General features: G+C 53.9%; 76 protein-coding genes and 1 tRNA gene (2 of these 77 cut by a window edge). 44 read left to right on the top strand and 33 right to left on the bottom strand.

The window, feature by feature from the left end:
- The 3 genes from A6X21_RS21690 to A6X21_RS21680 form a co-directional block, all read left to right on the top strand.
- Positions 1-539, top strand: the 3' portion of a protein-coding gene (locus A6X21_RS21690; RefSeq protein ID WP_068852770.1) for a dihydrodipicolinate synthase family protein. It extends 376 nt beyond the left edge of the window; the window shows 539 of its 915 coding nt (coding positions 377-915); its start codon lies beyond the left edge, outside the window; it ends in the stop codon at positions 537-539.
- Between the two features lie 13 nt (positions 540-552).
- Positions 553-1,632 (top strand): proline racemase family protein, encoded by a 1,080-nt coding sequence (locus A6X21_RS21685; RefSeq protein WP_068852695.1) that lies wholly within the window; start codon positions 553-555, stop codon positions 1,630-1,632.
- A 270-nt stretch (positions 1,633-1,902) separates the two neighbouring features.
- Entirely contained in the window at positions 1,903-3,150 is a 1,248-nt protein-coding gene (locus A6X21_RS21680; protein ID WP_083233827.1) for an NAD(P)/FAD-dependent oxidoreductase, read from the top strand.
- Between the two features lie 199 nt (positions 3,151-3,349).
- On the opposite strand, the gene A6X21_RS21675 is transcribed toward A6X21_RS21680, so the two are convergent.
- The 9 genes from A6X21_RS21675 to A6X21_RS21635 form a co-directional block, all read right to left on the bottom strand.
- Positions 3,350-5,266: a flagellin gene (locus A6X21_RS21675; protein WP_068852692.1), complete on the bottom strand. Its 1,917-nt coding sequence runs from the start codon at positions 5,264-5,266 to the stop codon at positions 3,350-3,352.
- A gap of 491 nt (positions 5,267-5,757) precedes the next feature.
- Positions 5,758-7,458, bottom strand: coding sequence for a flagellar hook-associated protein FlgK (gene flgK, locus A6X21_RS21670; protein WP_068852689.1), 1,701 nt, complete (start codon positions 7,456-7,458; stop codon positions 5,758-5,760).
- A gap of 9 nt (positions 7,459-7,467) precedes the next feature.
- Complete coding sequence (locus tag A6X21_RS21665) at positions 7,468-7,959, bottom strand: hypothetical protein (RefSeq protein ID WP_068852686.1); 492 nt, start codon at positions 7,957-7,959, stop codon at positions 7,468-7,470.
- A 61-nt stretch (positions 7,960-8,020) separates the two neighbouring features.
- Positions 8,021-8,581, bottom strand: coding sequence for a rod-binding protein (locus A6X21_RS21660; RefSeq protein WP_068852683.1), 561 nt, complete (start codon positions 8,579-8,581; stop codon positions 8,021-8,023).
- 47 nt (positions 8,582-8,628) lie between these two features.
- Complete coding sequence (locus A6X21_RS21655; RefSeq protein ID WP_068852680.1) at positions 8,629-9,702, bottom strand: flagellar basal body P-ring protein FlgI; 1,074 nt, start codon at positions 9,700-9,702, stop codon at positions 8,629-8,631.
- A gap of 104 nt (positions 9,703-9,806) precedes the next feature.
- On the bottom strand, positions 9,807-10,505 hold the full coding sequence (locus tag A6X21_RS21650; RefSeq protein ID WP_068852677.1) for a flagellar basal body L-ring protein FlgH: 699 nt from the start codon (positions 10,503-10,505) through the stop codon (positions 9,807-9,809).
- Positions 10,502-11,773 carry a flagellar basal body P-ring formation chaperone FlgA gene (gene flgA, locus A6X21_RS21645; protein ID WP_068852674.1) on the bottom strand — a complete coding sequence of 424 codons (1,272 nt, stop codon included), beginning with the start codon at positions 11,771-11,773 and terminating at the stop codon, positions 10,502-10,504. Before flgA ends, A6X21_RS21650 begins: the two co-directional genes overlap by 4 nt.
- 108 nt (positions 11,774-11,881) lie before the next feature.
- Complete coding sequence (gene flgG, locus A6X21_RS21640; RefSeq protein WP_013110957.1) at positions 11,882-12,682, bottom strand: flagellar basal-body rod protein FlgG; 801 nt, start codon at positions 12,680-12,682, stop codon at positions 11,882-11,884.
- A gap of 82 nt (positions 12,683-12,764) precedes the next feature.
- A complete protein-coding gene (locus A6X21_RS21635) occupies positions 12,765-13,535 on the bottom strand; it encodes a flagellar hook-basal body protein (RefSeq protein WP_013110956.1) in 771 nt (256 codons plus the stop codon).
- A gap of 349 nt (positions 13,536-13,884) precedes the next feature.
- On the opposite strand from A6X21_RS21635, the gene A6X21_RS21630 reads away from it, so the two are divergent.
- Entirely contained in the window at positions 13,885-15,789 is a 1,905-nt protein-coding gene (locus tag A6X21_RS21630) for a hypothetical protein (RefSeq protein WP_131818488.1), read from the top strand.
- A 133-nt stretch (positions 15,790-15,922) separates the two neighbouring features.
- Here A6X21_RS21630 and glgX read toward each other — a convergent pair whose 3' ends face one another.
- The 5 genes from glgX to A6X21_RS25645 all read right to left on the bottom strand — a co-directional run bounded on the left by glgX (position 15,923) and on the right by A6X21_RS25645 (position 25,126).
- Positions 15,923-18,460 (bottom strand): glycogen debranching protein GlgX, encoded by a 2,538-nt coding sequence (gene glgX, locus A6X21_RS21625; protein ID WP_068852669.1) that lies wholly within the window; start codon positions 18,458-18,460, stop codon positions 15,923-15,925.
- Between the two features lie 443 nt (positions 18,461-18,903).
- A complete protein-coding gene (ppc, locus tag A6X21_RS21615; protein ID WP_068852765.1) occupies positions 18,904-21,651 on the bottom strand; it encodes a phosphoenolpyruvate carboxylase in 2,748 nt (915 codons plus the stop codon).
- Between the two features lie 438 nt (positions 21,652-22,089).
- Positions 22,090-24,504 carry a ferrous iron transport protein B gene (feoB, locus tag A6X21_RS21610; protein ID WP_068852664.1) on the bottom strand — a complete coding sequence of 805 codons (2,415 nt, stop codon included), beginning with the start codon at positions 24,502-24,504 and terminating at the stop codon, positions 22,090-22,092.
- Positions 24,505-24,588: 84 nt separating this feature from the next.
- Positions 24,589-24,819 carry a FeoA family protein gene (locus A6X21_RS21605; RefSeq protein WP_068852661.1) on the bottom strand — a complete coding sequence of 77 codons (231 nt, stop codon included), beginning with the start codon at positions 24,817-24,819 and terminating at the stop codon, positions 24,589-24,591.
- 70 nt (positions 24,820-24,889) lie between these two features.
- Positions 24,890-25,126, bottom strand: coding sequence for a FeoA family protein (locus A6X21_RS25645; RefSeq protein WP_165603901.1), 237 nt, complete (start codon positions 25,124-25,126; stop codon positions 24,890-24,892).
- A gap of 119 nt (positions 25,127-25,245) precedes the next feature.
- Between A6X21_RS25645 and A6X21_RS25930 the strand changes: the two genes are divergently transcribed.
- The 7 genes from A6X21_RS25930 (at position 25,246) to A6X21_RS21565 (ending at position 37,877) form a co-directional block, all read left to right on the top strand.
- On the top strand, positions 25,246-25,542 hold the full coding sequence (locus A6X21_RS25930; RefSeq protein ID WP_110766503.1) for a FeoB-associated Cys-rich membrane protein: 297 nt from the start codon (positions 25,246-25,248) through the stop codon (positions 25,540-25,542).
- 452 nt (positions 25,543-25,994) lie between these two features.
- Complete coding sequence (locus tag A6X21_RS21595) at positions 25,995-27,077, top strand: LysR family transcriptional regulator (protein WP_068852655.1); 1,083 nt, start codon at positions 25,995-25,997, stop codon at positions 27,075-27,077.
- Between the two features lie 180 nt (positions 27,078-27,257).
- A complete protein-coding gene (gltB, locus tag A6X21_RS21590) occupies positions 27,258-31,967 on the top strand; it encodes a glutamate synthase large subunit (RefSeq protein ID WP_205847507.1) in 4,710 nt (1,569 codons plus the stop codon).
- A 204-nt stretch (positions 31,968-32,171) separates the two neighbouring features.
- Positions 32,172-33,641: a glutamate synthase subunit beta gene (locus A6X21_RS21585; protein ID WP_068852758.1), complete on the top strand. Its 1,470-nt coding sequence runs from the start codon at positions 32,172-32,174 to the stop codon at positions 33,639-33,641.
- A 228-nt stretch (positions 33,642-33,869) separates the two neighbouring features.
- On the top strand, positions 33,870-34,340 hold the full coding sequence (rpiB, locus tag A6X21_RS21580; RefSeq protein ID WP_068852652.1) for a ribose 5-phosphate isomerase B: 471 nt from the start codon (positions 33,870-33,872) through the stop codon (positions 34,338-34,340).
- Between the two features lie 222 nt (positions 34,341-34,562).
- Positions 34,563-34,907, top strand: coding sequence for a hypothetical protein (locus tag A6X21_RS24455; protein WP_131818487.1), 345 nt, complete (start codon positions 34,563-34,565; stop codon positions 34,905-34,907).
- A gap of 324 nt (positions 34,908-35,231) precedes the next feature.
- Positions 35,232-37,877 (top strand): Tim44 domain-containing protein, encoded by a 2,646-nt coding sequence (locus tag A6X21_RS21565; protein ID WP_068852643.1) that lies wholly within the window; start codon positions 35,232-35,234, stop codon positions 37,875-37,877.
- Positions 37,878-37,989: 112 nt separating this feature from the next.
- Here A6X21_RS21565 and A6X21_RS21560 read toward each other — a convergent pair whose 3' ends face one another.
- Positions 37,990-39,726, bottom strand: coding sequence for a hypothetical protein (locus tag A6X21_RS21560; RefSeq protein WP_131818486.1), 1,737 nt, complete (start codon positions 39,724-39,726; stop codon positions 37,990-37,992).
- A gap of 390 nt (positions 39,727-40,116) precedes the next feature.
- Between A6X21_RS21560 and A6X21_RS21555 the strand changes: the two genes are divergently transcribed.
- From A6X21_RS21555 to A6X21_RS21545, 3 genes are all read left to right on the top strand, one after another.
- On the top strand, positions 40,117-41,466 hold the full coding sequence (locus tag A6X21_RS21555) for a cytochrome ubiquinol oxidase subunit I (protein WP_068852637.1): 1,350 nt from the start codon (positions 40,117-40,119) through the stop codon (positions 41,464-41,466).
- On the top strand, positions 41,463-42,500 hold the full coding sequence (locus A6X21_RS21550; RefSeq protein ID WP_068852632.1) for a cytochrome d ubiquinol oxidase subunit II: 1,038 nt from the start codon (positions 41,463-41,465) through the stop codon (positions 42,498-42,500). Before A6X21_RS21555 ends, A6X21_RS21550 begins: the two co-directional genes overlap by 4 nt.
- Before the next feature lie 153 nt (positions 42,501-42,653).
- Positions 42,654-44,243, top strand: a complete 1,590-nt coding sequence (locus tag A6X21_RS21545) for a DUF1570 domain-containing protein (RefSeq protein ID WP_068852629.1) — start codon at positions 42,654-42,656, stop codon at positions 44,241-44,243.
- Positions 44,244-44,734: 491 nt separating this feature from the next.
- Here the strand turns inward: A6X21_RS21545 and A6X21_RS21540 are convergent, their stop codons facing one another.
- Positions 44,735-46,006, bottom strand: a complete 1,272-nt coding sequence (locus A6X21_RS21540) for an HlyD family secretion protein (RefSeq protein ID WP_068852626.1) — start codon at positions 46,004-46,006, stop codon at positions 44,735-44,737.
- 709 nt (positions 46,007-46,715) lie between these two features.
- Here A6X21_RS21540 and uvrA point away from each other — a divergent pair.
- Positions 46,716-54,038: an excinuclease ABC subunit UvrA gene (uvrA, locus tag A6X21_RS21525; protein ID WP_068852616.1), complete on the top strand. Its 7,323-nt coding sequence runs from the start codon at positions 46,716-46,718 to the stop codon at positions 54,036-54,038.
- Here uvrA and A6X21_RS25360 read toward each other — a convergent pair.
- Positions 54,035-54,166, bottom strand: coding sequence for a hypothetical protein (locus tag A6X21_RS25360; protein ID WP_261340653.1), 132 nt, complete (start codon positions 54,164-54,166; stop codon positions 54,035-54,037). The genes uvrA and A6X21_RS25360 overlap by 4 nt on opposite strands.
- Positions 54,167-54,442: 276 nt before the next feature.
- Positions 54,443-54,598, bottom strand: coding sequence for a hypothetical protein (locus tag A6X21_RS24890; protein ID WP_165603900.1), 156 nt, complete (start codon positions 54,596-54,598; stop codon positions 54,443-54,445).
- Positions 54,599-54,818: 220 nt separating this feature from the next.
- Here A6X21_RS24890 and A6X21_RS21515 point away from each other — a divergent pair, with 220 nt between their 5' ends.
- Positions 54,819-56,261 carry an FAD-binding oxidoreductase gene (locus tag A6X21_RS21515; protein WP_068852610.1) on the top strand — a complete coding sequence of 481 codons (1,443 nt, stop codon included), beginning with the start codon at positions 54,819-54,821 and terminating at the stop codon, positions 56,259-56,261.
- A 68-nt stretch (positions 56,262-56,329) separates the two neighbouring features.
- Here A6X21_RS21515 and A6X21_RS21510 read toward each other — a convergent pair whose 3' ends face one another.
- From A6X21_RS21510 to tatC, 4 genes are all read right to left on the bottom strand, one after another.
- Positions 56,330-57,415 carry a glycosyltransferase family 2 protein gene (locus A6X21_RS21510; RefSeq protein WP_165603899.1) on the bottom strand — a complete coding sequence of 362 codons (1,086 nt, stop codon included), beginning with the start codon at positions 57,413-57,415 and terminating at the stop codon, positions 56,330-56,332.
- A 54-nt stretch (positions 57,416-57,469) separates the two neighbouring features.
- Positions 57,470-58,546, bottom strand: coding sequence for a class I SAM-dependent methyltransferase (locus A6X21_RS21505; RefSeq protein WP_068852607.1), 1,077 nt, complete (start codon positions 58,544-58,546; stop codon positions 57,470-57,472).
- Positions 58,547-58,888: 342 nt separating this feature from the next.
- Complete coding sequence (locus A6X21_RS21500) at positions 58,889-60,262, bottom strand: 6-phosphofructokinase (protein WP_068852604.1); 1,374 nt, start codon at positions 60,260-60,262, stop codon at positions 58,889-58,891.
- A 521-nt stretch (positions 60,263-60,783) separates the two neighbouring features.
- Entirely contained in the window at positions 60,784-61,953 is a 1,170-nt protein-coding gene (gene tatC, locus A6X21_RS21490) for a twin-arginine translocase subunit TatC (RefSeq protein ID WP_068852598.1), read from the bottom strand.
- A 767-nt stretch (positions 61,954-62,720) separates the two neighbouring features.
- On the opposite strand from tatC, the gene A6X21_RS21485 reads away from it, so the two are divergent.
- Complete coding sequence (locus A6X21_RS21485; protein WP_068852596.1) at positions 62,721-63,800, top strand: DUF1559 domain-containing protein; 1,080 nt, start codon at positions 62,721-62,723, stop codon at positions 63,798-63,800.
- Between the two features lie 76 nt (positions 63,801-63,876).
- Positions 63,877-64,350: a transthyretin-like family protein gene (locus tag A6X21_RS21480; protein ID WP_131818485.1), complete on the top strand. Its 474-nt coding sequence runs from the start codon at positions 63,877-63,879 to the stop codon at positions 64,348-64,350.
- A gap of 188 nt (positions 64,351-64,538) precedes the next feature.
- Here A6X21_RS21480 and A6X21_RS21475 read toward each other — a convergent pair whose 3' ends face one another.
- Positions 64,539-64,748 carry a hypothetical protein gene (locus tag A6X21_RS21475; protein WP_068852590.1) on the bottom strand — a complete coding sequence of 70 codons (210 nt, stop codon included), beginning with the start codon at positions 64,746-64,748 and terminating at the stop codon, positions 64,539-64,541.
- Positions 64,749-65,411: 663 nt separating this feature from the next.
- On the opposite strand from A6X21_RS21475, the gene A6X21_RS21470 reads away from it, so the two are divergent.
- Complete coding sequence (locus A6X21_RS21470; RefSeq protein WP_068852587.1) at positions 65,412-67,349, top strand: vWA domain-containing protein; 1,938 nt, start codon at positions 65,412-65,414, stop codon at positions 67,347-67,349.
- Between the two features lie 44 nt (positions 67,350-67,393).
- Here A6X21_RS21470 and A6X21_RS21465 read toward each other — a convergent pair whose 3' ends face one another.
- Complete coding sequence (locus tag A6X21_RS21465; RefSeq protein WP_068852751.1) at positions 67,394-68,503, bottom strand: Nif3-like dinuclear metal center hexameric protein; 1,110 nt, start codon at positions 68,501-68,503, stop codon at positions 67,394-67,396.
- Between the two features lie 440 nt (positions 68,504-68,943).
- Here A6X21_RS21465 and cphA (A6X21_RS21460) point away from each other — a divergent pair, with 440 nt between their 5' ends.
- The 5 genes from cphA (A6X21_RS21460) to A6X21_RS21435 all read left to right on the top strand — a co-directional run bounded on the left by cphA (A6X21_RS21460) (position 68,944) and on the right by A6X21_RS21435 (position 79,118).
- On the top strand, positions 68,944-71,559 hold the full coding sequence (cphA, locus tag A6X21_RS21460) for a cyanophycin synthetase (RefSeq protein ID WP_068852584.1): 2,616 nt from the start codon (positions 68,944-68,946) through the stop codon (positions 71,557-71,559).
- 638 nt (positions 71,560-72,197) lie between these two features.
- Complete coding sequence (gene cphA, locus A6X21_RS21450; protein WP_068852578.1) at positions 72,198-74,888, top strand: cyanophycin synthetase; 2,691 nt, start codon at positions 72,198-72,200, stop codon at positions 74,886-74,888.
- Positions 74,889-75,154: 266 nt separating this feature from the next.
- Positions 75,155-75,592, top strand: coding sequence for a MarR family winged helix-turn-helix transcriptional regulator (locus A6X21_RS21445; RefSeq protein ID WP_068852575.1), 438 nt, complete (start codon positions 75,155-75,157; stop codon positions 75,590-75,592).
- A gap of 42 nt (positions 75,593-75,634) precedes the next feature.
- Positions 75,635-76,987 (top strand): 4Fe-4S binding protein, encoded by a 1,353-nt coding sequence (locus tag A6X21_RS21440; RefSeq protein WP_068852573.1) that lies wholly within the window; start codon positions 75,635-75,637, stop codon positions 76,985-76,987.
- 199 nt (positions 76,988-77,186) lie between these two features.
- Positions 77,187-79,118: a right-handed parallel beta-helix repeat-containing protein gene (locus tag A6X21_RS21435; RefSeq protein WP_165603898.1), complete on the top strand. Its 1,932-nt coding sequence runs from the start codon at positions 77,187-77,189 to the stop codon at positions 79,116-79,118.
- A 65-nt stretch (positions 79,119-79,183) separates the two neighbouring features.
- On the opposite strand, the gene A6X21_RS21430 is transcribed toward A6X21_RS21435, so the two are convergent.
- Positions 79,184-80,839, bottom strand: a complete 1,656-nt coding sequence (locus A6X21_RS21430) for a sigma-54-dependent Fis family transcriptional regulator (RefSeq protein WP_068852567.1) — start codon at positions 80,837-80,839, stop codon at positions 79,184-79,186.
- Positions 80,840-81,050: 211 nt separating this feature from the next.
- On the opposite strand from A6X21_RS21430, the gene A6X21_RS21425 reads away from it, so the two are divergent.
- From A6X21_RS21425 to A6X21_RS21375, 11 genes are all read left to right on the top strand, one after another.
- Positions 81,051-81,587: a carboxymuconolactone decarboxylase family protein gene (locus tag A6X21_RS21425; RefSeq protein WP_068852564.1), complete on the top strand. Its 537-nt coding sequence runs from the start codon at positions 81,051-81,053 to the stop codon at positions 81,585-81,587.
- 93 nt (positions 81,588-81,680) lie between these two features.
- Positions 81,681-82,169: a nuclear transport factor 2 family protein gene (locus A6X21_RS21420; RefSeq protein WP_068852562.1), complete on the top strand. Its 489-nt coding sequence runs from the start codon at positions 81,681-81,683 to the stop codon at positions 82,167-82,169.
- Between the two features lie 54 nt (positions 82,170-82,223).
- A complete protein-coding gene (locus A6X21_RS21415) occupies positions 82,224-83,189 on the top strand; it encodes an alpha/beta fold hydrolase (RefSeq protein WP_068852560.1) in 966 nt (321 codons plus the stop codon).
- A 283-nt stretch (positions 83,190-83,472) separates the two neighbouring features.
- Positions 83,473-85,512: an RHS repeat domain-containing protein gene (locus A6X21_RS21410; RefSeq protein WP_131818484.1), complete on the top strand. Its 2,040-nt coding sequence runs from the start codon at positions 83,473-83,475 to the stop codon at positions 85,510-85,512.
- Positions 85,513-85,636: 124 nt separating this feature from the next.
- Entirely contained in the window at positions 85,637-86,221 is a 585-nt protein-coding gene (locus A6X21_RS21405) for a hypothetical protein (RefSeq protein WP_131818483.1), read from the top strand.
- Between the two features lie 216 nt (positions 86,222-86,437).
- Complete coding sequence (locus tag A6X21_RS21400; RefSeq protein ID WP_131818482.1) at positions 86,438-86,944, top strand: hypothetical protein; 507 nt, start codon at positions 86,438-86,440, stop codon at positions 86,942-86,944.
- 60 nt (positions 86,945-87,004) lie between these two features.
- Entirely contained in the window at positions 87,005-88,030 is a 1,026-nt protein-coding gene (locus A6X21_RS21395; protein WP_068852548.1) for an RHS repeat domain-containing protein, read from the top strand.
- Positions 88,031-88,046: 16 nt separating this feature from the next.
- Positions 88,047-88,589 (top strand): hypothetical protein, encoded by a 543-nt coding sequence (locus tag A6X21_RS21390; protein ID WP_131818481.1) that lies wholly within the window; start codon positions 88,047-88,049, stop codon positions 88,587-88,589.
- 577 nt (positions 88,590-89,166) lie between these two features.
- Positions 89,167-90,720 (top strand): glutamate--tRNA ligase, encoded by a 1,554-nt coding sequence (gene gltX, locus A6X21_RS21385; protein WP_068852542.1) that lies wholly within the window; start codon positions 89,167-89,169, stop codon positions 90,718-90,720.
- A gap of 135 nt (positions 90,721-90,855) precedes the next feature.
- Positions 90,856-91,359 (top strand): DUF1854 domain-containing protein, encoded by a 504-nt coding sequence (locus A6X21_RS21380; RefSeq protein WP_068852748.1) that lies wholly within the window; start codon positions 90,856-90,858, stop codon positions 91,357-91,359.
- A gap of 40 nt (positions 91,360-91,399) precedes the next feature.
- Complete coding sequence (locus tag A6X21_RS21375; protein ID WP_068852539.1) at positions 91,400-92,959, top strand: arylsulfatase; 1,560 nt, start codon at positions 91,400-91,402, stop codon at positions 92,957-92,959.
- Between the two features lie 121 nt (positions 92,960-93,080).
- Here the strand turns inward: A6X21_RS21375 and A6X21_RS21370 are convergent.
- The 3 genes from A6X21_RS21370 to A6X21_RS21355 form a co-directional block, all read right to left on the bottom strand.
- Positions 93,081-93,167 (bottom strand) — tRNA-Ser (locus tag A6X21_RS21370).
- 654 nt (positions 93,168-93,821) lie between these two features.
- A complete protein-coding gene (locus tag A6X21_RS21360; RefSeq protein WP_068852745.1) occupies positions 93,822-94,142 on the bottom strand; it encodes a branched-chain amino acid aminotransferase in 321 nt (106 codons plus the stop codon).
- A 136-nt stretch (positions 94,143-94,278) separates the two neighbouring features.
- Positions 94,279-94,587, bottom strand: a complete 309-nt coding sequence (locus A6X21_RS21355; protein ID WP_013110900.1) for a hypothetical protein — start codon at positions 94,585-94,587, stop codon at positions 94,279-94,281.
- A 573-nt stretch (positions 94,588-95,160) separates the two neighbouring features.
- Here A6X21_RS21355 and A6X21_RS21350 point away from each other — a divergent pair.
- Together A6X21_RS21350 and A6X21_RS21345 are read left to right on the top strand one after the other, a co-directional pair.
- Positions 95,161-96,543: an alkaline phosphatase family protein gene (locus A6X21_RS21350; RefSeq protein WP_131818480.1), complete on the top strand. Its 1,383-nt coding sequence runs from the start codon at positions 95,161-95,163 to the stop codon at positions 96,541-96,543.
- Positions 96,544-96,825: 282 nt separating this feature from the next.
- Positions 96,826-97,767, top strand: coding sequence for a sugar phosphate isomerase/epimerase family protein (locus A6X21_RS21345; protein WP_083233819.1), 942 nt, complete (start codon positions 96,826-96,828; stop codon positions 97,765-97,767).
- Positions 97,768-97,885: 118 nt separating this feature from the next.
- On the opposite strand, the gene A6X21_RS21340 is transcribed toward A6X21_RS21345, so the two are convergent.
- Positions 97,886-98,296, bottom strand: coding sequence for a hypothetical protein (locus tag A6X21_RS21340; RefSeq protein ID WP_068852739.1), 411 nt, complete (start codon positions 98,294-98,296; stop codon positions 97,886-97,888).
- 259 nt (positions 98,297-98,555) lie between these two features.
- Between A6X21_RS21340 and A6X21_RS21335 the strand changes: the two genes are divergently transcribed.
- The 4 genes from A6X21_RS21335 to A6X21_RS21315 all read left to right on the top strand — a co-directional run bounded on the left by A6X21_RS21335 (position 98,556) and on the right by A6X21_RS21315 (position 103,366).
- On the top strand, positions 98,556-99,047 hold the full coding sequence (locus A6X21_RS21335) for an ecotin (RefSeq protein ID WP_068852529.1): 492 nt from the start codon (positions 98,556-98,558) through the stop codon (positions 99,045-99,047).
- A gap of 401 nt (positions 99,048-99,448) precedes the next feature.
- Positions 99,449-100,723, top strand: coding sequence for an efflux RND transporter periplasmic adaptor subunit (locus A6X21_RS21325; RefSeq protein WP_165603897.1), 1,275 nt, complete (start codon positions 99,449-99,451; stop codon positions 100,721-100,723).
- A 186-nt stretch (positions 100,724-100,909) separates the two neighbouring features.
- Positions 100,910-101,794 carry an alpha/beta fold hydrolase gene (locus tag A6X21_RS21320; protein WP_083233817.1) on the top strand — a complete coding sequence of 295 codons (885 nt, stop codon included), beginning with the start codon at positions 100,910-100,912 and terminating at the stop codon, positions 101,792-101,794.
- 72 nt (positions 101,795-101,866) lie between these two features.
- Positions 101,867-103,366 carry an aspartate aminotransferase family protein gene (locus A6X21_RS21315; protein WP_068852734.1) on the top strand — a complete coding sequence of 500 codons (1,500 nt, stop codon included), beginning with the start codon at positions 101,867-101,869 and terminating at the stop codon, positions 103,364-103,366.
- Positions 103,367-104,030: 664 nt separating this feature from the next.
- On the opposite strand, the gene A6X21_RS21305 is transcribed toward A6X21_RS21315, so the two are convergent.
- The gene (locus A6X21_RS21305) at positions 104,031-105,407 is read right to left on the bottom strand and encodes a sialate O-acetylesterase (protein WP_068852515.1); all 1,377 of its coding nucleotides are present in this window, start codon (positions 105,405-105,407) and stop codon (positions 104,031-104,033) included.
- 376 nt (positions 105,408-105,783) lie between these two features.
- Between A6X21_RS21305 and A6X21_RS21295 the strand changes: the two genes are divergently transcribed.
- Positions 105,784-107,628 (top strand): TrkH family potassium uptake protein, encoded by a 1,845-nt coding sequence (locus A6X21_RS21295; protein WP_165603896.1) that lies wholly within the window; start codon positions 105,784-105,786, stop codon positions 107,626-107,628.
- A 152-nt stretch (positions 107,629-107,780) separates the two neighbouring features.
- Here A6X21_RS21295 and A6X21_RS21290 read toward each other — a convergent pair whose 3' ends face one another.
- Entirely contained in the window at positions 107,781-109,508 is a 1,728-nt protein-coding gene (locus A6X21_RS21290) for a DUF1598 domain-containing protein (protein WP_068852509.1), read from the bottom strand.
- 516 nt (positions 109,509-110,024) lie between these two features.
- On the opposite strand from A6X21_RS21290, the gene A6X21_RS21285 reads away from it, so the two are divergent.
- Complete coding sequence (locus A6X21_RS21285) at positions 110,025-110,930, top strand: Fpg/Nei family DNA glycosylase (RefSeq protein WP_068852506.1); 906 nt, start codon at positions 110,025-110,027, stop codon at positions 110,928-110,930.
- A 376-nt stretch (positions 110,931-111,306) separates the two neighbouring features.
- Positions 111,307-111,633, top strand: a complete 327-nt coding sequence (locus tag A6X21_RS21275; RefSeq protein WP_068852500.1) for a hypothetical protein — start codon at positions 111,307-111,309, stop codon at positions 111,631-111,633.
- Between the two features lie 245 nt (positions 111,634-111,878).
- Here the strand turns inward: A6X21_RS21275 and A6X21_RS21270 are convergent, their stop codons facing one another.
- The gene (locus A6X21_RS21270; protein WP_083233814.1) at positions 111,879-112,841 is read right to left on the bottom strand and encodes a UbiA family prenyltransferase; all 963 of its coding nucleotides are present in this window, start codon (positions 112,839-112,841) and stop codon (positions 111,879-111,881) included.
- A 67-nt stretch (positions 112,842-112,908) separates the two neighbouring features.
- Positions 112,909-115,343, bottom strand: partial view of an outer membrane protein assembly factor BamB family protein gene (locus tag A6X21_RS21265; RefSeq protein WP_068852494.1) — the final stretch only. The gene runs 2,527 nt beyond the window's last position; 2,435 of the gene's 4,962 nt are visible here — the last part of the coding sequence; the start codon falls outside the window, past its right edge; the stop codon is at positions 112,909-112,911.

Below are 115,343 nucleotides of genomic sequence, written 5' to 3'. Positions count from 1 at the left end.
CGTCTCTTCCAATCATGATTTACAATAATCCAGTGGCCTACACGGTTGATGTCACCCCTGCCATGTTGCAGGAACTGGCTGATGAACCCAAATTTGTCGCCGTCAAGGAATCTTCAGATAACGTCCGCAGGATCACTGATATCCGCAATCTTCTGGGAAATCGCTATACGCTCCTCTCGGGTGTGGACGACCTGGCGCTCGAAAGTATTCTGCTGGGAGCCGAAGGCTGGGTTTCTGGCCTGGTCAACGCTTTCCCTGCTGAAAACCGTGCATTGTGGGAACTGGCGACGGCTGGTCGCTGGCAGGAAGCTCTCGATATCTACCGCTGGTACACGCCACTGCTGCACCTCGATACTCACACCAAGCTCGTGCAATACATCAAGCTCTGTATGGCTGAAGTGGGATATGGCAGCGAACTGACTCGCCCACCTCGCTTGCCACTGGTGGGAGAAGAACGCACACGGATCACGAAGTTGATACGCGATGCGATTGCCAACCGCCCTCAGTTGGACGCTCTCCTTTCTTCCACCGCGAATTGAGTGAACATCCAAAGTGACGTACATTTCCAGGCAGTGGATCCAGGTTGTCGATAGCCACACGGGTGGTGAACCTACACGGCTGATCTATGACGGTCAGCCGTGGCCCTTGGCAAGTCGCCACGAGGGGTCGTCAACTTCTCAAGAGTCGCCATCGCCATCGGTATTGAGCGGTTTGCGAAAGGCGATCGATGGTTCATCATTAGTTCTTCCGAAAACAATGTCCGAGAGACGGCATTTTCTGGAGACTGAGGCCGACTGGCTGAGAACTGCCAGCCTGCTCGAACCGCGCGGCTCCGATGTGCTCGTGGGTGCGATTTTGACACCACCAGAGCATGCCTCGTCACTGGCAGGGGTTGTCTTCTGCAACAACACAGGCTATCTCGGCATGTGTGGCCACGGGATGATTGGTGTCGTCGTCTCGCTGGGACAGATGGGGCTGATTGCTCCCGGCCCGGTGACCATCGATACGCCTGTCGGGCCGATTGCAGCGACATGGAGTGGCGGCGCCTCGGTCACTTTGACCAACGTCTGGAGTTATCGATATCGCCAAGCGGTCTCACTGGAAGTGCCTGGCCTCGGAGTGATCACGGGCGATGTTGCCTGGAGTGGCAACTGGTTCTTTCTGATCAGCGAAGAGGTTCATCAGAAGTCACTCGATCTGGGGAATGTGCCAGACTTGCTGGCCTACACATCACAGATTCGCAACTCACTGGGAGAGCAGGGGATTACTGGCGCTGATGGCGCGGAAATCGACCATGTTGAGTTATTTGCCGGATGTGACTCGAGTGTCGCCGACAGCCAGAATTTTGTGCTCTGCCCAGGGGGGGCCTACGATCGTTCCCCTTGCGGTACAGGAACCAGTGCCAAACTGGCTTGTCTTGTGGCAGATGGAAAAATCTCTGAAGGGGGCCTCTGGCGACAGAAGAGCATTGTGGGAAGCTGTTTTCAGGCCAAAGCTCTTGCGATTCGAGAAGGCGAGAGGGGCTTGGAAGTGCTGCCCCAGTTGACTGGCGAGGCTTATGTAACAGGAGTGTCCACACTCCAGATCGATGAGGCGGATCCATTCCGCTGGGGGATATTGCCGCCCCAATAACTGTCACAAATTTGGTTGGAGTGGTGCGTTTCAAGAATTGGTAACTGACGTACAGCAAGTCAGTTCGATTTTTTCATTCGAGTCTCGTGTCATGCTCCTGAGGTGGGCAGACTTGCTATCATCTTGCAGGATGTGTTTGTTCAACAGAAATCGCTACCGCCCTCACTCTGGCCTTGCGCCCCGGCCTTGATGGATCTGGCGATATGGGTGATTTCAAAAACACCAGAAATTCGTTAGCGCAAGAACAACTTCGAGATCAGGGGATACTTCGTGGCAGTTGATGTTGTGGTCGTTGGTGGTGGCGTTGTCGGGGCCATGTGCGCACGTTATCTCGCCAAAAAGAATCTTTCTGTAACAGTTGTCGAGCAAGGGACCATTGGGGGCTTCTGCTCCAAAGGGAACTGCGGGTATGTCAGTCCCAGCCATGTTCTTCCTTTGGCCGAGCCCGGTGTTCTGCTGAAGACACTTAAGTCAATGACCACTCCCGATTCGCCATTCCACATCCGTCCCAGGTTTGATCTGGCTCTGCTGGGCTGGCTGACGAACTTTGCGCGCCGCTGCAATGAGAAAGACATGATGGCCGCCGGTGTGGCACTTAACACCATCCTGCGATCCTCGTTCGACGAATACAAAACGGTCCTTGCCGAAGATGGCATCGAGTGCGAATGGCAGCACGACGGAATTCTCTTCGTCTATCGAAAAGCATCAGAGTTCGAGGCGTTCTGCAAGACGGATGATATGCTGGCCGAAAAATTCGATCGGCCCTCTCGTCGCATTATTGGCGATGACGCTTTGATGGAATTTGAACCCGCTCTCAAACCGGGGAACACCGGGGCCTTCCTCTATGAATGCGATGCTCATCTGCATCCAGAGCGGCTCATGAGCCAGATGCGCGCGAATCTGATGGCTCAGGGCGTTTCACTTCTTGAAGGGACGAAAGTCGAAGAGATTGTGACGGAAAGTGGGCAGGTTCGTTCGGTCAAAACCAGCCAGGGGGAAATCGAGGCAAAACATGTCGTCCTGGCCGCTGGTGCTCTCTCGCCCATGTTCCAGAAGGCGCTCAAATGCTCGATCCCCGTTCAGCCGGGGAAGGGCTTGTCGATCACCATGCAAAGGCCCGCCGTCTGCCCGCGCGTCCCGATGATTTTCCATGATCACCGTGTCGCGATCACACCATTTCAAACGGGATATCGGATCGGCTCGACCATGGAATTTGCCGGTTACGACACCACCATCAATCCCCGCCGTCTCAAACTCCTGACAGAGGGAGCCAAGCTGTATCTCAAAGATCCAGTCGGCCAGCAGGAAGAAGAGCCCTGGTGGGGCTGGCGACCTATGACTTACGACAGTGTGCCTATCATCGGGCCCACCCCCAAGGTCCGAGGTGGCTGGCTTGCGACTGGACACAGCATGCTCGGAATTTCCCTCGCTTCCAGCACAGGGAAGTTGATTGCCGAGATGATTACTGGTGAGAAGCCCCACATCGACCCTAAGCCCTACGCTGTCACACGTTTTTAACACCCGCTTCAATGACATGTGGGCTCAACGCAAGGGTGGCCCGGCCAGCTTGTGGCCGGGTCGTCAGTGCTTTGCACGACGACAAGAAGCTGCGCCATGCGGTTGCTTCTGTTGAATCTTCGCGCAAATCCTCTTGGGGAAGGGAACGGTGAGGCTCTTTTTGGGCGATATTCAGTAGCCACAAGAGCTCGAGCTATCCTTAAAGATAGTTGAGAATGCTTAACTGCAGGGTTTGAGCCGTGAGTTGCATGGAAGCTTCGTAGACTTGCCGGAGTTGCAGAAGTTGCGTCGCAGCTTCAGTCAGATCAGTGTCAAAGATGTTTGATAACGTCTCTTTGGTCAGCAGGTTCTGGTCATCGAGTCGATTACCCACTTCATCGATCAATTGCTGCCTCGTACCAATTTCTGTCCGAGCGATCGTGATCTGGCCCGAGGCTTTCTCAAGTAAAGGCGAGAGTCTGGCCAGTTCGACATTGTCATTTGAGCGGAGTGCCTTTTCGAGAGAGATCAGCAAATCGAACACACCACCTGTTCGCTGCGGATTCACGTCATCTCCAGCCAGCACACCTGTGGCTCCCGTGTTTTCGGTTCCATCAATCCCTAAAGCGATGGCACTCTCGGTGGCAGCAATGGTCAGTGGTCCGGCTCCCGAGGAATCCGTCAAAGAAATGCCATTACCAACTGCATTCAGGCTCGCAGTAAGTACACCCGGGTCAGCCGCATTGAAGAGATTGAGCACATCCTGAATGGTAGTGGCTGACGAGAGATCAATGTTCGTCGTGGTTCCATCCCGGCGGGTGATGCTGATTGGCGAGCCAGGTGTAAAGACGACTCCTTTTCCCAGATTGAGTTGCGAAAGCGATGTCTCGCCAGTGAATGTTCTCAGCCCCAGGCCTGTCGCATTCGTGCCGCCATTCTCTCCGATCGAGAAATTGGCACCACTCAGTCGAGTTCCGACAATCAGGCCGCGACCCGAAGGATCGATTTCTGCAGAAACATTCGGATCAGCCGCTCGAATTCGCTGCAAAACCTGCTGCACGGTCGTGGCACCATCGAGATCAACAATCGTTGTGGTCTCTCCATTCACAATCCTCAGGCCAGTTCCTGCGGTCGCACCAATCCCTGCGCCTCCATTGAGGGCCGCCACGCTGGTCGAGAGAGTGACTGCGGGTTCAAGACTTCCTCCTTGAGCCACAGCGACAGGGCCCGTCGCCAATCGTAATTGTGTGGCTGTCGTACCACTGCCGCTATTCGCGATGGCAACCGTGCCATTGGAAGGTGTAATTCGCAACCCGCCAGGACTGAGAGGATTGATATCGACCGTCACCGTCTCGGCTTCTCCCGCAAAGGCGGCTTCGATGCGGGTTTTGAGATCGCCAATGGTGACAGCGGTTCTTAAATCGATTGTCTTCTCAATGGGAGTTCCGTTGTCGACAGTCACTGTCAGCGAAGACAGATTCACGCCGGCCCCATTTTTCAGTGCCGAGAGCGGGGTCGTCAGTTCGAGGGCTGGTGAGAGTGAAGCGACATTCGGTTGGGAGATGCCACCAAAGGCATCAATTCCGGAAAGGGATGTCGAAACCAGTTGATTGACATCCACAAAGGCTTTGACTTCTCCCGAATTCCCGCGATAAATCACCGTGTCGCCAGCACGTTCAAAGGGAGAAGTTCCAGTGGCCGTACCGCTGAAAAGAAATCGATCCTGATACTGCGTATTGGCGGAGTTCAGAGCACTTTGAATCAACGTAGCGACTTCATTGGCCAGGCCGATTTTTTCTTCCGGCGTCGATGTCGAGCCAATCCCTGTCTGCAAAATGCCTTTCGCTCGCACGACGACATCATTCACAGCACCCAGGGCATTGTCGGCGGCACTCAGAAATCCCTGATTGTAAGTATGCTGACTGCGAACCCCTTGAACTCGCTCTAACAACGATTGCAGAGATGAAGTCTGGCGCGTGGCTGTCGGATTCTCCGAAAGGAGATTGTACTTCTGCTGAGTATTGATCTGCTGCTGCAAACGCGAGATCAAACTGGTGCCTGTTTGCAGATCGCGATTGGCATTGCTGTAGAGCAGGCTGTTCGGCATTCGACCGATACCGATGTTTCCTAGAGCCATGCCGTTCCTCCCGATCATTCTGCCAACTTGGTTTCAGATGCTGCTTAAAATACTCAGTGATGTCTTTGCGATCAGGTCATTGGTTGCCAGTGAATTGTAGATCCATCATTCGAGTCATCTCTGCGGTCCTATCTCCTGTGGATTTAGTGCCATGCCTCGCAGCTGGGGGCTGTCTATTACACACATCTTCGCTGGAGTACTCATGGGATGCGTGGCTGGGGTCAAACGTCCTCGTTTGCCCCCAGGTCATGGTGCGTTAAAGTTCATGGCAATAATGATGGGAAGGAACTTTACCCGTGCAATCGTGCTGGCGAATGTTGACGACCAGGGGGCGGATGAAGACATCCGACCCCTGCCACCCGGCCAAGAACCATCCATTTCCGCTGTGTTTTGTTTTTTGGTGCCTCCCTCGTCATGTCCCCCAAGGTTATGTGAAACGTTGTGTGTTAAAGGCAGAGGCTCTGAGCGAGCATGTCTTCTCCAGTGGCTCGTTAGATATTCAGCAATGTATTAAAGAGCTCATCCACGACTGAAATGATGCGTGCCGAAGCCTGATATGTTCGCTGCAGATTGAGAATGTTCAGTGTCTCTTCATCAAGGCTGACTCCCGAGACCTGTTCTCTCTGCGTCAACAGGGAATCTCGAAAGCCGGTAAACCCCTTTTCAACAGCCTGCTCAGCCGCTGAAGACTGGCCGACACCGGCAATGAGATTGTCCTGAAACTGTGAAATCGAAAGTCCGTTCAACTGACTCGATGCCACAGTCAGAACCTTGGCCAGTAGCGCCACATTGCTGGAATCACCTGCACCTCCGCCTCGTCCCGTGGCAAGGAGATTCTGGTTCTTCGCAATGACCTGATTGACCGCAATGTTCCCGGAATCGGTCCCCGTAAAGAGCGTGTTGATTCCGAGTGTGGCTAGAACCCCGCTGCTATCGGCTCCAAATCGCAACTCATAGCCTGCAGCCGCATTGATCTGCAACTGGCCGTCAGCCGTCACCTGGGCACTCACCTGACCGACGGCATTCAGGCTGGCCACCACATCATTGAGCGTGGTATCCGTGCCTAATCCATCGAGATCGATCGAAATCGTGCTTTCAGTCGTTTCGCCACTGGTGAGGTTGCGCACCTTGATCGTAAAGCTGCCATGCTGGACAGGGAAATTCAGTCCTGCTGCATTGGTGTTCAATGCCGCATTGGCATCGGCCACTTGATAAGTTCCGGTGACTGTCGAGTAACCCGTTAACCCTTCTCCCTGGCTGTGAATGCGATTTGCTTCATAGATCAGGCCACTGGCGAGTTGGTCGAGCTGTTTTGTGAAGCCTCCCAGAATACTGTCGCGAGATTCAATAGTTCCCTGAATTTCGCCGCCACCATTGGTCACTGAAGCTTTCGTGATTGTCGTCTGCACATTCAGCACACCAAAAGTGCCATCTGTCGCAGGAGTCACTTCCAGATTCTGCGTGTAACCGTCCAGAATGATGTACTCGCTCCCCGAGTAGAGATCGACTTGCCCCGAAGGCCTTTCGATCGCTTTCACAGGGATCAACTCTGAAAGCCGGTTGATGGCATTCAGCCGCTCCACACGCAAGGCCCCCGCGTCGCTCTGGTTAAGTCCGTTCGCTTCGAGAGCACTGATCTTGGGGTTCAGATTGACAATCTGATTTATCAATCGATTGGCTTCATCGACCTGAGATGTCAGTTGATCGTTCAGTGTGGTGCGCAGGTCATCCACTTTGCCGCGCAATGACGTGATGTGGTTAACCAGTGCCTCGGTTTCCTGCAGGGTGATCTGCCGTTGTCCCGCCGAATCGGGAGCACCGGTCAACGTCTGCAAAGAGGCTACAAAATCATTCAGAGCCGTCGAGAGATCTTCATCGCCCAGTTCCCCCAGAGTCGTTTCGAGTCTTTGCCATGTAGCACTTTTGATGGTCGATGCCGCTGCATCGCCATTCGCTGCATGAATACGACTTTCGAGATAGGTGTCGAGTTGCTGACGAACTCCGACCGCCAGCACACCGCTCCCCACCAGCAGTGAACCTGTCTGATAGCTCCCCGCGGGTGTAAGGGAAACAGCATCGCGAACAAAACCTTTGGTATTGGCGTTCGCAATATTGTTGCTGGCAACCTGTACGCTGGCCGAAAAGATTTCGAGCGAACGTGAAGCAACAGCCAAAGCACCATTCAGTGACATGCGACTCTCCTACAGGCTGACATCCAGGAGCGCACTTTGAGTCCGCATGACATTCCCGGTACCGGGTGGGCCATCATAAGTGGGAGCCAGAGCTCCACCGCGGGCTACGGCATCGACAATCAGATCCAGATGCCTGATCCCCCGTTGTGTGAGAATCCACATCGTCCACGAAAGTTTCTGGATCTCTCCCGCCTGTAGGCGAAGCTTCGCAGCGCGTTCCACGAGAGATTCTTGACCCCAGGCGCGGGCCACGTCGAGCAGCGACAGAGAATCGATTGATGGGTGCGGAATCGACCTGAGGAATTCTTCCCGCTCCAGCGTTTTCCGCTGAAGTTGCGTTAGCAACTCCTGCTCGCGGGGAACCAGCAGTGCAGCATCCCCCGGGCGAGAAAGCACCAGTGCGTTCCATCTCTGGCTCATCAGCTCATAGAGTTTGAGCTGCAGCGATTCAAACGCATCGATCAAGCGACAGAGCCGCTGAAGACCGTCCGTGGCCTGCATGGCAAATTCCCAATCCAAAGTCGATGGCTGCGCAGATCCAGCGGCGCAGAAGGTTCCATCGTTACTTTCGGATCATCGGGAAGAACTCTGTCGCTCCGGTGGCTCTTGATCGCGCTTCGCGAAGGGTTTGTGTCTGCCGTGACAGATCTGCCAGTTGTTCCGAGAGATTCTGTCGTTCAGATTCCGTAGACTTTGTGGCGTTGTTGAGAACCTCCACGCTCTCAGAACTGACCTCTTTGGAAAGCTTTCCGGCCTTTAACGGATCTAACGAAGGCGATCTGGCAATTCCACCTTGAACACCCGCTTCGAAGGCTGTCTGCATCGCATCGGCAAAGTGGTTGTCACCCCGTTTTGCCATAGCCTCCACGACGACCTGATCAAACTGCGACTGAAACATTTTTTCAGCCTGACCGCCGTTCAGGTATTTGGTTTCTCCCGCTGTCGAACGGAGGGCCTTCATCATTTGAGTGTAGAAAATCGTTCCAACTGTCTGCCCGAACTGTTCCTTGAGTTCAGCCGATGAAACGTCTTTCTTGCCACTCGCGCCATGCAAAGGCTTCATGTTCGCTGTTGGCGACAGTTCCAGAGGCTTCAATGCGGCATTGGATTCGATATTAACCATGATTACTCAAGCTTTATCAGCAGGGCCGAAGTGTCATCCCACGGCCACTATTTCTCGATCAGTTCTGCATGGAGTTTGCCTGTCGCGTGCAATTCACGAATGATGTCGATCACATCAGCCGTGGGGACTCTTAACTTGTTGAGAGCGTCGACCAGGTCTTTCAGTTGCTGGGGAGATTGCCGGCCGGAATTCTCAATCAGTCCAATAAAAGGCCCGGGCCCTGTGAGCAAAGGATCATCAGCCCCGATCTCGACCACAAAACTTTTATGCGAGATGATCACCGGGCTGATCTCGACTTCTCCGGTGACGACGACCGTGCCTGTCCGCGGATTAAGAATCACCCGCGCCTGAGTATTGGGTGTATCAATCCCTGACTCCAGTACCTGTGCAATGAATTCCACCGGGTTCTGTCGGTACTGCTGCGGAATCTGGATCTCGACCGACCCGGGACCAGTCGGCTTGGCAATCGTTTTCGCGGCGGATTCAAAGGTGAATTCACTGTTAATCACGCGGGCAACTTCGCTGGCTGTCCAGAAGCTGGCATGGGCCGGATCGATGAGTAACGTGACCAGATCCTGTTGTTTACTTAAAAACAGGGCTGTCACATCCTGCACCAGATCAACCCCTTGCGTGATACGGGCACTCGTTGGGCGTGCGGGGTCATCGACCACAATCGCTCCCCCAGCGACACCAATCACGAGTTGATTGCGGGCATCGGCTGTCGTCAAGGGTGTGCTGAGAAGCCTCCCTCCACGCAGGCTTTTGGCCCCCATCACCGCATTGACAAAGCAATCGATCTTTTGACCTCGCTTAAGACCGGTGCGAGGAATGGTGGCTTCGACCATGACAATCGCCACGTTATCGGCATTACGGATCTCCGTATCCAGCACGGGTTGGTTCAGCCTGGCCATGGCTGCCCGCAAAGCACGGACTGTGGGTGCATTCTTGGCACCATCACCAGTCCCGGGAAGTCCGACAATCATTCCCAGGCCTGTCAGACGAACTTCCTGCTGCCCCTGCACAGAGCAGATATACTCCAGCCGCACACGAGCTTCCGCCTGACTGGGCCAGATGGCACAGGTGAGGAGGAGTATTGCAATAGTAGTAGCGAGGCGTGACATGGGAGTGCCGGGAGTAGTAAGTTGTAGGTTGATGGTTGCGGGTTGGGAAGAAGCTGATGGCGGCTGTTACTAACGAACAACTCACGACCATCAACTTACCACCATCAAAATGGCGAAATGATATCCAGTATGTTTGTCCCCCAGTTGGTCTTGGTACTGTTGTAGACCTTACCCTTCTGAGTGCGTTCGATTTTCAGTTCGGCAATATCCTCAGATCGAGCGGTTCGATTGGGCAAAATCGCCAGTCGATCAATTCGCCCTGCCAGTCGATACTCGAAGAAATCCTGGTTCGTCCGGATGGATTTTCGGGCTTCCAGCACCACCGTTCCATTCGGCAGCACGTCTACCACTGTCGCCGCGATGTTATAGCTGATCCCTTCCTGATCCGTCAGTTGCCCAATCGTTTGCAATCGGTTGTTGAGGGTGCCTTCAATGGCCGGTGAGTTCTGCGCAGCAGGGAGCAGATTAAAGTTATCCCCAAACCTCACAAAGTCACTTAGCTCGGCTGCATAAGCTCCATTCCGCTGGCGATTGAATCGGCTGTTGACAATCACTTCCGCCTTCTCATCGACCTGGATAGTGATAATGTCATGCACCTTGATTTCCGGCGGTAATGGAGGTGGCTCCACATAAATGAGCGAGTAGTCTTCGATGCGGGTATCGGAAAGAGGTGTAATGATGGGTGGCCCCTGACATAAAGCCAGTTGCTGAAGTCCCGCCGTCAATCCTAATGTTGTAATGACCCGAACTGTGATCAGTCGGTACGCGAGAAAATGTTTCAGAGCCTGATGTGGCCAACTCATGGTCTTCCCCCTTGTCGGCTCGGCGTCGATCTCGCAGGTGGATCTTCCTGAGAAGATGACTTCAACAATTGAACACCCCGCATTTGCGAAGGATTTGCCCCTTCGCCACCTGTCGAAGTAATGGCTGCTTCGTGCCAGCCTGTCACCACAGCGGTCACGCGTTCACGCACATCATCGAGGGAAACGAGCGTTACTGTCTCTCCCCGTGCAGCCGTTGAAAGGCTTTTGTATTGCCCGCGAATCACGATCCCTTTGACTCGTAAAGAAGCTGTTACGATATCGCCATTTCGAATCAGTGGAGCCGAAGCCATGTCTTTCAGATTCACTAACTCACCGGCTTTGGTCGCTCGCCGGCACTCCATACCAATCACTTGCCCGGGTTCAGTGCAGCATTCGGCTTGTGCAGTGTCGAGCTTCCACATCAGATCACCTTGCTGCACAATTTCGCCCTTCTGCATAGCTCGTCGAAAAGCCACCATGCGAACTTGTGGTGTCAATTTCAGCTTCAAAGTGACGTTGTGTGGCTCTCCGCCTTGAGTCGGTATGATCTGGGCCTGAATGGCCTGTTCGGGGAGATTGTCAATTTTTTCTGCCAGATATCGAATGGCTGCACCATCTGTTACTGCCTGGAGTACAGCCGGAGGTGTGGCTTCATGGGGAGAAATTGTCACGATGGGCATGGCCGCTTCGTCACCCCAGCGAAACTGCTCGCGAAATGCCGTGACTAACAGGGCTTCCACCTTACCACGATCAACGCGAATCACTGGCTGCGGTTCAACATGCGATACCTGTTGAATCACTTGCGGAGCACGTTCTTCGCCGGCACTGCGAGAAACCACTGACCGTGCCGAGCCAGAAAACGCGATCCGCGACAGATTGATCCCCATGGCCAGGAGACGCTGATGAACCTGCAGATGGTCAAACATCACTGGTCGGCCCACTCCCGGCCCGGGACCTAAAGGGATGTTTCCCAAGGTCTCTCGAAATGCATTATCGCTCGAAAGGATCTCTGCCACTTCATTCAAGGTGACAAGTGTTTGTGTTGTTGAAACTCGCTCTTTCAAGCTGATGACTGCCGAAGCTTGCGCAGCGGTACTCTGTCCCAACGAGTTGAGAGTGGATGGTGTCTCAACCTTTGTGACAGGTGGTGCGGCAATGCACGAATTCTGCCAGCTTCCAGCGAGACATGCATACAACATCCCACAGGCGATGAATTTCGCCGGGAGTAGAAAGTGCAGCCGAATTTTCGCCGGAATGTCGAGAACCATCCATGGTCTCCGGTTTGATCATTAAAGTCAGGTGCATTCCATCAGAACTTCAGGCACCCTGCTGAATACAAGTAGGGCAGGCTCCTGCCTGCCAATTCACTTCATAAGTTAGTATCGTCTCAAGTTCGTAATGAGTTGCAGTAACTGATCCGAAGCCTGAATCACCTGGCTGTTTAATTCCACATTACGTTGGGTTTTAATCAGATCCACCAGTTCGTTGGCAGGTTCCACATTCGAGATTTCCAGAAATCCCTGTCGAATCAAACCCAGTCCCTGATCACCAGGGTTGCTGATCAAAGGTTGCCCGGAGGCATCAGTGACCGCATACAAACTCTCGCCTGCCTGATACAAACCTTCGGGATTGATAAATCTGGCGAGTTGAATTTGCCCAACTTGATTCTGAACTGTCGAACCAGCCTGAATGACTGAGACGATCCCTTCGGCCGAGATGCCAATATCAACCGTATCAGGCGGGATGTTAATGGGTGGGTCAATCAACCGCCCAATGTCGGCCGAGGCGAGGACAACATCACCGTTCGAGTTCACCGTGAATTCACCGCGCCTTGTATAAAAAAGCTGGTTGTTGCCGCGCACCATAAAGAAGCCATCACCCGTGATGGCCATATCCAGTTGTCGCCCCGTCTCCAGCAGTGCTCCCTGAGAGAAGTCGATCTGAGTCCCCGCCACACGCACGCCCAGGCCGGCGGCTGTACCAATGGGTGTATAATTGCCCAGAGTATCCTGTGTGCCAGGTAGCTTATAGTATTGGTAGTACAGATCTTCAAAATCGGTACGCGAGCGTTTGAAGCCGTTCGTCCCCGCGTTCGCCAGGTTATTGGCAATCGTATCGAGGTTGAACATGTAGGCCTGCATGCCCGAAGCCGCCGTATACATCGCGCGGTATAGCATGAGGAACCTCCTTCAGTAAAAATCACTCAGATGATCTGTCTACGGACAATTGTCGTTTGTGTTGGCGAGCGTTGTGATCGCACTATCTTCGGGGAATGGCTTGTAGTAACCGCCCCAGCATCTCATCCTGCATACGCATCATGTTCACGTTTGATTCAAACCCACGCGAGACCTCGATCAGCTCGAGTGTCCCCTGCATCGGATCGGCATTGGAGGCTTCGACGAATCCTTGCCGAACTCTGGTCTCCGGTGGTGCTTCGGCAACAGGAAGCTTTGTCGAGTACATCCCATCACCACGCTTCTGCAGTTCGGTTAATCGAGTCGGAACCACCACTGCCAACTGACTGATTGGCAAAACGATGCCGTTTGGCCCGACTCCCGAAATCTGACCATCATCGCCAATCTGCAGGTCAATCATTTCCGGTGGAATGACAATCTCACTGCCATCGGGATCAAGCACTGGAGCACCTGTTCCTGCATGGACCAGTTGTCCATCGGCATCGAGTTCAAACGAACCGTCTCGGGTTAAAAGTGTTTCGTTCCCCATTTTGAGCTGGTAAAAGCCGTCTCCCAGCAAGGCGGCATCTGTCGACTTTCCTGTCGGCTTGAGTGATCCTTGCGAAAAGTCGGTAATTGTTCCTTCCAGTGCGACGCCACCAGTTTCCAGATCAATCGTATCAGGGGCTCTTTGGGGTTCCTGATGTGCGACGTCGTAAGGAAAGTAAGAGCGAAATACGGCGATATCTGGCTTGAAGGCATTGGTGCCGACGTTGGCCAGATTGTTCGCCAGCACACCTTGCCGCATAGCCTGCGATTCTGCACCTTGAGCAGAGAGATAGAGGCCGTACAGCATGGTCTGACCTGCAGATTTCGCCGGAATTTGACCGCTCTCCAACCTTTGGAGAGGCACTTATCTGCAAACATCGACGGTTCCGAGGCGTTAACTTGAGTATAACCGCTACAGATTAACAGCCACTTTTCGCGAGCCTGCTGGATTTGAAAATGGCACTCAAACCACGAGTGGTCAAGAAAAGAGCCTTGACCACTTGAAAACAGAGCTCTTGCAAACTCAACTGGCGTAACTGGTGAGAATTTTCCGGTTGATTCCGCCGTTGCAGACGTCAAAAGTTTGCCAGCTTGCCAGTGTGCTTGCTGGACTTGCCTGGTTTTGTGTGTATCCACCTGTGGAATGTCAGAGTCTCATGAATCTACCTTCGCGACCCTCACGAGCGATTAAGGCGGCCCCCTCGGTGGCTCGCCAGAAACCACTGGTAACAGGTTCATTGCCGCATGCGACGGTTCTTGAAAATCTGGTGATGGCTCTTCCCTGGCAGGGCGCGTACGGGGCCGAAATCTCAGAGGCAGTTCGCTCGTCAGCTCTCCCAGCATGGTTCGAGAAACAGCGCCAGAAAGTGTCTGCTCGTCCTTCCGGCTCCGGTAAGCCGGTATGGAACGAGCCACTCACAGGTTGGACATGGGATACACTGGGAGGTTCCACTTCGCATGACGAACTGAGTCGCGTGGTGGTTGCTTCACCTAAAGCCAAATCTTCACCGCGATCCATCACTCGCATCGGGAAGGTCAATCAACCAGCCGCACTCCTTGCGAGCATTGCCGCGACTCGCGCCTTCACTCTTCCGGAATCGCTGGTCGCTCTGGAAACACTCTTTAAGTTCTCAAATGAAATTGCTCCTGAGGACTTTTCCATCCTCTTCGCGCGCAGTTTTGAATCTTCTGCTCCAATGATCGATCCACGGCCGGATGTCGTGGCAGCTCAGTTCGAAGCTCACCTCCTGCGCTGTCTGGTCTATGGCGAGACCATGGAAGAGACGGCTGACATGGAATCAGCCGCCAAGGATCTTGCCAGCGATCTCAAGAGTCATACCGACACGGATGGCACACCTCATGCCGAGTTGTTGCCAGTCCTTTCTTCGTGGTTGGCCGTGCATGTTCGGGCTGCTGCGTATGTCAACGCGAAAGCCAGTCGTCCTGGTAAATGGTCTGGTCGCGTCCGTAGTCTCACATCCAGTGCTCATCTCGAATTGCTGGCGGCGGTACTTGAAGAATCAGCCCGGTTGATCCGTCAAGATGGCCAGATGGCCCATTCGATCCACAAATTTTCTGCCATTCGACATGTTTATCAGGTCGCCAGCCAGTTTCTGGCGTTTCCACCCAGGAGTGCTGCACAGGGGCTGGCGAAACAGCATACGACAGCCAGCAAAGGGCGTTTAGCGGCTGAGACCCGCAGCTCCAGTAGTGAGTTCGCTTCCAGCCAGTCCGATTGGGCCCATACAGCGGTACTCAGGGCGGGCTGGGAAGCGACCCAGGCGGCCTGCACCATTGCCTATCATAAGCCGTGGCCCGAAGTGGATCTTTCAACGGGCACCACAACGCTGATTCGAGGTTCCTGCGGTATCGAAGCTTCGACACCGGCAGGCCAGCTTGAACTCGCCGATGGCTGGTCGTGTGTCTGCTGGAATGCCGACGAAGATGGCGATTATGCAGAACTCCAGATGATCGGCCCGGAGCGACTCTTTCTCGAACGGCAGAATTACCTGTCACGTTCACACGGTTTCGCCCTGTTCGGAGAGATTCTGCGTGGCAAATCGACGGGTGAGTATGAACTCAAGACATCACTTCCCATCAGCCCGGAGCTGACTGTTGAAAGTGATCGACTCACTCGCGAGTGGCAGCTCAAAAAGCAGGGCAAGCTGGTAGGAAGAGTTTTTCCACTGGCATTGCCACAGCAAAAAATCTATTCCACTCCGCATACCGTCGAGCCACATGACGGAAACCTCGTGTTCCAATACACGGCCCACGGCAAAGCTGTCTATGGAGTTTCAGTGGTTGTCTGGGATGCGAAACTTCTCAAGCGGCCAGCCATCTGGCGTAAGCTCACTGTTACGGAAGATTCGCGAATTGTCCGCGACGATGAAGGAGTCGGCTATCGACTGCAACTGGGGAATTTTCAACTGGTCATTTATCGCAGCTTGAAACCTACTGAGTATCCGCGTGCGGTTTTGGGGCATCATACGGGCAAAGAAACACTGATCGGCAGCCTCGATACCAAAACCGGCGATGTTACTCCACTCCTGCTAGTGGAATAAATGCCGCGGCATATCGTTTCGTTTGAATCTCATACCTATCCCAGAGATCATATACGCGTAGAGAGTCGATCAAGCTGTTCGCACCGAGTCGCAAGCATGGCACACTCGGCATAATGATATCCTGGAATCCGTATCAGATATCGGCCGCTGACTTCTCTGTTTCACCGGTAACGGGTGCCAACACGGGGAACAAGCGACTCACCAGGCCGGGCTTCACCACCTGTCTCTTGAACAACACCAGGCTGCGACCCTGCAAGGGATACGATTGCCCCGGCCACACCTTCTTGGGAAGGATCTGGTCGTCAAACGTCGTATCGACCAGAGGCTTCCAGAACATTCGTCGGGGAGGGGGCGTCACCGCCAATGCAGCAGATAAGCTCTCCTCTTTGGTAGCGGCTGGTGTCGCATGCTGTTTATTAGCGACCTCGATCTGGTTTTTAATGACTGGCATCGATGCTTCAGGAGCGGGAACCTTATTGACCATGGCGGGTGGTCTTGTGATCTGTTCGGCGGCGGTCGGCCGAGACTCGGTCTTGACGATCCCACTGCCGGCAGGTGTCGCATCTTCCGTCGCTGGATTTTCCTCATCAATCAGGATGGACGAATTCACTGCAGCCGGTTTCTTGTCTGGTGCTGATCTCCATTGCTCAGAGGAGATTTCATTCATGTCGCCAAATCCATATTCAGGTAACCGAAAGGAAATCTCTTCGTGGTGAGCATTGATGAGTAAGAACAGCGTATCACCTTCAATCCGCTCACCCCGTTCGTTCATTTCAGTAATCTGACTGCCATCAAGAATCACTCCGAGGCAGCGGGCGTGGCCGGCATTCCAGTCAGCATCGGTCATTTCCAGGCCATCAGGTGTCAGCCAGACAATATCCTGCACACCCTGGCCGCGCAGTTCCCGCCCCTGAAAAAAGTTTCTCCGCTGGAGAACAGGCTGGCTCTTCCAGAGCTTGATGCACTTTTTGGTAAAGTCCAGAAACCGCTGCTGCGTGGGATCAATCCGCCAGTTCAGCCAACTGGTAGCATTATCCTGGTTGTAGACATTGTTGTTTCCCCCTTGAGACTGGCTGAGTTCATCCCCCGAGCGAATCATGGCCACGCCTTGAGAGAAGAGCAGCGTCGCCATCAGATTACGCTTCTGCCGCTCTCGCAAAGCCAGGATCGCCGGATCGCTTGTGGGCCCTTCGGCTCCACAATTCCAGCTATTGTTATGACTGTCTCCGTCTTCGTTGTTCTGGCCATTGGCTTCGTTATGTTTGTGGTTGTACGAAACCAGATCCTGCAGAGTGAACCCGTCATGAGCTGTGACAAAGTTAATGCTCGCATAAGGTCGGCGGCCATTGTGTTCATACAGATCACTCGATCCACAGATTCTCGTAGCTAATTCTGAAACGGTGTGGCCATCACCTTTCCAGAAACGCCTGACGCAATCGCGATACTTCCCGTTCCATTCTGTCCACAGTACCGGGAAGTTGCCCACCTGATAACCACCTTCGCCCAGATCCCAGGGTTCAGCAATCAGCTTCACCTGCGAGAGGACAGGGTCCTGATGGATGATGTCAAAGAAGGCTCCCAGCTTATCGACCGCATGCAATTCTCTGGCCAGTGTGGCAGCCAGATCGAACCGGAAGCCGTCGACATGCATCTCCTGCACCCAGTAACGGAGGCTGTCCATAATCAATTGCAGCACGCGCGGACAGACCATGTTCAAGGTGTTACCGCAGCCGGTGTAATCGAGATAGTAGCGGCGGTTATCTGCCACCTGCCGATAGTAACTGCGGTTATCAATCCCGCGCAGCGACAGCATGGGCCCGAGATGATTTCCTTCCGCCGTATGGTTGTAAACGACATCGAGAATGACTTCGAGGCCATGCGCGTGCATGGTCTTGACCATCTTCTTGAACTCAAGAATAGCTCCCTGGGGCGTAGGGTCTGCCGCATACCGGATTGCCGGGGCAAAGAAGGCCAGAGTGTTGTAACCCCAGTAGTTTCGCTTTCCTTGAGTCACCAGAAAATGGTCATCAATAAAGTGATGCACTGGCATCAGTTCGACAGCAGTAACTCCCAGTTCCTTCAGATGCCGGATTGAACCTTCACTGGCCAGACCTGCATACGTGCCCCTTAACTCACGGGGAACCCACGGACTGAGTCTGGAGAATCCTTTGACGTGCAATTCGTAGATGAGTGTTTCATGCCACGGCGTTTTCGGATGTCGATCGCGACCCCAGCGAAACCTTCGATCGACCACCGCGGCTAATGGTGCAAATGCACTGTTGTCTCGTCGATCGATGAGCAGATCCTGCTGTTCCTGCCCGATGACATACGGGAACATTTCTTCCGACCATTGCACATCCCGGGCAATGGCCATGGCATAAGGGTCCAGCACAATCTTGTGAGGATTGAAGCGATGTCCGGCATGTGGTGCATAATCACCATGCACCCGGTAGCCATAGACCTGCCCGGGTTTCACATCCGGCAGATATCCGTGCCAGACAAAATCGGTTTGCTCCGGGAGTGTGATCCGGCATGCTTCCACCTGGGATTCGGCAGAATCAAACAGGCAAAGTTCCACTTTGCTGGCAGATTCCGAGAAGATCGCGAAGTTCACTCCGCGTCCGTCAAACGTCGCGCCCAGTGGTGCTGGCGATCCTGGCCAGATACGCATAGGGAGTTCCTTTCCCGGGATGTTCCGTTGTGGGTTGTGAGTCGTTGCTGGCGAATTGAATGCCAGACGATCATCAGTCATCTTCTGGCGTGCGGGGGATCTTGTCGGAGACAGGTGAGGAGTCGTGTAGACATAGGTATTGTTAAATCCCCAGCCCGGCCTGTCGCCGACTGTTTTCCGGCGTACCGGGCGAGGTCTTTTTACTCCTTCTCCTGTTCCGACGGGAGAAGGCCGGGATGAGGGCGAGTCCGAACTTATTGAGCGAGCGATTCACAACAGGCTCTACCGCTTGAAATTCAACATGGTCGCTCTCCCAGAGTACCTGGCGAGGGGCAGTGCTCAATTCGGGCTTCTCTCCCTTTTCCCTTCGATCCCTATTCCCTTTGAACCCTATTCCCTTTGAACCTTCCGACCTCTCTGGCATTTTCGCCCACTTACTCTCATCAACCCGTCGTTCTCAAACCGGCTGCCACTCCTTGAATTGTCAGTCTCACCGAGTGTTGCAACCTCGCCGCACGATCGGCTTCAATGCTCCCTTCACGGGCTCGCTTCAAAAGCTCGACCTGAATCAGATTCAACGGATCAACATATGGATTCCGCTCCTGAATCGATGTCTGCAGCCAGGGTGTATTCGAGAGCAGCGATGATTCACCGGTAATCATCAGGACCGATGCCCGGCTGCGGTCGTACTCTTCATGAATCATCGACCACAATCGCTTCGCGACTTCCCGGTCTTCGACAAGGTCGGCATAGCGATTGGCAATCTGTAAGTCGGCCTTCATGAGTGCCAGCGTCGCGTTATCGATGATCGCCTGAAAAATCGGCCATGTCCGATACATTTCCTGATAACGTGACCAGTCTTCATTGTTGCGAGCGACGGCGTCATGCAGTGCTTTCCCTAAACCGAACCAGGCGGGAATCATGTGCCGACTCTGCGTCCAGGCAAATGTCCAGGGAATGGCCCGGAGATCCGAGAGGCTCTTCCGTTCGCGTCGTCTTGCAGGTCGCGAACCAATGGGTAAGCGTTCGATCTCCGAGATGGGCGTGGCCCGATCGAAATACATCAAAAATCCAGGGTCGTCGACCAGCTTGCGATAATGCAGATACGATTGCTGAGCCAACTCGTCGAGATGAGTAAACCAGTCTTCCGGCCAATGCCCTTCTTGTGTGCTGCTCACCAGCAGCGTGGCCCATGTCACCTGTTCCAGGTGGCGGAATGCGATCTGTGGTTCGTCATATCGCTCAGCCAGGACTTCTCCCTGCTCGGTGACACGCAGACTGCCATCGACTGATTTTGGTGGCAGCGAAAGAATGGCCCTGGCTGCAGGCCCGCCCCCACGGCCCAAGGCACCGCCTCGACCATGGAAGACCCGCAGTCGCACACCCTGGCTGGCCAGTACATCCGAAAGCTGCTCCTGTGCACGATACAAGCCCCATGAAGCCGCCAGATATCCGCCATCTTTCGTGCTGTCGGAATAACCCACCATCACGTTCTGGAGTGGCTGTGCTCCCTGATCTTTCTTGAGATAGGCCAGGTAATCAGGAACTGAAAGCAGATCGGTGAGTATTGACGGCCCCTGGCGAAGATCGTCGATGGTTTCCAGCAGTGGCATCAATGGCAGATGCGGCAATTCAGCCCTGGATTCACCAGCGGTTACTTTCCAGGCCCACTTCCAGAACCACAGAATCACCAGGATATCGCTGGCATAGTGCGTCATGCTCACAATGTGACCACCGAAGCGCTCGATACCACCGGCACGCACTGTCTCAGCCATCAGTTTGTAGAGCGAGAATGTCTCTCGCGCCATATCAGAAAGCTCGCCTTCAAAAACATTCATTCCCAGATCGTGAGGCGTCGTCAGGATTTTCTGGCGGGTTTTTTCGTCGGCTTTGGCATACTCGGCGTAAATTCCGGTACGAGCAAAAACTTCCTGCAGCACATCGACATGCACCCGGGAATCCTGACGGACATCCAGAGCCGAAACTTGCAGTCCGAAGGTACGAATCTGATCGAGCCACGCCGCCAGGAATGATGCGTGAATTCGATCCCCTTTTCGTCGCAAAAGGCTCTCTTCGATCAACCGGGCATCGGCTTCCAGTTCGGCCGCTGTCTGATAGGCCTTCAAGGGCGAGGCCAGTGCAGGCTCAATGCGTTTGCGAAGCTTGAGTTCAATCACCTTGATCCAGCGCCGGTAAGGTTCAGCCTCAGGGGCATCTCCAACGAGTTGTTCCAGTTCGGGATGAGCCCCAAACGTCTTCTGCAAGACGGCATAGACAGGATCATCCGGCTGCATCCCGCGATCGGAAACAACCAGCAGATCCGCGAGTTCACGTGTGGTTTTCAGATGCCGCTCGATGGCAGTGGTTTCGAGCAGGCGCAGTGTATCGCTGGTGACCTGTGCTGTGACAAACGGATTACCGTCTCGATCGCCACCAATCCAGGAGCCAAACTTCAAAAATGGAGGCACATGAAACTTGAATCCCGGGTAATGTTCGGCCAGGGCACTTCGCAAGTCCTGGAAGATCAGCGGCACAATGTCCCACAAACCATCGAAGAAGAAGAGACCTCTCTCAACTTCCTGCATCACAGTCGGTGGCTGCGGACGCATGGGGTCGATCTGCCATAACAACGTGAGTGAACCGCGAATTCGTTCCTGAAGGACACCGCTTTCGCGAGGCAACAAATCTCCCTGATGGGCCGTTGTTAAGTCAGAACGCAACTGGCGGAGAATACGCCGGGTCGTTCGCCGCTTGGCTTCCGTCGGGTGAGCTGTGAAGACCAGGCCGATATGCAATTTATCAAGCAGATGCTGCACAGCTTCGGCCGTCGCTCCCTGCTTTTTGAGTTGAGCAATCGCATCGCCCAGCGATTCCTTCCGCACGGAACCTTCCGATTGCCGCTCCCGCTGACGAATCACGCGAATACGCTGCAGATCTTCCGCCACGTTGGCCAGATCAAAGTAAATGCTGAGTGATTTGGTGAGGAGGTCGAGCTGGTCTTCGTTCAAACCCGCCAGTAACTCGACCAGACGTTCGGCAGCGCCTGGTAAACCGACTCGTCTCTCCCGTGAGAGTTGCCGGATGCGCATGAGTAAGGCAGCCAGGTCACTCCCGGCCTGCTCGACAATCGCACCACCCAGAAGTGAAGTCAGCGTCTCGACATCACTTCTTAAAATCGGCTTTGCACTCATATCGTTGCCTGTCTCTGGATCGCTACGTGTGACCTGATTGCTGCCCATCAATAACGGATTATCGAGGAAACTTCACTCGATGCCATTCTGCCAGATTCTGGGGCTGTCGCTGCTGATTTCATAGGAGAATCCACTCGTTTGAAAGGATAAATTCTCGTGATCTCAAGCTTTTCTACATCCAGAAAGGCCATGCCTGGAATGTCTGTGATCATAAAATAAGCGATTTGCTCATAAGTTGCGCATATTCTGTTGCCAATCCACTCTCCATCAGTGGTTGACAGTAGCATACACTCTTCAACAGTGCTTAAGCACCCGGTGTGCCAATAGATTCTGGGGACCGGAAAAACCGGTCGAGAGCTCGCTCCGGAAGTCCTGCCAAGGGTCCCAGTGAATCGCGATGCCACTTCAATGGGAAAGTGACCTGCTTCGGCAGCCGTCTTACCACCAGAGTGAGGCCACCTGAAAGGTGATCAGTGCGCCGACATAAGCGAGGACGGTCATGTAGACGAACGTGAAGACGGCCCATTTCCAGCTTCCCGACTCCTGCGCCACAACCACCAACGTGGCCATGCACTGAGCGCAAAGCGCGAAAAAGACCATAATCGACAGGGCCACTGGAATCGTGAAGACCGGGCTGCCATCTGGATTTCTGGAGTTGACGAGTGCATCGCGCAATTGGGGCGATTCCGCTTCCATCCCTTCGCCGAGATTATAAATCACACCTAAGGTGGCGATGATCACTTCACGAGCCGGGAATGAGGCGAGCACTCCCACACCAATCCTCCAGTCCCATCCTAATGGACGCACGATCGGCTCGATCCAATGGCCCGCCATCCCGAGAAAGCTGTTCTCCTGCAGTTGCCCTTGTGTGGGAACTAATTCTCCCTCCAGTTGCTCCATTAAATTGGAGTATTCTTTGATCTGCTGATTTAATGCGATCAGATCTTTCTCGATTTTTTCAATCTCAGCTGGAGTCAACGGAGGAATTTCACCTGCTTCTTTGCGTTTCACAACTGGCTGGGAACGAATCCAGCGTGCGTAGAAAGAAGACGGCTGAACTTCGTTTGTTCCTTTCAACTTCTGCTGCAATTCATCTCGCCTCTCGATCAGCCCGTCAGAGACCCTGTTGGTTTCTTCCATCTCTGCCAGAATCGCATTTTCACGCGAATGGTCTCCGGGGAAGTAACCTAACCCCCAGATGACAATGGACGTCAGCAGGATCAATGTTCCCGCTCTTACCACGAAGGCCGCAGCGCGATCGTACACACGCTGGAAGACGGTCTTGATGGAGGGCCACTTATAGGGTGGGAGTTCCATGACAAATGGTGGCGTTTCCCCAGGGAAAATGGTCTTTTTCAAAATCCATGCCACGGGAATAGCGACAATCGCTCCCAAGGAGAGAAACGCCAACAGAACCAGCGATCGCAAATCGACCCAGCCCGAAAAGAAACTCACTCCCGGAATGAAGGCCCCAATCAGCAGGCTATAGACAGGCAATCGAGCCGAGCAACTCATGAGTGGTGCCACCAGAATGGTCACCATTCGATCTTTACGATTTTCGATCACACGCGTCGCCATGACTCCCGGAATGGCGCAGGCAAACGATGACATCAGCGGTACGAATGACTTTCCCGAAAGACCAACCTTGGTCATCAGCCGATCCATCAAAAAGGCGGCTCGCGCCATGTAGCCGCAATCTTCGAGAATGGCCAGAAACAGAAACAGCAGCACAATCTGAGGCAGAAATACGAGCACTCCACCCACACCGGCAATGACGCCTTGCGTCACGAGGCTGCGGAGTGGCCCACGGGGCATCATGGCACCTACCAGATCCTGCAGGCTGCCAAAAGCCGTCTCCATCAGTTCCATGACTGGTTCGGCGCCGCGGTACAACAATTGAAAGACCACAAACATCATAAAGATGAAAACCAGCAGTCCAAAGACACTGTGTGTCAGCCAGCCATCCAGTTTCTCACTGAACTGGCCCGCCTGCCGGACAGGCCTGATCTCCAACCCGGCGATGGCCTTACGAATCGAGGCGTACCGCACTCGCGGCTCGATCCCACTGATTCGATAGCCGGCTGCACTGACCTGTTCGCGAAGTCGCTGGAGATGTGGTGAGAGTTCTGGCCATCGTTGGACTTCGGTCTGCTCGATCTGTCCGTCAATGTCCATCAACAGACGACTCACCAGTGGCCTGGGCATTTTTCGGCCATGGGTCGAGAGTAATCCCTGCAACTCGTTGACTGCAGTTTCAAAAGGTGGGGGAAAATCGGAGTTTGACGCTTGCTGAGCAGCGAGATCCGTGCCCTGGGCTGCTGGTGGATTCTGCGCTATGAACTCGAAAATCGATTTCTGAACGAGAGCGACGCTCGATTGATCATGAGCATTGCAGAAGACGACCGGCACACCCAGCCTTTGCGAGAGTTCTGGCGCAGTGATCGAAATTCCCGCTTTTTCGGCCCGGTCAATCATATTGACAATCAGCAGGACGGGCAGGCCCAGATCGCGCACTTGAGAAAACAGATACAGATTTCGCTCGAGGTTCGTTCCGTCGACAATGCACAAAGCTCCAGCGAGTGATCCGATCTCTGGTCGTAATCCCAGCAGCACATCGACAGTGACTCGTTCATCGGCCGAACGTGCAGCCAGGCTATAAGTTCCCGGCAGGTCCACCAGCACGGCTTCCTGAGTGCTGGTTTTCAATCGTCCCAGCTTCATCTCGACAGTCACCCCGGGAAAGTTTCCCGTGCGGGTGAAAATGCCAGTTAATGCCGAAAACAACGTGCTTTTGCCCGTATTCGGATTTCCGACAACTGCCAGATGCGGCACTCGATCAACTGCCAACGACATGCAGGGGCCACTTTCCCGAAAGGGCAATGAGTTTCATTCTGAGAACGGCTACTTGCTTCGTTCTCACCGGTGAATACAACAGGTTCAAATCACTTCGATCACGACGCGGTGAGCTTCTGCTTTCCTTAACGAGAGGTGGTAACCCGCCACGCGAATCTCGAGCGGGTCGCCAAGAGGCGCTCTCCCGATGAATTCAATCTCAGCGCCGGGCAAAAGTCCCATCTCCATGATTCGCAAGGCGAGCGAGTCATCACCCTGGACATCCTGCACTCGGGCATGCTGTCCCGTCTGAAGCGATTCGAGCGTTGCGGTCATGTTTGAAGACTTTGAATCGTGGATGATCGTTATTGAGGCAATAACTCAGTGTTGGATGAAGGCAGGCAACTCATTGAGTGAGGGAGGGTTCAACAAACACTGTTGCGAGGTCATCTGTCCTTAAAGAGAACTGATTTCCCGCCAGAGAAATAATACAGGGCGACCCGGGCAGAACCATTCGTACCCGACTGCCCACATTCAATCCGATTTCCTGCAGTCTGGTAAGAAGTGTTGTATCTCCATCGATATCAACAACTTGTGCTGATTCTCCGGCTTTGAGGCAATCCAGAGGTATGGTGTAGCTCACAAGGATATCCCCCAGGCAGAGACTCCGCGAAAGAATTGTTGAGACTCAGTCTCAATCACTCTGTATGATAAACTGGTAATGTCTCTGTGGGTAGTCTTCTTGATCAGAAGTCATGGCAAATGTGGGAAACGTTCATCGTTGTTGCGATTGTCGTTGTTGCCGCCGGTCAACTTGCCTGGCTGGCTTATCGCTCTCTGGCCCCTCACCATGGGAGAAAAACTGGCGGTTGTGGTTCCTGCCGCGGTTGTTCGCATGGCAATCCGAGTTCCTCTGGCTTGAATTCTGCGGCTCAATTGCCTCTTCTCAGCAATTCCGGGTGCGGAAATTGTCACGCTCCCTCCCACACATTGCATCCGGCTGAAAACCCACCCGTCTTCGTCAAACTCTCGCCGGTTACGCCAGATCACCAGCATTGAAATTGACACCTAACCACCGGTGTGAGGTTTTTTCCTCACGAGTTATTGATGATATGCCCGAGCTCTTCAGAGCTCCGCTTCATCGGTAAGGCAGATGTTGATCCGGCCAGAAATATCATTGATCCCGATAATTGCCCGATCCCCGAATTGTGAAGCAGCAGGCCTATTGTGTGGAAAACGTCATTTGTTATGACTTTGGTGCACTCTCTTTACCCTGTGTCTTGCTGACCTGAAGTGGCTTCTACCTATTTCCCCTGATCGTCAGTCATTTCCAATGCCTGTCTCATTCACCATTCGAGATTCTGGCCTCTGATGCTGGTTATCAGGCTCGAATCAGGGAAAAATTCGAACAGAATCTTGACATTGAAGTCTCACCTTCTATTCTCTTGTAATCAAATAGGCCGATACCTGGGTCGATGAATTATTTGATTTTCCGATAGAGAGGGTTTTGGGTGCTGGAGCTTCGTGCTGTGGAGATCTTCGCCGAGGTGGCAACCTTGCGCAGCTTTTCGAAAGCCGCGCGGGAGCTGGGGATTTCACAGCCAGTTGTCAGTGAAACAGTTCGCGCCCTCGAAGCCACTCTCGGTGAGCAGTTGATCGATCGCACAAAGCGGCCTCTCGAACTCACCCCGGCGGGAAAGCTTGTTCTGGATGCCGGCCGTGATCTGCTGGATCGTGCACTTCGCCTCGAAGACAGTGTTCGCCACCTGAAAAACAAAGTCGTCGGGACTGTGCGAATTGCGGCGATCTATTCCGTAGGTTTGCTGCAGATGGGGGCTTATGTCCGGCAGTTCGAACGCCTTTATCCGGATGCTGCTCTCGAGCTTCGCTACCTGCATCCCGAGACGGTTGTAACCAGCATTACCGATGAAATTGCAGATCTCGGGATTGTCTCTTTTGCTTCAAGGCGGCCCGATATCACCTGTATTCCGTGGCAGGAGCAGGAGATTGCTCTGATTGTCTATTCAGGCCACAGGCTGGCCAATCGCACTAAGGTTCGCGCTCGCGAAATTGATGGCGAATCACTCGTTACGTACACACCACAGTTGCAGGTGCGGACCGAGCTCGACCGCTGGTTGAAGCAGGCCCGGGTGAACGTCGAAATCAGTCATGAGTTCGACAACATTGAGAATATCAAACGGGCTGTCGAAATTGGTTCAGGTATAGCGCTTCTGCCGCTTCCCACAGTTCGTCGTGAACTCGAAATTGGCTCGCTTAAAGCGATCACGTTAGAAGATGTGCGCTGGGTCAGGCCACTGGGGATCATTCATAAAAAGAATCGCCAGTTGACAACAGCCGTGCGAAAATTCCTCGATCTGCTGCATCAGAATCCCGACACATTTCTCTTCGGAAATTCTGTGCAGACAGGTCATTCCCTGCAGACGACATCTGGCATTGTTCCAGCTGTGGCTGTCTCCAATTCCTCAGGCAGGCCATTGGCTGGAAGCTCAGCAATCGCAGCCCAGCCTGAGGTCTTGCCGATGCCAGATCCACCCCAGGAGCGGATTGTCGTTCAATCCACCATTCCACCTTAATCCTTCAGTTCGCCCGAATCTTCAAAGGTTCTGGCGATCAGGCCGAACCAGCTTGCCCTCCAGGGTTGTCGATCACGGAAGGTCGGCGATTTAAGAATCCCGAGTCCTGTTTTCTGTTAATGATTGATTTCGAATTCGACTTGCCGAGCCAACTCATCCCTTGTCTGAGAGTTTTTTGAGATGACAGATTTTCACAGCACTGGCCTTTCGTCCTCGTCAGCTCAGTCATTGCACTCATCGGAAACCGCACGTTCACTCGCCAGGCAGGAGATCAATGCCCAGAATCTCGGCCCTGTAGCGGCTAGTTCCCTGTTTGCCTCGCCCTACAGCGAAGAGATTTTTGCTCCCGGGGGCACTCCCAAAGCACATGGTCTCTACGACCCTGCCAATGAGCATGACAGTTGCGGCGTGGGCTTTGTGGCCCACATCAAGGGACAGAAGTCGCATCAGATTGTCGTAGACGCTGACCGGATTCTGCGGCACATGTCCCATCGTGGAGCCTGCGGCTGCGAAGAAAATACTGGCGATGGGGCAGGGATGCTGACGGGGATCCCTTATCAGTTCCTCAAGCGGGTTGTCCGCAAAGATCTCTCTGCCGAACTTCCCCCTGAAGGACGATTCGGAATCGGTCTCACGTTTCTGCCGACAGATCCCGAACAGCGGAGGGTCTGCAAAGAGACGGTCGCTGAGATTATTCGCCAGCAGGGCCAGACACTGATTGGCTGGCGAAAAGTTCCCGTCGAGCCCGACAAAGCCGATATCGGCCCATCGGCCCGCGCTGTCATGCCGGTGTTTGAACATCTGATTGTGGGTGCTGCCGAAGGTCTTTCCGAGGAAGCTTTTGCACGCCAGCTTTTTGTGATTCGCAAGCGGGCCAGTCATGCCATTCGCGAAGGTTCACTCCCTCAGGCATTGATGTTCTACATCTGCTCGTTGTCGACCAAAGTGCTGATTTACAAAGGGATGCTCACACCCGATCAGGTCTGTAACTTCTTCGTCGATCTCCAGGAAGAAGACTACGTCTCTCACCTGGCGATGGTTCACTCCCGCTTTTCGACCAACACCTTCCCAAGTTGGGATCGTGCGCATCCGCAGCGATATGTCGCACACAACGGTGAAATCAACACTGTCCGTGGAAATGGCAACTGGATGTACGCCCGCCAGGGGATGATGAAGAGTGAACTCTTTGGTGATGATCTTCCCAAGCTCTTCCCGCTGGTTGAACCTTACTGCTCGGATTCGGGCAACTTCGATAACGCTCTCGAAATTCTCGTGCAGAGTGGTCGCAGTCTTCCTGAAGCCGTCATGATGATGATCCCGGAAGCATGGCAGAATCATGACACCATGCCCGAGGACAAGCGTGCGTTTTACGAGTATCACTCAGCTCTGCAAGAGCCGTGGGATGGCCCGGCATCGGTCAGCTTTACCGATGGTGATGTCATCGGTGCGACCCTCGATCGGAACGGCCTTCGTCCCAGCCGGTTTTATGTCACGCACGACGATCGCGTGGTAATGGCGAGCGAAGTGGGGGTGCTCGATATTGCTCCCGAAAACGTGAAGATGAAGGGCCGCCTGCAACCAGGAAAAATGTTCCTCGTCGATTTCCGACAAGGCCGCCTGATTCCCGACGAAGAACTCAAGCGGGATTTCGCCAACCGTCGCCCCTACAAGCAATGGCTCGAAGAACAGCGGATTCAGCTCAGCGAATTGCCACCATACCCCGCATTCGAGCGGATGTGTGGAGAAACATTGCTCTCACATATGCAGGCTTTCGGCTACACCACCGAAACTTTGCAGTTCATGCTCGTGCCGATGATCAAGACGAAGAAAGATCCGCTCGGTTCGATGGGCGACGATACAGCGCTCGCCTGCCTGAGCGATCAGCCGCGTCTGCTCTACGATTACTTCAAGCAGCTCTTTGCCCAGGTGACAAATCCTCCCATCGACTCCACTCGAGAAGAGGTCATCATGTCGCTGGAGTGTTACATCGGGCCGGAAGGCAATCTGCTGGAAACCACAGCCGGGCAGTGCCATCGACTCGCGGTACCACATCCAATTCTCACGAACGAAGAACTGGCTTCGCTGGCACACCTTGATTATCGCGGCTGGAAGTCCAAGATCATCGATATCACCTATCCTAAAAAGGAAGGTGTCAAGGGACTCAAGCCCGCGCTGGATCGTGTTCGCGCCGAAGTCAGCCAGGCCATTCAGGATGGTTTCGGGCTGGTGATCCTGTCTGACCGTGCGATGTCGAATGATCGGCTCCCCATCAGTGCTTTGCTCGCGACGGGGGCTGTCCATCATCACCTGATTCGCAGCGAAGAACGCACGAAAATCGGTCTGGTTGTCGAGACGGGTGAGGCTCGCGAAGTGCATCACTTCTGCCTGCTCGTCGGTTATGGTGCCGACGCCATCAATCCCTACATGGCGTTTGAAGCTCTCTGGCAATTGCAGGATGAAGGGGAACTGGAAGGGGATTGGACTCACGAGCAGATCACTGCCGCTTATCGCAAAGCGACCAAGCAGGGGATTCTCAAGGTGATGGCCAAGATGGGGATCTCCACTCTGGCCAGCTATAAGGGAGCCCAGATCTTTGAAGCCGTGGGACTTTCTGAAGAAGTCATCAAGGAATGCTTCCGGGGAACCGCCAGCCGGATCAAAGGTGTCGGCTTTGAAATCCTGGCAGAAGAAGCGATTCGTCGTCACGAACTGGGCTACCCCAGCCGTGGCAACGAGAAGCTCCCTGTGCTGCCGAACTTTGGTCTCATGCACTGGCGTGCGACAGGCGAAAAGCACGCCTGGAATCCGCAGAATATTGCTAATCTCCAGCGAGCTGCCCGTCAGGGAGACAAGTCGGCTTACAAAGAGTTCTCGAAGATGGTCAACGAGCAGACTGCTCGCGAATGCCATCTGCGTGGGCTCCTGAAGTTCAAGACTGGCACACCGGTACCACTTGAAGAAGTCGAATCTGCAGCAGCCATCGTCAAGCGATTCTGCACAGGTGCCATGAGTTTTGGTTCGATCTCGGCAGCCGCTCACGAATCGCTGGCGATTGCCATGAATCGCATTGGTGGCAAGAGCAACACAGGGGAGGGGGGCGAAGATTATTCGCGATTCCAGCCTTTGCCCAGTGGGGATTCCAAAAAGTCAGCAATCAAGCAGGTGGCTTCAGGCCGCTTTGGTGTCACCAGCTATTACCTGACCAATGCTGATGAAATCCAGATCAAGATTTCGCAGGGAGCTAAACCCGGTGAAGGGGGTGAGTTGCCTGGGCATAAGGTTGATCAGGTGATCGCTGCGACCCGGCACTCGACGCCAGGTGTGGGGCTCATCAGTCCTCCGCCGCATCACGACATTTACTCCATCGAAGATCTGGCGCAATTGATCTTCGACCTGAAGAACTCGAACCCATCGGCACGCATCAGTGTGAAGCTGGTGTCTGAGGTTGGTGTCGGTACGATTGCCGCCGGGGTGGCTAAAGGCCATGCCGATAACATCCTGATCTCGGGGGATAGTGGCGGGACTGGGGCTTCTCCGATCACCAGTATCAAGCATGCGGGTTTGCCCTGGGAGCTTGGCATTGCCGAAACTCATCAGACACTGGTGCTCAATAACCTGCGCAGCCGTGTTCGACTGCAGACGGACGGACAGCTCAAGACCGGCCGCGATGTGGTCATTGGCATGCTGTTGGGAGCTGAGGAAATCGGCTTCGCCACAGCACCTCTGATTGCTCTGGGCTGTATCATGATGCGTAAGTGTCATCTCAATACCTGCCCAGTGGGCATTGCCACACAGGATCCGGAATTGAAGGCCAAGTTCACAGGTCAGCCCGAGCATGTCATCAACTACCTCTTCATGGTGGCTGAAGAAGCACGTGAGATCATGGCGGAACTTGGCTTCCGCACTGTTAACGAAATGGTGGGCCGCAGTGATATGCTCGAATTCAATTCGGCCATCGATCACTGGAAAGCCAAACACCTCGATCTGTCGGCCATTCTCACACCGGCACGCAAGCCACATCCTGATGTGGAAACCTTCTGCACCACGACCCAGAAGCATGGGATGGAACTGCAGATCGATAATGAACTCATTCGTGAGTGCCAGCCCGCGATTGAAGATGGCAAACATGTGGAACTTGCCATTCCTGTGCAGAACATTAACCGCGCCTTGGGAACGATGCTCAGTCATGAGGTCTCCAAGAAGTGGGGTGCGAAAGGTCTTCCTGATGGCACGATCCACATTCGCTGTAAGGGGTCTGCTGGCCAAAGCGTTGGTGCCTGGCTTGCTCATGGTGTGACGATTGAAGTTGAAGGCGATGCCAACGACTTTGTTGGTAAGGGGCTTTCGGGCGGTCGAGTCATTATCTACCCACCGAAGAACTCCTCGTTTGTCGCCGAAGAAAACATCATCATTGGCAACGTCGCACTCTATGGAGCCATTCAAGGTGAGCTCTTTGTGCGTGGACGTGCTGCCGAGCGATTCTGCGTGCGAAACTCGGGTGCTGTTTGCGTGGTTGAAGGGGTCGGAGACCATGGCCTTGAATACATGACCGGTGGTCGTGCTGTCATCCTGGGGCCCACCGGAAGAAACTTTGCTGCCGGGATGTCGGGCGGGATTGGTTATGTTTACGACCCGAACGACAACCTCCTGGGGAACTGCAATCTGGAAATGGTTGAGCTCGAAAAGGTGGAAGCCGAGGAAGACAGGGCCGAACTGCTCGATCTTGTCCGCCGGCACATGGAGTACACCGGTTCGACGGTCGCTCGTGGTCTGATTGCCCGCTGGGAAACGGCTCTTTCTCAGTTCAAGAAGGTCATGCCAGTCGATTACAAGCGGGCTCTGGCCGAACAGAAGAAAGCAGCACAGCAGAAGGTGCTGGCTGCGAATTAAAGGCTTTGCCAGGGATCGATCTGCCCCGCTGCCTGGCGCTCGCTGGCGGCGGGGTGGTTTTCCCCTTCGCATCAATTTTTGACCACCTGGTTTGGAAAAAGCATCCAATATCTCCCAGACCAGCAGATTCCTCTCGATATCACTCGATTCACTTTGCATGGCCTGGCGATCACGTCTGGCCCTATTTCTCGGGAAAAGTGCATTATGGGAAAGCCCACAGGTTTCAAAGAGTTCACCCGCCAGGTTCCGGAAGATCGTTCACCCAAGCTGCGGATTCTTGACTGGAATGAATTCCACGATCACATGGCCGAGGACGATCTGCGCAAGCAGGGGGCTCGTTGCATGGATTGTGGCGTCCCGTTCTGTCATACGGGTCAGTTGATGGCTGGCATGGCGGCTGGTTGCCCGATCAACAATCTCATTCCTGAATGGAACGATCTGGTTTATCGTGGCCACTGGCACGAAGCCCTCGATCGCCTTCATAAGACCAATAACTTTCCTGAATTCACAGGTCGTGTGTGTCCCGCTCCTTGTGAAGGTTCCTGTGTGCTGGGGATCACCAATCCTCCGGTCACCATTAAGAACATTGAATGTTCGATTATCGACAAGGGCTTTGAAGAGGGTTGGGTTGTTCCCCGGAAACCGCTTTATCGAACTGGCAAGAAAGTCGCAGTGATTGGCTCAGGGCCTGCCGGTTTATCGGCAGCGGCTCAGTTAAACAGTGCGGGTCATCTTGTCACGGTCTTTGAGCGCGCCGACAGAATCGGCGGGCTGCTCATGTATGGCATCCCGAATATGAAGCTTGAAAAGCACGTCGTCGAGCGGCGCGTGAAGTTGCTCGAAGAAGAAGGCGTTGTTTTCAAGACGGGCGTCGAGGTCGGGCGCCAGCTCCCTGCGGATCAACTCAAAAAAGAGTTCGACGCCATTGTTCTCTGTATGGGTGCCACACGTCCGCGTGATCTTCCGATTGCCGGCCGGCAACTCAAAGGGATTCACTTCGCGATGGAGTTCCTCCACGCCAACACCAAGAGTCTGCTTGACTCTCAGCTTTCGAATGGACAGTACATCACTGCCAAAGATAAGCATGTGGTCGTCATAGGTGGTGGTGATACTGGTAATGATTGCCTGGGAACATCGGCCCGTCATGGCTGTAAGAGCCTGACAAATCTGGAAATCGTTCCCAAGTCGCCTGATGAGCGTGCGGCGAATAACCCCTGGCCGCAATGGCCCAAGACATACAAGGTCGATTATGGTCATGCGGAAGCTGCCGCTGTTTTTGGCCACGATCCTCGCCTGTACAGCACGACAGCCCTCGAATTTGTGGGTAATGACGCAGGCCATGTGAAAGCGATCCGCATTTCACAGGTTGAAGCGGCTCCTCCCTTTAAGCCCATTGCCGGGACAGAGCGAGAGATTCCCGCCGATCTTGTCCTGCTGGCCATGGGTTTTCTCGGGCCTGAATCACCGATCTCGGAGCAGTTGGGGGTCAGCCTGGACGAGCGTTCGAACTACAAGGCCGAGCACGGCAAGTTCGCAACGAATGTCCCGGGTGTGTTTGCCGCTGGTGACTGCCGACGTGGCCAGAGCCTGGTGGTCTGGGCGATCAACGAAGGCCGCGGCGTGGCCCGCGCTGTTGATCTGCATTTGATGGGGAAGACAGATCTGACCGTGTAATCGGTTCTGCCGATCGATGAATGATGAAATCTCGATGATTTTCGACGTGGCCCCATCTGCAACTTCAGAGTTGCGATGGGGCTTTCTTGCGAAAAAATCATCATGTTCAGATGATAAGTTTGCGCCTTTATCCTGCAGCAATTCGTGGTTAGCCTCGTTGCGGGCAAAAGGCAGTTTTCGTAGTTTGACGAAACCTCTAAACACCCCTGAATGTGTGCAAAGTTTCCTATGCGAATTGCCATTGGATGTGATCACGGCGGATTTCCACTGAAGGCGAAGGTTGCCGAAGTGGTGAAGTCGTACGGTCACGAAATTGTTGATCTGGGGACAGATTCAAGCTGTTCCGTCGACTATCCGGATTATGGGCTCGCAGGGGGGCTGGCCATTGCCCGCCGGGAGGCGGATCGCGCGATTCTGCTCTGCGGTTCAGGAATTGGTATCAGCGTCGCTGCCAATAAGGTACCTGGTGTGCGTGCGGGCGTCTGCCACGACACTTACTCGGCCCATCAAGGGGTTGAGCACGACGATATGAATGTCCTTTGTCTGGGTGCCCGGATCGTCGGCGAGGCACTGGCACTTGAAATCGTGCAGTCATTTCTGAATGCGAAATACACCCACGAAGAACGCCACGCCCGTCGTCTGGCGAAACTCCTCGAAATCGAACGCCGTGCCAATTCGGGCGAGTGGACGACTCTGTAAGGTCATCGCAACACCAGTCAAATTCTGGGTGGCATGCCTTGGAACCGCAAAGATCAAAACAGTGCGATAGGGCGTTGTTAGATCAGGGTGGCCCGGAAGAAGATTGAGCGGACACTAAAAATCAGCGGCCACTTCCCGAACAGATTTTTTCCAAGAGAAAAACATCAAACCCGGGTCCATCATGCGACGGTGGAGTCGCATACGAACGAGCGGGATCTGACCATGTCAAAACGACATGCGCCACTGGTGATCCAGGCTCTCGTGAACAGGGTTGGCACCTCCGGCGTGATTAAGACGCCGGGTTTGATGGCGAAGTTGTCTTCGACAATCCCGTTTCCCACAAGTCCAAACTCTCTCCCCTTTCCGGTCATTTCTGCCGCTGAACCAGTTTTCTTCGAACGTCGTGGGGTGGTCTCCATCGGCGAGCTTCCGGTGACAAGTCCCCATCGATTTTGCAGTTCAGCGGGAAGTGTTTTGGGCCAGACATGGTCATGGATGGCTTCAAAATCGGTGGTTTTCACCTGGCCATCGGCGAATTTCGCCACATGCACTGGAGAAGTGGCCTGAAATCGATGGTCCTTGCAGCTTCTGCCGATCTTTAGTCACTTCAACGAACGAATGCCCGTTGACCTGCTTCTGTCGATTGAGCGATACCGTTGCTCGGAAGTGTGGTCGCTGGTTCGATTCATCGGACCAACGATCAGTCGACAGTCCTCGCAATTGTCCTGCCCGCCTCTCCTTTCGCCTGCCTCGCTTCCATTTTTCCTGCCTCACCATTTGTTGTTGTCTCCTCGCCTGATCCCGCCACAGACGTTTTTTCCTGCCATCTCTTGAACTGGTCAATGAAGCTCATGCCACGAGGTTCATGCTGGTTGAACACAGGATGAAGACATGCCTCATCGCTCAAAGACATCTTCATTGCTCATTAATGATCTGCAACCAGCAGTTCTGCCAACGTCTGCAGCCATGCAGTCGCCGGTCTTCGATTCAAAGGGCAGTGTCGATCTGAAAAGCCATTCCCTACTTGCCAGCAGGCTTCTCCCCACCGGTGGAACTCCTTTCATTATGCACGACACCCACTCTGGCTCTGGTTCAAAAACTGGCAGTCTGGCAACTCGTTGTACCGGTGCCCTGGGGTTGGTTTTACTCGCAGCTTTCACAGCGTCGCTCTCTGCTGTGGGGTGTGCCAATATGGTGGAATCGCGAGCGATCGAAAAATTCGCCGCAAATCTTGATTCGGCCAACCTGTCGGCCCTCAAGCACACATCTTCTGATGCGTTCAGCCAGAAAGCTCTGCGCACTGCCGATGCGATGGATGATCTCAAAATCCTCAATCTGCCGACGGGCAAAACGTCGGTCATCAAGGTTGAAGAGGTTGATCCCAAACGCAAACGAGTCACTGTCGAAGTCGGTGAACAAAAGAAGGAAATCTTCTACGACCTGGTCTTCGACGATAAGTATCGCCAATGGGTCGTTGACGACGTCTTCATGAAGCAGCGTAAGCGCGGTGTGACTGCCTACAAATCTGTGACCGAACAAATGGATCTGCTGCTCAGTGTCCGCGAGGCGATTGAAGCGTGGCAGGAATCGGAAGTTCCCACCATCTGCGAACAGATGACACCCGAATTCGCCGCTGCCTTCCGCAATCTTCCCGATGATTACCGCACTAAGCTCACCAAGATTGTCTCTGGCGAGAAACGATCCTCGAAATCGACTCGTCCCGAGGCTTCTCTCGATGAAAAGACAGCCATTGTCCGGCTTCCCCGCGAGCGTGGAGAAACGGTCTGGACACTCGTGCTGCAGGAAGGGCATTGGCTGGTGGCGGATATTGCCATCGATTCCAAGGAAGAAGTCGAGCAGATTCCTTCGGTCTACAAACAATCGCTGGCTGTGCTGCGCTGTATGGAATTCCTCGATGCCTACGCCTCGCGTGATCGCGAAGTGATCAAGCCGTTCTGTGGGCAGGAGTTTTATGAAGGGGCCATTGCCCTGGGCGATCTTTCGCTCATCACGCTCCCCCGTCCGTCAGAAAATTCTCACACTGTCGAGGTTAAAATCCAGAAGGCCCGAGCAGACTTTACGCTCACAGGCAAGGAAAACGTCATTCATGTGGCCATGCATCGACAGGGTGGAGATATCGTCATTGGCGATCAACCCCCCGTTTATGAAGTGACCGAAGTTTCTGTCTACGATATTGCGACCAATCAGGAGCAGCATCTGACAGCGGTCTTCACCGCACAGGCCATGCTCGAATTGTTTGTCGAGGCGATCGCCCAGCGAGATATTACGACTCTGCGGCAACTCTCGACTTATGACTTTACAAAACGTGTCTGGAGTCAGGTCAACGATCAGAATCTGCCCGGCTTACCTCTCGAAGTCTTCGACGAACCTGAGATTCAGATTCTCGGACGCAAGTTCGAAGGTGCTCTGACTCGCTTCTATGTCATGCAGAATGGCCAGGAACTCACCTACTTCCTGAGAGAACAGCAGGGTCAATTCCGTATTGATGACATCGAATGGAAAATCTCGGGCCGTCCGGCCTCAGTCAAAATGACAACCGAACTGATGATCCCTCTTCAGAACTTTGCCTGTGCCATTTCGCTGGGGCGTGATCCGGCTTATCAGAACATTGCTCTGGAAAATCTGCAGAAGTGCTGTTCGGAAGAATTTAACCGCGTGGTCTGGCGGCAAACCCAGTTTGTACCCAACTCCGGTATGTCGGCGGATACATTCCTGGCGACTTCGCTCAAGGGTATTCAAATGGGTGAAGGCCTTGCTCTGGTCCGACTGGGGGAATCGCAATTTGGAGCTGAAGTGCGGCTTCGAAAAGAAGGCGAACGCTATGCCATCGACGAAATTTTACTCGTCGCTGGCGTGGAGGAAGCTCAGCGTCTCGATCTCCGTCGCACACTCAAAACTCAGCTTGCGGAAGGGACAGCCAAGCCTCCTGTGCCAACAGGCCGGGAAGAAGTGATTGGCCAGTGGTCGAAGGATCAGCAGGTCATGCGGGACAGTCAGGTTGTCCCGGCAGCGGCGAGTGTCGAATTCAGCGCACCCACTCCCAAAATGCCCGCCAGGAAAAGTGACAGCTCCATCGTCCCATCGCTTCCCTCAGGCGAAATGCCGGCTCGCCTGCCCGTGGAACCGATGATGAAACCTACCCAGAAGTCCAGCCTGCCCACGGCACAGCCTAAGGAAACGTCTCTTCACCATCCAGGTCAACCTGCTGTCCCTGAACAAGATGCTCAGTCTCACAGTCATCCCATGACACCCACTGTTGATGCATCGGAGATGCTGCCCACACGATATGAACGAACAGGCTCTGTGGGTTCTAAGGTGATGAGCAACTTGCCCGCTCAACCAAAGGTCGCTTCTCAGGGGATGGTTCCTGCGGCGAGCCACAATCAGCCAGCCGCCATTGAAACCCAGTCGACAGCGGACTGGGCCAACGCTCAATTCGATCAAGCCTTCGAGTCGACAGCCAGCAGCAAGAGTCCGCCTGGTCAACAATCTGAACCGATGCCACTGAAAAAGTAGCGTCGCGTATCGCATCGTTGATTATGTGTTTATGTAGGGTGCATGAAGTTCCTACGAAATGTACCAGCGTTCTCATGCTTTCAACTGTTTGATTCTTACTAACAGCCCATCGCTATTTGCTCGGAATACGGATCGTCGTGTAGTCCTCGGCGTCAATCTCGGGTTGAGAGGTGTGGAGCGTTTTTGTGATTTTTCCATTGCGGCCTTTAACCACCAGTTGATGCTTGCCTGGTGGTGCAGGGATTTCGAGCTGCCGCTGTCCTTCTTCCCATTCGAAACGCTGGCCATCCAGTTCCGCCCAGACCTTCAATCCCTTGCTTAAAGGGTTGTCGCTTCTCAGTACAATTTTCCCGGGCCGATCACTGGGGGGAGCTTGCGGGTCAACGAGCGAAAACTCAGTTCCCAGGAGCGAAGCCTCATTGGTGTAGGTGTCGATCTGGGCGTGAACCACGGTGGGCTCCTGGAATTCAAAATCCATCTCTAACTCATCACCCGCTTTCCATTGCGGGACAAAGAGCATGATGGGTGCTCGATACTGTTTGAGTTTATCGGACTTGGTGAACCCCATTTTCATCATCACCAGGGCATCGCTCAAATTCTTTTGGCTCACGTTCTTGAGCTTGAATTTTTTCGAATCGACTCGTCGGAACTGTACCAATGGTGAATTTGCAACGGGCCCGGCATGCTTGGCAGCATCGGCCACGAGAACTTTGCGAGCATCCATCACGAGATTCTGGAACATGTGATCTCGATTGTTGGAGGTACCATCTCCAAACAGAAGATCGCTGAAGTCATTACGATCCCGTTGGGCAATCACCCAGGCTTTCAGATCGTCGTCATTCGAATTGGCAAGATTTCTCAGTCGCGAGGCTTCAGAACGGGCTGAGCCGGATTCATCCCGTGTGCTGAAAACGGGAATCTGCTCACCGAGAGGGCCCGTCTCATACTGCCCTTCACGTTTCATGAATTCACCATTGTTGATTCTCCGTTCAAGATCGGCGGCATCTTCCAGCAGATTCCGCCGTATTGCCGCAAGGTCGATGTTGGCGTCGGCCTTGGCTCGCTCCAGCATTTTTGTCGAATACTTATGAAGTTCTGGAGCAGGGTATTTGGCAGCCGCTTCGGCGGCCTGGCGCCACTGAACTGCGTAAGGGCGATGTGTATCCCGTCCGGGCATGACGTACTTACCTGAAATCGCTGCCGCCAATTGTGCAAATTCCATCGATCGAGGCTTGTAGCCCGTCTCAGGGCCGGGAACCAGCGGCGATTTCTTGACCTGTTTTTCAGGTTCGGGCTGACCGGGGAATGGCTTCCATTGTGGAGGATTCTGCCTTTCTCGCTCCAGCTCTCGCTTGCGTTCAGCCAGCCCCGCTGCAAAACCCGAACCGGCTGGTTTGTTGTTGGGAAAAATCAGATTGAGCGTCAACTCTCCCTTACGAAGAAATTTTTCGCTATGAGGCGACTTCTCAATACGAAAGCTCCGTAAAGTGGAACCTGCTGGCAGATAATTCCCACTAACACCCGCAAGACCCGTGAACTCAATTGTCTGGTCGGCTTCTTCCACTATCAGCGTCAGTAGCAGCTTCACATGATCCGCCACTGCGGATTTCAGCTTGATGCGAGGTGTCAGTACGATCTTCCCAGTTCCGAGGTCGAGTGTATTTCCCTCGATATTTCTGGCGAGTTCGCTGGTCACATCGTTGACGGCACCCGGAATGGCAGCGGCACTCTTCCAATCAAACAAGCCGTTTTTTTCAGCGGCGGGAGCGATTGGCTGTGAAAGCAGGCCCCAGGACATTCCCACAAGCAACCAGCAGGCCCATGGCACGATGTTTTGTGTTCGAGACATCCGCTTCACCCAGAGAAGATTCCGAAAATCGCCAAAACTGCATGATCAGCAGCTTACACCGATTCATGCGTCAACGAAGTAGCTTGTTGGCCAGAAATTCTCTGAAAGTTTTTAATGAGGGGATAACTTCTTATTTGAACGGTGAGGTGGTTGAGCCGCCAATTGGGGGCGTTCCCAGAATCCTTAACTTCAAGAAACGATGGCTGGATAAAAGCTCATTTCGCTCTCATCGGCACCAACAATTGAGAATCGTGGCCGGGTACGGCTTTTGACATATCCATATTTTTGATGGCGGGCGATAATGGCAAAATGATGGGACGGCCAACCACGCCCGTAAGAGTATGGCGACTTGCTCAATTCCAACTTGCACCCGCATTCGAAAGTCATCCTGTGGATTCGTTGCTCATCGCTCGATGGCAGATGGCCTTCACGCTTGGCTCGCATATCATTCTGGCCTGCTTAGGCGTCGGTTTACCCGTTCTCATGCTCGCAGCCGAGTGGTTTTCGCTACGCACGAATGATCCTCTCTGGCGGGCACTGGCACACCGCTGGTCGAAAGCCTTTGCCGTTCTCTTTGCTGTCGGTGCGGTTTCCGGGACAGTTCTCTCTTTTGAACTGGGCATTCTCTGGCCTAAGTTTATGGGAACTTTTGGCAGCGTGATTGGGTTGCCGTTTACTCTCGAAGGATTTGCCTTCTTTCTGGAAGCGATCTTTGCCGGGATCTATCTTTATGGCTGGAATAAGCTTCCCCCTCGCCTCCACTGGTGGACTGGCGTGCCGATTGCCCTCTCGGGTGTGGCTTCGGCCTCCTTTGTCGTCACAGCCAATGCATGGATGAATGCGCCGCGTGGTTTCACCATGCGCGACGGTGTGGTTGTCGATGTCGATCCTATTGCTGCAATGACGGGGCCGACAGCGGCCGTCCAGATTGTCCACATGCTGCTGGCGGCTTACATGGTGACTGGTTTTCTGGTAGCAGCTTTCTATGCCTGCGTACTCTGGAATAAACCCACCTGTCTCTATTCCCGCAAGGCGATGCTGCTGGCGTTATGGATGGGAACACTGGCCAGTTTTCCGCAGGGCCTGGCGGGAGACTGGGCCGCAAAAACAGTGGCGCGTACTCAACCCATTAAGCTTGCAGCCATGGAAGGTCAGTTCAAAACCGAGACCGGGGCTCCTCTTCGAATTGGTGGCTGGCCAGACACCATCACTCGCGAAACCCATTATGACATTGAGATTCCCTATGCGCTGTCAATCCTCGCATATGGTGATCCTCATGCGACAGTCCAGGGCCTCGATGATTTCCCGCGGGAAAACCAGCCGCCAGTCGTCGTCGTGCATATCGCTTTTCAGATCATGGTGGGGCTGGGAACTTTACTGATGGCGTTAGGTGGCTGGACAATCCTCTCGTGGTGGATGAAATGGCACCCTGCAGATAACCGCTGGGTTTTATTGGCAATCATGGCCTCCGGCCCGGCGACAGTGCTCGCGATGGAAGCCGGCTGGGTCGTGACAGAAGTTGGCCGCCAGCCCTGGATTGCCCATAACGTGATGCGTACCAAAGATGCGGCCTCACACATCCCGGGGCTGGAATGGCTCTTTTTAGCGACGCTCGCCATCTATCTGGCCTTGTTCGCTGGTTTGACCATTGTCCTCCGATTGTTGGCTGCACAGCCGATCCCAACGTCTTCGAATTCGTTTTCCCTCCCGGCAGCGTCAGATCAAAGCTCTTTGTCATGAATCCCGAAGCTATCCTCCCTGCCTCCCTGCTTTACGGCATATTGCTGCTGGCACTCACGGCTTATGCCATTCTCGGCGGTGCCGATTTTGGCGCGGGAATCTGGGAGTTCAATACAAGTTTTCGCTCGCATCGTCGGGATCGCCAATTGCTGAGGGAAGTGATAGGCCCGGTCTGGGAAGCCAATCACGTCTGGCTGATTTTTGTGCTGGTGATTCTCTGGTCGGCCATGCCGCGGGTGTTTCAGCATCTGTGTGTGGTGATGTGGCTGCCACTGCTTCTGGGATTAGCAGGAATTGTCTGTCGTGGCGCGGCCTTTATCTTTCGCGCGTATTCGCCTGTCGAAAACTCGGTCACGCGTGCTTCGACTGTGCTCTTCGGTCTGGCTTCGACGGCGGCGCCATTTTTTCTGGGAACAGTCGTGGGAGGGATCCTGACCCGTGAGGCCACAAATCCCCGTTTATCGCAGACAGCGTGGCTCAACCCTCTGGCGATCTATAGTGGATTTTTTGCAGTGGCTGTCTGTCTCTACCTTTGCTCGGTCTTTCTCTTCCGCGAAGCTGGCCTGCGCCACGAGCGTTTTCTGATGGAGATCTGGCGGAGCAGGGCCATGCTCTCGGGGGTCTGGACAGGACTTCTGGCCATGGCAGGACTTGCGTTTATCAGCAGCGAACAACCGGAAATGGCGCGACGACTGATCTGGGGCGACTCTCCTCTGGTGCTGCTTTCCTGGGCTGGCGGGATGTTTTCAATGGTCGCGCTCTATTTTCGCTGGCCGCTGGCCGCCGTCCTGGCGAGTGTTCTGGCGGTGGCTGCAGTCTTGTGGGGGGCCGGCTTAGCCGTCTCGCCCGCAACGATGATCCCCGAGATTCCACTGGATCAACTGGTGGCTCCTCCGTCTGTCCTCTGGGCCATGCTGGTGGCGATCGCGGGTGGCATGCTCCTTTTATTACCTTCGCTGGCATGGCTGTTCTGGCTGTTCAAATCCTCTTCAGCACTTGACCATGAGCATCTTGCCCATTCCAGCCATCCCTGATGCTGATTTTTGGCTAAATTCACTTTGTTCTACTGGCCACGATTCCGCTCATTCGGATCTAGACCACTCTGCTTCAATCAATCATCATGAAGTGGCAGAATATTTCTCGGGCCTGTGAGTGATGTTCACTGGCGGCTTCAGGGGTCATGAGCAATGGTCATCAACATGGATGTGAGCGATACCTCTCCCACCAGGTCGAACTTCTGGTATCAGGTGCTCCTGATCCTCGCCTTGTTGTCGATCATCTTCGATCCCACCCGCGTTCTCGCACAGACGACGAATCGTGCGGCTGCTGCAGGAACGTTGAAAGTTCTCCAGAGTCAACAGGCCAAGCTGGAAGAAGAGTTTGCCGCCAAACTTGAGACTCTCGCCAAAGAGTGCGAAACCCGCGTGCTTCCCAATGCAGCTGTTACCGTTCGAGCGGCGATCACACCGGCAGATCGGGCAGCCTTTCTCGCCAGGCCTTTACCTCGCGAAACCCGCGCAGAAATTCCGCTTGCGCTCCCTGCAGATGATCGCTTCTGGCAAACTCAACTTCGCTTTGAACAGGAGAACCACGCCAAGAATTTATATCTCCATTCACGCAAGGCCTTACATGCGGGCTTTGGCAGTTATGCGCTGGATCTTGTACGAGAAGTGGCTCAGCACGATCCCGATAACAGGCCCGCTCGTAAATTGCTGGGTTATGTGCAGCAGGGCCAGGAATGGATGACGCCATTCGAAGCCGACATGACTCGCAAAATGTATGTGCGGCATCCGCAGTTTGGTTGGATTCTCAAGAAGCATGTGCCCCGTTACGAAAATGGGGAGCGGTTCGTGCAATCCCGCTGGGTTTCGGCAGAAAAGGAAGCCGAGATTCGCCGTGATTTCCGTCAGGCATGGGAAATTCGTACTGAGCACTTTCTGATCAAAACCAATCACAGTCTCGAAAAAGGAGTTGAACTTGGGGATGCTCTGGAAGCCTTTTACGACTTCTTCCACCTGCAGTTCGCTGGCTTTTTCAATACCCCCGAGCAGTTGGCTCAATTGTTTGATGGGAAGACTCAGGCACGAACGGTCTCAAAGCCCCATGTGGTGCATTACTACCGTACCAGGCTCGAATACAACGAACGCCTGAAGCAGTTTGTTCCACAGATTGATATTACGAATGGCCTGTATCGACCGACTGAACGAATCGCCCACTTTTTTCACGATCCTGAAGTGAGTGCCAAAACAACGCTCTTTCATGAAGCCACTCATCAGTTGCTCTACGAGATCGGCCGTGATCGCGAAATTGCCCGGTATGAAAACTTCTGGATTGTCGAAGGGATTGCCTGCTATTTCGAATCGTTCTCTGAGAAAGATCTGGGTGCCAGCCTGGGCGATCCTCGTTTTGATCGCTTTCTGGCAGCCCGCTATCGATTCCTGAATGATGGCTACTATCTGCCACTTCGTGAGATGGCACCGCTTGGGATGCAGGCATTTCAATCGAGCGAAAAACTGGCCTGGAACTATCAGCAGGCTGCGAATCTGACCAAGTTTCTTATGGAAGCGGAAGGTGGCCGCTATCGAGATGCGGTCATTGCCCATCTGTCCCAGATCTACTCGATGAGTGATCTGAAGCGTGACAGCGTCGATTCGATCGAAGAGCTCGTGGGCGTTCCATTCGAACAGCTCGATGCAGGGTACCGGGAGTTTGTGATTCAGCAGGAAGAACTGGCTCGCAGCCTGCCACCTGCCAATCCCGCAGTCATCACACCTTAATACGTCGGGTAGCCCGGCCAACTTGTGGCCGGGTGCCGAAGGCACAAGACGCTGCGCCATCCGCGTGATGGGCTTAGAAAACGGTTCATCGTCGAGCAGCCCACTCGCTGTGACCCTGAGACGAGACGTGGCTACGAGGTCTGGTTCATCACGTCTGTTCCAGTGTCACGCGCATGATGTGGCGTCTTGTCGCTGCGCAACCCAACCGCGAGGCGGTCGGGCCACTCGGTCACCTTCGGCCGGCTCATGTAACCTGTGGGTGGCCCGGCCAACTTATGGCCGGGTGCCGCAGGCACAAGACGCTGCGCCATCCGCGTGATGGGCTTAGAAAACGGTTCATCGTCGAGCAGCCCACTCGCTGTGACCCTGAGACGAGACGTGGCTACGAGGTCTGGTTCATCACGTCTGTTCCAGGGTTACGCGCAGGATGTGGTATCTTGTCGCTGCGCGACCCAACCACGAGTTGATCGGGCCACCCGGCATTTGGCCAATTATTCAGCACTCATCGTGGCAGGTTTGGTTTCTGCTTTCCCTGCATAGAACGTCACCTGGGCACTCATTTCGGGCTTCAGATACATCCCTTCTTCATCGGCTGGGACACTGATGGCCACTCGCACTGGGATGGCCCCTTTGGCTCTGTCCGCAATGGGCATAAGTCGTGAAACCACACCATCGTAAGCGCGATCTGGAAAGGCTTCCGAACGGACTTTGCATTTCTGGCCCGGGAAAACCTTTGAGATATCCCGCTCCTGAATGGTCAGATCGACTTCCAGTTTGGAAAGATCGGCCAGGTCACACAAACTGAAAGAACCATTAAATGCCACCGGGTTCACAATGTTCCCCTCTTCGGCATTTTTCTTGAGAATCGTTCCCGAGATAGGAGCCACGATCGTGCAGTTATCCAGGCGCCACTTGGCTCGTTCCAGTTCGGCCATCGCTTTATGCAGGTTCGCTTCACCCTCGAGCTTCCGCTCTTTGCGAAAACCATCTTCGGCCAGTTTGACCATCGCTTCCAGCTTGAGCACACGCTGAGCCTGGGCCATGAGCTGAGATTCCGAATCCTCAAACTCCTGTTTGTTGAGAATCTTCTGTCCGTAAAGCTCGGCATTACGTCGAAAGGTTTGTTCCAGTTGTTTCAGCGTCGCTTTGGCTTCCCCCAGTTCGGCCTGGGCTTGAGCGATTTCTTCGGGACGGTTTCCTTCCCGCAATTCCGCGAGCCTGGCTTCTGCAGCAGCCACGTTGGCTCTGGCTCCTTCATAATCAGCTCGGTACTCCGTGGGTTCCAGCTTCGCGAGGACGAATCCTTTCTCCACGCGAGTTCCTTCCTTGACGTTCAATTCAATAATCCGGCCACTCACCTGCGGGCTGACCAGAATCTGCTGCTCGGGGATGATATACCCCTGTGACAGGAGCACCATCGCTTCCGGATCAACCGTGGCAGAGTCGACGGGACGGGTATCATTTTTTGCAGGAGCTGTCGGATCTTTTTTGGATCCCGCAGTTGTCGTCTTCCCATCACCAGCGATGGTCGTCGAGGCAGGGGGATTGCCGCTGTTACCGCCTCGAGGGCCACCGACCTGATAGACAAAGGCGAACAGGAAGATAAACACGAAGCCCGAAATCGAAAGTGTGGCTATCAGCCAGGCAATCGAGGTGGAAGCGTTGATCCCCGCATTGGCAGGGGGTGGGGGTAGTCGCAATCCCTGCACGCGTTCAACCATCGCAGCGGATAACGCATCACGGGCAGTACCTGCAGAGTCCATACCAGCGATAACCTTCCAGGGTCACAAAATGTTGTCGCGACTTTGTTTCAATAGATCTTCAGAAACTTTCGGCGGGAACTCATGGCTTTCACAGTCCCCGAATTCGATAACAAAAAACTTTCAGCGATCTTCAGTTATAGACATCACTGCAGCCGTTGGGGAGTCCTCATTCCGTCAAATTTCAGTAATCGATTGTCGAATCATTCGTCATTTCCAAATTGGCGAAGAGGGTTTGGTGTCCTGAGAAAAATCCATCACCCCAAAGGAAGAAGCGTTTCCAAGCAGCGTTCGAGTCCAGTGCCGGGAGCTTACGACGGTTCGCAGTTACCGGAATCAAACACTGAACGTGTGCCATTGTCATTCCGGCAGGTTACACGAATTGTCAGTTTTCATCAGGATTTGATGTGATGAATAGCTGGCGATGCGACCCGTTGAGGCTCAAACGTGGCAGACGTTCGACTGCAGACGCTGATTCGCCAATCGCTTTTCGTACGGATGGGATGGGAGATGTGTGAAATCTTTGCCCCTTGGCGGCGAATTTTCTGGGCAGTCGCGCTAAACTTCACTTGTTCCGGGGATCAATCGGCCTCCGCATCTTGCACTCTTTTGGCCGATGGATTCTCGAGACCATTTCGATACTCGAAACACTGATCGTGGCCACGCCAGCCATGCCGTTTCAGTTAACGCCAGCTAACCCTCTGAGCTTTCCATGACCAGATCTGAAATCACGATTCGTGGTGCCCGAGAACATAATCTGCGTGACGTCAGCCTGGTCTTGCCCAAAAACAAACTGATTGTGATGACGGGCGTCAGTGGCTCCGGAAAAAGCTCACTGGCCTTCGATACGCTTTACGCCGAAGGACAAAGGCGTTACATCGAGTCGCTTTCCACATATGCCCGTCAGTTTCTGGGTTCCATGCCCAAGCCTGACGTCGATTCGATCACCGGGCTGGCTCCTTCGATCTCGATTCAACAGAAAACGGCTGGTCGAAATCCGCGCAGTACCGTAGGTACGATCACCGAGATTTACGACTACCTCCGAGTGCTGTTTGCCCGAGTTGGCCAAGCCGAATGCCACCAATGCCATCGCCCGATCACTTCGCAGGCTCCTGAGAACATCGTCGAGCAGATTCTCATTTTACCTGCCGGAACAAAGTTTCAGATCCTGGCACCACTCATTCAGCGACAGAAGGGAGAGTTTAAGGATCTCTTTGTCGATCTTCTCAAGCAGGGCTACCTTCGCGCCAGGGTTGATGGCAAATTCATTTCGCTGAGCGAAAGTCTGCAGCTTGATAAGCAGATGAAGCACACGATTGACGTGGTGATCGACCGCCTTGTGGCTGGAAAATCGACTCGCCAGCGTGTGGCCGAAGCTGTGGAAAATGCACTCAAGCTGGCGAATGGGCAACTCATTGTCTTGCAGGATTCTCCTGAAGAACTCCTCTCTGCCGCCATTCAGAGCGAAGACGATTCACCTTCTCCGGAGAACCCGAGCGAACAGTTTTTTGCCACAGCTTATGCCTGCACCCATTGCGGTATCAGTTACGATACTCCCTCGCCGCAACTTTTCAGCTTCAACAGCCCTCAAGGGATGTGTGCTGACTGCAACGGTCTTGGCATGCGGCACGATTTTTTGCTTGATCGGCTCATTCCCGATGCATCCCTTTCTATCCAGAAGGGAGCACTCGCACTTTCTGGCAAACTTTCCAAGCTGGGTCGCTGGCGGAGGCATCTCATTGATGGTGTGGCTGCGGCGATTGAAAAAACACTGAGCCTCAAGCCCGGTGAGTTCCTGAAAACCCCGTGGAATGAACTTCCCCAGGCAGCACGCGATCTCTTCCTGGATGGATTGGGCAATCAGCATGTGACCTACAGCTTCAAGCACTCGGGCGGAGTGTGGAAGCATGGGGGGAAGTACACAGGCTATGTCCGCGAATTACTCGAAGAGTACCGCAAAGCCAAAAACCCGATGCGCCGCAGGCAACTTGAAAAGTATATGGAAGTCGTGGGGTGCAGCACTTGCCACGGTTCGCGACTCAACGCCCAGGCCTGTAACTATTTTATCTCCAGTCAGGCTATGGAGATTTCTACGCCGGCGACAGTACGGAGCGGCTCCTCATCGGCGGCTTCCCAACCAAAAAAACAGCGTCTGTCACTCCCTGGGGTTTGCCATCTCAGTGTGGGGGAAGCGTTTGAGTTTTTTGAACAACTCGATCTGGATCCGACTTCGCAATACATCGCTGAAGAAGTTCTTAAAGAGATTCGTGGTCGTCTGGGTTTTCTTTTGCGATGCGGTCTCGATTACCTCGCGCTGGATCGTACGGCACCGACGCTCAGTGGTGGCGAAAGTCAGCGGATTCGTCTGGCTGGACAGATTGGCTGTGGCCTCGTGGGTGTGGTTTATATCCTCGATGAACCATCGATTGGCCTGCACCCTCGCGATAACGAAATGCTGCTGGGGAGCCTGCAGGATCTTCGCGATCAGGGTAATACCGTGATCGTGGTGGAACATGACGATGAAACGATGAAGGCCGCCGATCACATTATCGACTTTGGCCCCGGCCCCGGTGTTCGTGGTGGAAAAGTCGTGCATGAAGGGAGCCTTGAAGCACTTCTGGCAAATGAAGAGAGTGAAACGGGAGCTTATCTCTCAGGCCGAAAGCAGATCGAAATCCGCGAAACACGTCGCGCAGGAACAGGAAAATCGATCTCGATTAAAGGTTGCACGCATCACAACCTGCAAAATGTCGATGTCGAGTTTCCACTGGGGAAGTTCATCTGTGTGACCGGTGTTTCCGGTTCGGGCAAGAGTTCGCTGATTAACGATATTCTATGGCCTTTGCTCAATCGCGAAGTCAATCTGGGTGAAGGTGCGCCGGGTGCTCATCAAAGTTTTGACAATCTCGCGCTGGTCGATAAGGCCATCGATATTGATCAGTCACCGATTGGTCGTACACCTCGGTCGAACCCTGCCACCTATGTCAAACTCTTCGACCTGATTCGTGATCTTTACACACAACTTCCCGATTCTAAAACCCGCGGGTTCAAACCGGGACGTTTCAGCTTTAACGTGCCTGGTGGTCGTTGCGAAGCGTGCGAGGGGCATGGCTCCAATAAGCTTGAAATGGATTTTCTCGCTGATATCTGGGTCACCTGCCCTGTCTGCCAGGGCCGCCGATTTAACAAAGAAACTCTGGAAGTGCGTTTCAAAGGCAAGCACATTGCTGAAGTCCTCGATATGGATGTTCAAACGGCACTTGAACACTTCGAAAACCTCCCCAAGATCAAAAATCTCCTGCAGACTTTGCACGATGTCGGTCTCGACTACATCAAGCTGGGGCAGCCCTCTCCCACGCTCTCTGGAGGCGAAGCCCAGCGGATCAAGCTCGCGAAAGAACTCGGCAAACGCAGTACTGGCAAAACGGTCTATATTCTCGACGAGCCGACAACGGGTCTGCACTTTGTGGATATCGCCCACCTGCTGAGGGTGTTGCATGGCTTTGTGGATGCCGGAAACACCGTCATCGTTGTCGAGCATAATCTTGATGTGATCAAGACTGCCGACTGGGTGATTGACCTGGGGCCCGAAGGTGGCAAAGGTGGTGGCCGAATTATCGCACAGGGGACACCAGAAATGGTGGCCCAATGTGAGGCCTCGTACACAGGTCGGTTTCTGGCGAAAGTGCTTGAGACGAGCGGTCGATCCATTGCTCAGCCCACTTCACCGGAGTCGGCAGCTTCTTTGGGGCTCGCAGCCTCCTCCACTGGTAAAGGGCCGGGAACGAAGAAGAAACGCAAAGGCACCGCCGAGCAGAAGGTCGAGATGCCGCAGAAAAGTGTGGCTCGTACGCTTCCTCCGGAGACAAAAGTTGCTGCGCCTTCCCGCTGGCAAGCCGCTTTGCCACTCAAGCAGCAGGCCTCTGAAGCACAAACCAACATTGTCATTCGCGGGGCGGCCCAGCACAACCTGCAGAAAATCAGTCTCGATATCCCTCGCGATCAGATGAGTGTCTTCTGTGGCCCCAGTGGTTCCGGCAAAACCTCACTCGCCATGGATACGCTCTATGCCGAAGGCCAGCGGCGGTATGTCGAGTCGCTCTCGTCGTATGCGCGGCAGTTTCTTGGTCAGATGCCCAAGCCCAAAGTCGAGCATATTCACGGTCTTCAGCCCTCGATTGCGATTGAGCAGAAGACGGTCGGCCACACTCCTCGCTCGACGGTCGGCACCACGACGGAAATTTACGATTATCTCCGTGTCCTCTATGCCCGCCTGGGCACGCAGCATTGCCCTGATTGTCGCATCGCGGTTGAATCGCAAACCACCGACGACGTGATCGATCTCCTCATGGCCAAGCCGGAAGGGACTAAGCTGCTGGTTCTGGCACCGCAGGAAGTTCCCGTTGGCCAGCAGTATGCGAAAGTATGGGAGCGGCTGAAAGAGCAGGGCTTCAGCCGGGTGCGAGTGGACGGCACCACCTATCGACTGGAGGAAGTTCCCGAAATCGACCGCCGTCGGAAGCACGTGGTCGAAATTGTCATTGATCGCGTCACGATAGCCTCCGGAAGCCGCCGTCGTCTGGCCGATTCTGTCGAAGCAGCCTTCGATCAGGGCAAAGGCGTGATTCGTGTCGCCTTCGTCGATGACGACAAGCCGGAGAACTCGTGGAAAGTTCAGCCCTTCAGTCTGTTTCGTGCCTGCTCGCAATGCGGCAGAAGTTTTGAGACATTGGCACCACACAACTTCTCGTTCAACAGTCCCTTGGGATGGTGCGAAAGCTGTGAAGGTCTGGGCACTCAGCAGGGCACGAACCTTGCGGCTCTCATTGGTGATCCCACACGAACATTACGCGAAGGGGCCATTTCGGCCTGGCCGGATCCTCGGCAATCTCCCGCGATGTTCGAACTGTTAGACGCCTTGAGCCGGGGAGTCGGTCTTTCGCTCGATACGCCATTCAATCAGCTCGAACCGGCTGAGCAGCGACTGGTTCTCTTCGGGGCTGGCGAGCAGTGGTTTACGGTTTACCACGCCGATCAGCGCGCAGCGTCCCCAAAGCCGAGTACCAAAGCCGCAGCGAAATCCAGGAAGTCATCCACGATCGATCAGTCGGTCAAGTATCGCTTCCAGTTTAAAGGGCTCTACCCGGCTCTCGAAGAAGCATCACGCGTTTCGTACTCATTCCGCCAGTCTTTGTTTGATCTGATTGGTGAAGTTCCCTGCTCTTCATGCGGTGGGAGTCGCTTACGAGAAGATGCTTCTGCCGTGCGCCTGCAAGGAAAGACGTTACAGCAATTGTGCGAATTGCCGCTCAATAAAGCTCAAGAGTTTCTGCATGGTCTTACGCTCAACAAAACCCAACAGAAGATCGCGGGAGACCTGCTGGAAGAAGGGGCTGGGCGCCTCGATTTTCTGGTTGATGTCGGTCTGCATTACCTCACCTTGAGCCGTACACTTCCGACACTTTCTGGTGGAGAAAGCCAGAGGATTCGTCTGGCGGGTCAGTTGGGCCGGGCTTTGACGGGTGTGCTGTACGTTCTCGATGAACCGACGATCGGACTGCATCCCAGCGATAATGGGCGTCTGCTGCAGGCGCTCAAGAAGTTGCGCGATCTTGGCAATACTGTGGTGCTCGTTGAGCATGATCGCGAAGTTCTCGCTGCCGCCGATCGATTGTACGATTTCGGCCCCGGTTCTGGCCGGTTAGGTGGCCTTGTCACAGCGGAAGGAACACCACGCGAGATTGAAAACAGCGACGAATCGCTGACAGGCAAATTCCTCTCTCTCAAGGAAGATATTCTCGTTCCGACAGAACGCCGCGTCCCTGCAAGGTTTGGCAACAGCCAGGCACCGGTGGATCAGCCAAAGTCAGGCACTGCGACCAAGGGGAAGGCCAAAGCCAAGGTGGCAGCCACTTCCCAACCGACCGCAACGAAGCCTCTTTTCTGGCTGGAGTTGATCGGGGCGCGGCAGAACAATCTTCGCAATGTTGATTTGCGGATTCCTCTGGGGGCGTTGACAGCCATCACGGGTGTTTCCGGAAGTGGCAAAAGCTCATTGATCTCCGACACTCTTGGCAAAGCGATTGCCCGCAAATTGCATCGTTCGAGCGAACAGCCCGGGCCCTATGATGAACTTCTCGGGCTGGATTACCTCAGCAAGCTGATTGTTGTCGATCAGCAGCCACTCGGAAACACCCCCGCATCCAACCCCGCGACTTATACCGGAGTTTTTGAGCACATCCGCGAGTTGTTTGCTCATCTTCCCGAGTCGAAGGTGCGTGGATATCGACCCGCCCGCTTCAGCTTTAATCGGGCAGGCGGTCGTTGCGAGACTTGCGAAGGGAACGGCCAGAAACTGATCGAGATGCATTTCCTCCCCGATCTGTGGGTCGAGTGCGATACCTGCCACGGACGCCGCTATAATCCTGAAACTCTGGCGGTCAAGTTCCAGGGGAAGAATATTGCCGATGTGCTTGAGATGCCCATATCTGAAGCCGTCAAGCTGTTTGAGAGCTTCCCCAAGATTCGCGGGCCGCTGGCAGTTCTCGACGCGATTGGTCTGGGTTACCTCACATTGGGCCAGCCCGCACCGACGCTTTCCGGAGGGGAGGCTCAGCGCGTGAAGCTGGCGGCTGAACTTGCCCGTCCCAGCACTGGCAGCACCCTTTACCTGCTGGATGAACCGACAACCGGCCTCCATTTTGATGATATCCGCAAGCTGCTCAAGATCCTGCAAAGCCTCGTCGATGCGGGGAATACTGTCGTCGTCATTGAACATAACCTTGATGTGATCAAAACCTGTGACTGGATTGTCGATCTTGGCCCGGCAGCCGGTAGTGAAGGGGGGTACATCGTCGCCACCGGTACGCCTGAAGATCTCGTCCGCATCGCTCAAGGAGAAGTTCCTGAGGATGACGCAGCGACAAAAAATCCTCGGCAGCATGTCTCGTTGACCGCTCAATGCCTGGCCCCAGTGCTGGAAGCAAGCCGGAAGGGGGCCCGTGAAGTCTTTGATGCGAAGGCCGCCCTCGCGCGCCGCCGGGATGATCTTGATCTCAAGTCGCTGGGCAAAAGTGCCAAAATGCCCTGGGAGGTCGATGGCCGCAAGTGGCATCTGGTCGATCACCTGGCCAATTCGGGTCGTCCTGCGAAATGGCCAGTCTCGCTCCTGGAAACGATCTTTGAACCGTTAGAGGAGGATTCAGGCGTCACAGTGATCTGGAATGATCGCAGTGTGATTGAAGCCAAATCCAAAGGGAATCCGAGCTGGTTTATTCATGCACTGACCGGTGATGAGTGGTTGCTGCAGGCGAAGTTCCGCGTGGCGAAGGGAACCTTCGACCAGACGGAACTGGCCGAATCCCTCGATCTTCTCGATATTGATGATCTTGATGAACTACCGATTTACAACCGGGCGGAGCGTGTTCGCGTGAAGGCCATGGCGGGCGGCTTGCAGGAGGTGACGATCTCTCTGGCGAAGGCTGATGATGTCACCACTCCCGCCTTTCAGACCTTCTTCAAAGAGGCACTGGCCAGCTATCTTTCGCTGGGCGAAAAAGCTGAGGCGTCGAATCCTGAAGACCTGATGCCCTGGAAGAAACTGGGTCGCAAATGGCACCTCATGCGGAAAGGTTTTCTGAAGGGGAAAGTCCTCTGGGAACCGGCTGTCGCTGAGGCTCTCTTTGAACTCATGGAGACCACCTTCCCGGCGGCAGAAGTTGACTGGACGCAGAAGATGCTGGTGAAGTACCGCCTGGTTCCTGCCAGGGCAGAAGCCAAAGCCGGCGTGAAGCCCCGCGTCCTGGCCAACATCATCACCAAACGCACTGGCAGCCTCGATATCGAACTCTTCACTCCCGCAGGAACGGCCAGCAGTCAGCCCTTCACTCTGGGCGAAATCCGCGATATCGGCGAAGAGCCCGCCATTGAAACGAATTCCGAAGGCGAACAGGTCATCAAACTCAGCTTCGTATCAGCCGATCAGGTGAAGAAACCCACGCTGCTGAAGCTCCTGAAGAAGCTGGGTGGAATTTAATCGCTGGGTGGCCCGGCCAACTGGTGGCCGGGTGCCGCAGGCACAAGATGCTGCGCCATGCGTGTGAATTTCTCAGAAAACGGTTTATCGTCCAGCGGCGTGCTCGACGCGATGGTTGGGAGAGGCAAAGGCACGATTCCTCGTTGATCAACACTGTTTACCATGTCACGCACAAGATGTGGCATCTTGTCGCTGCGCGACCCAACCGCGAGGCGGTCGGGCCACCCGGTGAATCGGGTGTGCCGATATGAAAATTGGGTGGCCTGGCCAACTTGTGGCCGGGTGCCGCAGGCACAAGATGCTGCGCCATCCGTGTGAATTGCTTCAAACATGGTTCACTGTTGAGCACCCGCTCGCTGTGACCCTGGGACGAGACAAGGCCCCGAGGTCTGGTTCATCAACGTCTATTCCAGAGGCACACGCAGGATGTGGTGTCTTGTCGCTGCGTGACCCAACCGCGAGGCGGTCGGGCCACCCGGTGAATCGGGTGTGACGATATGAAGATTGGGTGGCCCGGCCAACTGGTGGCCGGGTGCCGCAGGCACAAGATGCTGCGCCATCCGTGTGGCATGCTTCAAACATGTTTCACTGTTGAGCAACCCGCTCGCTGTGACCCTGGGACGAGACAAGGCCCCGAGGTCTGGTTCATCAACGTCTATTCCAGTGGCATGCGCAGGATGTGGCGTCTTGTCGCTGCGCGACCCAACCGCGAGGCGGTCGGGCCACCCGGGTGGTATAGTCATATTGGACAATCGCTGATTCACACGGGGAACCATGCCCATGCCCATCACCACCGATTTTCTGATGACTATTGCCACGATCGTGGGCCGAAAGCATCTGCGGACGGTGGAGAGTGAGTTATTGGTGTATGAATGTGATGGCTACACCATCGAGAAGAATGTCCCCGAGGTGGTCGTCTTCCCGGCTTCTACCGACGAGCTTTCCCGCGTGATGAAGGCGTGTGCTCAGTCCCAGATTCCCGTCGTGCCGCGAGGGGCCGGGACGGGGTTGGCTGGTGGCTGTTTACCGATTGGTGGCGGTGCGATGATTGCCACCACACGCATGACGGCCATTGAAGAGATTCATCTGCGAGATCGCTATGCCGTTGTTCAAGCGGGCGTGGTGAATATCCATTTGAACCGGGAACTGGCGGGGTCGGGCTATCATTATGCTCCGGATCCTTCCTCGCAAAGTGCCTGCACAATTGGCGGCAACGTGGCGACCAACAGTGGTGGGCCGCATACCCTCAAATATGGTGTGACGGTGAATCATGTCCTGGGGGTCGAGATGGTCCTGCCGGATGGCTCCATCGAGGTTTTTGGCGGCCCACGGGGAACCAGCGATCCACTCGACCTGACAGGGCTGATGGTGGGGAGTGAAGGGACTTTAGGCATTTGTACGCGGGCCTGGGTACGGCTCACACGCGATCCCGCAGCGTGGCGAACATTGCTGGCCATCTTTCCCACAGTCGCTGATGCCACCAATGCCATCAGTTCGATCATTGGGGCGGGATTGATTCCGGCGGCACTGGAGTTGATGGATCAGGGGATCATTCATGCGGTCGAAGCGGCATTTCAATACGGGTTCCCGCTTGATGCAGGGGCGGTGCTGATTATTGAACTCGATGGGCTGGAGATTGCTGTCGAGGAAGAATCAGTCAAGATTGCCCAATTACTCGAACAGCACCATGTGCGGGAAACACGGGTGGCACAATCGGCAGCCGAGCGAGCCGCTTTGTGGAAGTGCCGCAAGCAATCGTTCGGGGCCATCGGCCGGCTCAGCCCGAGTTACTGCACACAGGATGGAGTCGTGCCGCGCACCCGGCTGCCAGAGATTCTTTCATTCATCCAGCGCACCAGTGAGAAATACGACATTCGCATTGTGAATGTCTGCCACGCGGGTGATGGCAACATCCATCCCGTCCTGCTGTTCGATGAACGCCACGAAGGGGAACTGAGTCGAGTACTGCAGGCGAGCGACGAAATCCTCAACGAATGTATTCGGCTGGGCGGGAGCATTACCGGCGAGCATGGCATCGGCGTCGAAAAGCGAGCGTTTCTGCCGAAGCTGTTTTCGCCGGTTGATGTCGAAGTGATGTCGCGTGTGAGAAGCACTTTCAACCCGGAAAACCTGTTGAGCCCTGGGAAGATGTTTCCCGCAGGTTCAGGTTGTGGCAGCGAACACATCGAACGCGTGCATCCCGGCAAACAGGCCAGTGCCTGAACTGCTTCTTGCCTGAAAAACTTCCACCAGAAGAGTTTCTGAGTGGGAGTGAGTTGTGCGATCACGAATCAGGCCGCTTTTGCGTTTTCGCCACCAGAGGGCTGATGAATGGGCGGACGCTCAAAGATTGCCACCTGGCGAATCCCATGAGCCAGCCAGTCGCGCCAGAGCATCTGGTAGGAAGTCCAGATCTCGGGAAGACGCTTGAACTTCAGTTTGATCGCCGCTTCGAACAGACGAATGGCTGGTTCAATGGTGAGCGTATGGAGCACAACGAGTCGTGCCTGTTGCCTGGGAAAATGCTTAGCGGCATATTGCAATCGAGCTCGCAGATTGTAGAAACCTGCTTTGCCGCGAATCTGTTTGGACGAGCCACCACCCAGATGCCTGGCGCGTGCTCCGGCGAAGTAGACCGTGCGATATCCAGCCTGCCTGGCGCGTTCGCAGAAGTCGACCTCTTCAAAGTAAACGAAGTATCGCTCATCCAGCCCGCCCAGTTGATGCCATACTTTGCGTCGGACGAGAAAGAAGGCCCCGATCACTTCCTCGACATCGCGCGTGGAAAGGTGATCCCATTCTTTCATGAACAGAGGCGGGAACCAGCGGGGAAAATAGCTATCCAGCCGCCACGATTTCGCGATCAAAGAGAGGGGCGTCGGTAACCTGGAGCAAGTTCGTGAAACGCGACCACGCTCGTCTTCGAGCTGGATGCCGCAGATGCCAATGTTTGCCTGTGCGGGCTCAGATAGAAACTCGATAACCTTCGAGATCGATTGTGGGTAGAGGATGGAATCCGGGTTGAGCAGCAGTACGAACTCGCCGGAACTGAGTTCTGCCCCCTGATTGCAGGCCATGGCAAAACCAAGATTTGTTTCATTCCGCAGGAGCTTGAAGGGATAGGGTAATGCGGGGATGTTCTTCCACGAATTGTCGCTGGAGGCGTTATCCACCACGATGACTTCAAGTGCTTCTCGGCCCTCGCAGTTTTCCAGCGAATGCAGACAGGCCTGCAGCATCTCGCCGCCGTTCCAGTTGACGATCACGACAGAGACGAGTGGCGGCTGTACCTTGTGGCCGGCAGAGAGCGTTGATCCGAAAGCAGGTGTTTCGATCAATGTCGATGGAGCTGGTGGGAGTGGCGACCAGGGGATCATCGTGTTCATTTCCAGGCATGGAGACAGTGATCGAAGACCTCGCAAATTGATCCGCTAGGCGTTTGACTTCACAGCAATCAGTCGCAAGGCGTCGCCTCGATTGTCGGCTTCGCTTTGAGCAGCCAGCTTCGTAAAGTGAGGTTTGCCCGCCTTCAGCCAGGCGTTGTATTTCTCGTGCCCCTTTTTGACAGCCATCTGGGCCGACTTACGAATCCACGATCGCATGCCGATCTGTTCAATCCCGACGGACGAGAAGCGACCCTCAGGAAGAATTGCGGCCAAGGACCGTGGGCTGAAGTGATTGAGATGCCTTGGGGCTTCGAGTGCGAACCAGTCTTCCCGGAACTCGGCAAAACTCCAGCTCTCGATGTTGGGGACTTCCAGAACAAGTTTTCCACCGGGGGCCAACAGATCAGCGGCTGCTGAAAGTGTGGCCCGAGGATCAGGAACATGCTCAAGCACATGCCATAATGAGACGACATCGTAGCTGGAAGGCTTGAGTTCAGGATGAGGAATCGTCCCGGCGAGAACGCGAATCCCTGTTCGCTCCTGGACTTTGCGGGCCACATCGCTGGCGTAGTCGATCCCTTCGACATTCCAGCCCAGGCGTTTCATGCGGGTGAGAAAACCTCCCGAACCGCAACCCACATCGAGCAACCGGCCCGAGCCAGTCCAGGGGATCCATTCATGCCGGGTGAACTTGGTACGAAATCGTGATGAAGCCAGTCGGGAGGCCATGCGAGTCAACAGGCCGACGGGTTGTGGCGGGTAGCCGAAATCTGTTCGCAAGGCTGCCTGTTCAATGAAGCGGTCAAACGCTTTGAGGCCATCGCCCGAGTTGTGATCGTAAGGCGAATACTCGGCGGGATAAAAGTACCCCAAAGAGGCCAGTGTGGGCCGGGGATTGGTAATGACCATTGAGCATGATTCGCACTCGACGATGGGAAACTTCCCGCCAATTCCCGTGAGTGGGTCGGTTGCTTCAATGATTGTGCGGAATTGATGAGATCCACAGCATGGGCAATCGATCGATTCGCGGAAGATTTCCGGCTGGAGTGTACCTGGGGCAATCGCCAGGGCCGGTGCCGTGGCCTGAGCACCCCACGCATCGAGGGAGAGAGCTGCCGACATGCGAATCCTTTCGCCGGACATCGGCCACCCGCGGGGAGCAACCGTATCGGATCATTCCAAGATCGTGAATTGCGACGATAACAAACGTGCTATTTAATCTAAATCGGGGCTCACAATTGCCGCAAGATCAACTTTGACAACCACTTTCGCTGGGAAACCTGTTGAAAAAGAAAATACCCTCTGATTCAAAACCAGAGGGCATTTCGCTTTAGGAGTTGTGACAGATTCATCGCTGGGGCAGTCAACGAAAGGGATGAACCCGGCTCAATTCGATGAATGATGAGATTCGATCACCGAATTGAGGACGAAACTTCGCGTCCATCCCACAAGGCCCCAATAGCATCAGGCATCCTTGATGGTTTCGATCCGCCGCTGGATGTCGATATTCACGCTCTGGTAGCGAGCCACCAGTTTGCCCGGGCTGAAGATCTCGCGTGAGAGCTGTTCGATATCGTCGGCACCGACGGCACTGGTGAGGATGGTCGAAAGATACTGCATCCCGAGTCGTGATGGCTGGAACTTGTCGGCATCGTAAAGTGAGGGGTGCACATGCCGGGCATGAATGCGGCCCCATTGATCGCGCAGGCGTTGGGCAGGGATCGAATCGAGGCGGAAGCCATCTTTGGCAGACCACTGGAGCGTGGCAATGACGTTGTTCTTACCCTGGTGCAGCAGATCGACAGTTTTGCCACCGAGTTGTGTCGCATAGAAGCGATCAAACAGAATCGGACGACCACCTCGCTGAGTATGACCCACCTTACGGGTGAAGATCGCCGAATCCCCCGATTCATGCTTGCGGCGGCTATCGAAGAATTCATCACCAAATCGCTTAACCAGCATGCGCTTCAATTCTTCAGCCGCACCGCTGAAGACCACATTGCCTGCGGGGTCGAAGCTCTTATGAGCCGCACCCAGTTGATGGCCTGTCGAATCGACAATCCCTTCGCCAATCGAGATGACCACGTGCTTCTGCAGATCGTAAAGCTCGGCAATACGTCGTTCGAGACGATCCATATCGAGCGGCACTTCAGGAATCAGGATGATATCGGGCTGGCCGTAAGCAGAGCCGAGCGGGATATAGCCGGAATCGCGTCCCATGACTTCAACAATTGCAATCCGGCGGTGGCTTTCTGCCGTCGTGCGGATGCGTTCCATCCCCTGGGCGACCACAAAGCAGGCTGTGGCATAACCGGGAGTGGCAAAGTTGATGATTTCATCGAGTTGAATGGCTTCCCGCTGAGGTTTGGTCAGCAGTTCTTTGCGGTCGCCCGCTTCGTTCCATTCGTGAACTTCATCGAGATAGTTGAGTCCCAGATCGTTATCGATGGTTTTTGGAGCCAGAACGCAGGGGAGCATCTCGGAAAGTGGCTGCATGCCGTTGATTGTGCCGTCACCGCCGACACAGATCAGACCTTCAATGCCCAGTTTTTTGAGCCTGCTGCCAATCTGGCCCAGGAGTTCACTTTCGGCGGGATCGACATAGGTGCGGGAAGCACCCAGTAGAGTGCCCCCTTTACAGGGATCGAGTTCGGGAATGGTGGTGAAAAGCGGGTTGAGCCGCACATGAGGTGTTCGCGGATCGACAAGGCCCGCATAGCCTCGAATGATGCCATAAACCTCGATCTTGAGGGCATTGGCTCGCTCGACAGCCCCGTAGATGGTGGCATTGAGTGCGGGAGTATCACCGCCGGCAGTCAGAATTGCGATCCGCTTCATTCTCAAACCTTTGTCACAAAACAGGAGGGATTCCTGCAGTTGTCTCAAACGTCAGTGCCACTCGGCTCGCTTGGGCAGTTCCTCAAGGCTCCTTGCTCACATCAATAATAAGAAACAATCCGTTTCTGAATTCATTGAATAGAAAAAGGAGATCAATAACTCTGAAGGAAACGCCTGCGATACGAAAGGACACTGCATTCACTGCGCCAATCAGTTCCAAATCACGACGAGCCCGAGGGCTCTGTGTGCCGCTGTCATTCGGAGTGCTGAAATTCAGGGCGCATTTCAATCGTTGAATGCGCGGAGGGCAACTCTCGCGGGCAAATCTCACACGATTGTTGGGAAAAAAGATCAATGCATAAAAACATGCAAGCGCAATTGCATGTTCTGTGGGCAAATCTGCTCGTTTAAGTGTCTATCGCTACGCGCAACAAGTTGCAGTGCTGAACTGCAAACATGACGAAAAACTGTCCTGCGCGAGTCGACGATTTACTGTTTGTGCCTGTCAAAGATCTCCAGCATCAGGCGGCCGCTGGAGAAGTCGCGTCTTCGGATGATTCGGGGACTTTGCAGAGGTAAATGCCCAGTTCATAGAGCACCAGCAAGGGGGCCATCATCAGAATCATACTGGCCGGATCACCAGAAGGGGTCAACAGCATCGAGGCAATCGCGATCACAAGAATCGCCATTCGCCGCTGCTCGCGGAACATTTTGGGAGTCACCACGTTGATCTTGGCGAGGAACATCATCACCAGTGGGAGTTGAAAGCTGATGCCGAACATCAGAGGAAAACTGACGGCGAACGAAATCCACTCTGAGATGCGAATCTGCGGGTTGATTCCCAGGCGGGCGTTGTAACCCAGCAGGAAGTCCAACATCAGGGGGAAGACAGCAAAGTAACAGAACGCCGCCCCAGCGAGAAACAAACCAATGCTGAAAGGGAGATAGATATACACATACCGCCGTTCGTGAGGATAAAGCCCGGCAGCCACGAAGAGCCACAACTGGTAAATCACCCACGGGCTCGCGAGGACCAGTCCCGAAACAAAACCCACCTTCAGGTAAGTCATAAAGGCTTCCTGAACATTCAGTGCAATCGGCCGCACGCTGTTTTCGGCCGCCTTGCGCAATGTTGAAAAGGTGTCGCTCATCACCTTGACGGTGATCGATTTCCCCTTGAGTTCTTCTTTCGGTGCCGGTAACGACTCCGGGGCGACCTGATGCAGTTGAGAGAGTAATTCATAGGCTGATAACTGCAGATCGATCGATTTGCTGGGGCTCGTTTTCTCCGTCTGGAGCTGTTCAAGTTCCTGCTTCAGTTCTTTCGTATCGGTGGATGCGGGAGTCTTGTTTTCGTAGCCCAATAAAGCCCAGAACGAATTCGAGAGATATGAGAAAAAATCACCCGATGACATCTGCGGCTCTGCCTGGACGAATTCCATCATGTTGTTTCGTACGAGGGCTGCATCAATCGGCTGGCGGATGAAAGCGACAATGTATTCGCCGGCATAGAGTGAAAAACAGACGGCAATCACCAGTCCAATCATCGCACGAAAGACGTGCACGCGGAGCACTTCGAGATGCTCGCCAAACGTCATTGTCGAGTCGTCGAAGAGATCCTTCGTCTTGATGCTGGGAGTGGACCTTGATTTGGAAACGGCTGGAGACGGTGTGATCTGCGGGCTGGCCATGAAATCCTCAAGGGGATGGCGGTATCCGAAATTCCGTTGTTGCCGCAGTTCCAGTGATTCGAGACATCATCTGATTTGTCACATCATCGGGATGAACTCGAAAGACCGCCTGGCAAATGTCGGTTTCTGGCACCGTGGAGAAGACAAAAAGGCAAACCCAGGGAGTCATCTAACCCTATGCTCAATCCCCAATGATTTCCGAGGATTGACAGACAAAGGCGATGGACCGAGGTCAGCCGACGGGCACCAACTGAGAAGCAGTCAATGCAAACGGCTGTCCCATCAAGAATACCAGAACCTTCGCCTCACGCCAATTGGGAAGATTTGACTGGGCGATTAGTGGCTATTTGTGCAAAAAGCCACACTGAAAATGGTACCGCAGCAACCGTGGTGTCGCGAAACGCCCGAGGCACCATCTTCGACTTGTCTGCCTGGGGAAGGCGTCAATCGCGACCTGTCAGGCGTCGATTGTGCAGACAGCGGAGCCTATTTTCGCAGGTGGTGTTCGTGAGGTCTGTTTGAGCAGTTGCACGCAAGATATGCATTGATGCGGCGTTTGCATGCATAATTATAGTGCTTTTGGGAACACTCATGAATGGATGTATGCGATTCTGGTGTAGTGTAAAAGGTCAATGCTATTGTCGTTGTGATGCTTTTCCGACTGTTTGATTACAAGATCGTCAGCTTCTTGGATTTCGGCATGAGGAATGCAAATAGTCGAGATGTCTATAGTTAGACATATTCAAATGTCTTAAGAGAGGGTGGTTATGCCGAGATCCCGTGGTTTTACGTTAATTGAGTTGCTGGTGGTGATTGCGATCATTGCGGTGCTCATTGCCTTGCTTCTTCCCGCCGTGCAGCAGGCGAGAGAGGCGGCTCGACGGACACAGTGCCGTAACAATCTCAAGCAACTTGGTCTGGCCATGCACAACTATCATGACCAGTCGAACATGTTTCCGATGTCAACCACACGAGTGACTGGCTCAGGTCAATCAACCACGACGGCTGCCAGTTGGATTGTGCGACTCTTCCCCATGATGGATCAGGCGACCGCCTACAACACGCTCGTCTTTACCGACAATGATTTCACCATGGAGCGTGGTAAGAATCGCGCCTGGCAGACGATGAATAGTTTGAGAGTGGCGGGTCTCAATTGCCCATCCAGTCCGTTGCCGACAACACGTACACAGAACACGAATACTGCTACCAGAAACCTGCCATCAACTGTGACAATTCCGACCTCCATCTCGATTCAGACCACGAATTACGTCGGGATTTCAGGTGCTTACGATGCTCCCGGCGGCGGTACGGCCAATGATACGATCTGGGAAGGGGCCCATGGTCGGCAGGTCTGGAATGGAATCATCAATCCTCCCATTAAGGGCTTTTCGACAGTGGGCTTGCAGAAGGTGACGGATGGTTCCACCAATACGGTGATGGTTGGTGAGCAGGGCGATTATCGAAATTCGTGTGATTCCAACAGTCCTCCGCAGCCTAAAGGGCCTCTGGTTGATATGCGTACCAGTAATTCCAGTGGTGGCCTGTGGGCAGGCGGGCCTGGCGGAGAAGATTCTGTGGACCAGTACTACGGTTTCTGGGGAAACGTGACCAGTTTTCGTCCCCCAGGTGGTATCAATTACAACGCCGATTGCCAGGGGCCATTTGGTTCCATGCCTTACTGGTATGGTGATCCTGGTTATCACTATGTCTTCAGTTCAACTCACACGGGTGGAGCTCACTTCCTCTTTGCAGATGGTTCGGTCAGGTTCCTTTCGCAGAACATGTCTCAGTCCATCCTTAGTGCTCTTTGCAATAAGAACGACAACACTCCTGTTGGTGAATTCTAAAAAGCTTCGCCTGGTCTGGTTATCAAGCGATCATGCATTGGTGTGGTGTTTTTGGAATTCTCAAAGGAGTTTTCAATTGAGGTTGTTGTCTTCGCTTTTTCATGATCATCAATATCGTCTCACGGTGATTCGATCTGGTCTGTACAGTGCCTGGTTTGGTGTCGCAATTACGATCTCAGGTTGTGGAACAAGTGATACTCCTGTTCTCGCACCAGTCAGTGGGAAGGTCACCCGTGAGGGTGAGCCAGTTTCTGACGCGATGGTGATTTTTACCCCGGCAAAGGGTTCGGCTTCTTCCGGCACTACAGATTCACAGGGCCGATTTGAGCTGCGCTACTTTGATGGTCAAGTTGGCGCTGCTGTGGGCTCGCATCGAGTGAAAGTCACAACAGGTAACCCCGGTAAGCCATTGCAGCCTGGAGATCCTCCCCGTCCGATGCTTGAGCCACCAGAAGATATTCTCATGCCCGAGGCGTTTGAGGTTCGTGTTGGAGAAAATTCCTTCCAACTGCCTCTTCCTCCCAAAAAGAAGGGGTCAGCCCGTACTTGAAACGTGCGTGTAAAGATCAATGAAAAACAGAGAGCGGATTGTCAGTTCGACAATCCGCTCTCTGTTTTTAGATCAGACTGAAGTTGATGTGCTGCGATTGGTCTCAATCAACCGTTTTGGGGCGACTTGCCGCACAAAACCTCTTGATGATCGATGAAACTCGGCGTGGTCAATTTGACCCGAGTCACTCACACCCGAGCTGTACGGCTTGTGTTGACACCGGCTTCAATCATGTTCTGAAGCTCGCGAATCTCGGCCAGTTCCTGCTTCCGCTCTTCATCGGTCAGATCCGATGAATCCCGGAACTCGAGCATGCGGCTGCTGCGGACAAATCGCAATCCCCGCTGGAGCAGTTCACACTGACGGCTGGTGAGTTGGATTTGGAGTGATTCGCTCATGAAGACCTCAATAATGGAGAAACTCCCGCATTTATGGCCGATGGGCCAATAACTCGCTGAAGTTTCCTACCCAAATTCTAACCTGATGGATTTTCGATCTCAAGTTCCTGTCAAGATCGATTTTTCTGCAGACAGATTCACCGGGCCCATGCCCTAGCTCAATCCGTCTTCGCAACTCCTTCCTGGAGAGACTTCATGCTGGCATCTGAACAGCAGTTCTAATGCCAAACATTGGGATTCTACAGCAAATGAGCTGCAAGGCTTCCAGAAACATGACGGTCGTGCCTCAGTCTCAAGGTCGATGACACTCGGACGGCGCACGCGCCTTTAAGATCGGCCTTCCGATCCGGCGAAATTTGCCGGAGGCCCGCGCAGCGACAACCTTCACCTAACCCTTCCAACTGGAAGTGGCATGGGTCAATGCAGAATCTGCAATACTCAGGCAGATCGAACAGCAAAGATTCTGGCTGGTGAAACAATCACTTTCTCATCTCTGGGGAACTGATCATTTCGTTAATGGCACAAAAAATGGCACTGAGTTTTTGGGAAAATTCGTAGTAATCCCAATTGTTTCATCCTGAGCAAATGTTCTAATGGTTTTGCGCCCAATGATCTCCGACAGTTGACCTTGCATGAGTTGTGATCCAGCAATTCAGGAGCATCATGGCCCGTTCTCACTCCCCACCTGGAAATGATCAGGCCCGGAATCCAGCTTCAGCCGGTACTGCTCTGGCTGTTCCTTCTCTGCTGGCAGGCCTGGAGCTTCCGCAGTCTGACTCCATGAGCCGACCTGCCGTGCCGAATCGCCGGAGTGCCTGGTTTGTCAGTCTGGTTCTGCACCTGGTGTTACTGCTGGTGTTGTCGCTGATTACGTTTTCGGAAGTGATTCAGCTCCCCTTCGTGATTGAATCCGGCCTCGCCACGACGCCCGAAGAACTGATGCCTGTGACGATGGATGCGGCTGCTGCGGTGATGGATCCCAAGGAATCCTCCAGCCAGGTCTCGGCAGAAGGAGCCATGGGGGCCGATTCATCAGGCGTTTCTGTTCAATCTTCGATGGTGTTGAAGGAGCAGATTGCGGGTGAGTTTTATGGGCCGGGCTCACAAACTCCGGGAGAAGTCATCAGTTTCGAGACCTCGCAACTCTCGCAACCTGTTCTACGGGCCGGGAAAATGACCCGAGCCGACGGTGTTTCCGGGGCTTTGGATATTCTGACAGAGGAAATCGCTCAGTCACTACAAGAAGGACCGACGCGAGTCGTCTGGATTCTGGATGTTTCCCCCTCGATGACGGAATACCGTCAGGTGATTGCGGATCGCCTGGAGAAAATCTATGCCCAGCTCAAGGCGATGAAGCTGCCTGTCGAGACTTCGCTGGAAACCGGTTTGATGGCTTTTGACGACAAGCCGCACGCACTTTCGACGAAAACGGTCAAAGACCCGATCAAAATCCGCGATTTGATCAACCGACTTCCTTCGACCGAGCGCGGGATTGAGAACACGTATCTGGCAGTCATGAATGCGAGAAATCGGTATGGGCCAGCGAAAGAGCGGGTTCCGTTTCGAGTCATGTTCATTGTGGTGACTGATGAAGAGGGTTCCGATGTTTCTCGAAATCTGGATCATTGCATTGAACTGATGCAGAAAGATCTCATCCGTTGTTTTGTGATTGGGAAATCGACTGTGCTTGGTCGGCCGGTTGTGGAAACTCATCGGTTTGATCCCTCAGGTCAGCAATACATCAGTGTCGTTGAGCCTGGTCTGGAAACGGCTTACCTGGAGTTCATGGATCCTGCCGCTCACTCGTTTTTTTCGTACAACCAGCCGACAGTTTTGACCGGTGAGGCGGCTTTTGGTCTCAAACGATTATGCCTGGAAACGGGTGGACTGTTTCTGATGTCCAGCACCGATATCGACCCGGCAATTGACCCTGAGATCAATGAGGAATTTCAACCTCGCTACGGAGATCGACATGCAGTTCAACGTTCGCTGCAGTTCGATCCCTTTCGGGCAGGATTGGTGGCTGTTTCTGAAGATTGCAAAACTCTGGCTCTGGGTGTTCCGGGAAGCCGGTTTCCGATACCGAATAATCTGCTTGTCAGCGGACTGACCTTAGCTGAATCGCGAGCCATGGTGGCGGCGTTTGATGCGGGGTTAGCCCGGAATCTGAAATCTCTGGAAGAGTTGGGCCCGTGGCGTACCCGAGTGCGCGACCGGAGATCGATTGCCAATTATGATCTGGCTGTTTCATTACTCATGGCCCAGCGTGCGTATTGTCAAAGCTATCTGGGGGTACTCGAAAAAATCACTTCGGGGAAAGCCAGGCCGAAGCAACCTGATCACAATATGTGGCAACTGATCGCTTCGAGTCCGATTGATGAGGGTGGGCCAGTGGCCGAAAAGCTGCGTGAAAAGGCTCATGAAATGCTTTCCACCGTCGCAGAAAGCTACCCCGGAACGCCGTGGGCCGTACGTGCCAGGCTCGAGTTAGAAGGTCTTTATAGTAAAGGTTGGGGAATCAGTTCTTATAAAATCCAGGTGACACCTGGAGTGATTCCTCCGCGAACACCTAGGCCCCCCCCGATTCGGCAAAATCTTTAAGCACAGAGAATCACAGTTTCGCTGCCGACTGGAGTGGAAGAGTTTCAGCAGAACCAGATCGGGTCTTGCTCCACTTGACTGGCGGAGACGTTCGCCTCAGGAAACTCCTGTTGCAGACGGTTTGCCAGGGCTTCCATGGCAAATCGCTCGGTGGCGAAATGACCAGCCAGTACCAGCCCTGTGTGATGTTCGCGAGCTTCTAAAGCGGTGTGGAAGCGTGTTTCTCCCGTGAGGAAGACATCGCAACCGGCCCGCCGGGCATCGCTCAGATACTCACCCGCTGCACCACAGGCAATAGCGACGGTGGTCACGAGACGTTCTCCATCGCCCACCACCATGACGTGCCCGGATTGCAACACGTCCCGGCAACGCTCGGCAAACGCCTTCAATGTTTCAGGCTGATGCAAAACTCCGCGACGGCCACTGCCCCAGGAACCGCTCGAAGGTTCTAATGGAATCACATCGATGGCAGGTTCTTCGTAAGGATGAGCGGCTCGAAGTGCCTTAAGTGCGGTTTCCAATCGATTCTTCGGGCAGAGAATTTCCAGGCGAAACTCCGGAGCTCTCTCGAAGACACCGGCTGTTCCCACCGTTGGATTTGTGGCGGCAGATCCTTGGAACGTCCCGGTCCCGGCATGGAAGAAACTGCACCGACTGTACTCTCCAATCGTGCCCGCACCGGCTTGCCAGATCGCTTCCGCCACGATTTCCAATGAGTTTTCGGGAACAAAAGTCACAATTTTCAGAGCAGCAGAGAGGGGTTTGACCCGTAATGGCTGAATGGCATGAAGTCCCAACCGTTCGGCCAATTGCTGATTGATACCAGTCGGTGCATCATCCCATGCAGTATGTGGTGAATAGACGGAAATTCCGGCCCGGGCCAGTTTCCAAAGGATCGCTCCTTCCACCGATTGCGTCGTGAGTTTCTGAACGGGCTTAAAGAGCACTGGATGATGCGTCACAATCAGTTGTGCATTGGTTTCGACGGCTTCTTGAGCGACATCGCTGGTGAGCGTGAGGCAGGTCAAAATTCTGCCAGCATCCATCCCGGGGCTGCCGAGCAATAGGCCTGTATTGTCCCAACTGGCAGCCAGGTAAGGGCTTGCGATCTGTTCGAGCACTTCAGTAACGTGCCGCACTGTGGGTACCGACATGGTTTCCAGCCTCAGCTCCAAGTGAAAACTGCGGGCGGAAATCAGGCCCGCCATCCAGGATAAAACGCACGGTGAGAATTTCTGCAGCTTAGCCGAAACAGGGGAGATTCGCTTTTCCGAGGTGTGATCTCCTTTTGTCCGATCTGTTTTCATCCTGTCGATGGAGGAAGTCAGATCCATCAGCGGAATCTGCGGAATTTCTGGTTTCAGGCGTTCTGCCCGAGTGAAATCGAGTGGGGAAGTCTGCCTCCTCGCGAAAATCCTCATGGTATCCGGGTTGACTGGTCGTAATAATCCACTCATTCAAATCGTAGTGGATCACTGGAACCCTCTGTAGGAGTGCCGAGAAGAGTCGTCAGACTTTGCGAGGCACTGGGTTTTCAGTCGATCGCTACGATTGATCAACGATTGCCATACCTCCCCGCGGGGAAAGTTTTGCCATGCAGATTCGGAGTGTCCGCGCCCTTCGTGGACCGAATATCTGGTCGCGTCAACCATGTTTAGAAGCTCTGGTCGATCTGGGGCCGCTGAAGGATCTTTCGTCGGAGCTGATTCCCGGCTTCAATGATCGACTCATGAGCTGGCTCCCGGGCATGATCGAGCATCGCTGCAGTGTGGGAGAACGGGGTGGTTTCTTCGTGAGGCTCAGGCGGGGAACTTATCTCGCACATATCCTGGAGCATGTGACTCTCGAACTCCAGACCATGGCTGGCACCAATGTGGGCTTTGGCAGAGCTCGCGAAACATCCGAAGAAGGTGTCTATAAAGTCGCAATTCGGTATGCCGAAGAATCGGTGGGCAGGGCGGCTCTGGAAGTTGCTCATCGATTATGCCTGGCCGCCGTTTACGACCAGCCTTTCGATATCCAGGCTGAAACCATTCGGCTCAGAGAACTCGCGGATCGTGTTTGCCTTGGGCCAAGTACACAGGCCATTGTTTCTGCCGCTCTCGCCAGGAACATTCCTTACCGACGATTGAACACAGGGAGTCTGGTGCAACTGGGCCAGGGCTTTCGCCAGAGAAGAATCTGGACAGCCGAAACAGACAGCACCAGTGCGATCGCTGAATCGATTGCCCAGGATAAAGACCTGACGAAATCGATGCTTCGCGCTGCCGGTGTTCCTGTTCCGGAAGGTCGCGAAGTTAAGGATCCCGACGATGCGTGGGAAGCTTCTCAAGAGATTGAGGGGCCGATTGTTGTGAAGCCGATTGACGCCAATCATGGTCGTGGCGTTTGCATGAATCTCGAAACGGAAGAAGAGATCCGCGATGCTTTCGTAGTCGCTTCCCAGGAGGGGAGTGGTGTGATTGTGGAGCGGTTTGCTCCCGGATCAGAGCATCGTCTGCTGGTGGTCGGCGACAGGCTGGTGGCCGCTTCTCGGGGAGATGCTGCCAAGATCGAGGGTGACGGTGAGCACAACGTCGCGGAATTGATTCAACGGCAGGTGAACAGCGACCCTCGCCGGGGCGATGATGAGATTTTTCCATTGAGTACCGTCCGCCTCGATGATGGCGTGGTGTTGCTCGAACTGAAGCGGCAAGGCTACACCCCGGAGTCGATTCCGCCGGCAGGTGAAGTTGTGATTGTTCGTCGAAATGACAATTTGTCGATCGACGTCACTGATGAAGTTCATCCGCGCAACGCCGAGCATGCGGTGATGGCGGCCCGGATTGTGGGATTGGATATCGCCGGTGTCGATATCGTTACAGAGGATATTTCACAGCCTCTGGAAGAGCAGGGTGGGGCGATTGTCGAAGTGAATGCCGGGCCGGGATTACTGATGCATCTGCGGCCCGCCGTCGGGAAACCCCGCCCCGTGGGAGAAGCCATTCTTGAGCGGCTCTTTCCACCGGGAACTTCTGGCCGCATTCCTCTGGTTTGCGTGACGGGCGTGAACGGCAAAACGACCACCAGTCGGCTCGTCGCCAGCATTCTCCGTCAGGCAGGAATCAAGGTCGGCGTGGCCACCAGTGACGGAATTGTCGTGGAAGATCGCGTGATTGAGTTGGGCGATTGTGCAGGGCCCAAGAGTGCGCGGGCCGTCCTGCTGAATCCCACCGTCGAGGCTGCGGTCCTCGAAGCGGGCCGTGGCGGAATTCTCCGCGAAGGGTTGGGGTTTGACAAATGCGATGTGGCTGTCGTCACGAACCTGTCTGAGCCGGATCATCTGGGTGAATACGATATTCATACTGTGGAAAAGATGTATTCGGTGAAGCGAACGCCGGTTGACGTGGTGATGCCGGGTGGCTTCGCAGTCCTGAATGCGGCCGATCCGTGGGTGGCAAAGATGTCCACACTCTCTGCGGGCGGGGTGATTTTCTTTGCCCGTGATGAGCGTCAGCCTGTGCTTTCGCAACATCGCAGTGAAGGTAAGAAAGTGGTCTTCGTTCGCGACGGCTGGATTGTCGCGGGTGATGGCGGTCTATCGTCGCAGATTGTGCGTCTGGCAGATGTTCCCTGTACTCATGGCGGACGGATCGGCTTTCAGATCGATAACGTACTGGCTGCGACTGCCGCCGCCTGGGGACTCAAGATTCCGTTCTCAGCCATCGCCGCTGGATTGCAGCATTTCCAGGGAAATCTGGCTGACGATCCGGGCCGTTTCAACGTTTTTCAGTTGGGTGGAAAGACGCTGATCGTCGTCGATGCCCGGAATCCTGCAGCTCTTAAGGCGACAATCGCCGGCCTGGAGGCCTTCCCAAGTCAGCGAAAGTTGGTGGTATACGCGGCGGAAAACGATCGAATTCACGGCGATATCACTCAACAGGGAGAGTTGCTCGCAGAGCACTTCCAGAATTTTTACTTGTATCATTTGCCAGGCTGTGCCATGACGGGTGCGGATGCACCGAGAGAACTTCTGCTCGCTTCAATTCGTGCAACTGCTGATTCAGAAAAGCGTTGCGTGAACCTGGAAGAGGATTGGCAAAAGGCGGTTGATGCGGCCTGGCACGATTTTCGCGAGGGAGATGTTCTGTTGATTCAGGCAGGAGCTATTTCAGCCACTATTCGTAAGGTTCAGCAGCTTCTAGGGTTAGAGCTTGTCAGTAAAGTCTAGGATCGGTGTCCGAATCTATTGCTGTCTTCATCTATGGGACGACGTCAGAAGGATTCAGAGAAGATTCCGTTTCGGGTGTTCAGAATCGACAGTACTGGCAGTTCAAGTGTTTGAAATCACGGGTTGAGATTTGCTGAAGATACAAATTGCGAGGGTTGGTGTTCAGTTTCAGTGAACAAGATTTTTGTTAACCGGGCCTGCGTCACTTGCGTAACTTCGCAGGAACTTATTTCAATCATCTTTGATTTGATTCCTCTTTGCATGACAATTCATAAGACACGAGCAGCAGCAACGTATCAGAGAGCAGGATCTAATCACAAATTCGTCATTCTTGCGACAGCTTTTATCATCTTGATGACAAGTGTTGCTGGAATTGCTTTGATGGAACTACCACTTCGACTCAAAGCGAACTTGTGACTGATCGACCTTGATTTTGACGATACAACAGGATCAACACTCAGTAGCCAGCAGCAGGACTGGCACGAGGCGGCAGGATGTCGCCTGACTGGAGTCTGGGCTTTACAGGAAAAGGGTCATTGGCAGCAATTGATCATTGATGCCAACGACCGGCGGCAGGCCAGTGCCTATGCCACCTCCCAGTGACGACAGTTTGCCGCGACATTGACAAAGGATGCTTTATGGAGTTGGCGAATGTCCGCGCGTTGCGTGGGCCGAATGTCTGGTCTCAATTGACCGTCATAGAAGCCACCCTGGATTTGCGTCAGGTAACCATGCAGTTTCCCCTGGAACTGGCCAAGTTCCGCGGACAACTGACAGAGATGGCGGCCTTTCTCGCACAGGAAGATGAAACCGAAGTCTTCAGCCAGACACAACAGGATCGCTCGATCCTGCTGGGAGTCGCTGAGGTTGTGGTACGACTGGTTGTGGGCCTGCAGAATGCGGCGGGTTCACTCGTCACGCTGGGGCGCGTTGTCGAAACCAGAGAGACTGGCTTATTTCGCATTGCCTTTGAATATTGCGAAGAAGATGTGGGCCGGCAGGCATTGAAGGACGCTTTGCGTTTGTCCCGTCATGCCCTCGCACTGGAGAATCTGCTTCCCGGGCACGCACCTGAGCTGGCGATGTCTGCTGCGGAAATGGTTGACGAACTGCGGACACTCGACCAGCAGATTCGACTCGGGCCAAGTACCAATTCGATCGTCATGGCGGCTGTGGCTCGTGGCATCCCTTTCCGCCGCCTGAATACCCGCAGTCTGGTTCAGTTAGGCTATGGTTGCAAACAGCATCGCATACTCGCGGCTGAAACTGATCGCACCAGTGCTGTGGCCGAGGCGATCGTTCAGGACAAAGAACTGACGAAGAACCTTCTGGAGGCGGTGGGCGTCCCTGTTCCCAAAGGGCGGCAGGTTGTGGATGCCGAAGATGCCTGGGCTGCGGCTCTCGAAATCGGCCTGCCCGTGGTCATCAAACCTAAAGATGGCAACCAGGGCCGGGGGGTCGCGGTTAACCTGTCTTCGAAAGAGCAGGTCTTTTCTGCCTTTGCAGCAGCTCGGGAAGAAGGGCGTGAGATTCTCGTCGAGAAGTTTGCTCCCGGTTCGGATTATCGACTGCTGATCATTGGTTACAAGCTGGTGGCTGCTGCTCGCCGTGAACCTCCACAAGTCGTAGGAGATGGGCGCCACACCATTCGCGAACTGGTTCGTGAGGTCAATCTCGATCCTCGCCGTGGTGAAGATCACGCCACTCCGCTCAGCAAGATTCCGCTCGATGATATCGCCTGTGCCGTGCTGGCCGATCAGGGATTGATTCCCGATTCTGTTCCCGCTGCGGGCCAACTGGTGCTGTTGAGGCGTAATGCCAATCTCAGTACCGGGGGGAGCGCTGCAGATGTGACAGAGTTAGTCCATCCAGAAGTCGCTGCACGAGTGATTGATGCCGTCCGCATGGTGGGCCTCGATATTGCCGGTGTCGACGTGGTGGCAAGTGACATCAGTCGGCCGCTCGAGCAGCAGGGAGGTGTGATTGTCGAGATCAATGCCGCTCCGGGACTGCGGATGCATCTCCAGCCTTCCTCCGGCCAGCCTCGTCCGGTGGGTGAAGCGATTGTGAATACCATGTTCCCTCCCGGCGACGATGGTCGTGTTCCCATCGTGTCGGTCACGGGAACGAATGGCAAAACCACCACGACACGCCTGATGGCGCATATTTTCCGCCAGCAGGGCAAATGCGTCGGCATGACCTGCACCGATGGTGTCTACATCGATGATCGTCGCATAGATACGGGTGATTGCAGTGGCCCGCGCAGTGCTCGAACCGTTCTATCAAACCCCACTGTCGAAGCGGCTGTGCTCGAAACCGCCCGTGGCGGAATTCTGCGAGAAGGGCTCGGCTTCGACCGCTGCCATGTCGCCATTGTGACCAATATCGGCGAAGGCGATCATCTCGGGATGGCCGGCATTGAGACAGCCGAACAGCTTGGACGCGTCAAGCGCGTGATCGTTGAGAACGTCTCACCCGATGGTCATGCCGTCCTGAATGCCGAAGATCCCATCACTCTCGCCATGGCCGATTACTGCCCGGGGAAAGTGATTCTCTTTGCCCGCTCAGGCGATCATCCTGCGATCAAGTCGCATCTGGCCAAAGGTGGCAAAGCCGTCTACACCCAGCAGAACTGGCTCATAGCAGCCGAAGGAAGCTGGAGTGCGCGAGTGGCTTCGCTCAATAATGTCCCGCTGACCTTCTCGGGACTGATTGGTTTTCAGGTCGACAATACCATGGCTTCGATGGCTGCCGCCTGGGCCCTGGGCATTCCCTTCGAAACGATCCGTTCGGCACTCGAGACGTTCAGCAGTGATATCCGTAAAGCACCGGCCCGGTTTAATGTGCTGGAAGCGGCTGGAGCCACGCTGATTATCGATTATGGCCACAATTCATCGGCGATTGTCGCCCTACTCGATGCGATCAACCAGTTGCCACACGGCCGCCGCCGGATTGTTTATACGGCTGCAGGCGATCGCCGCGATGAAGATATTGTGCGACAGGCGCAGCTCATTGCCAGTGGCTTTGATGAGATCGTGATTTACGAGGATCAATGCACGCGCGGCCGGGCGGATGGTGAAGTCATTCGACTGATGCGGCAGGGCCTCTCTCAAGGGGGCAGGCTTTCAAGTATCCTCGAAACGCGTGGTGAAATGGTCGCGATCGAAATGTGCCTGAAGCGGATGGAGCCCGGCGATCTGGTACTCATTCAGGCCGACCAGGTCGACGAAGCCATACAGTTCGTCCAGAACTACATCTCGAAACTCCCACTGGCCGTCGCCACTCAGGCAAATCCCCATCGTTCGAGGAAGTCGTTCGAGGAGGAATAGCTCGCTTATGTGATCTCGTCTGAGACGATTTACCTGATTGATTATCATGTGCCCGGACATGTCTGTCCGGGCACTTTTGTTATTGAAGGATTGCTGAGCAGCCAATGGGTTGGAAGCTCGGTGCAATATTCAGCATCGCCACCGAAGTGCGTCGTCGTGCATGGATCTGCCCTCCAGGGAGCGATATCCGGAAGATCTCAAAAATACCTTGCGAGTGATTTTACTTGCATGTACAATCAGTGTCGGTTTAAGATTGGAAATGAAACGTGTCCCAAATTCGAATTGAGCAGATTGCGAGAGAGTGCGTGGCCGTGCGACTGCGCATGCTCAACAGAGTCGTGACGAATGTCTACGATGAGGCATTGCGCCCCTTGGGGTTGAAGGTCAGCCAGATGAACATTCTGGTGGCAGTCGCCTTGATGGGCTCGTCGCGACCGACAGATCTCGGCGAGGCACTTCATATCGATATTTCGACTCTCAGTCGCAATCTGGAGCGAATGAAAAATCGAGGCTGGCTGGAATTATTGAGTGATGACCACGATGGAAGGGCTCAGCAAGTCCGGCTGACCAGCGAAGGACGCGAACTTCTCGAAACGGCGGCGGGGTTTTGGGAAGCCGCTCAGTCGCAAGTGATCGCCACTCTCGGCGCAGAGATGGTTCAACAACTCACGACATCGACTGATCGAATTCGAACAAAGTCTTAGTTCTCGATTTGCCCATATAGTTGCACATACAACAGGTGAAGCATGAAGATTGAAATGCATCCGACAGTCCTGGCCTACCACGAGAAAAATCAGTCTTTGCCGGCACGTCCAGCAGTAGTTTTGCAGGCCACCGAGTTGAAGCAACTGGCACGCGATGCTGGTGCTGATGATGTGGGACTCATCGAGATCAGCAGACCTGTTCTGGAGCAGGAGCGGCATGAGATCTTGAAGGCTTACCCCCGGACGAGAACTCTCATGAGCATTGTCGTGCGGATGAATCGCGAACCGATTCGTTCTCCCTCTCGATCAGTGGCGAATCTGGAGTTTCATCATTGCGGTGATGAGGTAAATGAAATCGCTCACCGCATTGTCCGTCAGCTTGAAGATCGTGGTATTGGAGCGATGAATCCCTCCATGGGCTTTCCCATGGAGATGGCTGACTTTCCCGGGAAAATTTGGGTGGTGTCCCACAAACCAGTCGCTGTCGCAGCCGGACTGGGGATGATGGGAATTCATCGCAACGTGATTCATCCGCGATTTGGTAACTTCATCCTTCTGGGAACAGTTCTGATCGATGGCGAGGTCTCGGCATATGACGATCCCATCAGTTACAACCCGTGCCTGGAGTGCAAACTTTGTGTAGCCGCCTGTCCGGTCGGTGCGATTTCAGCCGATGGTCAATTCGATTTCTCGGCCTGTTATACACACAACTACCGCGAATTCATGGGAGGCTTTACGGACTGGGTGGAGCAGATCGTTGATAGCAGGAATGCCGTCGAATATCGCCAGCGAGTGACCGATGCCGAGTCTTCATCCATGTGGCAAAGTCTCTCGTTTGGTCCCAATTATAAGGCGGCTTATTGCCTTTCGGTTTGCCCGGCAGGAGAAGAGGTCATCGGCCCCTATCTTGCGGACAAAAAAGAGCATCTCCAGGAGATTGTGCGTCCACTGCAAGACAAGCACGAGACCATCTATGTGCTGAAAAATTCCGATGCCCAGCAGTATGTGACCCGACGATTTCCTCACAAGAACGTCAAGACTGTTGGTAACGGTCTGCGTCCGACCACTATTGAGGGTTTCCTCAAAGGGGCTCCGCATGTTTTTCAGCCAAAGCAATCGGCTGGGTTGAATGCCACCTTCCATTTCACGTTTACTGGCGATGAAATCTCAAAGGGGCAGCCTCAGCGGGCGACGTTTCAGATTTATGACCAGACTTTGAGAGTCACCGAAGGCCACAACGGCCATGCAGATCTCAGCATCACCGCAGAGGCTTCGACCTGGATGAAGTTTCTACGTAAGGAACGCCACATCGTCTGGGCTTTATTGACGAGGAAAATCCGCCTGAAAGGTCCACTCAAGCTGCTGGTGGCCTTCGGCAAGTGTTTTCCCCAGTAGCATGACATTACTCGCTGATGCATGAAGAGACAGTCCCGTTGTGATACTGTCACAGGGATCACCATGTTCTCATACAGTGAAGTTGAGGAAGAGGTTTGCCATGTGGCAGCAACTGTCATGCACTCAGGTTCTGTTTTTTGGCTCAGCAAACGTTTGGCAAGAGATCATTGATCGAACTTCTCGGCCAGATTTTGGCCTGATGCTGAGAGTTTTCCTGGCAATAGCATGCCTCTCGCCCCTGGAAGTGCTGGCTGCTGATGCCAGTCGAATATCCCCCGAAGGTCTTGTGGAAGGGTCACTTCAGAAAACGATCGATCGGATCGTGGCGAAGGAACCTGGGGTCACAATTGTCCTTTCGCCAGGCGAGTATCGACTCGACAAAACACTGAAGTTGAATGCAAAGCATAACGGAATGACTCTGCGGGGTTCGCCGGGAACCATCATTCGCGGGTCAATTTCACTTCACGACTGGAAGCCTGTGGCGGGTCATGATGGCCTTTGGCAGGCGACGTTACCCACACCGGTTCCAGTACATCTCATCCCTCGACTGATCTTTCACGATGGTCAATTGCTGGCCCGGGCTCGCACTCCTGATGCTGGCTGGCTGGAAACCGAACAGACTCTCCAGACGAATGGGCCCATCCAACTGGAGATTCCCCAGGAGCACTGGAATTCTGCGTGGCAGGAAGGTGCGGGTATGGTCGTTCGAGCAGTTCAGAAATGGGCTGGCTTTGAGCAGGTCGTGACGGGTATTGACACCAGGCAACGCACGCTGACACTTCCACTGGCGGCCATCGGCCATCGGCAGGAAAAGAAAAACCGCTTCTGGTTCGAAAACTCGTTAACTGACATCAATCGTGAGGGAGAATGGATTTATCGACCGGCTGAAAACGCCATCCTCTGGAAACCACTCGCACAGGCAGGTTCTTCATCGGCAATCCCACGAGTCGATGTCTCGTTGCTGGAAGCTTTGGTGATCATTGATCATGCCGAAAACGTGACGCTGGAAGGGCTGGACTTCCGGGAATGTGGGAGTTCATTTTCTGCTCAAGGCGAAATCGATATTCAAGCCGCTGCCAAACGCCGGGGTGCCATACAATTCCGCTGGGCTCGTCAATGTACGCTCAAAAACTCGAGCGTCTCTCTTGTCGCAGGATATGGCGTGGATGTGCAGACAGGTAGCAATTCCATTCGGATTGAAAACTGCCGATTGCATGACCTGGGGGCGGGCGGGATCCGGATTGGTGAAACGGTGATCGCACCCGAGCCCGAAAAGCAGGTCAGTCACAACTCTGTCTCTGGTTGTCAGATCAGCCGCTATGGAAACATTGATTTTGGTGCTGTAGGTGTCATCGTCTTTCAGTCGAGTGAGAACCGGATTGCGGACAACACGATCTTCGATGCTCCTTACTCCGGGATCTCGGTTGGCTGGACCTGGGGCTATAAAGAGTCTCCCTGCCATCACAACATCGTCGAACACAATCATATCCACCATCTGGGAAGTGATCTTCTCAGCGATATGGGTGGTGTTTATCTGCTGGGCCCACAGCCGGGAACGATTGTTCGCAAAAATCTGATTCATGACTTGAAGTGCCACGAATATGGAGCGTGGGGGCTCTATACCGACGAAGGTTCGACTGGCATTCTCCTTGAGGAAAACGTCGTCGCCCGCTGCATGAAGGCGGGTTTTCATCAGCACTATGGTAAAGACAACATCATTCGCCGCAATCTGATTGTCGATTGCGGTGAAGGGGGAGTGCGCCGGTCCAAGGAAGAAGAGCACAACTCATTCACGTTCGAGCAGAACGTCGTTGTCAATGCGACTGGCCACTTTCTGCATTCCAACTGGAAAAACCGCAACGTGAAGCTCAATAAGAATCTCTACTTCTCGAATGCCCCGCAGCCATGGAGGTGGGGAATGTGGAAATGGGAGGCTTGGCAAGAACTGGGGTTTGATCAAGACTCTTTGCTGGCTGATCCCTTACTGGTTGATCGCTCACAACCCCAAAACGGTTTCCAGATCAACTCACCCGTTTATCGAGAACTCGGCTGGTGGCCTGACAGATCTCAGCCTCGACCACTTGCTGACACTGGTCCTCGACCAGCAGTTGTGTCTTCCGCTTCACAGTGACCTGAAGACCCTTGGCTCACAATGGGGGACTCGGACGACGGGTCATCTCGCTGCGTCATCAAGAGTTAATCTTCTCCTCTCGAGTAGCGGGGGGCAGGCTTGATTCCCAAAGCCTTGATCCGTGAAGCCAGAGTGGTTGGCTTGAGGCCTAAGAGTGCTGCTGCGCCCCCTGGCCCTGAGATTTTGCCATGAGTGGCCTGCAGTGCTGCCAGAATATTTTCTGCCTCCATCTGCCGGATCTCCAGGTCGGTGCGAATGGGAATCTCCTGAGATTTCGCTGGGGAATTGCTGGGCAACTTCGCAGATAGGGGTGGTTGGCTGCCGGTTGTTTGAGGGAGGTCGATCAAGAGTCTCTCGTTGGTTGAAGTAATGACTGCCCGTTCGATGACATGCTGCAACTCGCGCACATTTCCCGGCCAGTCGTATTGCTGAAGTTTCTGGACGATGGCGAGAGTCAATAAAGGTTGAGTGCGTCCCACCTTGCGTGCTGCAATCTTCAGGAAGTGGCTGGCGAGGAGGGGAATATCCTCTTTGCGTCGACGTAAAGGCGGGACTTCCACAGGGAACACACTTAAACGGTAATAGAGATCTTGCCGAAACCGCCCCGCCTCGGCCTCAATGCGCAACTCGCGATTCGTAGCCGCAATGATCCTGACGTTGACCTTCCGTGTCCGTTCCTCGCCAACTCGTTCGAGTTCCCCCTCTTGCAGGACACGCAGTAATTTTGACTGGAGTTCCAGCGGAATCTCACCCACTTCATCCAGGAAGAGTGTCCCCCCATCCGCCAGTTCAAATCGCCCGACTCGATCGCGAAGTGCTCCGGTGAATGCTCCTTTGGCATGCCCGAAAAACTCGCTCTCGTAGAGTTCGCGCGGGATGGCGGCGCAGTTTACCTTGATGAGCGGTCGATTCGATCGCCGGCTGCGGCGATGGATCTCACGGGCGACCAGTTCTTTGCCAGTGCCACTTTCCCCAAGAATCAATACTGACGAATCGGTCGGTGCCACCAGGTCGATCTGCTGAGAGACTGTCCATAAAGCCGGGCTTTGACCAATCAGTTCGCCGAACGCACCGGTCCCCGTCACTTCTTCCCGCAGATATTCGTTTTCCAGCTCCAGCCGCTTGCGAAGACTGTCAATTTCGGCAAATGCTCGAGCAGTCACGATGGCTGCCGCCGCGTGGTCGGCAATCATGCGCAGCCAGCCCATGCATTCTTCGCCAATAATCTGCCTTGCGAAGACTCCGAGGACGCCGAGAACTTTTCCCCGGTGGATCAGTGGTTGACCGGCGAAGCCTCGAATCCCTTCGGCTCGAACCCAATCCGGGCGTGCAATCCAATCTGGTAAAGGTTCCTTGATCTCTGGCTCTTCAATGGCCAGTCCGGTGGCAGCGATCCGTCCCACTTTGCGCACACTGTAGGGCATGTATTGGAAAGCCCCGTCCACCGCTGTCCAGGTGATCGAGGGCGTTGTCAGCGAGGATCCACGACTGGCAACCAGTTTCAGACACTCTGTCTGGTGCTGACAGACCTCCTGTGTCGAGCAGCCCAGGCATTCGGTTGTCGGTTGCGATAACCAGATGCGGGCCAGTGCGATCCGTTTTTGCTCTGTCAGTCGGCTGACAATCAGGTTGAGCAAGCCCTCGACGGAGTGTTCTCGCGCCAGGTCAAGTAGCAGACGTTTGGGGTCTGAGACCAAAGGCTCACTGCGAATCTCACTCATGGATCAACTCACGAAATTTCGTCACTGATTTACGCATTTCCGTAAAAATACGATATCTCGTTATTTTTGTGATTCAAGGTGTGTTTCATAAGAATATACCTTTAAAGGCTTTATGTGCTTTTTGTGACTGGCACGGGATTTGTCTAGAGGGGTGTCAGTTATCGAATTGTTCGGTGACAAAATTTGAATCCAGAATTTGAAGGAATTGACCATGCCACGAATCACTCCTCTCGATCCACAGAATGCCACTGGCCACGTCAAAGAACTTTTGGAAGGTGTCGGCCGTAAGTTAGGGATGGTTCCCAACATGATGCGAACGATGGCTCAAGCTCCGGCTGTCCTGGAAGGCTACCTGCAATTCAGTGGTGCCCTGGCTCGTGGGCAACTGAGTGCCAAAGTTCGAGAACAGATTTCTTTAGCAGTCGCTCAAGCCAATGGTTGTGACTATTGCCTGGCAGCTCATTCGGCGATCGGCAAGATGGTCGGCCTGACTGTCGACCAACTTCGCGACAGTCGCCATGGAGAGGCGGTTGATCCAGGAACCGACGCTTTGCTCCGTTTTGCACGTAGAGTCGTTGAAACGCGCGGGCACGTGAATGATGCCGACGTGCAGGCCGTCCGAGATGCAGGTTTTGGTGATGGCGTGATTGCGGAAGTCGTCGCCGGTGTCGCCCACGACATCTTGACCAACTACTTCAACATTGTCGCAGCGACGGAAGTCGATTTCCCCCGCGCTCCCGCCCTCTAAATGGCAATGCACGCCTTGAGATCACCGTTTGTCGCTAGGCTTCACAAGCATTGTCCGCAATGAGTTCCCGGTTGACGAAAGAGGCAGATTATCATGTCCACGACGATCCCGCAGCATGCGACACTGATCCTTGTACCGCCATTCACACAAGAGACGGCACTCCGCAAAGTTCGTCTGGCCGAAGATAGCTGGAATTCCCGTGATCCAGTACGTGTCTCTCTTGCCTATACGGAGGATTCCACCTGGCGTAATCGGGGCGAATTCGTCACAGGTCGCGCAGAGATCCAGCAGTTTCTGGCTGGTAAATGGCAACGGGAACTCGACTATCGGCTCGTGAAGGATCTCTGGGCTTTTACGGATCACCACATCGCTGTTCGCTTCCAGTATGAATGGCGAGATCTCACTGGCGGTTGGCACCGGAGCTATGGCAACGAACTCTGGGAGTTTGACGAACGCGGCTTGATGCGCCGCCGGGAGGCCAGCATCAACGATGTCGATATCGTCGAAACCGACCGCAAATTCTTCTGGCCCGCCCCCGGCCCACGACCAACAGATCACCCGGGCATTTTCGAAATCCGCTAAATAACGATCAAACTTGTTCTTTAAAGCCCACTTCTCATTAAGAGAGTATTGACCATGTCTCGCAGTAACTCCCTCGCTATTCTATTGGCTTTCTCAGCATTCACGGCATGGGGTTGGCTCTCGGCCAATGAAACCCAGGCTCAAACTCAAGCCGTCCTGCACAAGACGGTCAAAGTGGGTGATCTCGATATCTTCTATCGCGAAGCCGGTGCGAAGGATGCTCCGACGATCCTGCTGCTGCACGGCTTTCCTACCAGTTCGCAAATGTTCCGCAACCTCATTCCCGCGCTGGCTGACAAGTATCACGTCGTCGCGCCGGATTATCCGGGTTTTGGTCACAGCTCGATGCCCACACACGATCAATTCACTTACACCTTCGACAACCTGGCAAAGGTAATCGACGAATTCACTCAGAAAATCGGCCTCACGAAGTACGCCCTGTATGTGCAGGACTACGGTGCACCGGTCGGCTATCGTCTGGCCAGTGCCCATCCCGAACGTATCACGGCGATCGTCGTGCAGAATGGCAATGCTTATGATGAAGGACTCGACAACGACTTCTGGAAGCCGATCAAGGCCTATTGGAACGATCCCACCAGCCAGACGAAACGAGAGTCACTCCGGGGGATCCTCAACTACGACGCCACCAAATGGCAGTATCTGCATGGGGTGAAGCAGCCGGAGCGTGTCAGTCCGGATGGAGCCGCCCACGATCAGTTCCTCCTCGATCGCCCCGGCAATTCAGAGATTCAGCTCGACATGTTTCTCAGCTACGGCAGCAATCCGCCGCTTTACCCTCAATGGCAAGCATATTTCCGCAAGCACCAGCCGCCGATGCTGATCGTCTGGGGCCAGAATGATCAGATCTTCCCCGCTGCCGGTGCCGAGCCCTACAAACGAGACCTCAAGACATTAGAGTTCCATCTGCTCGACGCAGGCCACTTTGCCCTGGAATCCAACGGCGACGAAATCGCCCGACTGATGCGTGACTTCCTCGGCAAGCATGTTGCTCGCAAGTGATTCTCGGCTCACCAACTTTCCGGTCAGCAGGGTGGCACAAGTGACCGGTTTTCAATGAAGGGGTGGCCCGGCCAACTCGTGGCCGGGTCGCGGTGCGCAGCCACCGCGACAAGACGCCGCGCCATCCGCGTCAATCGCAGCGTGGTACGCAATTGCTCGTCTTCGAGCCATCTGTGTGCCAGCGGCACTAGAGGCCTCGCCTCTCTCGACCGTAATCTCTCTGTTCTTTGATGTTTCAGCAAAGTGTATCTTACCACCGACTGCCGGGGATCGCTCTCCGGCGGTGGCTCTCGATGCCGCCACCTCAGGAAATGCTGTGAATCAGGTGCAGTTCACGTACAATGATTTTTGGCAGTCGATCCAGACGTTCCAGGAGCATGGCGGCACCGTGAATACCGGCACCACACCCAGCGTGCAGCGAGGTTATGCCAATGGCAGCACAAATACAGTGCGCCCACTGAGTCTCACCTACCCCAACGGCCGGGAGCTGGCCTACGACTACGGCACCACGGGTGAAATCAACGATGCCCTCAGCCGCATTGGCTCGATCGTGGATGATGACACAACGCACCTGGTCGATTACGAGTTCCTCGGCCTAGCAGGCGTCATCCAGCAGACCAGCCCCCAACCCAGCCTGCGCTACACGCTGGCAGGAGTTTCGAACGATCCCGACACCGGCGACATCTACACTGGCCTGGACCGTTTTGGCCGGGTAAAGGACTCCCGCTGGTTCAACACCTCCACCAACGACGACCTCTCCCGCATCCAGTACGGCTACGACAGAGCGTCCAACCGCATCTGGCGCAAGAACCCCATCGCCACCGCCCACAGTGCCCAATACGACTGGCTCTACACCTACGACGGCCTCCAGCGGTTAAAGACTGCCCACCGTGGCACTCTCAATGGCACACAAACCGCTCTCACATCCACAGCTTTCAAGCAGGATTGGAACCTCGACCCCACCGGCAACTGGGAAGGCTTCAAGCAAAGCGACAACGGCTCCACCTGGAGCATGGAACAGGAACGCACCGCCAACCCGGTGAATGAGATCACCGACATCACCAACACGGTGGGCAGCGCCTGGGCCGACCCGGCCTACAACGCCGTCGGCAACATGACCACGATTCCCAAACCCAAACAGATGGACGAAGCCTACACGGCCACCTACGACGCCTGGAACCGCCTCGTCAAACTGGAAGAAGAAGTCTCCAGCACCTTAGAAACCGTCGCGGAATACCAATACGACGCAAGAAATTTCCGCATCGTGGTGAAAGCCTACGACTCCGGAGTGCTGGATGAAACAACTCACGCCTACTTCACGGACGGTTGGCAGAACATCGAAGAACGCACAGACTCCAATTCCACCCCCAGCCAGCACCACATCTGGGGCCTACGGTACATCGACGACTGCCTCCTGCGAGACCGCACCACAAGTTCCGTGCTCGACGAACGCCTCTACGCCCTCCAGGACGCCAACTGGAACGTAACGACCATTGTGGATAACAGCGGCGATGTGCAGGAACGGTTTGAGTACGATCCATATGGGGAAGTTCAACAACTAGATATATTTTTCTCATCTTCAGCTAACACAAACAAATGGATCGTCGCATACGGAGGCTCACATTACGATCTGCACACAAAGATTTATGATTCTCGCTACCGATGTTTGCATTTCAAGTTAGGGAAATGGACACGACGAGATCCATTGAGATACGTCGACGGACTTTCCCTCTATGAGCGTGTCAATCAATTGAACACTATTGACCCTTATGGTCTTGATGTTGTAACAGTTGATCAATGGTGGGACGAATGGTCAGAAAACCTGCTCCCATGGGATACCCTATCTCAATGGCAGAATAAAAACTTTCAACTTGTCAAAACATCAATCCCAAAGGGCCACTTTATAAATACTGCAAAAGCCGGCTGCATTGGCGTAACTTTCTGCATGCTCGGCTTCCCCGGATACACACTCAACCCAAGCGGATTCGAGCTCCGAGACGGGTTCTTGCCAGATTTACAACATTGCTACCGTGATCCAGAGCAGGCACGACTGCGAATGAAGGACATGAACGAAACCAAAGAATGTAGCAAAGGATTTGGAACAAACATTTACGGAACAAGAACTGAAGCGAGATTGATAGCCATTGTCTGGAACAACGGCACTCCAGGAGGGGCTCGTGAAATTGCAATTAATGAAAAAGATGGAAAATTCTCGCTAAATGGCAAGAAAACCTGGAACGCTATTCTCTCAAGGCCCCCTGCATCAGCTGGAGACTACTTCAATTTTGACTTTTTCTACTTCAACCCCGATGATGCACTTTGATATCACGCAAACAATGGATTTGGAAACGTTGACCCAATGGTAGTTCTCAGGAAGAATGACAAAGAGTTTAAGGAGAAGATCAAATCTTACGAAGATAACAAGCGATTCAATGAGATTGCCTACTGTGCAGTTTGCCAAGCCGAATGGGGAGATGCGAATGCAAACAAGAGTAAATAGTTTTTGTAAATACGGCCGATGTCTTTCAATGGCGTTTGCGCTGACAGCGTTCATACAGACAGGATGCGACACGTCAAGCGGCAGACATACGCGAGGAGAAGACCAAGAAATCATTTTCTCCTATCCGCAGGATTTAACAGCTCCCTCAGACATCCCTCCAACTAGTATCGTATCAAATAGCGACAAAGATGGACAGAAGCAACCAATTCTTCGTCTTGGAAAATCTGACTGGTATGAAGGCCACTTCTATGGATGGCAAGCGTCGCTTGAAAACAAGATTGCAGGAAATACTGAACGACTTTTGTTTCATTCGGGTCAATCCAACGGCGTGATGTTTGAGTTTTATGAAAGAGGCTTCAATGATGCTTCCGCAGAAATAGAAAACAGATGGAATTCTGCCAGTCGATCAGGAGTATCGCATGAAACTCTTGTTTCATACGCTCAGCGTGCGATAGCCGAAGTTACAACCGAAAGAGAAAGCAGATTCGTTTTGGAAGTTAACAAACACGGCAAAATTGGCGAGAGAGATTAACCGTAGTGCAGGCTACATCCTGTCTTCGTTTCTCAGTTGCCTACCACCTTAATCTCCATCCGCTCGGTGGCACAGACTGCTCGTCTTCGAGCCACCTGTGTGCCAGCGGCACAAAAGGTTTTACCTCCTCAGTCTTGATTGTTCCGCTCTTTGGCAATTGATATGAAGTTTTTACCACTGCTGGGGCTAACCCTCCGGCAGTGGCTTTCATGGCTTGTGCCGTGCTCCGACATTAGAGGCAGCTATGTTAATAATTACACCGGCCTCGATCACTTTGGCCGAGTCAAAGACAATCGCTGGCACAAAGCCGGCACCGATCTTGACCGCATCAAGTACGGCTACGACCGCGCCTCAAACCGCATCTGGCGGGAAAACCCAGTCGCTCAGTCCTACAGTGCCGAGTTCGACGAAATCTACACCTACGACGGCAGCCACCGCCTCAAGGAAATGGCTCGCGGTACCCTGAACGTCGGCCACACGGCCCTCACCAGCAAAACCTTCGGCGAGACCTGGACTCTCGACGAAACCGGCAACTGGTCAGCCTACACCCGTGACGATGACGGCAACCTGACCAACGACCTCGTCCAGGCCAGAACCGCCAACGAAGTCAACGAAATCGGCACCATCACCAACAGCGTGGGATCAACCTGGGCCCAACCCGCCTACTCCCCCGCCGGTAACATGACCACCATCCCGCAACCCAAAGACCCCAGCAAAGCATAGCACGCCACCTACGACGCTTGGAACCGCCTCGTCAAACTGGAGGAAGAAGTCTCCAGCACGTTGGAAACCGTCAGCACCTACACCTACGACGGCAGGAAGTTCCAGATCGTCCAGGAGGAATACACCGACGGCGCCCTGAGTGAAACCCGCCACCTCTACTACAACAGCGGCTGGCAAAACCTCGAAGACCGCCTGGGAACCACCCCCGACAGTGCCGCCCCCCACCAACACCACATCTGGGGCCTCCGATACATCGACAACTGCCTCCTCCGCGACCGCACCACAGATTCCACTCTCAACGAACGCCTCTACGCACTCCAGGATGCCAACTGGAATGTCAATGGGATTATTGATGGCGTGGGAGCGGTTCAGGAACGATATCTCTACACTGCATATGGGACCCCGCAGGTTCAGTCGTCATATTTTTCAGACAACTCTTTCTCAAACAACTCGTGGACTGCATTTTTTGGTGGATACTACTCTCAATCAACAACGGGCGGATATTTTATCCGTCATCGAAATTACCAGCCATTACTGGGTCAGTGGACTAAACGTGATCCGGTTGGATTGGCGGTAGAGAGTAGTCTTTACAATTTTGTAATGTCTCGGCCTCAAGACTTTACAGATCCCTACGGACTTGTTCCTGGCATTCCGAGAACACGCACAGCAAGTAAATGTGTTTCAAAATATTCTCCAATTCGACTAACGTGCAAGTGTGGCGACTCTACTAGCATGGAGCTTTCAATTAATCTTTCTGTTGAATTGGGTGTTTTGTTTAACTTTATTAAGGAGTTTGCTGAAGCAAGCGTTTCCCTGCAAATACAAACAGGAGTTTCTTGTTCGGTTTCTTGTAACACCCCGGGCTCTGGCACAGGTGTGAGGGTCTCTCGATGCAAGGCAACCGTCTGTTGGGATATGAAGCAAGAATTAAAATACGTTGACATAACTCCTTATGATATGCCGTTCTGGTGGTTGCAGACAGGACAGATTACGGAGAGAATATGGGTAGACACAGATAAGCCTCAGAATTTCAGTTTGAGTGTCGAAGAGGACGTTATTCAAAACACGTTAAAATGTTGCCAGTAGCACAACCGATTGTTAAATGAGTCATATGCTCGATAGCCATAAATTCCAGTTGATCGGTAGCGCCGGATCTATGTGTAATTTTCTCAGCAGTCGCAGTCGTTTTGTTATCGCCATTGCGGTGTTGCTTCCATGCCTTCTTGTCATGTATGCATTTTTCGGTTCGCCACATAGCGGTTCAAAGGGCTTCGCTGATTTAATTGTGAATGTGATCGTTAAAAATGACACTGGGGATGATTTGCTGCTTATCGAATTGCTCGACAGTGACTATCGGCACATAGAAACACTTTGGGCGGGTGCTAACCCACAGAAGTCCGATTTCATGTTTGCGTGCTTAGTGGGCAAGATTTATCGACCTGATTCGCATCTGAGGTTCTTGTTTAAGAATAACAAGAGTATGACATGCAATACCCCTGGAATCGTTGTTGACACGGTTGACAACGCTTCCACAGAAGGGAGGAGATCGAATTATATCGAGAGTTTTTCCGCTGTCATTAGTTTGCAGGAGTTGCAAGTTAGCATTGATTCTAGTGCAAAATGGAATGTACAGCTGGATTTGTAATTGATGAAGGAAAACGAACTGCAGCGTGGTACAGGTTGTTTGTCATTTCCCGAGCCGCCCCCCTGCCATCGGCACATGAGGTATTGGGTGGCCAGTGAGTGTCTCTTCTGCGACCTGCTAATACCCTTTGACTCCGCCTGAACCCAGTTCAAACCAACGCCGAATTCCTACCTGACCCATCCCCACCCCTTCAACCCCGGCCGTCATCCCTGGCGGCCGGTTTCTTTTCCTCTCCCCGCTCCCTTCCGCTCTTCACAATTCCCTCCCCCATCCACCTCCAACCAAACCCATCCCCAACCGCAACCCCGTCTCTTTCATCCCTTCCTGCACCCCATTCCCGAAAGCCCCTCCCATGACCACACGAATTGTCGAAACCCCCAACCCCGCCACACCCTCCGCGATATTTGCTTCAAAAAACGTTTCGCCAGAGTCTTCCGGAGCAGCATTTGGACACAGATCTCTTTCTGGCTGGGGTCAGAGCGTTTGATCGGCTAAAGTGAGGGAACTTCACAGAGAGGTGAATCTCTCGCTTTGACCCACAACCTCGATTTCGACTGCTCGAACAGAAACGGCTCGCATGACCTCCCCTCGACCTGTCCGCACACGTTTTGCCCCCAGTCCCACCGGTTACATGCATATTGGCGGAATGCGAACGGCTTTTTTCTGCTGGCTGTGGGCCCGCCACACGGGTGGTACTTTCATTCTGCGGATTGACGATACCGATCAGCAACGAAACGTCAGTGAAGCCCTGCAGCCGATCTTCCGGGCCTTTCAATGGCTGGGACTCGATTGGGACGAGGGAGCCGAGAAGGGGGGCCCCTACGCACCTTACTATCAGTCGCAGCGAACCGGGATCTATCGTGAGGCCATCGATCGACTTCTCGCCGAAGGGAAGGCCTTTAAAGACTTTGATGCTCCCGAAGTCGTGCAGCAGGATCGTGCCGAGGCAGAAGCCGCAAAGCGGAACTATGTCAACATCCGCCGCTCGCTCGAACTGACGCCTGAAAAAATCACGGAACTCGAAGCGGCGGGAACGCCCTATGTGGTGCGACTACTTGTTCCGCGAGATCAGTCAGTCACGATACATGATGCTGTGCGCGGAGAAGTCACCTGGGATTGCGGCACCATGCCCGATCCGGTTCTCATGCGATCCAATGGCACGTTTCTCTACAACTTTGCTTCCGTGGTGGATGATGCCGCCATGGAAATCACACATGTGATTCGGGCCGAAGAGCATTTGACCAACACCTGCGTGCAAACCCTCCTTTTCCGAGCCCTGGGCTGCGAGCCGCCGGTCTTTGCACACATTCCATTCATTACCTCGCCAGGCTCCACCAAGAAGCTCAGCAAACGCGACCTCGATAAACTTCGAAATGTCCCGGCTCTCAAGAAGCTCTTTGACCGCGCGGATGAGATCGGGCCGAAACTCGGGCTGGGCGATTCGAAAACCTTGAGTCCCGTGATGGTTGAATACTACGAAAAGATGGGCTATCTCCCGGCGGGGATTCTCAATGCCCTCGCTCGATTAGGCTGGTCGCTCGACGATAAGACGGAGATCATGGATCTCAACACGATCGTGGAGAACTTTACGCTGGATCGAATCGTCAAAAGTTCCGCAGGTTTTGATGGTGATAAGCTGCAGGCGCTCCAGGGTTACTGGATGAATGTCCTGCCAATCAGTGACAAAGTCGCCGGGGTGAAGCCATATCTCGACAAGGTGGGCTGGGCGGCCAGCGACGAGCGGTTGGCAGCCATGCTGGCCGGTATCGGCGATCGATTGAAGATCTTCAGCGATATACTCGACTATCGAGAATTCTTTTCGGACGACGAGACGCTGGAGTTTGAAACCAAACCGCTCGAAAAACTGCGTTCACAGGCAGGAAGCCGCGAGATGGTTCTGGCACTACGGTCTCTGCTGCAAGATGCTGAATCATGGCAGGCGACAGCTTTGGATCAACGGGTGCATCAATGGGCAGAACAGCAGGGACATAAAATTGGTCAAGTGGTTGCCCCCTTGCGTCTGGGAGTCACCGGCCGAGGTTCAGGAATTGGTCTGTTCGACGCCATGGAATTGATTGGTCAGACGAGTTGCCTGCTTCGGTTATCCCGGCTGGCTGAAAAACTGGTGTAACATGGCTATTGTAATGGATTGCCAGCGAAACTCGATTTTCATTGAAGTATGAAAGGCCCAGCGTCATCTGTGATTTTTGCGACGGGATTGGTGACAGGCTGGATTGTGAATTCATCAGCAGTAGGGGAGCGTGGGATGGAAGCGACAATCCCGGGGTTCAAAACAATCGATCTGCCTTGGCATGAATTAGAGCTTTCAGTCGATCCTTTTGGCCGATTGCTGGCAGCATGGCCTGGCAAATCAACCGTTATCGTCGAGCCTGTCCGCAGTTTTCCCTGGAGTTCGCCTGCAAATCACATCGCGCTCGTTGATGAAAAGGGGCTCGAATGGGGCTTGATTCCCTGTCTTGATCTCTTGCAGACAGGCCCTCGGCAAATGATCCTCAATGCTCTGGAACAACGCGATTTTGTGCCAGAGATTCTGCGAATCGTAAAGACGGAACCGAACTCGCCACCCTGCCATTGGACGGTGGAAACCAATGTCGGCGTGACCGATTTTGAAGTGATTTCACTCGATGATGTCCGGCGTCTTGATTCTGACAGCGTGCTGATCTCAGACTCACAAGGTCTCAGATACCGCGTCTCCTGTCATCAGCGGCTGGATACAACGTCCCGCGCGGTGCTGGATCGATATCTTTAACTTCCAGTAGCTAGAACCTCTCAACCCGGAGAGATCTTTTATGCCGATTAATCAAAATGTGATTAAATGTCGAGTGTGTTTCAGGCGACTGGCGATCTTCTCCTTGATCGCTACGGTCATAGGCGCAGGGGTGACAATTGCCAGAATCGTCGAGGCGGATGAATCGAAAACTCGTCCGAATATCATCCTGATGATGACCGACGATCAGGGCTATGGCGATCTTTCGCTACATGGAAATCCTGTTGTCAAGACACCTCATCTCGATCAATTGGGCCGGCAGAGTGTGCGATTCGAGCAATTCCATGTCAGCCCGACTTGCGCACCAACGCGTGCCTCCATCATGACCAGCCGTCATGAGTTCAGCAGCGGCGTCACACATACGATTCTGGAGCGAGAGCGACTTTCACTCAAAGCGACAATTCTTCCGCAGTTTCTCAAGCGGGCCGGTTATACGACAGGAATATTTGGTAAGTGGCATCTGGGTGATGAAGATGCTTATCAGCCTGGAAAACGTGGTTTCGATGAAGTGTTTATCCATGGCGGAGGCGGGATTGGTCAGTCATATCCCGGGAGTTGTGGTGATGCTCCTCTCAATAAGTACTTTAATCCTGTGATTCGTCACAATGGAAAGTTTGTGGCGACCGATGGCTATTGTACAAAGGTCTTTGTCGATCAGGCGATTACCTGGATTTCATCCCAACCCGTCAATCAGCCTTTCTTCTGCTATATCACCCCGAATGCGCCGCATGCGCCACTCGATTGCCCTAAAGAATACTATGAGCCATATCTTGAGCATGTTCCCGAAGATGTCGCCAGGTTTTATGGCATGATTACTCACTGGGATGATCAGTTAGGCCGACTTCTAAAGGCTTTGGAGGATCGTGATATATCGAAAGATACGGTTGTGATTTTCATGACCGACAACGGATCTGCCACCGGGGCCAAACATTTTTCGGCAGGGATGCGGGCGAATAAAGGGACACCTTATGAAGGGGGAATCCGCGTGCCCGCCTTCTGGTCATGGGCGGGACATTGGCAGCCGCAGGTTCGTCAGGAGGTGACTTGCCATTATGATATTCTTCCCACCCTCACTGAGTTGGCGAATGTTCCTGTAGCCGACGACGAAAAACAGTCGTGGCAGGGACGATCACTGGTGCCGCTATTGGCAGGTCAGTCACTCGATTGGCCTCAAAGGCCATTGATCACTCATGTCGGTCGGTGGCCTAAGGAACATGACCCGAAGCGTGAATCATCGACTTATCAATACGCCAAATGTGCGATCCGGCTGGGAGATTGGAAGCTGATTTCCAATGTGAAACAGGGCGAGCCCCAGTGGGAACTCTATCAGCTTGCGGAAGACCCTGCGGAGAAGAACAATCTGGCAAAAAGGCATCCCGATCGTGTGGAAGAACTCAAGAAGATCTACGACACGTGGTGGCTGTCAGTTGTGCCAAAGATGGAGAATGAGGGCATTGAAGGGCCAGCGGTCAATCCCTTTCACAAGGCCTATTGGGAGCAATACCAAAGCCCCGGCCCCAACCACGCCAATCCGCCAGATGGTTCCCCCCGTCCAGCCCAGAAGAGAAAAAGTTCTTCTTGAAGCAGTACTCGAACAGGAAAATTCGAGCCATCGGACTGTGCTCTCCGATTGAACCCAACCTTCATTCAGGCCAGGCAGAACCAAAGACCAATGGACATCACCGGTTAGCAAGAAAATTCAGCGGAGAGACAGGGATTCGAACCCTGGATACCCTTGCGGGTATGCCGGTTTTCAAGACCGGTGCATTAAACCGCTCTGCCATCTCTCCGGGCGGTACTTTTGATGCTTACCTGACGTTAAGGGGTTGGCTTTCGGCTGTCAAGTTTTCACAGGTGGTTTCGAGTCCTGTTTCCGGCGTGTGAGTGGCTCAGGTGTCCCTGTTGCGAATCCATCATGGACAATTCCGGCTGGGTTTGGTGCGGGCCGATTTGTGCAGCAGGAAACACCAGAGACTGTCTACCGATTGAGATTGTCCATCGATTTCCTGTGACGACGTACCTTATCTTAGTGTTTGCCGGGATTCACTTTGAATGTTCTTTGAACGTTCTTTCGGCTGTGGTTAATGACCAACTTCTTCGCGGAAATGATGCTTCAAACTGGAAGAATGGTCTGAGCTGGGGGCTGGGCAGAACGACCGACTTGTCCTGAGATTCTGTGAGTATGGGTTCTTGATGCCATGAATCAAGAGTTGAGGAGCGACCGGGTAAAAACACACCCAGCCGTCCTTTGGGCGGGCACTTTTGTAAGTACCGAAGCTGGCAAAGGACGGCTGGCAGAAAGACTCATGCGATATTTTGACGACGCTAGATCATGTCGAGACGTTGGTCAGGTACTTACGATACATGATTCGCTGACAGGGTGATCGATGATTACTAGATCAACATAGCGAATCGGCGTTTGTTTTGAAAATGTGCCACTCTGGTTAGTAGTTATGGTAACCACCGTATTCTCCGGAAGGAGCATCGCAGACGATGTCGCGATCGCCATCGCAGAAATCCAGAGAGTCTCGATATTTACCGCCGCCAACAGCACCCTGGTGGCCGGTCAGGCCATCATAGCGATAGCTCTGGTTGACAGTGCCGAAGGCTGTGGCGACATCTTCCAGTTCCTGATTGACCGCGTGGGCCACTTCGGAAAGTCCAACGACGAGGGCTAGAACTGCGATGGTAGCAACAAGTACGAGTTCAGCGGAGACAATAAAGCCGGCTTCATTGTGATACAGAGAAAACAGAAGAGCATTCATGGGCCAATTCCTCGAAAACAAGATGAGTGTATGTGGTAATTCAGAGTTTGCCATCTCGTGATTTCCATGAGCTGCTGCTCAAGGTGCGTTGAAATCCGATGTGGCGGAGAGCCAGTCAGCTATTCATCGCTATGGCTTATGGGCGTTCGCCGGAGAAGTCACCGTTCGGGACGATGTTGCAGTAGTTGTCGCAGAAGTCTTGACGATCACTGTACTTAGAGCCGTAAGTGCCACCCATGTGGCCATCCAGTCCACCGACTTTGTAAGACTGGTTGATGTTGCCAAAAGCAGCACCGACGTCTTCGAGTTCGTTGTTGATGTTGAGGGCGACTTCTGACAAGCCGACGATCATGGCCAGGACAGCGATGGTTGAGACGAGGACGAGTTCAGCGGAAACAATGAAACCGGCTTCGTCATTCAGGAGGGCGTTAAAGAGGTTGGTCATGATCGAGATCTTTCTGTTGTTCAAAGTGTTGAGAACTGTGTGATCCAGCGTCGTGTGGTGTTTCGCCAGATGGATAAGATGTAAAGCAGGTGCTGCGCCAATTGACCTGGAAGGGCGAGGGAGGATGTTTCCGAAAGTCAACCTTTTGTCGTAAGATATTTATGGGCAATGAGTTATGATTGTTGACAGAAGCCCGCTTTTTCTTTTGCCAAAGTGTTGCCAGCCCTCACCGCCGTGGTGTTTCGGCAACAGTGTCTGGAGAATGGTTCTCGATTCTCGATCTAACTGGTTTAAGGGGAACAGGTTACATTCTGTTGCCTGGCTTCCGGCAACATGAGGCGAGTTGGCAACATGCCGTGGGTGGCTGTTCAATCGCTCTCAAGAGTTGTACGAAGTAAGTTCTGGAGTGAGCCCATTTGAAGTCGTCCGCCTGATATGGGTGAGTCATCAGGATCTGCGGGCGAGGACGAGTGGATGAGAACCCGGGTTCAAAGAGTCTTGGCTGCATGAGCACAGGCTCAATGAATGCTGGCTGAATGAATGCTGGTCCAAAGTCGAGTGGAGTTTTCCTTAATGACAACGCGTGCATCGTTCAACCCATTTTCGGCAGCGCCGCTTGTGGTCGTTGTCAGCTTTGAACGATTGGCAGCGGCAGCGCTTGGTCCTTATGGAAACCAGTGGGTGGAAACTCCCCATTTAGACCGGCTGGTGATGGAAGGAGTCCTGTTTGAGCGATTGATTTCTCACGACCCGGACCTTGGAACGACGCCTGCCTGGTGGTCGAAGGGGCTTCAACTGCTGGAAGCATCGGCTCTGGCAGGGCAGGCGAATCGGTGCCGCCTGTTTGTGGAAAAGGAAAGTCAATTTGCACAAAAGAACTTGCTGGAAAAGCAGCCGGCACTCCTGAATTCGCAGGTGGAGTTTGTCAGTGGTGTAGATGGGCTGGACGTGGCACCCAGCCAGTTTCCATTTCCGAAACTGATATCTTGCGGAGTGGAGTGGCTCAAGCAATTGGATTCAAGGATTGATCCCTCGGGGGGGCCGAAAGATGATGATCAAGGCGCGAAACCGCACTGGTTATGGCTTCATTCGCGTGGAATTCCCAAGCCATGGCTCCCTCCGGAAGAACTGGCTGATCTTTACTTTGGTGATTTTGAAGATCAGGGTTGGGCACTGGAAGAGATTGATTCGTCGGAATGGGGTGAGTTGTGGCCAGTCTATGGGAGTTATGCATCGCTCATTGATCATGCCCTGGGGGTTCTTGTAGAAGAACTTCGAGTGCTCGCAGCGACTCGACCGGTCCAACTGCTGCTTTTCGCAGCCGCTGGTGAACTGATCGAATCGATTCATCCGGGGAGTGAACGGATCCAGGGGCTGGAGGTGATGAGTTTTCGGCCACCCTTGATTTATTGGGAATCGGGATGCGAATTCAACATTCCCAAAGAACAGGGGCCTCTGGCTTCCGCGCAAAATGTTGAAGCCTGCAGCGGGGCAGTATTCCCGGCTGGTTCTCGCTGGAGCATGCTCCTGAATGAAGATGATGTGGCGGTAACCATCGAGAGATTTCTGCGAAAAAATCATCATTCGTTACCAACTTTACAGGATTATGCTGAGGAAAAGTTTCCCTGCAGAGAGCATGTGATCTGGCAGGCGACAGCCCGGCAATGGCGAGGCGTGGTGACGCCAGGCTATGTGTATCTGAGTTCCCAAGCTCAGGAAGATTCTCAGGGGATCGGAGAAGGCCTCACAAATTCCCCGAACGATCAAATTCGGGAGCAGCCCTGGAGCGATCCCATCAGGCGGCCACTCGACACAGAACTGGAACGACTCCATCTTTTGCCGGATGATCCGTGGCTCTTACTCAATGAAGCGGCTCAATCGCAGGATCTTGTCTTCGAAATGCGTCAAATTCTGGAGGGACAAACGCCGGCAGGTGCGGGAAACCTGAGTGAGTGATGAATCGAAGTCATTTCCAAATGTTCACAGCAGTGTCTGACGAATGACAGCCGTTCAGAGTTTGCCAATTCCGAAAGCGGGAAGAATCTGTCGAACATCACATTCGACGACAGGTCATGAGGTTGATACCATCAATTGGTGTTGATTTGTTTTTGGGAGCATCACTGGATGTCTGGTCGAGTTCTTGGCCATGCTTGAAGGTTATCGTTCATCCGCATCTGTTCCCGAAAAATACCCTGAGTCATTGAGTTTCATTTTTAACTACCGCCAGAGAGGTCTGCGATGAGTGATCGTCCCATGGGTTGTACGCGTCGTGATATGCTTCGAGTTTCCGGTCTGGCTATGGCCGGCCTGGCTTTTGGATCGATGGCAGCGACACGGTCAGTGGCAGCAGCTTTACAGACAACGGCCAGTCCTTTTGAGATTTCACTGGCTCAGTGGTCACTCCATAAAGCTTTCTTTGACAAGAAGGCTGACCCCATGGACTTTGCGAAAATCGCGAAAGAAGAGTTCGGGATTAACGCCATTGAATATGTGAATCAGTTTTACAAGGGCAAAGCCGAAGATCAGGCCTTTCTGGCTGACTTGAAGAAGCGAGCTGACGATCATGGGGTGAAGAGCCTGCTGATCATGTGCGATGGGGAAGGGGCCCTGGGTGACGCTGACGAAGCGAAACGCAAAAAGGCTGTCGAGAATCATTACAAGTGGGTGGCTGCTGCCAAGTATCTGGGTTGTCATTCGATTCGAGTGAATGCACAAAGCGGTGGATCGTATGATGAGCAGTTGGCACGTGCTGCCGATGGCCTGCGTCGGCTCACCGAATTTGCGGCAACTCACGATATCAATGTGATTGTGGAAAACCATGGCGGGCTCTCTTCAAATGGTGCCTGGCTGGCTGCTGTGATGAAGAAAGTCGATCACCCCCGCTGCGGGACTTTGCCTGACTTCGGAAATTTCCGCGTCAGCAAAGACGAGATGTATGATCGCTACAAAGGCGTTGAGGAATTGATGCCTTTTGCCAAGGCTGTGAGTGCGAAGTCTCACGACTTCGATGCGGCTGGCAATGAGATCCACACCGACTATCGCAAGATGATGAAGATCGTGGCCAGCTTTGGTTACAAAGGTTACGTTGGTATTGAATATGAAGGTAGTAAGATTTCAGAAGCCGACGGAATCAAGGCGACTAAGAAACTGCTTGAGACTGTGCGCAGTGAGATGGCGTAATTTGGTGTTGGGTGTTTGAGGTTTGGCGTTTGTGGGGTGTTGATGGTTGTTGGTTGATGGTGGGCTTTCCTCGGTTGCCATTTCCAAACACCCAACGCCAGATATCAAATGCCCAACATCAAACACCACCTTTTTCATTCTCATACGCCTCCTTCTCGAACGGATTTTCCCGATAGCAATCGCGGCCTCGGAGCCAGAGGTAACCACTGGCTCCGAGGTATGCGGGAATGAAGGCCGGGCCCCAGCGTTCGTATTGATGGACATGGATCCGCTCGTGTGTCCGTGTGGAATCGTGTGCTTCGCGTGATTGTGCCAGAACGGCATGGCCGAAGGTGATGGCTGTGATGCTGGAGAGAGCCCCCCAGGGGCGATTCAACCAGGAAGCAAGTTTGGGGCCGCTGATTTCCAGGACACCGTCGACCCAGACCCATTGATTGGTGCCTCGACCCACAATCAACGCCAGTAGAATGCCAAGAAGGGTGTTGGGTGATGCCCAGGCATAGGCGGCTGATCTCTTAAGTCTGTTCATCATTCGCTGCCCGTTTTATTCGAGGGAAATGGAGCGAAGCATCGAGTGCCATCGAATCGTCAAATCAAGATGATCGGATTGTCGTCAGTGATTCTGGTTCAATTGCCTGTTGATCACGAAGTTTTGGGAACTCGTGGTGCGAGGATCCCTTCAGATCTCATACACGGGTGGATTTTGGATCATCCGGAATTTTGATTCAGGTTCTGGCAATGCGATGCCATACCGCCGAGTAGACCAATCAGCCAATGGAGGTAGGACGATGTTAACAGGTTTTGGGAAATACTTTGTCGGGATGGTGTTGGTCTGTCTGTTGCCGGTAGTTCAGGGTGGAGAGGCCGAACAGAACCTCAAGGCTTTTCCTCCGGCTGAGCCGGGAATGACTCGACATGTGATCTTTCTGGAACCGCAACCTGATGAAAGCCTGTTTAAAGTTGAGTTACAGGTGGGGAAAGTGGTCAAGACCGATAGTCGCAATCACTTCTTCTTCGGTGGAAGTCTGGAGGCCAAGAATGTTGATGGCTGGGGTTTTACGAAGTATGTGGTTGCCAAACTGGGGCCCATGGGTGGCACATTGATTGGCGTCGATCCCAATGAACCACTGGTGGATCGTTTTATCACACTGGGAGGCGAACCCCAGTTGATCCGCTATAACAGTCGGTTGCCAGTCGTGGTTTATGTTCCTGAGGGAGCCAAAGTGCGGTACAGGATCTGGCGCACGGATGATAAAACCACCATCGTCCCAGCGAAATAGACAACGCTAGGCACAGTTTTCAAGATTCGACGACAGGAAGTGTTCGCCCGCAGTGATTCGCCCGCAGTGATTCGCCCGCAGTGATTCGCCCGCAGTGTTTCGCCCATAGCGATTCACTCGAAGTGCAGAAACGATGTGTCGAGAACCATCGATAGAGTCCACATCCGGAACCGATTCATCAGAAGGTGTTGATGCGGACGTGCGAAAAGGCGTTGCTGGATCGAATTTTGATCGACCAGACGCAACTTTTTCAGTGATCTGACTCGCTGGTTTCGAATTCTCATGAGAGAATGTGTTGAATTCGAGGCTCATGAATCAGCTTGAGATGATTCGAGAGTTGCTGGTCATTGATCGTTTGTCGATCTGGTCATCCATGGAAATCGAGGCACGGGATGTTGGTATTGTCAGGTACTGCAAAGCATTTTCTGGCGGTCAGCACTTGTGCTCTGTTGCTGATGACTGGCTGCCAGAAGGAGAATGCCTATAAGGAGCCACCTCCTCCCAATGTCAAAGTGGCGCTGCCTGTCGTGCAGCCAGTCACGCAGTACTATGAGTTCACCGGGACGACGGCTTCTGTTGATACGGTCGAGTTGAAAGCCCGTGTCACAGGCTACCTTCATAAAGTCCACTTCAAAGATGGTGCCCGGGTCAAAGCGGGTGAGTTGCTGTTCACCATCGAACAGGATCCCTTCCGCATTACCCTTGAACAGGCCAAAGCCAATTTGAGAAAGGCGGAAGCGGCTTATGCACTTTCTGTAGCCAATCTGGCTCGAGTGGAAACGCTGGTTAAAAAGAATGTCGCCACCAGTGCAGACCTGGATACCACTGTGGCTGAACGCGATAGCAACCTGGCTCAGATCGAGGCGGAGAAGGCCGCTGTCCAGCGGGCCGAGCTGGATATGAAGTACACCGAGATCCGCTCTCCGATTGATGGCAGAGTAGGCCGGAGAATGATCGATGAGGGCAATATTGTTCTCGCACAGGAAACGCTTTTGACAACTGTTGAGGCGTACGATCCTGTGTATGTCTATTTCAATGTCAGTGAGCGGGAACTTCTGGAGTTCCGTGCGAATCTGGTCAAGAATGCGCAGGATCCAGAGCATCGTACTCCTGTGCCACTGCAAATGGGGCTGCTGACGGATGTCGGTTATCCGTACTCAGGATTTTCGGATTACACCGATCCAGGAGTGGATGCGAGCACCGGGACTTTACTTGTCAGAGGGACCTTCCCGAACCCGGATGGAGGGATACTTCCCGGATTGTTTGTCCGCATTCGAGCCCCACAAAAAGTGCTTCCCAAGGCACTCCTTGTTCCTGACCTTGCCTTGGGAACTAACCAGGAAGGGAAGTACCTGCTGGTGGTAGATGCCGAGAATAAAGTTCAGCAGAAAACGGTGACGACGGGTTCGAAAATTGGAGAATTTCGCGTGATCCTCACAGGGATCACTGCTGCCGATCGAGTGGTGATTTCGGGCTTGCAGCGTGCTCAACCAGACAGCCTGGTCGTGCCTGTGGTCGAGAAGCTTTCGCCCCCTTCATCCAGTGATATTGATCCATCAGCCGAGAGTACCCCGGCGAAGGCTGGTACTTCTCAGGAAGGTCAACCAGCACAGAAGACTTCGGAGGCTCCAGTCCAGCCGGCCGAAGCTTCTCCACAGGCAGAAGCCAGGAAATAGCCCTCATCTCCCGGTCAGGCGAATTGATAGCTCTGGGACAAACCAGCACCTTCGACAGTCTCTGCTGAGAGACTCATGGACATGCAATTCTTGCCTGCAGATGCGATAATGCGGGCTTTGGAAGTGAAGTCGGCTGTCAAGCGTGGCTTGTGCTGTTCGATGAATATGCTTGTCTGGATCTGAAAGTTGATTGTGCCAGCTCCCTTTGCCGACAGTCAGTTTGCCACCATCAGTGGTCATCGGATGCACTACCGGGATGCCGGTGCAGGGCGACCGGTCATCATGCTCCATGGAAACCCGAACTGGAGTTATTACTTTCGAAACCTGATTGATTCGCTCAAAGCCACACATCGTTGTCTTGTCCCGGATCACATTGGCTGTGGACTCTCGGATAAACCGGCCGATCGCGACTATCCTTATCGACTCGAACGTCGCATCTCGGACATCGCGGAATGGATCGACGGGCTGCAATTGACAGAACCGGTCACTCTTGTCGTACACGACTGGGGTGGCATGATTGGCTGCGGCTGGGCTGTCGAGCATGTCGAACAGGTTGAGCGACTGGTGATTCTGAATACCGGTGCGTTTCCCCTTCCAAAGCAAAAGCCTGTGCCGTGGCAATTGCGACTGGCCCGGACCCCCGGGCTGGGGTCACTGCTGGTTCGTGGATTCAATGCTTTCAGTGAGGGGGCTGTCCGCAGTTGTGTAACTCGCCGCCCCATGCCAGCCGATGTCGCTCGCAGTTATTGTGCCCCTTACGACTCGTGGTCCAATCGCCGGGCAGTCCATCGGTTCGTGCAGGATATTCCTTTGAATGAGCAGCATCCCAGTTGGGCCGCCGTCTCGAAGACTGCCCAGGCACTGCATCGCCTGCAATCCAAACCGATGCTGATTGGCTGGGGTGCCAGAGATTTCGTGTTTGATGACCATTTTCTGGCGGAATGGCGAGTTCGATTTCCACAGGCCCATGTCCGTTATTTTCCGGATTGCGGCCATTACATTCTTGAAGATGCTCAAGAAGAGCTGTTTCCACTGATCTCCGATTTTGTACGTGGAAAAGAAATCAGCTAAGGTGTGTAGCACGATGAGTTTGTGAGAAATGCAGCAGTTGAGCTGATCCTCGTCAACCGGGAGATGAACGCCATGGTACCAGCTTCAATGGAGAAAACGGATCAGACTCTGCGGCCTGCTGAATCAGAGGCTTCTTCAAAAGCATGGTTTCATCCGCTGGAAGTTTTCGCTGGCGAAGAAGAGTCGAACAAATGGCGGCAGGAACTCTCGGAACTGGAGCCACCGGCTCATCGAACCTATACGCCTACTCAGGCGGTCCTGGCGAGATCTTCCGGAATCTACCATTGGACGACCGAAGGTCGCCGGTTGTACGACTTCACATCGGGAGTTCTGGTTTCGAATCTGGGTCATAATCCATTGCGTTGGATGAGGCGGTTTGCCAGGTATTCCCAGTGGCAACCGAACCTGCTCTTTGGTGACATCGAGAGTGACGAAATCACCTGTGCCGAAGAGTTTGGCATGGGTTTACCCATGACGGCTTACAACAGTGTGACTTCGATTGAAGTGCTGGCCTGTGAGCGTCTGGTGAAAAGTCTGCAACAGACACCGCTCGGCAGACGACTGGAGACAATTGCCTGGGCAGCCTCTGGTTCAGAAGCCGTCCATAAAGCCCTGTGGGTCTGCCTGAATCGTGATCCATCGAGACCCATGATTCTTGCCACGCGTTATGGATATCACGGCAAGAAAGGTCTTTCCAATGCCGTGACTGGCTCGGAGAGTGATCGGGAACGAGATCCTCGGGTACGTTTTATTGGTTTTCCCCGCGAAGAAATTCGAGATCAGTCGGCAGCCGTTTCCATCGATTTGTCAGTTTATCGAAAGGAACTGGAGTCCATCTGGGCCGAATATGGTTCGAAAATCGGGTGTCTGATTACTGAGCCCTATCTGGGAGGTGGCGGGAGCTATCACCCTCCGCGCGAATACCATCAATTGCTGCAGCAGTTCTGCAGGGAACATGACATCCTTCTCATCTTTGATGAAGTTCAAGCCAATTTTGGACGCACGGGCTCGATGTACGCTTTTGAGAAGTACGGAGTCGAACCTGATTTTGTCGTGCTGGGTAAGGGGTTGGGAAATGGTGTTCCCGTGGCAGCAGTCGCGGGCACTTCGAAATGGATGAAGATGCTCCCCTATGGGGAGTTGAGTGACACGTGGAGTGCGAATCCGCTTTCCTGTGCTGCGGTTGTTGCCACGCTCGATGAATTCGAGTCGCGCGATTTGATGAGCCATGTCCGCCATCTCGAACCACGAATGTTGGCCGGTCTGAATCGTTTGAAAGAGACCGGGTTAATATCGCATGTCCGCGGTGAGGGAATGGTATATGGGATCGAATGCGGTCCCTTTGCAGGACTGGCTCCTGCAGAAGTCGCAGCAGCGATTGTCAGTGGCTGCTATCAAGGCCACGGGCTTCAAAGTGATGGAACCTGGGGTGACGGGATTCATCTGCTGGGCCCGCTTGCCAGGTGCGTGCTGCGTGTCAGTCCGCCACTGGTGATCACCAGCGAGCAGGTCGAAGCTTCGATGGAGCTGTTCTACAACCTGTTGAAAGCTGTTCGTCAAAAGCTCTCGTGAGGCTTTTCAATGAGTGCCCACTTTCATAGGGATTGCAGGATTTAACGCAGCATTGAGTGCCATACTTGCAGCTCGGGGCTGTGTTTTACTCATGACTTTGCCGGCGTGCCGATTTGCGGTGCCACTGAAGGCTGCGTGGCTGGGGTCAAACGTCTTCGTTTGCCCCCAGAACATAGGATGTTCATTGCAGTCTGACGAACAGCGTCAAAATCCTGAATGCATGCCATGGATGCACTGATACCGGCAACGCTCCTTCACTGGGGGCGGATGAAGACATCTAACCCCAACCACACGCGCTAGAACCACGCCCTTCCGCACTGTCTTGGTTTTTTGGGCTCCAGGGTCGTGCCACCCCAGGCCAAGTCCAGAATGGTGGCAAGGTAGGCGCATGGCGCGGCTTCTTGTCGTTGTGTTTCACGCAACGACCCGGCCACGAGTTGGCCGGGCCACCCTGGGGTGACCATGACATGAATTTGGGTGTAATGGACAGCAGCCTGGGGCAAGCATGTTTGATCGACTCCTGGCACGCTGGTGTTTTCGGGGAAGCCTAACCGAGAGCATCGTCTGACAAAAAGACAGGCCACATACTGCTAACAAGTATGTGGCCTGTCGTGTTCATGCTGACCAGCAAACTGCTGATCATTCTGCGATTTATTATGCCGGTCTACTTCTTGCCGGTGGTGGCGCCGGGGAAGTCATCGGTGCGGAAAGGAACGGCTGGCAGGCCGGCCGCATTGAAGAGCGTCGCGTCGGGATTGTTGGCCCAGGCATAGCGGACAGCGACGGGCTTGGTGATCGAGTCAGGCACGACGAGCACGACGGTGTCGCCATCAATCGAAGCTTTGGCCCAGGCCCACTTCTTGTCTTCGCCGCAAACGGCAAAGCTGCGGAGTTCATCGCCAGCCACCTTCAACCCGCCATGGACATGATCGAACGCCAGGCGGATTTTGTTTCCTTCCACAGTCATCGATTTGTAAACCGGGCCTTGTGAAGGGACATCTTTGCCGTAGGTATTTTTCAGTGCCAGCAGTGCCAGCCGCTTACCGACATCCTGTTTGTTCTGAGGGTGAATGTCCTTTTCTTCACCGATATCGATGATGATGGCTGTGCCGGCATTGGGAACATTTTTGCCAGTCAGCCACTGAGCTTCGCGAAGTTCGGCCCAGGCACTGTCAACGGGTTCTGGGGTCTTGGCGAGATAGTTGGCCAGTTGAACAATATAGAACGGGAAGTCTCCCTGGCCCCATTGCTTGCGCCAATCGGCGATCATCGTGGGGAGGAGTTTCCGATACTGTTCGGCACGGCCGGCATTGGACTCGCCTTGATACCAGATCGCTCCCTTGATCGAAAATGGAACGATGGGGGCAATCATCCCGTTGTAGAGAACAGAAGGGCGGTTGGGGCCGTTTTTCTGCTTTTCGTCCTTATTGGCAGCTTCACCCCGCTTAAGGATATCGGCATAGTCGGCATCGGCAGCCAGGGCTTCAGCGCTGGTCCAGGCTTCGCACAGAGTCCCGCCCCAGGCATCGTTAATCAACCCGACGGGTCGATCAAGCTTCTGATGAAGGTCTCGGCCGAAGTAGTAACCGACGGCTGTCACGTTGCTGATCGTCTCGGGACTGACTTCGATCCACTTGGCGTTGATGTCTTTCTGTGGTTCATTGGCAGCCACCCTCGGTACCATAAATACACGAATGCCAGGATACTTGGCGGCTGCAATTTCCTCTTTAGCGTTCATTGAACGCGAGACTGTCCACTCCATATTCGACTGACCGGAGCAGACCCAGACATCAGCAACAATCACGTTCTTGGGTTCAATGGTGTTTTTGCCGGCGACTTTGAAAGTCGTCGGGCCAAACTTTTCGATCGCTGGCAGTTGCACTTTCCATGAACCACCGGTCGCTTTTGTCGTGGCGGTGTTCGAACCAATCGTGACGGTGACATCTTCGCCTTCGTCGGCCCAACCCCAGACCTTGAGAGGTACTCCCTGCTGGAGGGCCATGTTGTCACTGAAGATCGATGGCAGTTTGACATCGGCCATGGCGGATGCCGAAGAAGCCACGGACAAGACGGCGCAAGTTGCTGCCACCAGCCAGCTTCGAGAGCAGGAGCATGCTTTCCAAGCAGTTTCCATCGAATGCGGTACTCGTTTTGAACCAATCATGAGGCAGATTCCTGGAGAGAAAGATCGGAGGATTCAGTTGGGGCGCTCATGGCCCGCTGGCTGCTGAGCACCACGGATCACGACAAACGCCGGCAACTGACAGTGGGAGCAGGGTTAATCTGCTGATAACTAAACATGTTCATGGGAGAGATGCAAGCATCGGTGCATTTTGATGGGACGTTGCTGCCGACAGATGAACTTCAAATGGAATCACCAGTGAATCGAAAATCTGTTATCTTCTTGCAGCATGAATATGCCCTCGCTCCCGTTTCAGTTTGACGATAGTACGTCACTTCATCCGCGCCTCAATCGGGCTTTGATCCTGCTTGAATGGCTGAGTGGTTTGGTGGCCTTGCTGCTGGTGTTAAGCGACCAGGGGTTTGTCCGTCAAAAGGAAAGCTTACCCGGGCAGGAATTGACCAATTCTAACTGGTGGCTCCTGGGTTTGACTGCAGGCTGCCTGGCATTGCCAGTGGTGACATTGCCAATACGGTATTGGTGGAGTCGCACCCGATCGACTTTTCTGCGATCTCACGCGCTCCTTGTGACCATTACCGTGATCTGGTTTCTTGGAGCCATCGCCTTTTCAATTCCCACGGCGACGATGGAAGTCATTCAGGAAGAAATTGCAGGGACGCACGGCCCTGGTCAGGGGATGGTTTTCTGGACGGAATTGTTTGGGCTCTTGCGAGGGATTTCCTCGCTGATTCGACTGATCCGCTGGTCGACCGAAGCCGGTTTGAGCCCCGCCCTGGTTTTTGTGGCCAGTTTTCTCCTGCTGATTTTCAGTGGCACACTTCTGCTGATGCTACCTCGCTGCCGACCTGAAGGCTTGCCACCTGCAACGTGGCTGGAAGCCTTGTTTACCGCCACCAGTGCCTGCTGTGTGACCGGGTTGAATGTGGTTGATCCCGGAACATTCTGGAGCCGGACGGGCCAGTGTGTCATCCTGGGGCTAATTCAGGCCGGTGGGCTGGGAATTATGTCGTTTGGAGCATTCATTGCGCTGGTTGTAACTCGCAACATTGCTGCAAGGGAAGCGGCCACTTTTCGCGATCTGCTGGAATCCGATCGACTCGGCGACGTTTCGGGGCTGATTAAGGACATTATTGCCTTTACGCTGGTCATCGAACTCGTGGGTGCAGTGGCGATTTCCGGATTATGGAGCCATTTGCCTCTAGGCGAGCAGATTTTTTACAGTGTTTTTCATTCAGTCAGTGCATTTTGCAATGCCGGCTTTTGTCTGCATGCCGAGGGCCTGATCGGGCGAGAACTGCGACCAGAGGTCTGGGGAGGGATTGCCCTGCTCATCATTCTGGGAGGGATCGGCTTCGGGCCACTCCATAATCTGCGAGAGATAGCGAGCCATCAATTTCTAAAGATCTTCATGCCTCAGAAAATCCTGGCTGCGACAGGCCGCATGCGGGTTTCCTTAACGACCAGAATTGTCTTTCGAGTGACAATCGCACTTCTGGTGGGTGGAGCTGTCGTATTATTTCTGACAGAGCTGGGTCGTCCTGTGGCGGGCCAGACGATCTGGCAACAGATTGCGAATGCCTGGTTCCATTCGGTCACATTACGAACCGCCGGCTTTAATACCATCGATCATGGTCAGTTAACGCCTGCGAGCAAACTGATTGGCATCGTGCTGATGTTTATCGGGGCGTCCCCCGGATCGACAGGTGGGGGGATCAAAACGACATGTTTTGCCGTGGCGATCCTGACGTTGAGGTCAGTCCTTCAGCAGAAGAGTCATATTGAAGCGGGAGGCCGCACGATCCCTCAGGAGCAGATTCTGCGCGGCTTGTCGATTGTGGCCTTGTCACTCACGGCGATTATTGGCTGCACGCTTATCCTGGTGATTGTGGAGAACAAACCTGCGCTGTTTCTCGATCATTTTTATGAAGCTACAAGTGCCTTCGCGACAGTCGGAGTTTCTACGGGGATTACGCCGAGTCTGAAGCCCCTTTCGCAACTGGCATTGATTGCGACGATGTTCATCGGCCGAATTGGCGCCGTCACATTGATGGTGGCTCTGGCAGGTTCAGCGAGCCAGGCGGTGTATCGTTACCCGGATGAGCGTATTTCGTTGGGCTGAAAGATGAGGTTGCCAAAAAGTGGGAACCTCGCGGCTATCGATCATTCCTGAGTACCAGGCTGGCAAACGACACAGCCCTGAAACTGAATCGACTTCAGTTCCAGGGCTGTGAATTGTTTTACGCCTGTTTTTGGAATCAGGCCAGGAGTTGATTAGCGGGCCGCATCCCACCACCAGCGACCTTCAGGGAGTTGTGGCCTCGCTGCTGTTTGGGAGACAGTCTCCAGCTTTGGTGCCACCTGCTGTCGGTCTTTATCCTGTACCATTTGAGCAGCATTGGCGCGAACACCGCCAGCGACCTGCACAACGATATTCTTACCGTTGTAAACGCGGTGATTGACGACCGAATCGACTTCTGTGGGGACTGGCAGGTGTGCAGGGTCATAGCTTTCACCAGCAGCGAAGACACCATAATCCCATGAAACTTTCTGATCGAGTTTTTCATGAGTGATGATGGCAGCAGCCATGGCCAGTTCGAAGATATTTTTCGCTTCTCCGAAGACAAGATCGTTGGCAGCCAGTGTGTCGTAGTTCGTGGTGAAATTTTCGGCGAACTGGCGGTTTGTGGCTTCTGACAGACCTGTGGGCAGGTGCTTACCATCGGCTGTAAGGAGCTGATTCTCCGACTGGCACTTCACGGCTGTTCCAGCAAGCTGGAAAGTATCGCGATCTGGTGAATGCGAAATGCTCTGGCAATCGAGTGTCAGCCACCAGCGGAGGGCATCCATCGAACCACTCTTCTGCAGCGAAGGGGGGAGTAGATCGAAGTAGCTGGGAACTTCCTTGGCGAGATCCAGTTGATCGACGCCAACGAGTTTCATGCGATAATCCGCTTCAACCAGAGTCCGGGCGGCATGGCTGTCGGCTGGGATACCCCAGACCACAATATCCTGCCGGCCCAGCTTTTTCTGAAGCTGATTGACCCAGCTCTTCACAGCAGCAGGAGCCAGCGGCCCTTTCTGCTGAGAAGTCTCGGCATACTCCATGAGAGCTTTCACACCGGCTTCGCGAGTATTGATCGAGCAGCCGAAATCAGCAGTCCCCTGCGAGTAGGCACGCAAAACAGTGACAAAATCATCGAGGCTAAGGACAGGTTGCTGGCTGGATGTTCCAATCGCACGCCCTGCAGCATCGACAGACCAGCCTTCAGCCGGGCCACCCACCACAATGTCCTTATCTTCGGGATAGACGAAGACATATTCGATGGAGGTCAGGCCGGCAAATCGGCTCATTGATTCAGGTACTGGCAGACCATCTTCAAGCCGCTGAGCGACCGCCTGCTCAAGTCTCTTCAAAGACACCAGACGCAAGCCGCTGGATTGTTGAAGTTCCTGATTGACAGCCGGTGTGCGAACATTTTCGCGAAGTGCCTTCAGGGCGGTGCTGGTCACCTGTGTCTGCCGTTCCAGCAGGCCATGACCATCGACACGAACACCTGTCGGGAATGGAGTAATGGCACCGTCACCACCATCGATTTCATCCCAGTTGGTCGCACTGGTGTTTTCCATAATGATGAGTTCGAGTGTGCGGAAGTCGGGCTGCAACCCGCCACCGGCATGGGTGGCCCCAGCCGCAGCGCGACGGGCCGCTTGCCGGGCGGCTCGATCATTGATGCGACTGAGTGTGACGCGGGAAGGTTGGAATTCACCCGTAGCGGCCTGGGCGGCGGCAATTTGCTGCAGAAGTGCTGTACGTTCCTCAGGAGAGTTTGCTGTCAGTGCGAGATCTGTCGCCTGTCCAAATTCGCCCGCATTGAGATGAGCATTCACTGCGTCGCCGATAGCGGCCTGAGCAACACTCATCGAGGAGAGAGCCCCGAGAGCGAGCATGGTACGAACGCCCCAATTGGCAAGTGAGCGGCGGAGAGTTGTCGGAATCATGAAGATCATTTCCCGGTTGACCAAGGACCAGACCGAACCCAGTCTGAAAGTTCAATCAAAGACAATATGGATGAGGGTTGTTCATCACCTGTGGTGGATTCAGGAGTCAACAAGCCCCGCGCTATTCAGATAACAAAAGGCGGAATTACGAATATGGGCAGTATGAGCTGCCGAGCAGGCAAGAAATTTTCTTTCTCTAGTTTGTCTAAGTGCCCCCTCTTTTTGCCAGCGAATTTTCGCAGGCTCTCACAAGTTTTTGGGAGCAGTCGGTACGCTGGATGAGTTTTCTCCCCCTGCAAAATCTTTAGTGCTTGATTCAGGCAGAATGGATTTCGAAGGAATAATCGTCAAAGATAGAATTCGATGCAGAACCCCATCTGACTGACGTTGTGCGAGGTTGTGGAGTCAGAACGACATCAAAACCTGATGTCCTGTCATCGTCACATCGGCCAGACCTGCTGTCAGGGCGAGAGAGCCTGCTGGAAATCGTGATTTTTTTTTGAGGAGTGACCTGTTTTGCCGGAACTGCCGGAAGTGGAGACCATGGTTCGAGGCGTTCGATCAGCCCTCGAAGCTCAGAGACTCGTCGCTCTCAGAATTCTTGAGACCGCTTATCGACCGCTCACAATCCTTCCTGACGAGCAAACGGTCTGTGAGCGTGTGGCTGGCAAGGTGATTCAGCGCGTATGGCGGCTGGGTAAACGGGTGGTGCTCGATTTTTCGGATGAATCGACACTGGCAATTGAGCCGAGAATGACGGGCTTGATGCTGTTGGCAAACCCACCCAGTGCCGAGCACTTGCGACTGGAGTTTCGTCTGGCACCGGCGGACTCGCATCGTTCCCAGACGAAAGGAAAGGAAAAATCCACATCAGTCTGGTTCTGGGATCGTCGGGGATTGGGAACAGTAACCTGGAGACCGCCGGGGGAACTGGAGAAGCTTTTATCAAGCCATCAGATCGGGCCAGATGCGTTGTCGCTGGATGCTGAGGGATGGAAAGCGGCACTCGGAAAAACGTCGCGCCCGGTGAAGGTAGCCATGCTTGATCAGAAACTGGTGGCAGGAGTGGGGAATCTCTACGCCAGTGAAATTCTGCATCGGGCTGGGATCACACCTTTAACTGCTGCCCGTCAACTCCACCGGGATGAATGGGAACGTCTGGCAAACGCCGCCCGGCAGATCCTTGAACTGGCCATTCACTATGAAGGTTCGACACTTTCTGATGGAACCTATCGCAATGCCCTCAATAAATCGGGGGGATATCAGAATGAACACCTCGTTTATGCCAAGGCGGGTGAGGTTTGTTCAACATGCCGGTCGGGTGTGATCGTGAGGATTGTGCAGGCTCAGCGATCCACGTTTTATTGCGAAGCGTGTCAGACAGTCATGAAGAAGCGGCCCGGTAAACAGAAAAAATCCTGACATCGCATGCGAAGATCATGCGGCCAGAAATCTCGAAATGTGCGGGTTAGCGAAGTTGTATCGGGAGCGATACGACGAAACAGAATCTTCTGCATTCTTGAAAAAGGAAAATTCGTGCAGGAAATTGACCTTCAGGCATGTTAAAACATGTACTGAAGTGGTGAAGAGTAAGTCGGACAAGACAAACGCTGATTGAAGACTTTGGGGCAGCTCGCTGAAAGGTGAACTCTTTTCGGTGAGCTTTGAAACTTCGCACTGATTTGAAAACTGCCTCGTCGTCCAAAGCCGTTTGTCGTGATAAGGAACTGGCTGTAGTTCAGCCGGTTCCATGTGCCGTACTTGCCCGTTTACGATGTTTTAGATTTGAAGGATGATCATGAAGCAGGTTGTATTGAGTCTTGGATGTGCAATTGCAGTGGCACTCGTTTCTGGCTGTGATTCTAAGCCTGCCGCAAAGACGACCACTCCACCAAAGGCAGCACCTGGTCATTCTGGTGTAGGTGGCGAAATGGCTCCAACTTCCGAAAAGCCTGCTGCCGCCGAAATGCCAGCCGATCCTAAGCCCGCTGAAACCAAGCCCGCTGAAACCAAGGCCGAAGAGCCCAAGGCTGAAGCACCAAAGGCCGAAGAAGCCAAGCCTGCCGAGACAAAGGCTGAAGAAACTAAGGCTGAAGAACCCAAGAAGGACGCTGAAAACCCATAAGGTTTCTCAGTTCCTGCTCACTCGCAATCTTCGGCCCTTAAACTTTCTGTCGGGGCCGGAGGTGTTGTGAGATTCGTTGGGATAGCTGATCAGACCCTGCCCGGGAGTTATTCTCTGGCAGGGTTTTTCGTTGTGATCTGACTTCGGGTCACCAATCAGACGTGCGGCCCACGCAATCTTTCTATGAGACGATCTTTCCTCACATAATCTTTCATGGGCAAAAACTTACGGAAGCTGGCCGTCGACTACGTCAGACGAATCAGCCGCCCGAGGAGCATGGCCGGGATTAACAACGCGACGGTTCCAAAAGAGAGCCATGGATTATTCGTGGACCAGTGCACAACGACTCCACTGCAGATCACATAAGAGAACAGCAACAGTTTCACGGTGGACTGAATGATCTGTGGTGAGGGAGTTCGGATCGCCATCAGCATTCGTCGAATCGCAGAAAACCCGATGAGCAGGATGACGAACCAGGCCGTCTGCGGATTTCCTGCAGCGTCTGGAGATGAAGCGAACATGGCGCATAGTAATCCCAGACCGGCTGCCACGCCCAGCACTCCTCCGATCAGCGAGATTTTGGTCGAAGTGCTGAGTTGTCCTGGAACTTCATGGGATTCATCTCTCGCAAACAACGTCACTCCGGCAATGTATGTGCCCATGGCGAAGGCGGCCATCAATTGCGGCTGAGCAAAAATCTCAACGAAAGCGTTGCCAGCACTGGCACCCAGCAGCAGGTTCAAGCCTCGGCAAAGCCCCATATTGATAGGGCCCAGCCAACTCCCTTTGGTGAGCGCATCGTAAGAGACAACAAAGAATGCCAGAATTCCGGCCATGATCGCCGATGTCGGACCAGCGAGTAATGCAAGGCCAGTGCCGACAATCAACAGAAGAAAACCTGCCAGCAAAGCGGTACTGGCTGAAATTCGACCCGAGGGAATCGGTCGCTCGGGTCTTTCAATCGCATCCAGTTCACGGTCGAAATAGTCGTTCAGCACCATGCCGGCGAGATACAGGCAGCTCGAACTCCCCAGAAGCAGCAGAAACTGATTCACAGGCTGCAGAGATTGGTGGGAAAGGATAAACCCTGCAAAGATATCGGCCATGGCCGTGAATACTGCGGGGAGCCTGAGAATCTGCAGCCACGCCTTCATGAAGTGAATCGACCTTTCGGTGCCGATGGTTCTTGGAAAATGGGTTATTGCCATCACGATCTCAATCAACAGCCAAAAGCCATGAAGCTTGTTGATCTGGATTCAACCGCAGCAGGACTCGTTACGTACTGCCTTCCGGCCTGCTTGAGGGCTTCGCAGGCTCGGCGGGGCTGGCTGGTGAATCGGCTTTGGGAGTTGCGTCAGGGTTGGCATCAGCAGATTTGGTCGATGGAGCATGCACAGGACCCAGACGCAGTTTCATGTTGTATGTGGCCAATTCGACTTTCTGACCATCCGGTGTGACCGAGAAGCTGTGCAGACCAGAGGAGGCAAATGGTCGAGACTGGCTGAAGAGGCTGGTCCCGGTGGCCTTATCGATGACATCCATCCAGAGCATGGAGTAATGCACATCAGCCTTCTGTTTCCAGCTTCGCGAAGCAAACACCAGGACAGGAGCATCTGCGAGGCTGTCCATGGCCAGTTGCTGGTTCGCAATTTTGCAATTCCAAAGGAGTTTTCCTGTGGCGAGGTTCCAGGTGAAAATCTCACCACTGGCGCGATGGCTCGACAGGCTGTCGGCAAAGCGGGCGTCGCTGTAGCGGTTGTCATTCAGGAACAGGTAAATGCGTTCGCCATCCGTCGAGACGAACTTTTCGCCTCGATGTGTGCCGCGAGCAGAGAGTGGAATCGCACCCAGGCTCTGACTGGTGCCTGTCTCGGCACTTAACAGTAAAGTCTCTCCGGAAGGCTTGGAGACAAACCACGTGCCTTCCGTGATTTCGGAAACGGCAGTCCCGGCAGGAAGTCCCAGGCTCCACTCGACTTTTCCCGTGATTGGGCTTTCTTTGCGGATTGTGCAGTTGCCAGAGACCAACCCCAGAATGCTTCGCTTGGTGTTTCTGTCAAACAGGATCAGACTGTTGCCTGTCGTACCAATAGCCTGGTGTAGCCGCTGGGACTCCCAGGGAGTGGAAATTTCGCGACCATCGTCTAAGCGATGAACAGCCATCTGCGATCGTTCAAATGAGTAGATCAGCAGATAATCGTTGAGGACAATCACTCGACTGTCGGCTCTCATATTGATTTTCTGCCACCTTAAATCGCCAGTGACAGGATCAAAGACATCGAGAGTTCGTTTGCCGAACAGAACCAGTCCGCCGGGAGAAGCCCCTGCAAAGCGACCGCGAGCATTCAGTTGTTCCGAAGCCAGCAGCGAGATCATGTTGTTCTCAGTATCGATCAAGCCCATCGGGCTCGGTCTGTGGCCACTCCGGGCATTGGGTCCAGTCTCTTCCAGCGAATAGCTCCAGATCGATTTTTTCTCGAGCGGAGAAAGCAGCGTGAGGACCTGCTGATGCAGAACGTAGACCGAGTGACCAACGGTCAGTGCCACCGTATGCTGATTACCTCGATTGCGAGAACCGGCCAGTGATGGCCGCCAGTTCCACGCGGGGTTACTTCGATGGCGAAAGGCGATTTTTTGAGCCTGATGATCGACATCGTATCGGTAGGCCGAAATCGACGGCAGATTCGAAGAGAGAGTGCCGGTCTGCATCTGCTGCGAATAGGTGGCTCCCATGGTCTCCATACCCCACGGGGCCGGTGGGTTTGGTGCAGAGGCAACGACCTGATCACCATTTGCAGGAGTTGTTGTGGCTTCTCCCTGAGCCACCGGCAGAGTTGCTGGTGCAGGTGTGCCTGGCTGACTGGCTGGTGACTGACTGACCTGAGTTTCGGAACGCTTCAGGGCTGCGAGATCCTGCTCAGCATTTAAAAGGGCGGTTATCTTCGCGAGCCTTTCATCGAGGAGTGACTGCTGAGCTTCTAAGGAACTTGATTTCCACAGCAGGAGTTTGAGTTCGGCTTCGGCCAGAAGTTTGTTCTCGATGAGTTGATCGATTGCCGCAAGCTTCAAGTTCTGGGTGACCGGATGAAAATCAGCCAGTTCCAGCAGCAATTGAAAGTTCCGTCCGGCGATTTCCTGAGCAGGAGTTTTCTGATCAGAAGGTTCCTGTTTTGAATCCGGAGCTGAAGATGCGAGTTGTTTGCGGAGCAGTTCGGACCAGGCACTGGCGACCGCCTGTTGCTCATCAGCAGAGGCGATTTTTTCAGAGGACGACTTGAGTGTGGAAGAATCCTTCTGCCGGGGAAGTGTCATCTCCCGCAGTAAACCACGAGCCCAGGCTTTGCCGGTCAGGCGAATCGATGAATTCTGGTCATCCGGGAATGTGTTGTTGCCAAAGCTTTCGACAAATGCCGTCAGTTCATTGAAGAATTTGATATCGGGAGTCTGGCGGGAACGAGCTCTTAAACTGTGAGCGATGGCGAGCCCTTTTTCGGCTGTGGTCGAAGCAGCCCGCGATAATCGATCCAGATCGATCTGGTCGAAATTCCCCTCATGCAATCGGGTTAATGAGACCGTCCAGACAATGCGACGAAAACTTTCGGGAGTGAGTGGATAGGTCGAATCATCGGGTGATAGAGGTTCGCTCTTTGATGGACTGGTGCTCGTGCGATCTGTCGTGATCGCATCAGGCGGTAAAGCCTGCAGAATCC

It is taken from the genome of Planctopirus hydrillae (assembly GCF_001707835.1).
GTDB lineage: Bacteria > Planctomycetota > Planctomycetia > Planctomycetales > Planctomycetaceae > Planctopirus > Planctopirus hydrillae.
This window is presented reverse-complemented; position numbering and strand designations above follow the sequence as displayed.

What these genes read in the sequence shown, in the direction of transcription:
- A6X21_RS21675 (WP_068852692.1), bottom strand. Translation starts at nt 5,266, where the DNA reads ATGGCTCTAGGAAACATCGGTATCGGTCGAATGCCGAACAGCCTGCTC.
- flgK (WP_068852689.1), bottom strand. Translation starts at nt 7,458, where the DNA reads ATGTCACTGAATGGTGCTTTGGCTGTTGCTTCACGTTCGCTCGAAATC.
- A6X21_RS21665 (WP_068852686.1), bottom strand. Translation starts at nt 7,959, where the DNA reads ATGCAGGCCACGGACGGTCTTCAGCGGCTCTGTCGCTTGATCGATGCG.
- A6X21_RS21660 (WP_068852683.1), bottom strand. Translation starts at nt 8,581, where the DNA reads ATGGTTAATATCGAATCCAATGCCGCATTGAAGCCTCTGGAACTGTCG.
- A6X21_RS21655 (WP_068852680.1), bottom strand. Translation starts at nt 9,702, where the DNA reads ATGTCACGCCTCGCTACTACTATTGCAATACTCCTCCTCACCTGTGCC.
- A6X21_RS21650 (WP_068852677.1), bottom strand. Translation starts at nt 10,505, where the DNA reads ATGAGTTGGCCACATCAGGCTCTGAAACATTTTCTCGCGTACCGACTG.
- flgA (WP_068852674.1), bottom strand. Translation starts at nt 11,773, where the DNA reads ATGGTTCTCGACATTCCGGCGAAAATTCGGCTGCACTTTCTACTCCCG.
- flgG (WP_013110957.1), bottom strand. Translation starts at nt 12,682, where the DNA reads ATGCTATACCGCGCGATGTATACGGCGGCTTCGGGCATGCAGGCCTAC.
- A6X21_RS21635 (WP_013110956.1), bottom strand. Translation starts at nt 13,535, where the DNA reads ATGCTGTACGGCCTCTATCTCTCTGCTCAAGGTGCAGAATCGCAGGCT.
- A6X21_RS21630 (WP_131818488.1), top strand. Translation starts at nt 13,885, where the DNA reads ATGAATCTACCTTCGCGACCCTCACGAGCGATTAAGGCGGCCCCCTCG.
- glgX (WP_068852669.1), bottom strand. Translation starts at nt 18,460, where the DNA reads ATGCGTATCTGGCCAGGATCGCCAGCACCACTGGGCGCGACGTTTGAC.
- ppc (WP_068852765.1), bottom strand. Translation starts at nt 21,651, where the DNA reads ATGAGTGCAAAGCCGATTTTAAGAAGTGATGTCGAGACGCTGACTTCA.
- feoB (WP_068852664.1), bottom strand. Translation starts at nt 24,504, where the DNA reads ATGTCGTTGGCAGTTGATCGAGTGCCGCATCTGGCAGTTGTCGGAAAT.
- A6X21_RS21605 (WP_068852661.1), bottom strand. Translation starts at nt 24,819, where the DNA reads ATGACCGCAACGCTCGAATCGCTTCAGACGGGACAGCATGCCCGAGTG.
- A6X21_RS25930 (WP_110766503.1), top strand. Translation starts at nt 25,246, where the DNA reads ATGTGGGAAACGTTCATCGTTGTTGCGATTGTCGTTGTTGCCGCCGGT.
- gltB (WP_205847507.1), top strand. Translation starts at nt 27,258, where the DNA reads ATGACAGATTTTCACAGCACTGGCCTTTCGTCCTCGTCAGCTCAGTCA.
- A6X21_RS21585 (WP_068852758.1), top strand. Translation starts at nt 32,172, where the DNA reads ATGGGAAAGCCCACAGGTTTCAAAGAGTTCACCCGCCAGGTTCCGGAA.
- rpiB (WP_068852652.1), top strand. Translation starts at nt 33,870, where the DNA reads ATGCGAATTGCCATTGGATGTGATCACGGCGGATTTCCACTGAAGGCG.
- A6X21_RS24455 (WP_131818487.1), top strand. Translation starts at nt 34,563, where the DNA reads ATGTCAAAACGACATGCGCCACTGGTGATCCAGGCTCTCGTGAACAGG.
- A6X21_RS21565 (WP_068852643.1), top strand. Translation starts at nt 35,232, where the DNA reads ATGCCTCATCGCTCAAAGACATCTTCATTGCTCATTAATGATCTGCAA.
- A6X21_RS21560 (WP_131818486.1), bottom strand. Translation starts at nt 39,726, where the DNA reads ATGTCTCGAACACAAAACATCGTGCCATGGGCCTGCTGGTTGCTTGTG.
- A6X21_RS21550 (WP_068852632.1), top strand. Translation starts at nt 41,463, where the DNA reads ATGAATCCCGAAGCTATCCTCCCTGCCTCCCTGCTTTACGGCATATTG.
- A6X21_RS21545 (WP_068852629.1), top strand. Translation starts at nt 42,654, where the DNA reads ATGGTCATCAACATGGATGTGAGCGATACCTCTCCCACCAGGTCGAAC.
- A6X21_RS21540 (WP_068852626.1), bottom strand. Translation starts at nt 46,006, where the DNA reads ATGGACTCTGCAGGTACTGCCCGTGATGCGTTATCCGCTGCGATGGTT.
- uvrA (WP_068852616.1), top strand. Translation starts at nt 46,716, where the DNA reads ATGACCAGATCTGAAATCACGATTCGTGGTGCCCGAGAACATAATCTG.
- A6X21_RS24890 (WP_165603900.1), bottom strand. Translation starts at nt 54,598, where the DNA reads ATGGCGCAGCATCTTGTGCCTGCGGCACCCGGCCACCAGTTGGCCGGG.
- A6X21_RS21515 (WP_068852610.1), top strand. Translation starts at nt 54,819, where the DNA reads ATGCCCATCACCACCGATTTTCTGATGACTATTGCCACGATCGTGGGC.
- A6X21_RS21510 (WP_165603899.1), bottom strand. Translation starts at nt 57,415, where the DNA reads ATGATCCCCTGGTCGCCACTCCCACCAGCTCCATCGACATTGATCGAA.
- A6X21_RS21505 (WP_068852607.1), bottom strand. Translation starts at nt 58,546, where the DNA reads ATGTCGGCAGCTCTCTCCCTCGATGCGTGGGGTGCTCAGGCCACGGCA.
- A6X21_RS21500 (WP_068852604.1), bottom strand. Translation starts at nt 60,262, where the DNA reads ATGAAGCGGATCGCAATTCTGACTGCCGGCGGTGATACTCCCGCACTC.
- tatC (WP_068852598.1), bottom strand. Translation starts at nt 61,953, where the DNA reads ATGGCCAGCCCGCAGATCACACCGTCTCCAGCCGTTTCCAAATCAAGG.
- A6X21_RS21485 (WP_068852596.1), top strand. Translation starts at nt 62,721, where the DNA reads ATGCCGAGATCCCGTGGTTTTACGTTAATTGAGTTGCTGGTGGTGATT.
- A6X21_RS21475 (WP_068852590.1), bottom strand. Translation starts at nt 64,748, where the DNA reads ATGAGCGAATCACTCCAAATCCAACTCACCAGCCGTCAGTGTGAACTG.
- A6X21_RS21470 (WP_068852587.1), top strand. Translation starts at nt 65,412, where the DNA reads ATGGCCCGTTCTCACTCCCCACCTGGAAATGATCAGGCCCGGAATCCA.
- A6X21_RS21465 (WP_068852751.1), bottom strand. Translation starts at nt 68,503, where the DNA reads ATGTCGGTACCCACAGTGCGGCACGTTACTGAAGTGCTCGAACAGATC.
- cphA (WP_068852584.1), top strand. Translation starts at nt 68,944, where the DNA reads ATGCAGATTCGGAGTGTCCGCGCCCTTCGTGGACCGAATATCTGGTCG.
- cphA (WP_068852578.1), top strand. Translation starts at nt 72,198, where the DNA reads ATGGAGTTGGCGAATGTCCGCGCGTTGCGTGGGCCGAATGTCTGGTCT.
- A6X21_RS21440 (WP_068852573.1), top strand. Translation starts at nt 75,635, where the DNA reads ATGAAGATTGAAATGCATCCGACAGTCCTGGCCTACCACGAGAAAAAT.
- A6X21_RS21435 (WP_165603898.1), top strand. Translation starts at nt 77,187, where the DNA reads ATGCTGAGAGTTTTCCTGGCAATAGCATGCCTCTCGCCCCTGGAAGTG.
- A6X21_RS21430 (WP_068852567.1), bottom strand. Translation starts at nt 80,839, where the DNA reads ATGAGTGAGATTCGCAGTGAGCCTTTGGTCTCAGACCCCAAACGTCTG.
- A6X21_RS21425 (WP_068852564.1), top strand. Translation starts at nt 81,051, where the DNA reads ATGCCACGAATCACTCCTCTCGATCCACAGAATGCCACTGGCCACGTC.
- A6X21_RS21420 (WP_068852562.1), top strand. Translation starts at nt 81,681, where the DNA reads ATGTCCACGACGATCCCGCAGCATGCGACACTGATCCTTGTACCGCCA.
- A6X21_RS21415 (WP_068852560.1), top strand. Translation starts at nt 82,224, where the DNA reads ATGTCTCGCAGTAACTCCCTCGCTATTCTATTGGCTTTCTCAGCATTC.
- A6X21_RS21390 (WP_131818481.1), top strand. Translation starts at nt 88,047, where the DNA reads ATGAGTCATATGCTCGATAGCCATAAATTCCAGTTGATCGGTAGCGCC.
- gltX (WP_068852542.1), top strand. Translation starts at nt 89,167, where the DNA reads ATGACCTCCCCTCGACCTGTCCGCACACGTTTTGCCCCCAGTCCCACC.
- A6X21_RS21380 (WP_068852748.1), top strand. Translation starts at nt 90,856, where the DNA reads ATGGAAGCGACAATCCCGGGGTTCAAAACAATCGATCTGCCTTGGCAT.
- A6X21_RS21375 (WP_068852539.1), top strand. Translation starts at nt 91,400, where the DNA reads ATGCCGATTAATCAAAATGTGATTAAATGTCGAGTGTGTTTCAGGCGA.
- A6X21_RS21360 (WP_068852745.1), bottom strand. Translation starts at nt 94,142, where the DNA reads ATGAATGCTCTTCTGTTTTCTCTGTATCACAATGAAGCCGGCTTTATT.
- A6X21_RS21355 (WP_013110900.1), bottom strand. Translation starts at nt 94,587, where the DNA reads ATGACCAACCTCTTTAACGCCCTCCTGAATGACGAAGCCGGTTTCATT.
- A6X21_RS21350 (WP_131818480.1), top strand. Translation starts at nt 95,161, where the DNA reads ATGACAACGCGTGCATCGTTCAACCCATTTTCGGCAGCGCCGCTTGTG.
- A6X21_RS21345 (WP_083233819.1), top strand. Translation starts at nt 96,826, where the DNA reads ATGAGTGATCGTCCCATGGGTTGTACGCGTCGTGATATGCTTCGAGTT.
- A6X21_RS21340 (WP_068852739.1), bottom strand. Translation starts at nt 98,296, where the DNA reads ATGAACAGACTTAAGAGATCAGCCGCCTATGCCTGGGCATCACCCAAC.
- A6X21_RS21335 (WP_068852529.1), top strand. Translation starts at nt 98,556, where the DNA reads ATGTTAACAGGTTTTGGGAAATACTTTGTCGGGATGGTGTTGGTCTGT.
- A6X21_RS21315 (WP_068852734.1), top strand. Translation starts at nt 101,867, where the DNA reads ATGGTACCAGCTTCAATGGAGAAAACGGATCAGACTCTGCGGCCTGCT.
- A6X21_RS21305 (WP_068852515.1), bottom strand. Translation starts at nt 105,407, where the DNA reads ATGGCCGATGTCAAACTGCCATCGATCTTCAGTGACAACATGGCCCTC.
- A6X21_RS21295 (WP_165603896.1), top strand. Translation starts at nt 105,784, where the DNA reads ATGCCCTCGCTCCCGTTTCAGTTTGACGATAGTACGTCACTTCATCCG.
- A6X21_RS21290 (WP_068852509.1), bottom strand. Translation starts at nt 109,508, where the DNA reads ATGATTCCGACAACTCTCCGCCGCTCACTTGCCAATTGGGGCGTTCGT.
- A6X21_RS21275 (WP_068852500.1), top strand. Translation starts at nt 111,307, where the DNA reads ATGAAGCAGGTTGTATTGAGTCTTGGATGTGCAATTGCAGTGGCACTC.
- A6X21_RS21270 (WP_083233814.1), bottom strand. Translation starts at nt 112,841, where the DNA reads ATGGCAATAACCCATTTTCCAAGAACCATCGGCACCGAAAGGTCGATT.